Raw genomic sequence first — 112,712 nt, forward strand, 5'->3', positions numbered from 1 at the left:
CGAGATGCTCGACACCATGGGCAAGTTCAACGACGAACTGATCCGCGCCGGTGTGCTCGTCGCCGCGGAAGGGCTCGAGGACGCCGCCGAGGGTGTGGTCGTCGACTACTCGTCCGAGCCGCCGGTCGTCACCGACGGTCCCTACGGCGAGACCAAAGAGCTCTTCGGCGGCTACTACATCCTCAACGTGGCATCAAAGGAAGAGGCCGTCGAGTGGGCCAAGCGGATGCCGATGACCGGTCCCGGCATCAAGACCGAGATCCGGCGGGTGCCCTCCATCGACGAATTCCCCAAGGACAACGTCTGGGTACAGAAGGAACGGGCCTGGCGCGAGTCCACCGGACAGCTCTGAGGCGATGACGGAACACACCGGACGTGCGGCGGTCGCCGCCGTATGGCGGATCGAATCGGCGCGGATCGTCGGCGCGCTGGCCCGCTACACCGGCGACTTCGCGATGGCCGAGGACCTCGCCCAGGAGGCACTGGCCGAAGCCTTGGTGACGTGGCCGCGCGACGGTGTGCCCGCGCATCCGGCCGGGTGGTTGCTCACCACCGGACGACGGCGCGCGATCGACGCGTTCCGCCGTCGTGCCGCCCTCGACGAGCGCTACACTGCCCTCGCCGCCGGACTCGGCGAGGGCGGCGCGTTCGCCGGCGGCGAGCCGATTCCCGCCGGTGAACCGGTGTGGGATCCCGAGCAGATAGACGACGACGTCCTCGCCCTGATCTTCATCGCCTGCCATCCGGTGCTCTCGCGCGAGGCGCGGCTGGCGCTTACCCTGCGCGTGGTCGGCGGTCTGACCAGCGACGAGATCGCCGCGGCCTGCCTGGTGCCGACCGCGACCGTGCAGGCACGGATCACCCGGGCCAAGAAGACCCTGGCCGCGGCACGGGTGCCGTTCGAGGTGCCGCCGCTCGCCGAACGTCGCGAGCGGCTCGGTTCGGTACTCGGCGTGATCTATCTGATCTTCACCGAGGGATCGACGGCGAGCAGCGGCGGCGAGCTGATCCGGTTCGACCTCGCCGGGGAAGCGCAGCGCCTGGCGCGGGTGCTCGCCCGACTGATGCCCGGCGAACCCGAGGTCTACGGTCTGCTCGCCCTGCTCGAACTCACCGCCGCCCGGTTTCCGGCCCGCACCGGACCCGACGGCGAACCGGTCCTGCTCGAGCAGCAGGACCGGCGCCGCTGGGACCGGACCGCGATCCGGCGCGGCCGCGCCGCCCTGGCCAAGGCCGAACAGGTCGGGCGTGGGCTCGGCGCCTACGGGCTGCAGGCCGCGATCGCCGAGTGCCACGCAGTCGCGCCGTCGGTCGAGCAGACGAACTGGGAGCGCATCGTGCTGCTGTACGAGGCACTCGGCAGGCTCGCGCCCTCACCGGTGGTCGAACTGAACCGGGCCGTGGCGGTGTCGATGGCCGCCGGAGCGGCCGCGGGCCTCGCCGTCGTCGACGAGCTGGCGGCCGGGGGAGTGTTGTCGTCGTCGCACCTGCTGCCGAGCGTGCGTGGGGAACTGCTGATCCGCCTCGGTCGCGTCGATGAGGCGCGCGGGGAGCTCACCGAGGCGATGCGGCGCTGCCGGAACGACCGCGAGAAGGCCGTACTCGCGGGCAAACTCCAGGCACTCTGACCACAACGACACACAAGCGTAAAGTTTTGTCCGCGTACCGATCGGGTAGTCCGGAATGGCGACGACGAGAGGTTTGTGGATGTCTCAGGAATCGAAATCGGTGTTGCACCGGGCAATCGGTGCATCGGCGATCGGAAATGCGGTCGAATGGTTCGACTACGGCGTCTACGCCTATCTCGCCACCTATATCGCGGCATCGCTTTTCCCCGGTGACGGAACCGGATCCAGCGTTATCTATACGCTGCTCGGTTTCGCCGTCTCCTTTCTGATCCGCCCGATCGGCGGCATGATCTGGGGTCCGCTCGGTGACCGTATCGGCCGTAAACGCGTGCTCGCGATGACCATCATCCTGATGGCCGGGTCCACCCTGGCCGTCGGTCTGATCCCGAGTTACGAGGTCATCGGCGTCGCCGCGCCGATCCTGCTGTACGCGCTGCGCATGGTGCAGGGTCTGTCCGCCGGTGGTGAGTACGGTGGCGCGGCAACGTTCATGGCCGAATACGCGCCCGATCGTAAGCGCGGTTTCTACGGCAGTTTCCTCGAAGTCGGCACACTCGCCGGTTTCACGCTCGGCAATCTGGCGGCGCTGCTGCTGGTGAATGTGCTCGACGCCACGAGCATGGAATCGTGGGGCTGGCGCATTCCGTTCCTGATCGCCGCACCGCTCGGCCTGATCGGTATGTATCTGCGCAGCCGGGTCGAGGACACCCCGGTATTCCGCGAAATCGAAGCGAAAGACGAGACCGAGGAAACGGTCGGGGTCTACCGCGATCTGCTGACCAAATATCTGCGCCCGGTGCTGACTCTTTTCGGTCTGGTCATCGCCTTGAACGTGGTGAATTACTCGCTGCTGAGCTACACGCCGACCTACCTGGGCAACACCATCGGCATGGCGGAATCCGACGCGCTGCTCGTGCCGCTGATCGGTCAGATCGTGATGCTGCTGACGCTGCCGTTCCTCGGTGCGCTGTCGGACCGGATCGGTCGCAGGCCGATGTGGTTGTTCTCCTGTGCGGCGCTGATGGTCACCGTGATCCCGGTGTACATCCTGATCGGCACCTCGCTCACCGGCGCCATCGTCGGCTTCGCCATCCTGGGCCTGCTCTACGCGCCGCAGCTGGCCACCATTTCGGCGACCTTCCCGGCCATGTTCCCCACCATCGTGCGGTTCGCCGGTGTGGCGATCGGCTACAACGTGGCCACCTCGATCTTCGGTGGCACCGCGCCGGTGATCAACCAGTCGCTCATCGAGCTGACCGGCGACAACCTGTTCCCGGCCTACTACATGTTCGGCGCGTGTCTGGTCGGCCTGATCGCGGCCTACTTCCTCATCGAGACCAAGGGCATGTCGCTGCGTGGCACCCAGGTGCCCGGCACGCCGGAAGCCCTCGAGGAACAGCGCGAGCTCGGCGAGCCGGTGGAACTCGCCGAGGGGCTCGATCCCGCTGTGCCGGTGAAGTAGGTCCTCAGGACCGGAACACCGCGAGTGCCTCGTCGCCGAGGTGCGGCCCGCTCACCTCGATGGCCACATTCGAACTGGCGACCACGTCGGCGCAGCTCAAGGTGAAGCTCGGTCCCGGCCCGAGGATGGGCCCGAACTCCGAGGCCGCCGCCGCGAACACGATGCGTCCCACCTGGGCCCACACCATCGCGGCGGCGCACATCGGGCAGGGCTCACCGCTGGCGTACACGGTGGCGCCTTGCAGTGCCTGCGCTTTACCGGTGGCGGAGGCGACGGTGATCGCGACCAGTTCGGCGTGGGTGGTGACATCGCCGGTGGTGGCGACGGCGTTCGCCGATTCGGCGAGCACCGTACCGTCGCGGTCGACGGTGACGGCACCGAACGGCCGGTCACCGAGCACCGCCGCCTGGGCGGCGAGGTCGATGGCCCGGCGCAGGTAGGCGATGTCGGTGTCGGTGAGTGTGGTCATGCGCTGAGCTCCACTTCCGTTCCGCGGCCCTGGGCGCGGGCCTTGTCGATGAGCAGGCGGGCGGTGACGAGATCTTGCAGGCCGATACCGACCGAGTTGAACAGGGTGATGTCGCGTGGGCCGACCCGGCCGGCCGTCCGGCCGAGCACGACCTGGCCCAATTCGGTGCTCACCTCGGCTTCGGTGATCGCGCCGTCGGCGATGGCCAGCAGCGTGTCGCCCGACTTGGTGAGCGTCGTCGCGATCGAGTCTACGATCACGCGCGCCCGGCGCATGGCAGCCCCGTCGACCTCGCGGTGGTCGGCGCGTGGCGGGGCGCCGACCGCGTTCACGTGCAGCCCCTCGCCGAACCAGGCACCGCGCACGATCGGCTCCCGTGCGGGGGTGAGGGTGCACAGCACGTCGGCCGCCCGTGTCACCGACTCCGGTGACGGCATCGCCCGCACCTCGAGCCCGAGGTCGGCGATCGCGCCACGGAACCGCTCGACGGTGGCGTCGGACCGCGACCAGGCCAGCACGGTGTCGATGTCGCGTACCCGGGCGACGGCGCGGGTGTGCTCGATCGCCAGCGCACCGGCTCCGATCAACCCCAGTGTGGAACTGTCTTGCCTGGCAAGGTATTTGGTCGCCACCGCGCTGGCGGCCGCCGTACGAACGGCGGTGACGAGCCGTCCGTCGACGAGCGCCTCGCAGCTGCCGTCGAGCGCGGAGGTCACCAGGATCACCGAGCGCTGTACCGGCAGGCCACGTTCCCGGTTGGCGGGGAGGTCGGCGAGCAGTTTCACGGCGGCCGCCCCGGCGGATTCCGCGGCGGCGACCATCGGAACGAAGGCGGTGGCGCCGACACCCACCGCGGGCGGCGCGGGGACCACCGCCGTGCCGAGCGCGAGGTCGGCGTGTGCGCGTTCGACGGCGGCGAGCACCTCGGCGCGGTCGATCAGGGCGGCCACATCGGAATGCGACAGGATCAGAGTCATCGATGGCTCCTCGGAAGCGGTGGGTCAGGAGGTTCGGGCGAAGGCGACGGTCAGGTCGCGCGGTGCACGGCTGTTGCCGACCAGACCGCTCACGGCGACGATCGCGATCAGATACGGCAGCATCACCAGCAGCGCGAACGGCACGTCGACACCGAGCGCGGGCAACGCGAACTGCAGCGCCTGGGCGATGCCGAAGAACACCGACGCCCAGATGACGCCGAGCGCCCGCCAGCGGCCCGCGATCACCGCGACCACGGCCAGATAGCCGATGCCACCGGTCATGTTGTCGCTGAACGAATGCACCTCCGACAGCGCCAGCTGCGCGCCGCCGAGGCCCGCGGCGAACGCGGCGAGCAGCACACAGCCGTAGCGGACGGCCTTCACCGGCAGGCCGGTGCGGTCGGCGGCGACGGCGTCCTCGCCGATCGCGTCGATCACCAGGCCCATTTTGGTGCGGCGGGAGAACACGAACGCCGACCCGGCGACGAGGGCGATGCACAGGTATCCGAGTACGGTCTGCCCGAACACCGCTGGACCGATGACCGGAATATCGTGCAGCACAGGGATTCTCAGTGCCTCGAAACCCGCAACGCTGTGCCCTTTTCCGTCGGCGAGCAGCAGGCGTGCGCCGTAGGTGGTCGCGCCGAGAGCGAGAGCGTTGCTCGCGATGCCGACGACGATCTGGTCGGCACGCAGTCCGATACTCCAGACAGCCTGTAGTGCACCGAATATCAGGGCGGCCAGCACCGCGGTGGCCGTGCCGAGCACCGGCGACCCGGTGGCGACGGCACCGAGTACGCCCGCGAACGCGCCGGTGAGCATCATCGCCTCGAGGCTCAGATTGAGCACGCCCGCGCGCTCGCTGACCAGCTCACCGCTCGCCGCGACGAGGATGGGCAGGGTGAAGCCGATGCCGCTGGTGGCGATGTCGGTGACCGTGTCGAGGCTCATCGGCTCGCTCCTGCCGCGTCGAGGCTGTTTGTGTCGGGAACTGGTTGTGGCACAGCGGTTTTGCGCGTTCGCGATGTCCAGATCACAGCGCCCGCGATGAAGACGATCATCAGGGACTCCACGACCGCGATGGTCGAGGCGGGCACGTTCGCGGCCAGCTGCAGGTTGATCCCGCCGGAGACGAGGAATCCGAGCAGGAGCGACACCGCGACGACGGCACTCAGGGAGCCACGCGCCAGCAGCCCGACGACCAACCCGGAGAACCCGTACCCGGACGAGAATCCCTCGGCGAGGACGAACGGCGCCGTCGCCACCAGCAGCCCGCCCGCGACGCCCGCGAACGCACCCGCCGCCGAGAGGCTGAGGAAACGCAGTCGGCCCACCGGCAAACCCAGCCTCGCCGCCGCGTCGGGATTGAGCCCGACCGCGCGCAAGCGGGTGCCGAGTGCGGTGTGGCGCACCAGGATCGCGGTGCCGAACGCGGCGACCACGGCGATCCACAGGGCGATGGTCGCGGGGGAGCGTTCGATACCGAGCAGCGGCAGATGCGCGGCCTCGGTGAGCTGCTCGGACTGCGGCAGGGTCTCCGAGGAGGTCACCGGCTGACGCAGCAGCGCGGGCTCGTGCACGACGAGCAGCACCAGCGCCAGGCCGACGAAGTTGAGCAGCAGCGTGGTGATGATCTCGCTGGTGCCGCGCGCGACCCGCAGATACGCCGCGATCGCGGCCCACAGCCAGCCCGCGGCCGCCGCCCCGATCAGCACCGCGGGCAGGGTGATCGCGGCGGGCGTGCCGGTGAGGGTGGTGCCGATCGCGGTGGCGGCGATCCCACCGGCGCAGATCTGGCCCTCACCACCCACATTGACCAGCCCCGCGCGGTGGGCGATGGTGAACCCGACGGCCACCAGCATCAGCGTGGCCGCGACATTGAGCGAGGCGCCCACGGCGTAGTCGCTGCCGAACATGCCCTCCCACAGCGCTGTCATCGTGGCGGCGGGGGCGGCGCCCGCGACGGCGGCCAGGATCAGCCCGATCACTCCGGCGGCCAGCATGGCCGCGACAGCGACGACGAGGGGGTGGTGCCACGCGGAGAGCTTGCCGAGGCCGCGCGAAACGCCCCGCGACGCCGGTCGAGACGGGGTCTCGGGCGCTGTGGTCCGACCCGGTGCGCTCATGCCGCGACTCCCATCATCAATTCGCTGATCTGTTGTGCGGCGCCCGGATCAGTGGTTTCGACGGGCCCGGCCAGTTCCCCGCGATAGGCGACGAAGATGCGGTCGCACAGGGCGAGCAGTTCGGGTACCTCGCTCGATACCACCAGCACGCCGCAGCCACGCGCGGCCGCGTGCCGCAGCTGTGTCAGCACGAAATCGACTGCGCCGATGTCCAATCCGCGCGTCGGCTGGGCAGCGACCAGGCAGCGCAGGTTCGCCGCCGACAGTTCGCGCGCCAGCACGACCTTCTGCTGATTGCCGCCCGACAGCGATCCCATCGGCACCCACGGACCGGCCGCGCGTACATCGAAGCGATCGAGTTCGGCCTGCGCGGCGCGACCCATGGCCTGTTTGTCGAGGAGGCCGAAGCGGCGGAACCGGCCGAGGCTGCCGAGGAAGAGATTCTCGGCCAGCGTCATGTCGGCGACCATGCCGTCGCGGTGGCGATCTTCGGGGACGACGCCGAGACCGAGCGATGTCCGTGTGGCGGGGTTCGCTGTGGTGATGTCGGCTCCGGCGAGCGCGACAGTGCCCGCCCGCACCGGGGTGCCACCAGCCAGCACCGCGACGAGCTCGCTCTGCCCGTTGCCCTCGACGCCCGCGATCCCGACGATCTCGCCCGGCCGCACGGCCAGGCTCGCTTCGTCGAGCGCGATACTGCCGTCGGCTCGGTGGACGGTCACCCCGTCGACGGTGAGAACCGCTGCGGGTGGGTTCGATTCGTGCGGTATGACGGTTTCGTCGCGGCGTCGACCCGCGGTCCTGTGCTCGCCCGGATCCAAGCCGATCGTCGCTGCCACGGTCGGGTCGAGATCGGTTGCCTCGCGGCCGACCATCGCGGTGAGCAACTCGGAGATCGTGGTCTCGGGGAGCGGACCGCCGCCGGCGACCGTGCCGCGGCGCAGCACCGTCGCGGCATCGGCGACCCTGGCCACCTCGCCCAGTTTGTGCGTCACCAGGACCACGGCCTTGCCGTCGGCGGCGATGGCGCGGCAGGTGTCGATCAACGCGTCGATCTCGGCCGGATCGAGCACTCCCGTCGGTTCGTCGAGCAGGATCAGCGCCGGATCGCGCAGCAGGGCCTTGACGATCTCGACCTTCTGCCGGGCGCCCACCGGCATCGTCGCGACCTGCTGGTCGAGATCGATGCGCAGACGATAGCGGTGGGCGATCTCGTCGAGACGGCTGGTCAGATCCCTGCGGCGCAATCGCCAACCGTGCTGGGTGAGCAGCAGATTCTCCGCGACGGTCATGGTGGTCACCAGACTGAAGTGCTGGTGCACCATGGCGACGCCCGCCTTCATCGCGGCGGCGGGCGAATCGGGCCGGAAAGGCCTGCCGCCCAGTTCGATTCGTCCGGTATCGGGGGGATAGCCGCCGAAGACGAGATTGCACAGCGTCGACTTGCCCGCGCCGTTCTCGCCGAGAACACAGTGGACGGTGCCGGATTCGACGGTGACGTCCACGTCGTGCAATGCCCGGACCGCGCCGAAGCTCTTTCCGACCCCGTACAGGGTCAATGCGGGAGTGCCCATCGCCATCAGTACGGCTTGACCGCGCCGGTGGACAGGGCCGTCTTCGCCCTGGCGAGCGCGTCGGCGACCGCGGCGTCCTTATCGCACAGCACGAAATCGGTTCCGTCGTTGGGCGAGGTGAGCCCGAAGCGCACGTTCTCGGCCTTCCAGGTGTTGTCGAGCGCCGCCTTCACCGCGTATTCGACCTCGGCACCGATATCGGTGTGCACGTAGCCCAGATACACCGGATCGGTGCAGTCGCCGGGGATCGGACCGCCGACCAAGGTGGCGCCGGACTGGGCCGCTGCCTGCTCCAGGCCGGCCTTGCCCAGGTTCACGATCTGACCGAGCGTGCCCGCGCCCGCGCCGTAGTCGGCCAGCGCGGCCTGCTTGGCCTTGGCCGGGTCGTTGAAATCACCGACGTACTGCGGAGTCAGCACCCTGGCGTCCGGCTTCGCGAACCGCGCGCCGTTACCGAAAGCGTTGGCGGCGTTGACGATCGCGGGCAGTTCGACGCCGCCGACGAAGGCCACCGCGCCGGTCTCGGATCCGGCCGCGGCCACCGCGCCACTGAGGAACTCGGCCTCGGCCTGCTGCGGGTCGTAGTAGGCCAGGTTGGCCATCGGCTTCGCGTCGGCGGGCCCACCGATCTCCACGAACTTCACGCTCGGGAACTGCGGGGCCACCTTGCGCACATCGGCATCGGTCTGGCCGCCGAGCGCGATGACCAGGTCGTTGGTCGAGGCGAAACGGACGAGCGCCTGCTGATAGTCGGCCGCCGCCACCTGCTCGACCTTGCTCAATTCGACCTTGTCGCCCAGGGTTTCGGCGACGCGCTGGTAGCCGAGATATCCCGACTGCATGAAGCCGGTGTCGGAGAGCGAACCGGGGAAGAACACGCCGACCTTCAGTTTGCCGCCCGCCGCGGCGGTGTCGGCGGAACCGCAGGCCGACAACAGGGCAGCGGCGGCGAGGGCGGCCGAGCCGAAGGCGATCGCGCGCCGGGTGGAGTTGTGCACGAGGTACTCCTTGATCGAACGAACCGCCCACTTAGCGGTATACCGTTAAGTGTCAGCGTGCGGTCCGCGAATGACGGCCGGATTACCGAAAAGTAAGAATCGGTCGCACGGTGCGCGCGGGGCTACCGTGGAGTCGGAAGTGGGGCGGAAGGATGGTGTGGTGGCGGGACCGGTCAAGAAGTCGCTGCGAGATCAGGCGTACGAGGAACTGCGGGATCGGATCATCGATCTGCGGTTGAGTCCGGGGCAGCGGTTGGTGGAACGAGATCTCGCCACCGAACTCGACATCTCCCGGATTCCGCTGCGCGAAGCGCTGCATTTGCTCGAACGCGAAGGGCTGGTGGTGATCGTGCCCCGGCAGGGCGCGATCGTCGCCCCGTTCACGGTCGCCGATGTGCGCGACCTGTTCGACGTGCGCGAGAGCCTCGAGGTGCTGGCCGCTCGGCTGGCCGCCGAACGAGCCGAACCCGCCGACCTCACCGCGCTGCGCACCCAGCTCACCGCCGCCCGACGGGCAACCGAACGCGGCGAGCAGGCCGCCATCGCGGCCGCCAACGCCGGATTCCACGCGCTCATCGTGGAGATCTCCGGCAACCCGCTGCTGCAATCGCTCTTGCGGCCCTTGGAGTCTCGCGTGCGCTGGCTGTTCCACCTCACCAAGGAACGCGACCCGGGCACCCAATGCGAGGAACACGAGGCGCTCTACGCCGCGATCGCGGCAGGCGATCCGCGGGCCGCGGCCGACATCGCCTACCGCCACGTCGCCTCCGGGCGAGAACCCAGCCTGGCCCTTGCCGAGCAGTGGGCGACGCCCGCCATCGACCCGGTGAGCGCCACCCGCACGCGTCAGCGCACCACGAACCGCGACAGATCGGCGTGATCAGCCGCCCGCCGGAGCTCGGCCGGCGGCGGCCGCATGGTGGAGGGCACTGCGTGCCGCGCGCACGGCCGGATGGTCGCCGGTGCCGTTGCGGTAGGCGAGGCGAGTGCGGCGGCGAATCGGCAACGCGGTGAGGGCCAGCTGTTCCGGCGGTGCGTACAACGCCAGGCCTGGGATGATCGCGGCGCCCGCACCGGCGGCCACCAGGGCGAGCACCGTGTCGAAATCGTCGGCGTGATGACGCACGCGCGGTGTGAAACCCGTTGCCTGACAGGCACGGATCGTCATCGTGTGGCACAGCGTGCCGGGGGTGCCCGCGATCCAGGGCGAGTCGCGGTTGGCGCGCAACGGATCGTCGGCGGGCGCCGGATCGCGGGTGGCGAGAAAGACCGTTTCGGTGTGCAGTGGTTCGGTGTGCAACGCCCGGTCGGTGTCGGCGGGCACCAGGTCGTAGTCGTGGGTGAGCGCGATGTCGAGGGTGCCTGCTCGCAGGGCGTCGGGTACGTCGGCCGGATCGATCTCGGTGACGGTGAGTTCCAGGCGTGGGTGTTCGGTGCTCAGGGCGACCAGGGCGGGGGAGAGCAGGGTCCGCGCGGCGGTGGGGAACGCGCCGATGCGCAGTGTGCCGACCAATGCGGTCCGCGCACCGGCCAATTCGGCGTCCGCGCGTTCGAGGGCGGCGAGCACGGTCTCGGTGTGGCCGACCAGCAGGTGGGCGGCGGGGGTGAGCGTCACCCGGCGGCCCGATCGCTCGAGCAGGGCGACCCCCGCGTCCTTCTCGAGCGCGCTGAGCTGCTGGGACACCGCCGACGGCGTGTAGCTGAGGGCCTCGGCGACCGCCGCGATGGTCCCGCGGTGAGCGAGTTCGCGCAGCAGGCGGAGTTTGCGGACATCGAGCATCAGTTCAGCTTACGTTCTACCTCATGAACGTGAACTGGACCTTACGGTCGCGGGGTTCGACGATGGAGTCATGACATCGCTGCACGGTCTGTTCGTCCCCCTCGTCACACCTTTCACGGCCGACGGCGCCCTCGCTCCCGACGCACTCCGCGCGCACGCCCACACGGTCCTCGACGCGGGCGCCACCGGGCTCGTCGCACTCGGCACGACCGCCGAACCGACTGCGTTGACGCCCGCCGAACGCGCCGAGGTGCTCGACATCTGCGCCACGGTGTGTGCAGAACGGGACGCGCCGCTGATCGTGTGCGCGGGCGGCAACGCCACCGCCGAGACCGCCGCCGCGGTGGCTGCCGTGCCGTCGTCGGCGGCCGCGGTGCTGTCGGTGGTGCCCTACTACGTCCGACCCAGCGAAGAGGGTGTGATCGCGCACTTCACCGCAGTCGCGGCCGCGAGCCCGGCGCCGATCCTCGTCTACGACGTGCCGTACCGGACCGCGCGCCCGCTCGGCGCCGCAACCCTGATCCGGCTCACCACCATCGCGAACATCGCCGGTTTCAAGCACTCGGTCGGAGGCATCACCGATGCCACCGTGGAACTGATGGCGACCGTGGGGGACCGGACCACCGTGCTGGCGGGCGACGACCGTTTCGCCTCGCCACTGCTGGCGCTCGGCGCCGACGGCGCGATCCTCGCCGCGGCCAATGTCGCGCCCGCCGGGTACGCCGAACTCGTGCGAGCCTGGGGGACAGGCGATCTCGCGCGTGGTCGCGCGGTGGGTAACCGTCTCGACGCCCTCGGTGCCGCCCTGTTCGCCGAACCGAACCCCACGGTCGTCAAGGGTGTACTCGCCGCGCGGGGCGAAATCCCCAGCGCGGCGGTGCGTCTGCCGTTGCTGCCCGCCTCGGCCGAATCGGTCGCGGCGGCGCTGTCGGCGGCCGGGACTCAGCCGTAGAGTTCGACGAACTTCGCCAGCGACCGTTCGAAATCGCCGCGCAGTGCCTTGGCCACGGTCGAGCCGATCGGGCCGAACAGCGGCGCGCCGCCGAGTTCGACGGTCAGGTCGACCGCCGAACCGTCGCCCTTGGGCTGCACGGCGAGATCGATGCCGAACTTGGTGCCGCCGATGCCCGCTCCGGTCAACTTCAGCTTGTGCGGCGGCTGGGCGGTGCGCACCGTCCAGGTGACCTTGTTGCGGAACCCCTTCACCCGCGCCACACCGACCAGCACGGTGCCCTCGGTGAGTTCTTCGGGGACGGTGCCGCGCCAGGCCTCGTGGATCGCCAGCCAGTCGCCGAGGTGCTCCAGGTCGGAGGCGTGGTCCCATGCCTTGTCCGGGGCGAGGGGGACGTCGATGGTGAGCTTCAGTTTGGCCACGGCGGGATAGTATCCGGTACTCCCGGTTCCGCGACCACCGCATCCGGACCATCGTGTGTTTCGACAACCCCGTGCCTGCGGAAATTGGGTAATATCAGCGGCAATTCCCGTGCCTGACAGCAGGTTCCATCTCGAATCGGTCACAGTGCTGCTACTGTGTGCGGGTCGCTGGAAGCGGGGACTGTCTATCGGGTATCCGGGATGGTTCCCTCGAGGGCGGCTGCCCGGGTGGAACGACGACGAAAGATCAGATGAACTCCGGAATCGCGGTGCTGTCGCTCATCATCGGAGCCCTGGTGGTCCTCGCGGCCATCGCTGTGGCTGTGCTCGCCATGCACAACGAGCGCAAACAACGCGCACGCGCCGACACCGCCAAGCGGGAGCGTGAACTCTGTGAGGCGGCGGTACATCACCTCGCCCAGATCACCCTGCCCGCCATCACCGATGCCGTACGGCGACACGACATTCCGTCGGTCGCGGTGGAACTGCCCGCCGAATTACGCGACGCGCCCCTCGGCGAGTCGCTGCAGGCGATCGCGACCGGCCACGCCGACGACCTGCGCGTCGTCGCCGAGGAGACACGGGCGATGGTCGAGCGCTACGGCGAGCAACGCCGCGTCGCCGAGATCCAGGCCGCCCGCGAAGAGACCCGCGCCGAACTGCAGGCGTCGTCCCGCGCGGCGACCAGTGCGGCGGTGCGTTCCTTCGGCACCTCGGTGGTGAGCCTCGGCACCGACCTCGGCCAGGTGGTGAGCACCGCGCTGCGCGAGCACCGCGACGACGCCGTCTACGAAACGCTCACCCGCATCGACCACACCGTGCAGCAGATGATCCGGCAGGCGCAGTCCTACGTGATCGTCTCCGGTGGCCTCCCCGGCAGGCGCTGGCCACAGCAGTCGCTCACCGACGTCGCCGGCGGCGCCACCGGGCGCGTGCGTGAGTTCCTCCGGGTCCATTCGGCCCAATCGGAACGCATCGTCATCAGCCGCGCCGTCGAGCCGCTCGTGCACACCCTGGCCACCCTGCTCGACAACGCGCTGCGGTACTCGCCGCCGTCCTCGTTCGTCGAGGTCGGCTTCCAGGAAGGCCATCACGGCGTCACGATCATCGTCGACGACGCGGGCATGCGGATGAGCCCCGAGCAGCTCGAGGACGCGCGCCTGGTGCTCAGCGGTGAACGCTCGGTCGACATCCACGACCTCGGGCCTGCGCCCAAGGTCGGTTTCCCCGGTATCGCCGCACTCGCACGCCGCTACGGCTTCTCCGTGCATGTCGACGGTCCCAATATCTACGGTGGCATGCGCGCGATGGTCTATGTGCCGTCGGCGCTGCTGGTGAGCGGAGAGGCGCCGAGAATCCCCGAACCCGAACTGGCCGCGCCCGCGCACATCCCGGTGCCCGTGCCCGACCCTGTCGAGACCGACGGCCCACGCGCGGCCGTGCACGAAATCACCAGCGGTGGGCTGCCCAAACGGCGCCGCCGCCCGGTCGCCCCGGATTCGGCGGGGGTGACCACGGAAGTGGGGCAGGCTCGCCCCGACCTCGCCGCTGCCTGGCACAGCGGTTCCCGCAGCGGTCGTGCCGCTGCGGCCGAGCGATCCACGGAAGGAACAGCCGATGAGCACACCGGTAGCCGATAGCACCAACCGTTTGGCATGGCTGCTCGAGGATCTCGAGATCCCCGGCGTCCGCTTCGCCGTGCTGCTATCCGACGACGGCCTTCGCATCGCGCACTCCCACGGCGTCGCCAAGGACGACGCCGAACGGTTCGCGGCGGCCGCTTCCGGTCTACGTTCGCTCGGCAAGGCCCTAGGCGAGTTCTGCGGGTCACCGGCGAACACGGTGCGCCAGAACATGACCGAATACGACGAGGGCATGATCATGATCACCGCCGCCGGTGTCGGCGCGCTGCTCGGTGTCGCGACCACCGCCGATGTCGACGTGGCGCTGGTGGCGCACCGGATGAACGAACTGGCCGCGCGGGTCGGCCACGAGATCGGTGCGGCGCCACGGCACGGTGTCAGGTAATGAGCCGAGGCAGGCGTGACCCCGACCTGGTCAGGTCCTATGTGCGTACCGGCGGCCGGACAAGGGCCGCGCACGAACTCGATCTGGTGACCCTCGTCCGCGCCGTCGCCGACCCGCGCGCCGATCACCGACCCGACGAGCGCCGGGTACTCGCGCTCACCAGCCGCCGTGGCGCGCTGTCGATCGCCGAACTCTCGGCGTATCTCGACCTGCCCGCCTCGGTGGTGAAGATCATCGTGTCCGACCTGCTCGACAGCGGACACCTACACTGCCCCACCCCGGCCGAGGTGAAGCCGGAGCTGGCGTTGATCAAGGAGGTGCTCCATGGTCTCCGTGTCCTCGCAGGCTGAGGTCGACTACGTCGCCGAAACGGTGACCAGGTCGGTGAAGATCCTGGTCGCGGGCAATTTCGGCGTCGGCAAGACGACGTTCGTGTGCGCCGTGTCCGAGATCCGGCCGCTGCGCACCGAGGAGACGATCACCGAGGCGAGTATCGGTGTCGACGATCTGGCCGGACTCGGCAGCAAGGTGCAGACCACCGTCGCCCTCGACTTCGGCAGGCTCACCCTCAATCCGCAACTGGCGCTCTACCTCTTCGGCACGCCGGGTCAGGAGCGGTTCGCGCCGCTGTGGGAGGAACTGGCGCGCGGTGCGCTCGGCGCCCTCGTCCTGGTCGACACCCGGCGCATCGAGAAGGCCGACGACGTGCTCTCGGCGCTCGAACAACGCGGCGTCCCCTACGCGGTGGCGGTCAACGAGTTCGAGGGTTTCCGCCGCTACCCCCTCGACGAGGTGCGTGAGGCGCTCGACCTCACCCCCGACACCCCGGTGATCGCGGTCGACGCGCGACGCCGCGATCACGGTCTGCGTGCGCTGATCACGTTGGCCGAGTACCTATTTCAGAGGCAGGAAGCGGCAGTTCGGTGACCTTGCAAGACCTCGCGGCCGATATCCGGGTGCCGATGTATTCGCCCGAATTCGCGGCCGACCCGCAAGCTGCCTACCGGCAGATGCGGGAACGGTTCGGATCCCTTGTCCCCGTTGAACTCTCACCGGGAATCCGGGCCACGCTGGTGATCGGCTATCACACCGCGGTACGGATCCTCAACGATCCCGACCACTTCCCGGCCGACCCGCGCATGTGGGAACGCAACATTCCCAAGGACTGCCCGGTGCTGCCGATGCTGCAGTTCCGTCCCGCGGCCCTGCGCACCACCGGTGCCGAGCACGCCCGCTACCGGCAGGCCAATGTGGCCGGTCTGGCCGGGGTCGACCTGTACGCGATGCACAGCACGGTCGAGCAGTTCGCGATCCCGCTCATCAACAGCTTCTGTGCCAGCGGCTCGGCGGACCTGTTGAGCCAGTACGCGTTTCCCCTGGTGTTCCAGGCGCTGAACTCGATGCTCGGCTGCACACCCGAGATCGGTCAGCAGGTGGCCACCGGGATGTCGCAGATCTTCGAGGGCGGCACCGACGCCGAAGCGGGCAACAACCTGGTGGCCAACGCCCTGGCCGACCTGGTCGGGCTGCGCAAACGTGAGCCGGGCGACGACGTGGCGACCCGGCTGCTGCAGCACCCGGCGGCGCTCACCGACGAGGAACTGGTGCACCAGTTGCTGGTGCTCTACGGCGCGGGCATCGAGCCCATGCTCAATCTGGTGGTCAACACGCTGCGCCTGATGCTCACCGACGACCGCTTCGCCGGCGATGTGCTCGGCGGCAGTATGTCGACGCGCGACGCCCTCGACGAGGTGTTGTTCACCGACCCGCCGCTGGCCAACTTCTGCATGACCTACCCCCGGCAGCCGACCCTCATCGAGGACACCTGGCTGCCCGCGCACGAACCGGTCGTCATCAGCATGGCGGCCTGCAACAACGATCCGGCGATCGCGGGCCTGGACGTGATCCACAATCGCGCCCACCTGTCGTGGAGCACCGGCCCGCACGGTTGCCCCGCGAAATCGGTCGCGTACCTGATCGTGCAGGACGCCATCGATCAGCTGCTCGACGCCCTCCCGGAGATCCGGCTCGCCGTACCCCCCGAAGAGCTGGTCTGGCGCCCCGGCCCGTTCCATCGGTCCCTGGCCGCGCTGCCGGTCGTCTTCCCGAATACACCGCCCCTGCCGATGCCCTGATCGGGTTGTCCCCCGGAATTTCGGGGAGTCGCTCGAGATTGGCTCGTTCCGCCCACCACCGGTACTGCCGAGTGGTGGGCGGTTGTCGTTTTACCCCTGAGCAAACTGTCGACAACGCCCGGCAAACAGCATCAGTTCTCTCAACTGTGCAATTAGCCGAGATATTGCCGGGGGTTCGTACCGGTTGGTTCTCCTGACGGAATTCGCTGAATTCGCAGAATGGTCATTTGTGTAGAAATACCGGCAGGAAAGCGAATTCTTCGCCGCCGCGACTGTTGACCCGTGATCTTCGCGCGCCTACCGTCCCAGTCAGTTCGAATCGAACTGTTCTTTATCATCGCTGCTCTGCTCGCCCCGCCCTCGGTCGCGAATGCGCACGGCTGGGTGACCGGCCCGGCCAGCAGGCAGGAACAATGTGCGCGCGGCCTCGTCTCCTGCGGTGCGGTGAAATACGAGCCGCAGAGTGTCGAGGGGCCGAAGGGGCTCACCAATTGCAGCGCGAACAAATATCCGGAACTCGACGACGACAGCCTCGGCTGGGTTCCACAGCGGGTTTCCGGCAGCGTCACATTCACCTGGAAGAACACCGCCAATCATCGCACCGCGACTGGGAGTACTTTATCGGGAATACCCGGGTCGCCGTGATCGACGGGCGGAACGAGCAGCCCCCCATGGAGGTCACCCACACCATCGACCTGTCGCAGTACACCGGCCGGCAGAAATTGCGCGCGGTCTGGAACATCGGAGACACCGCGGCCGCCTTCTACAGCTGTGTCGCCCTCGAGATCGGCGGCACCCCACCGGCAACGACCACGAAGCCGCCGACGCCGACCACCACCCGACCCGCGCCGCCGACTACCACGAAACCGCCGGTGACCACCACGAATCCACCGGCCACCAGCACCGCGCCCCCGACGACGTCCCAGCCGGGTGGGGAACACGAACACCCGACGACGACAGCACCGGCGGTATCGACATGGCGTCAGGGCGCAACCTACGCCATCGGCGACAGGGTCACCTACCAGGGCGTCACCTACACCTGCCACCAGGCCCATACCGTCCACGACCCCAACTGGACCCCGCCGAACACCCCGGCGCTCTGGTCGCGGGGATAGCTGGACGAATGCGAGCGATTCGGGTGTTTCTCCCACCATCGGTGTGCGGATGGGGCCAGGATTGGGAAAACCTCGCCGGCCTCGCGTTCGGCCGGCCTCGCAGCACAAGGACGTGAGATATGAGTGACAGGACTTGCGGTGTGGCCGTCGCGGCCGTCGGAACGGTTGTAGCGGCAGTGATGTTCGGTGCGCCGACGGCTTCGGCCGGGGTGTCACAACTGACGGTGAATCCCAGCCTGAGCGTGGGAAGTTCGACGAACTACGGCACCGGGTGCACGCACTACCTCGAGGCTCGGCTCAGTGTCGGCATCGTTCCTGTCGCCTTCTACGACAACGGCACGCTGCTCGCGGTCGTGAACCCCACCGACGGCATCGCCACCATGCCGTGGGTGCCGTCGAGCACCGGAGCGCACACCCTGGCCGCCGTCCAGGACGGCATCGGTCGCGCCGTCGACGTGAGCGTCGGCCGTGGGTACCGCTTCGGTGAGTCCTGCGTGGTCACCGGCGGCTGACCGCTGAGACGACGGTAGCCCGGTCTTTCCGCGGACCGGGCCACCGTCGTTCGACTCACTTCGAGTCGACCAGCTTCTTGTCGGAGCCCTTCTTCTTGGAGCCCTTCTTCGGAGCCGCACCGTTGCCCGCGGACGGGTTGTCGGGCATGGTCGCGGTGACCACCAGATCGTCGCCCGAGGTGTCGACGTGCACCGTGCCGCCGGGCTCCAGCCCGCCGTCGAGCAGCAGCCGCGACACCCGGTTGTCGAGTTCGCGCTGCACCGTACGACGCAACGGACGGGCACCGAACTCGGGCTGGAAACCCTTCTCGCCCAACCAGTCCACCGCAGGCTGGCTGATGTCGAGTTCGACGTCCTGGGCAGCGAGCATGCGCCGCGTGCGGTCGAGGATGAGCCCGACGATCTCCTCGAGCTGCGACTTGTCGAGCCGGTGGAACACGATCTGCTCGTCGATCCGGTTGAGGAACTCCGGCCGGAAGTGCGACCGCAACTTCTCCTCGAGCTGGGGAACGATCGAATCCAGATCACCTGCGGGCGCGTCGAGAATCAGCTGCGAACCGATGTTGGAGGTCATGATGACGATGGTGTTCTTGAAATCCACCGTGCGGCCCTTGGAATCGGTGACGTGCCCGTCGTCGAGCAGTTGCAGGAGCACGTTGAACACATCGGGGTGCGCCTTCTCGACCTCGTCGAACAAGATCACCGAGTACGGCTGACGGCGCACCTTGTCGGTGAGCTGGGCGGCATCGTCGTACCCGACATATCCGGGCGGGGCGCCGACGAGCCGCGAGACCGTGTGCTTCTCCTGGAACTCGCTCATGTCGAAGCGGATCAGCCGGTCCTCGTCGCCGAACACCGCCTCGGCCAGCGCCTTGGCCAGCTCGGTCTTGCCGACACCGGTCGGACCGAGGAACAGGAACGACCCGATGGGCCGGTTCGGGTCCTTGAGCCCGGCGCGCGCCCGGCGCACCGCCTCGGCCACCGCCACGATCGCCTCGTTCTGCCCGATCACCCGCTTGTGCAGCACATTCTCCAGCTCGAGCAGGCGCTGCTTCTCCTCGGCGGTCAGGTCGGCCACCGGAATGCCGGTGCGCCGCGAGATGACCTCGGCGATGTCGACCACCTGCACCTCCGGTTCCGCGGAGGTGGCACCGGATTCCTCCAGCTCCTCCTCGGCGGCGGCGATCTCGGCCTTGAGCGCCTTGGCCTTCTCGTAGTCCTCGTTGTCGACCGCCGCGTCCTTCTCCCGGTAGAGGCGCGCGATCTCGTCTTCCTTGGCCTTGACCTCCGGGTCGGCGGTGCCCGAACGCAACCGCACCCGCGCGCCGGCCTGGTCGACCAGGTCGATCGCCTTGTCGGGCATGAACCGGTCGGTGATGTAGCGATCCGACAGTTGCGCCGCCGCGACCAGCGACTCGTCGGAGTAGCGCACCTGGTGGTGTTCCTCGTACACGTCGGCCAGCCCGCGCAGGATCTCGATCGTGTCGGCCACCGACGGCTCGGCGACCATCACCGGCTGGAACCGGCGCTCGAGCGCGGCGTCCTTCTCGATGTACTTGCGGTATTCGTCGATCGTCGTCGCACCGACGACGTGTAGGTCACCGCGCGCGAGAGCGGGCTTGAGCAGGTTGCCCGCGTCCATCGAACCCTCGCCGCCACCACCGGCGCCGACGATGGTGTGCAGCTCGTCGATGAACACCACGAGTTCGTCCTTGTGGGCGCGGACCTCGTCGAGGATCTTGGTGAGCCGTTCCTCGAACTCACCGCGATACTTGCTGCCCGCCACCAGGGAGCCGACGTCCAGGGCGATCACCCGGCGGTCGGCGAGCGAGGTCGGCACGTCGCCGTTGACGATGCGCTGGGCCAGACCCTCCACGATCGCGGTCTTGCCGACGCCGGGATCACCGATCAGGACCGGGTTGTTCTTGCGTCGCCGGGAGAGGATCTCGATGGATTCCTCGATCTCCTCCGCCCGCCCGACCACCGGGTCGATCAGGCCCTCGCGGGCTTCGGCGGTGAGATCGCGACCGTATTCGTCCAGCGTCGGGGTATCGGTCTTCTGCTGCTGGCGTTTGGCCTGCGCGGCTGCCGTGCCCGGTGTCGGGCCGCCACCGCTCTGGCTGGCCGCCAGACCCGCGACCAGCGTCTGGGCCGCGATGCTGTCGGGCAGCGAGGCGATGCCGAGCAGGATGTGTTCGGGCCCGATGTAGGTGCTGCCGGACTGCGCGGCCTGGCGCTGAGCGGCACGCATGGCCAGCTTGGTCGCCGGACTGAGGGTGATGTCGGCCAGGTCGTACCCGCCGGCCGCACCGGTGTCGAGGTAGTCCTGCATCTGCTCGGCGACCTGGTCGGCGTCGAGGCTAAGTTCATCGATCATGTCGCGCGCGGGTTCGGTCTCGGCGGCGGCGTAGAGCAGGTGCTCGGGCGTGATCTCCGGGTTGCCCCATTGCTGGGCAGCCTGCCGCGCCGCACCGACCAGCAACTTCGCGTCGTCGGTCATCAGTCGGCTCAGGTCGATGCGTTGCACCGGCGGTTTCGCCGACATCCCGGAACCGAAAAAGCGCTGGAAGATGTCGTCGAAGGGATCGCTCGAACCGGGCCAGCTCGCTGTCATGTCCGCACCTCTTCGCTCGTCGTGCCGCAGCCAGCGGCGACTCCTGTAGATCGGGACCGTGCTTCCAGCAATACTTCGGCATCCTCCGGTGCTGTGCAAGCCATTGGGCAGTTTCACATCCGCGTCGTCGAGCCGATGGCGGACCGACCAAAATCCGGTGGAAACCGTCCGATACCACCGGATTTGTCTGATTCTTGGTTCTGGGACGGCGCTCGACGGTAGCGTGACGACCCGCACGACGGGATCGACCGTCGTGCCCGGTTGTTGGGAAGAGCACGGAGTTTGGTCACCGACGTCATCGATGTCAGCGCGGATTTCACCATCGCCAGGCAAGCCCTCTGGGATGTCCTGCTCGATCCGCAGAGTTATCCCCGCATGTTCACCGGCATCGGCGCCTGCGAACGGATCGATCACCCCGACGGAGCGGTGGTGTGGCAGGTCCGGGTCGGCTCGGTGGACACGGGCATCCACACCCATGAGTTCGTCCTCGGCATCGGCCGCTGGTACGAGAGCTTCGAACTGCGCAGCCCCGCACTCGGCAGCTTCGCCTCGGTGCGGCTGCGTGGCGACCAGCAGCGCACCCGGCTCGACATCACGCTGTTCGCCGCCGCCCGGGTGCATCCGATGCTCGCGCAACGCAGCAACTCGGTGGTCACCGACTGGGTGAAGGCGGGTCTGCGCCGCACCGCCGACGTGATCGCGGGGACCAGGTCGTCGGTGGTCGTCAACGCCGAACGCTCCCCGTTGCGCCGCAACGCCGGGGTGGCGCGGTCCATCGCGGCCACCGGTCTGATGCGCCCGGAACCGGTGTCGATCCTCAAACAGCTTCGCTCCCTGTCGAAGTGGGGCTTCAACCTGGCGGGCGGTTACGCCGCCGGTGCCGCGCACTCCCCGGACCGGGTCGCGGTGCTCGATCGGTTCGGCACCCGGACCTACCGCGAGATCGACACGCGCTCCGACGCCCTGGCCGGTGCCATGTACGAACTCGGCATGCGCGCCGGTGACGCGATCGGGTTGCTGGCCCGCAATCACGCGGGCATGGTCGAGACCATGGTCGCCGCGGGCAAACTCGGCGTCGACGTCGCGCTGCTCAACGCGGGGCTTTCCGGGCGGCGGATCGAGGAGATCGTGCAGCGTCATCGCCTCAGCGCGGTGTTCGTCGACGGGGAACTCGAAACGCTGATCCGCTACCTGCACAGCGAGATCCCGCGTTTCACCACCGACGCCAACCCGCCCGATCCGCAACGCGCGACCATCGAAGGCCTGATCGCCGCAGGGGTCGAGGACTTTCCCGTGCCCGCCCATCCCGGCAGGCTGATCGTGCTCACCTCAGGAACCAGCGGCTCACCCAAGGGCGCCCGCCGCCCGCACGCCAAGGGTTTCGGCACCATCGCCGCCCTGCTGTCGCGGATTCCGTTGCGGGTGGAGGAAGTGGTGCTGGTGCCCGCGCCGCTGTTCCACACCTGGGGGTTGGCCGGGCTGCAGCTCAGCACGGCACTACGCGCCACCGTCGTGCTCAGCGACGGCTTCGACGCGATCGAGTGCCTCCGTTCGATCAGCGAACACCGCATCACCACCCTGATCGTGGTGCCGACCATGGTCGAACGCCTCCTCGATGTCCCCGACGACGTCCGCGCGAGCTTCGACCTGTCGAGTCTGCGGCACGTGGTCAGCTGCGGCGCGCCGCTGGCCGGTGCCACCGTGCTGCGGTTCCTCGACACCTACGGCGACGTGCTCTACAACGTGTACGGCTCCACCGAGGTGTCCTGGGCCAGTGTGGCCACCCCGGCCGACCTGCGGGTCTCGCCGACCACTGCGGGCCGCCCGCCGCTGGGTACCCGCGTGGGGGTGCTCGGCCCCGATCTGCGCCCGGTGCCGGTCGGCGCGGTCGGGCACATCTTCGTCGCCAACCACATGCTCTTCGACGGGTACGTCAACGCCGCGCCGCCGGAGGAGGCCGACGGCATGCTCGACACCGGCGACCTGGGCTATCTCGACGCCTCGGGCAGGCTGTTCGTGGCGGGCCGCGACGACGAGATGATCATCTCCGGCGGCGAGAACGTCTTTCCGCGACCGGTGGAGGAGGCGCTGGCCCACCTGCCGCAGATCACCGAGGTGGCCGTGGTCGGTGTCCCCGATCGCGAGTTCGGGCAGCGCCTGGCCGCGTTCGTGGTGAAACGGGAAGGGGCGGGCCTGGATCCGGACATGATCCGCACCTATATCCGTCACCGCCTCAGCCGGTTCTCGGTGCCGCGCGATGTCACCTTCATCAACGCGCTGCCGCGTGGGGAGACCGGCAAGATCCTCAAGTGGATGCTCGTCCGGCCGGAGCAGGCGCTGAGCGAGTGATCGCGCGGCGCCTGCCCCGGTGCGGCTAGGTGATCTTCTCCGGTGCGGGCCGGTTCAGCAGCGAATGTTTGCGCGAGTAGGCGAAATACACCACGAGCCCGACGAGCAACCAGCCCGCGAACCGCACCCAGGTCTCCCACGGCAGCGACCAGATCAGGTACGCCGAGAAGCCGATGCCGATCAGCGGGATCACCGGCATCAGCGGCAGCCGGAACGAGCGCGGCGCGTCGGGCCTGGTGCGCCGCAACACGATCACGGCCACACAGACCACGATGAACGCCATCAGGATGCCGATATTGGTGAGCTCGGCGACGGTGTTGATCGGCAGCACACCGGCCAGGATCGCCGCGCCGATGCCGACGATCCAGGTGACCCTGGTCGGCACCTTGCGGGTGGGGTGGGTCTTGGCGAACCAGATGGGCAGCAGCCCGTCGCGGCTCATCGCGAACCACACGCGGGTGACACCGAGCATGAAGGTGAGCACGACGGTGATGATGCCGACGATCGCGCCGACGGCGATGATATTGGCGACGCCCGGCATCCCGACCGATTCGAAGGCGGTGGAGAACCCGCTGGTGGGGCTGATCTCGGTGTACTTCTGCATGCCGGTGAGTACCAGCGTGCACAGCACGTAGAGCACCATCGCGATGGCGAGGGAGTAGATGATCGCCTTGGGCAGGTGCTTGCGCCCATCGATGGATTCCTCGGCGGCGGTGCTCATGGCGTCGTAACCGAACACCGCGAAGAACACCGTCGCCGCGCCCGTCCACACCGCGCCCGCGCCGTAGGGGAAGTACGGGTCGTAGTTGGCGCTGTCGATGTGGAACACGCCGAGCACCACGATGAGCACGACCAGCGCGACCTTGATGCCGACCGCGACGGTCTCGAAACGGCCGACGCTGCCGATCCCGCGCGAGAGCACCCAGGCGGTGCCGAGGCAGAACAGCACCGCGAACAGGTCGATCACCCGGCCGTCACCGGTATCGGGCGCGCCCAGCATCCATTCGGGCAGCGTCAGGCCGACCTGATCGAGCAGGAACCCGAAGTACCCCGACACCCCGATGGCGACGACGGCGGCGACCGCGATGTACTCGAGCAGCAGGTCCCAGCCGATGAACCAGCCGGCCAGCTCACCGAGCGAGACATACCCGTAGGTGTAGGCCGAGCCCGCCTTCGGCACCATGCCCGCGAACTCGGCGTAGCACAGCGCGGCGGCCGCGCTGGCGACACCGGCGATCAGGAACGAGATCAGCACCGCGGGCCCGGTCACCGAGTGGGCGACCGATCCGGCCAGGGTGAAGATGCCCGCGCCGATGATGCCGCCGACACCGATGGCGGTGAGCTGCCACAGACCGAGTGATTTGGCGAGGCGTTCGTCGCCGGGAATCTCGTCTTCGACCTCGACGAGTGGTTTACGGCGCAGCATCTGGGCGCGCAACTCTGCGAAAGACATCGCTGTTCCTTCCGTCGGCGGCCTGGCCGCGTGATCAGTACACCGCCGCATCGCCGTTCCCGACCCCGAGAATGAATATTGTTCAGTGGTAGTGCCCGAATGGAGAGCGGCTCGTTACCCGCGTCCGCCTGCCAGCGCACGCAGGAAGAAGGCGAGATTGGCGGGTCGTTCGGCCAGCCTGCGCATGAAATAGCCGTACCACTGGTCGCCGTAGGGGATGTACACGCGAACGTGGTTGCCCTCGGCGGTGAGTCGCTGCTGTTCGTCGTCGCGGATGCCGTACAGCATCTGGTACTCGTACTCCTCGCACTTGCGCCGTGCCGCCGCGACGGCCGCACCGGCGGCGGCGATGATCGCGGGGTCGTGGGAGGCGATCATCGGATAGCCCTGCCCGGCGGCGAGTACACCAAGGCAACGCAGATAGGACGCGTCGACCTCGGCACGGTCGCGGAAGGCCACCGATTCCGGTTCGTCGTAGGCACCCTTGCACAGCCGGATCCGCGACTGCGGGCCCGCCAGCGCACGGCAGTCCTCTTCGGTGCGGCGCAGGTAGGCCTGCAGAACGGTGCCGAGCCACGGGAAGTCCTCGCGCAGCTCGGTGACGATCGCGAGGGTCGAATCGGTGGTCGTGTGGTCTTCGGCATCGACGGTCACCCACAGTCCGGCCGCCTCGGCGGCGGTGCAGATCTGGTGGGCGTGCTCGCGGGCGATCGCGTGTCCGTCGCGCGGCAGGGCCTGTCCGAGCGCCGACAATTTGACCGAGACCTCCAGCGGCCGAACGGCTCCCGGCGTGGTCTCGGCCTGGGGCAGGCGTCCCAGCGCGGCGATGAGAACGCGGTACTGCTCGACCGTCGCCTGCGCCTGCGTCAGGTCGGTGGTGTGCTCACCGAGGTAGTCGATACTGATGAAACGCCCTGAGCGGAGCAAGGTTTCGGCGGTGGACACCACCTGGTCGGTGGTGGTTCCCGCGACGAACCGTGACACCACATCGCGGCTCACCGGCAGCCGGGTGACGGCGCGTTCCAGTTGTGCCGAGCGCGCCGCTGCGAGCAGTGCCGAGCGCAGAAGTGCCGACATCAGTTGGCCTCCGATTCCTGGTGGGGGTAACCGTGCTCGGTGGGCGGGGTGAAGGTCTCCTTGATCGTGCGCGCGGAGGTCCAGCGCAGCAGGTTCTGGGCCGAGCCCGCCTTGTCGTTGGTGCCCGAGGCCCGTCCCCCGCCGAAGGGCTGCTGGCCGACGACCGCACCCGAGGGCTTGTCGTTGATGTAGAAGTTGCCCGCCGAGAAGGTGAGCCGCTCGGTGGCGGCGGCGATGGCGGCGCGGTCCTGGGCGATGATCGAGCCGGTGAGACCGTAGGCGCCCGCGTCGACCAGATTCATGGCCTCATCGAAACCCGAGGGTGTCGAGTCGTCGTAGACGTGCACCGCGAGGATCGGACCGAAGTACTCGGTGTGGAAGATCTCGTCGCCCGGGTCGTCGCCGACCACCACCGTCGGTTCCACGAACCAGCCGACGCTGTCGTCGCTGTGCCCGCCCGCGACCACGGTGATCCCCTGGGTGGCCTTGGCCCGCTCGAGCGCGGCGGTATTGCGGTCGAAGGCGCGCCGATCGATCAGTGCCCCACCGAAATTCGTGAAATCGGTGACATCGCCGTAGCGCAGCGACGCCGTCTTCTCGATCAGGTCCTCCGACATCGCCGACCACACCGAACGCGGCACATACGCCCGCGAGGCGGCCGAACACTTCTGGCCCTGGTAGTCGAACGCGCCACGCAGCAACGCGGTGGTGAGTACCGCCGGATCCGCCGACGGATGCGCGAGCACGAAGTCCTTGCCACCGGTCTCGCCGACCAGCCGGGGATAGGTGCGGTAGCGGTCCAGGTTCGTCGCCACTTCCCGCCACAGATGCTGGAAGGTGGCCGTGGACCCGGTGAAATGCACACCGGCCAGGCGCGAATCGGGCAGCACCACCTCCGAGACCTCGGGTCCGGCGCCGTGCACGAGGTTGATGACGCCGGGCGGCAGACCCGCCTCCTCGAGCAGGCACATCGTCAGGTACGCGGCCACCGCCTGCGAACGCGCGGGCTTCCACACCACCGTGTTGCCCATCAGTGCGGGCGCGGTCGGCAGATTGCCTGCGATGGCGGTGAAGTTGAACGGGGTCACCGCGTAGACGAAGCCCTCCAGCGAGCGGTACTGCATGCGGTTCCACACCCCGCGCGAGGACAGCGGCTGTTCGGCGATGATCTTGCGCGCGAACGACACATTGAACCGCCAGAAGTCGACCAGTTCGCACGGTGCGTCGATCTCGGCCTGATACGGCGACTTGGACTGACCGAGCATCGTTGCCGCACAGATCTTTTCGCGCCACGGACCGGCGAGCAGATCGGCCGCGCGCAGGAACACCGAGGCGCGGTCGTCGAACGACATCGCCCGCCAGGCGGGTGCGGCCTCGGTGGCGGCTTCGACGGCAGCGGCGGCCTCGGCGGAGGTCGCGTCGTGCAGGGTGCCGAGTACGGCGCTGTGGCGGTGTGGTTGGACGACCTCGAACACCGGTCCGTCGCCGCGTAGGTGGCGACCGCCGATCACGTGGCAGATCTCGGTCGGGGTGTCGGCCAGTTCGGTGAGTGCGGTCTGCAGCCGGGTGCGTTCGGGTGTGCCCGGCGCGAAGGTGCCGACAGGCTCGTTCACCGGCGGCGGGGTGGTCGCAATGGCGTCCATGAGTGCCTCTCCTGCGTCGTACGGCGGTAGCGGGATGTGACGTAGTCAACACCCCTCGGCATCGGTCATAATCGGCTGATCGGACGAAGTTCTGCTCAATGTTTAGTCTGATCGGACAATGGAGCGCGCGTATGGAGACGACACTGGCCGAGCTGCTCGGCGCGCTCGACCACACCGTGGCCACGCTGGTCGACGCACCGGCGGGGGAGCAGGTGGTCGTGCGCACTGTCGCCCTCGCCGAGCCCGCCGACCTGGCCGAACACCTCGAGGCCGACGGTGTGTTGGCGCAGGTGTATCTGCTGGTCGGCGTCGATTCCGAGCAGACCGTACGGTGGCTGCGCGGTGTCGGTGCCCGCCCGCTCGCGCAGCGGCCGCGACTGCTGATGACCAAGCGTGCCGACGACTCACCGGCAGTGCGTGCGGCCGCCCATGCGGCCGGGATCGCGCTGGTGCAGGTGCACCGGCATGCCCGCTGGGACCAGGTGTTCGGCCTCGTCCGCCGCATGCTCACCCGCGCGCCCGGCGGCCGGACCGAGGCCGGTGAACCCGACCTGCTCGCTCCCGACACCGACCTGTTCGGGCTGGCGCAGGTGGTGGCGGCCGAAACAGGCGGCATGGTGAGCATCGAGGACCCGCACTCGCACGTGCTCGCCTATTCGGCCTCCGACGCCGCCGCCGACCAGTTGCGCATCCGCTCGATCCTCGGCCGCGAGGGCCCGGCCGACTACCTGCGGATACTGCGCGAGTGGGGCGTGTTCGACCGGGTGCGCCGCACCGACGAGGTGGTCGACGTCCCCGACCACCCCGAACTCGGGATCCGCCGCAGGCTGGTGGTCGGTATCCGGCGGGCCACCGACGGCGCCGAGGACCGGATGCTCGGCACGATCTGGTTACAGCAGGGCGACCGGCCGCTGCGCCCGGACGCCGCCCAGGTACTGAGCGGTGCGTCGGCGGTTGCGGCGCGCATCATCGCGCGGTCACTGGACGCACCCTCGACCGAGGCCGTGCTGGTGCGCAGGCTGTTCGGCGCACACGGCGAAGGAGTCGACGTGCCGTCGGTCGCGGCTGCCCTGCGTCTGCCCGAAGCGGGTCCCGCCGCGGTGATCGGTTTCGCCGCGCTCGGTCCGGCCGCTGAACTCGCCGCGTCCAGCGGCCTGATCCGGTTGCACGCCAGTGCTTTTCGTGGCGATTCGGTCACCGAGGCGATCGGTGAGCGGGTGTATGTGCTGCTGCCCTCCTATCACTCAGAGCATGGTGTCGGGTCGTGGGTGCGTGAGCTGGTCGCCCAGCTCGAGCAGGTGCGTGGGCTGGTTGTCCGCGCCGCGGTGGCCGCGCCGGTGGCCGGGCTGACGGCCGTCGCCGGAGCCCGCGCCGAGGTCGACCGCGTGCTGGACAGCCCCGCCGCCACCGCCGAGGGCAGCCGCGTGACCACTCTGGCCGAGGCGAGAACGGCGGTGCTGCTCACCGAGATCGTCGACCTGATCCGCGACCACCCTCACCTGCACGACCCGCGCCTGGCCGCCCTCGATGCCTACGACCGCGACCACGGCGCCGACCTGCGCGACTCGATCCGCACCTATCTGCGCGCCCACGGCGAAGTGAGCACCGCGGCCGCCGCCCTGCGCGTGCACCCGAACACCTTGCGCTACCGCCTGCGCCGCGTGGAATCCATCCTCGGCATCGACCTCACCGACCCCGACGACCGCCTGCTCCTGGAAATCCAGCTCGCCGCCTGCCCACCGCGCGACCACTCCCGAAATGCCGGTTCGGCCTGACGAACCGCCCCCGCGCCACGCCGAACCGCGTCGTCACGCTCCCGTCGGAACCTCACCGACGGCCTTGGCCGGGTCGATCACACCGAGCACCTCGCCCTGGGGTGCCTGCAGAATTCCCATGCGCCCGAACGGACTGTCGTCGGGCCCCATGATCACCTTCGCGCCCAGTTCGGTCGCCTTGTTCAGGGTGCCGTCGGCGTCGTCGACCTGGATCCAGGTGAGCCAGTACGGCGGATTGCCGAGCGCCGAGGCGTCCATCATCCCGCCGACCTCGTGCTTGTCGCCGGGCAGCGAGAAAGTGGAGTAGGTGAAGTTCACCCCGTCACCGATTTCGGTGTAGTTCCAGCCGAACACGCTGTTGTAGAACTCGTGTGCCTGGTCGTAGCCGGGGGTGTGCAGCTCGTTCCAGCAGTAGGCGCCGTGCTGGTTGAACACCCCGGCACCGATGTGGCGCTTGGCCTCCCAGACGCCGAAGGCGCCGCCGGTCGGGTCGGCGGCGACGAACATCCGCCCCACGTCGAGTACGTCGAACGGTGGCACGAACACCTGACCACCGGCCTTCGTGACGCGCTCGGCGATCTCGTCGGCCCGTTCGGCCGCGAAATAGGTGGTCCACACCGACGGCATCTGCCGCATGTCGTCGGGTTTGGGTCCGATGCCCGCCGCGGGTCTACCGTCGAGCATCGCCATGAGATACCCACCCGCGCCCGCGTCCTGGATGTCCCAACCGAAGAGCGCGCTGTAGAACGTGCGGGCGGCGGCCGGGTCGTCGACCTGACAGTCGACCCAGCACGGCGTGCCCTGGGGCCATGGTTCGTCACGTGTCGGCATTGTCGAACGTCCTCCTCGTCGATGAATGACACCGGCCGGGTCGGTCGGCACGCGCCAAGTCAACCACTGCCCACCGACACGTCCGTCGCCGAGGATAACGCCCTGAACTGGAACGATACGTGTTCACTGCGACCCTCCGAGCGGTCCGGCGCTGCCCGCCGCAAGTCGTTACCACTGTTACAGTTTCGGCGCCGATCTGCGGTGGCTAGGTCAACGATGAACGAACCGGTCGGGAGCGACTCGATGACGTTGAGAGGTTCCGAACGTGGGCTCGTCCGTGTGCTGACGGCGATTCTCGCGATCACAGCGGTGCTCGCCTGCGGGGCAGGCCAGGTGTCGGGCAAGCCCGGCGGCGACGTGCCAGGCGTGCGCTGGACCGCCCAGCACGACGCGCCGGGCACCTATCCGGAAGTGCGCGTGGAGCGCGGTGTGCACATCACCATGAGCGACGGCGTGGTCCTCAAGGCCGACGTGTACCGACCCGCCGACGCGGCAGGGGTGATCGAGCAGAAGCCGCTGCCGACGATCGTGAGCCTCACGCCCTACTCCAAACTCATGACCGGCCTGATCGAGCAGGCCGCCGCCACCCCCGGCCTGCAGTCGACCGCGGTCGACATCGTGCGCCGCCTGAATCTGTCGAGCACACCCATCAGCGGTTTCGGCGATCTGATGCAGGCACTGGACGGCGGCATGATCCAGACCATGCTCGGCGTCGACCGCAAACTCATCGGCAGCGGCTACACCGTGGTGGTCGCCGATGTGCGCGGAACCGGTCAGTCGCAGGGCAAATGGGACACCCTCGGCGCCCGCGAACAGCTCGACACCCGTGAGGTGATCGAGTGGGCGGCCGCCCAGCCGTGGTCCAACGGCCGCATCGGCATGAGCGGCGGCTCGTACTCGGGCATCAACCAGTTGCGGGCCGCCGAAGACGCGCCCGCCGCGCTGCAGGCCATCTTCCCGGTGGAACCCGGCAGCGATCTGATGCGCGACGTGGTCGCCCCCGGCGGTGGTGTCGGCACGACGTTCCTTCCGCTGTGGCTCAATTCGGTCAACCAGCTCAAACTCGTGCCCGACGTGGCGTCGATGATCCAGGGCACGTTCGACTGGACCTGGTTCAACGATCGCATCGCCGACCCGACGACCAATTTCGACCTGCTCGCCCAGGCCCTGCTCACCCCGTCGCTCGAGGACATGCCGCCCGCTCTCGACGGTGCGCTCGATGAGACCTCGGCGTTTCGCGAGGCGATCATGGGTCATCCGGAGAAGGTGAACGTGCCGACGTTCGTCTACGGCGGCTGGCATGACATCTTCGCCAACAGCGCGACCAAACTCTACGAACAGCTCCCGCTGCCCCCGGGGCGCAAGCAGCTGGTCGTCGGCGATACCTATCACGCCAATCCCGGTGCGGGAACCGGTGTTCCGGGGGCGCCGCCGCGGCTGGACGTGTTGCAGCGTGCCTGGTTCGACAAGTGGCTCAAGGACATCGACAGCGGTGTCGAGGCGTTCGGCCCGGTGACGGTGAAACAGCAGGGCGGCGGGTGGGTCACGCTGCGCGAGTGGCCGCAGCCCGGTGTCACCCATCGGCGGGTATATCTGTCGGCCGATCCGAGCGGGTCCACCGAGGACAGCCTGCACGACGGTTCACTGCGTCCCACGGGCCCCGGCGCGGTCGAAAACCTCACGGTGGCACCGGGTTTGAGTACCATCTGCTCGCGGGACGCGGCGCAGGGCTCGGCCGGGATGACCGCCGCGCTCGACGCGTGCGCCAAGGACTCGCGCATCGCCGAACGCAACGCGCTCACCTTCACCAGCGCACCGGTCGCCGAGGAGACGGTGATCTCGGGTCCGATCAACGTGCGGCTCAACACGGTGCACACCGGCAGTGACGGATTCTGGAACGTCACCGTCAACGATGTCGCTCCCGACGGCACCTCCACCGTGCTCACCACCGGTCAGCTCACCGCATCCATGCGGGCCATCGACGAACGGCGCAGCGCGCGGTCGGTGAACGGGGATCTCACCGCACCGTTCAACCCGCTCACCCTCGACCGGTTGCTGCCCGTGGTCCCCGGTGCGCCGACCGAGATCGACATCGCTGTCATCCCGACCCAGGCCGTGCTCGCACCGGGGCACCGCGTGCGGATCGACGTGTACGCGGGTAACGCGCCCAAGGCGCTGCCGTTCCGCCCGATGCTCGACGCCTCCGGGCTGGAACCGCAGCAGGTGCGCCTCGACCCGGCGGCACCGAGCTTCGTCAACCTGCCCACCGACAAGCCGATCCCGTGACGCGGACTCAGAGCTGCGATTTCACCTCGGCGGCAATGAGTTCGAGGTGGTCGAGATCGGCCAGGTCGAGGATCTGCAGGTAGATCCGGCTCGCACCGATCTCGCGGTAGCCGGCGATCTTGTCCACCACCTCGGCGGGCGAGCCGGCCAGCCCGTTTGTCTTCAGCTCGTCGACCTCACGTCCGATCGCCGCGGCCCGGCGCGCCACCTCGGCGTCGGTGCGCCCGACGCAGGCCACGAGCGCGTTGGAATACACCAGTTCGTCGGTGCGCCCGGCCGCGCGCCCGGCGTCGCGGACCCGGTCGAACTGGGCCGAGCTGTCGGCCACCGAGGCGAAGGGCATATTGAATTCGGTGGCGTAGCGGGCGGCCAGGCGTGGGGTGCGGACCTTGCCGTTGCCGCCGATCACCACCGGCACCGGATCCTGCACCGGTTTGGGCAGGGCGGGGGAATCGGTGAGCTGGTAGTGCTCGCCGTCGAAGGAGAAGGTATCGCCGAGCTTGGTCGACCACAGGCCCGTGACGATCGCGAGCTGTTCTTCGAGCAGGCCGAACCTGTTGTCGGGGAACGGAATTCCGTAGGCGGCGTGTTCGGCGGCGAACCAGCCGCTGCCGAGCCCGAGTTCCACCCGGCCACCCGACATCTGGTCGACCTGGGCCACCTGGATGGCCAGCGGCCCGGGCAGCCGGAACGTCGCGGCGGTGACCAGGGTCCCCAGCCGGATGCGGGAGGTGTCGCGGGCCAGACCCGCGAGGGTGATCCAGGCGTCGGTGGGGCCGGGCAGGCCGTCGGCATCGCCCATGGCCAGATAGTGGTCGGAGCGGAAGAAGGCGTCGAAGTCGAGATCCTCGGCGGCGCGCGCCACGGCGAGCAGCGTGTCGTAGTCGGCGCCCTGCTGCGGTTCGGTGAAGATGCGGAGGTCCATGATCACCATCGTGCCCGAGACGCGCGCGGGTGTGTGAGGCTGTAGGGGGCAACGGCTCGGCAGAGGAGGATGCGGTGGGAGAACCTGTCATTGTCGTCATGGGCGTCTCCGGGTGCGGCAAGACGACAGTCGGGGCCCTGTTGGCCGACCGCCTCGACGTGCCCTACGCCGAGGGCGACGACTTCCACCCGCTGGCCAATATCGAGAAGATGGCGGCCGGTATCCCGCTCACCGACGAGGACCGGTGGCCGTGGCTCGACACGGTCGCCACCTGGCTGCACGAGCACAGCGAGACGGGCGGGGTGGCCAGCTGCTCGGCGCTGCGCCGGGTCTACCGCGACCGGCTGCGGGCCAAAGCGCCCGACACCTACTTCGTGCATCTGGCCGCCACCCGGGTGGAGCTGATGCGCCGGATGACCGGTCGCCTCGGCCATTTCATGCCGACCATCCTGCTCGACTCGCAATTGGCCACGCTCGAACCACTCGAGCAGGACGAAGCAGGCGTCGCCCTCAACGCGCTACAGCCGCCCGGGGTGCTCGTCACCGAGGCGGTCGAGAACTGGACCGCCGATCATCGCTGAAACAGCGGATGCAGCTGCTCGACGGGCGCGAGCATCAACCACCCGCCGATCACGGCCGCCGCCAGGCAGACCAGCGCGAAGAACGCCACCCACAGCAGCGCGGGCAGGTGCGTGAGACGAGCCAGCTGATCGGCATCGGAATCGGTGCGTCCGGGTTGTCTGCGCCTGCCGCGCTGCAGCTCGAGCACGGGACGGACAGCGGCGGCCAGCAGGAACCACGCGGCCAGATACGCGAATCCGGCCTGGAGCAGGTCGCTGCCGTACCAGGACACCCCGAACACCAGCGCGCCGAGCACGAGCACGGTCAGCAGACCGTACACATTGCGCACCTTCACCAGCACCGCCACCAGCATGGCCAGGGTGGCCCACAACATCACCGACACCCGGCCGGAACCCAGCAGCGCCGCGTAGCCCACGCCGAGCAGTGCGGGCGCCGGATAGCCGGCCATCGCGGTGAGGATCATGCCGGGGCCGGTGGGTTTGCCACTGGACACCGTGAGACCCGAGGTGTCGGTGTGCAGCGTGATCGCATGCAACCTGCGCCCGGTGAGCAGCGCGAACAGCGCGTGCCCACCCTCGTGCGCCACCGTGACCGCGGCCCGGGTGATCCGCCACAGCGGCCGATACCCGACCAGGATCAGTGCCAGCGCCGCGGTGACGAGCACCAGCCACCACGGCGGCGCGGGTTGCGGTGCGAGTAAACGTTCGAACGAAGAGCTGACCGATCCGGTGTCCACCGCCGCACTGTAGCCGCGATTCGCCACGCCCACGGCCCGGTCGGCACATGATGCGCCGATACCATGTTCCCGCAACGCTTTCCGGGCAACAATCGCGTCCGGGCGTGGTAGCAAAGGGCATGCAGATGCGACCGCACCGATGGAATCCGCCCCAAGCGACCGCCCGGGCCGCACAGAACCAGAGCACACCCGCGCTGCCCGAGGTTCGGTTGATACCGCTGCCCGGACAGGGACCGGAAGATGTCGTGCTGACCGCCGAAGGACACCTGGTCACCGGCACCGAGGACGGCGCCATCTGGCGCGTCGACCCGGCCGACGGCACCGTGGAGAAGATCGCGCACGCGCCGGGCAGGCCGCTGGGAATGCACGCCGATGCCGACGGTTCGCTACTCGTCTGCGTCGCGGGCCACGGCGTGCTCCGGCTGGCCGGGGCCGGTGCCGAACTGGAGCCGGTGATCACCGAAGTGGACGGTGAGCCGATCATCTTCCCGAGCAATGTGGTGCGCGACGACGACGGCACCGTCTACTTCTCGATCTCGTCGCGGCGCTGGCCGTTCGAACAGTGGATGGGTGACATCCTCGAGCATTCCGGCAGCGGCAGGCTGGTCCGCCGCGACCCCGCGGGGGAGGTGGAGGTGCTGATCGACGGGCTGCAGTTCGGCAACGGGGTGGTGCTGGCGCCGGACCGGTCCTGTGTGCTGGTCGCCGAGACCGGCGCCTACCGGATCGCGAGGTACTGGCTCTCGGGTCCCCGCGCGGGCACCGTCGACCGTCTCGTCGAGAACCTGCCCGGTTCGCCGGACAACATGCTCCTCGGCAGCGACGGCCTGGTCTGGATCGGGATGGTGGCACCTCGCAACCCGCTGCTGGACCGGATGCTGGCACTGCCGGGCATCTTCCGACGCCTGACCTGGGCACTACCCGAGTGGCTCCGACCGGCGCCCGCCCGCTCCGCGTGGGTGATCGCGCTCGACCTGGACGGCACGGTGGTCCACGACCTGCAACGCCCGGGCGACGACTTCGCGATGGTCACCTCGGTGGTCGAGCACCAGGGCACCCTGTACTTGGGCAGTCTTTCCGAATCGGCCGTCGGGGTGAGCGCGGTGCCGTGACGTGCACAGTATCGTCGATAGCCGACCCGATGAGACTGCGGAGGGATGGCTCGACGATGACCAAGCCCTGCCTGTTGCTTCAGCTTCGCCCCGAACGTGCCGCGTCCGACGACGAGTACGCCGCACTGCTGCGCGCCGCCGAACTCACCGACGACGAGGTGGTGCGCATCGAGATGGATCGGGGGCTGCCCGAGGTCGACCTGGACGACTTCTGCGCCGTGATCGTCGGCGGCGGGCCGAGCAACGTGAGCGCACCGGAGCAGGACAAGTACGACTACCAGCGGCGGTTCGAACCGCCGCTGCGCGCGCTGCTCACCGAGATCGTCGACCGGGATTTCCCGTACTTCGGTGCCTGCTACGGCCTGGGCATCCTGGCCGACGTGCTCGGCGGTGAGGTCGGCCCCGACCGCTACGGCGAAGCTGTCGGCGCGAGTACGGTCGTGTTGGCCGACGGCGCCGAGGACCCCTTGCTCACCGGCATCCCACGTTCGTTCCGCGCCTTCGTCGGTCACAAAGAGGCCTGCCAGGGCGTGCCGCCGGGCGCGGTGCTGCTCGCCGGTTCCGAGGGTTGCCCCGTGCAGATGATCCGGGTGGGGCGCAATGTGTACGCCACCCAGTTCCATCCCGAACTCGACGGCACCGGGCTGGCCGTGCGGATCGAGGCCTACCGGCACGCGGGCTATTTCGACCCGAGCGAGGCGGACATGCTGGCCGAACTGGGTCGGCGTGAATCGGTGCCGGTGCCGCGGGAACTGTTGCGGCGCTTCATCTCGCGCTCTCGCGGGTAGCCCGCACGGTGGAGGGCAGGGGGTGGTCCGGTTCCAGCGCGGGCAGGCCGTCGATGCTGGCGGAGTTGTCGCCCGCGATGCGCCGCGCGAAATCGTCGTCGGTGCGCCGGGTGTGGGCCTCGTCCAGAATGGAGCGCTCCTCGACCAGGTCCATCCTCGGCACCGACCAACCGCACGAATCGGCGATGCGGTCGACCGAGACCACGATCACCGCGCGGATACCGGGATGCTCGGTGCCGAACCGCGCACGCAGCGTGTCGAATTCGGGGGAGTCGGGCCGCACGACCCGCCCGGTGCCGAGCAGGCGCAGGATGCGGGCGACGCGGGAGAACGAGCAGAACATCACGGTGATGCGGCCGTTGTCGCGCAGGTGCGCGATCGTCTCCGAGCCGCTGCCGAACAGATCGAGGTAGGCGACGGTGTGGTCGTCGAGGACGGCGAAGGTGTCGCGATATCCCTTGGGGGACACATTGATATGACCGCCGGCGGAGGGCGCGGTCCCCACGAAGTACATCGGCTGGTCGGCGATGAACGCCCGTAACTTGTCGTCGATCCGGTCGAACACCTTGGCCATGACGCACTTTCCGGTCCCGCCGGGCGGCGAGCTCCCCGTGGTCGAGTGTATCGACCACGACGTTGGATTCACGGTGAGAGTTATCGCAGACGGCGCCCACCGCGGTGACCGACGATGGGGCCATGACGCAGACCGCTCCCCACCCTGTCCAGCAGCGCTACGCGGACCCGGACGCTGCCGTTCCCGCGCAGTGGAACTCTGTGCTGCAGGTGTTGCACGAACACAAATCGGTCCGGCGCTACCTGCCCGATCCGGTCGAACCGGAAACGATCCGGCTCCTGGTTTCGGCGGCTCAGTCAGCCCCGACCTCGTCGAACCTGCAGGCCTGGAGCGTGATCGAGGTCCGTGATCCGGCGCGGCGAGCCCGGCTGGCGGCGGTCGCGGGCGGCCAGGCCCACATCGAGCAGGCGCCGGTACTGCTGGTCTGGACCGCCGACTTCGCGCGGTTGCGTCAGCTCGCCGACGACCACCACGCGCCCCTCGACGGCGCCGACTATCTGGAATCCAGCTACGTCGGCGTGGTCGATGCCGCGCTCGCCGCCCAGAATGCCGTGATCGCCGCCGAATCGCTCGGGCTCGGCACCGTCTACATCGGTGCGTTGCGCAACGATCCCGAGCGGGTCGCGGCGGAACTGAACCTGCCCGCCCACGTGTTCCCCATCTTCGGGCTGGTGGTCGGCCACCCCGACCCGACGGAGGGCACACGGGTGAAGCCGCGACTGCCGCAGGCGGCCGTGCTGCACCAGGAGACCTACGACCTACCGCGTCAGCGTGGACCGGTCGCCGACTACGAGCAGCGGATCGGCGCGGTCTACGGCGATCAGGGCCTCCCGTTCTCCTGGACCGAGCGGGTACTGGCCCGGCTCGGCTCCGAGGCCTCGCTCAACGGTCGCCACCGACTTCGGGAGTCCTTGGCGGCCATGGGATTCCGGCTCCGCTGAGGCGGATCAGCCGTTGATCGCCTCGGCGGTGAGCTCGAGGGAACGGATGCGGGTGTCGATGTCGTAGACGAGGGTGGTGAGCATCAGTTCGTCGGGCCGGGTGTCCTCGATGAGCTGGGCGGCCTGGGCGCGCACCGTCTCCGGCGACCCCTGCAATTGTCCGGCCTTGCGCTGTGCGGCGAAGTGGCGTTCGGCATCACTACCGGGGAACCCCTCGGCCTGCTCGGGGGTGGCCAGTGCCTGCGGGCGGCCGGCGCGCAGGTTGACGAAGGCCAGGTCGCGTGGTGCGGCGAGCCGGTCGGCCTCGGCGTCGGTGTCGGCGCAGATCGCCGAGACCGCGACCATGCTGTACGGCTCGGCCAGGATCGCTGAGGGCCGGAAGTTGTCCCGGTAGAGCGCGAGCGCGGCGGCGGTGTTCTCGCCGGCGAAGTGGTGCGCGAACGCGAACGGCAACCCCAGCACGGCCGCGACCTGCGCGCTGTACCCGCTCGAGCCGAGCAACCACATCTCGGGCTGTGTGCCACGACCAGGGGTGGCGACGATGCCGTCCGCATCGGTGCCACCGAAATATCCCATCAGAGCGGTCAGCTCACGGGGAAACGATTCGGCGCCGAGACCTTCGGCGTGCCTGCGCAGCGCGCGAGCGGTAGCCGGATCGGTGCCGGGCGCGCGACCGATACCGAGATCGACGCGGCCCGGATGCAATGCTTCGAGCGTGCCGAACTGTTCGGCGACGACCAGCGGAGCGTGGTTGGGCAGCATCACGCCACCCGAGCCGACCCGGATGCGCGAGGTCGACGCGGCGAGATGCGCCAGCACCACGGCGGGCGCCGAACTGGCGATGCCGGGCATGTTGTGGTGCTCGGCCACCCAGAAGCGGCGCATCCCCAGCTCCTCGGCGCGCTGGGCGAAGCGGGTCGTCGCGTGCAGGGCCTCGCCTGCCGTCGCATCGGCCTGCACCGGTGCCAGATCGAGAACCGACAACGTGACCGGGCTCATGAGTCTCCTTCGCGTGAAATCCCCTCAGTAGGCCAACCGGCGCGGCGGCTCCGGTATTTCCGGCGAGCGACAGGGGTGATCGGCGGCACGGTTGCCGCGCGGTAGCGTGCAGGACTGTTCGACACGAAGGAAGGATCCCGCCATGTCCGCTGACGGTCCCGGCCTACCCACCGCCGCGCCGACCGAGACCCTCACCGCTGCGTCGGAGGAGGGTTACGCGCGCGGGCTCAATCCGCGCACGATCCAGATGATCGCCATCGGCGGCGCCATCGGCACCGGCCTCTTCTACGGCTCCGGCGCGGCGATCGAACAGGCGGGCCCCTCGCTGATCCTGGCCTACCTCGCCGCCGGACTGGCGATCTTCGTCATCATGCGCGCGCTCGGTGAGCTGCTCACCTACCGTCCGGTCTCGGGCAGCTTCGCCGAGTACGCGCACGAGTTCCTCGGCCGGTTCGCCGGATTCGCCACGGGGTGGTCCTACTGGGCGGTGTGGGTGTCGACCTGTATGGCCGAGATCACCGTCGCCGGACACTACGTGCAGTACTGGTTCGACATTCCGCAGTGGGTGACCGCGCTGGTGGTGCTTGCGGTGCTGTTCACCGCCAACCTGATCTCGGTACGGATCTTCGGTGAGGGCGAGTTCTGGTTCTCCGCGATCAAGGTGACCGCGATCCTGGCGATGATCCTGATCGGCATCGGTGTGCTGGTGTTCGGGTTCGGGCACGCCGCCGATCCGACGGTGACGAACCTGTGGGGCGACGGCGGGGTGTTCCCCCACGGCTTCGGGCAGACCCTGCTGGTGTTGCAGATCGTCGTGTTCGCTTATGTGGGTGTCGAATTGGTCGGCGTGACGGCGGGGGAGGCCCGCGATCCGAAGACCACCCTGCGCAAGGCGATCAACACCCTGCCCTTCCGCATCGGCCTGTTCTATATCGGCGCGCTCGTGGTCATCATGTCGGTGGCGAGCTGGCGCAGTTTCCATGCCGGGCGCAGCCCGTTCGTCGAGGTGTTCGAGCAGATCGGCATCCCCGCGGCCGCGGGCATCATCAACTTCGTGCTGCTCACCGCGGCGCTGTCGTCGTGCAACTCCGGCATCTACTCGACCGGCCGGATGCTGCGCAGCCTCGCGTTGCGCGACGAGGCGCCCGGCGGGTTCGCGAAGCTGAGCAAGCAGTCGGTGCCGTTCGCCGGTATCTGCGCCTCGGCGGCGGCGATGGTGATCGGTGTGGTGGTGAACGTGATCTCGCCGGACAAGGCCTTCGCCTACATCACCTCGGTGAGCACGGTCGGCATCATCGTGGTGTGGAGCGTGATCCTGGTGTGCCACTTGAAGTATCGCGCCAAGGTGCGCGCGGGTGCGCTGCCCGGCAGCGACTACCGCCTGCCCGGCGCGCCCGTGACCACCTGGGCGGCTCTCGGTTTCCTCGGCCTGGTCGTGATCCTGCTGCTGTGGACCGACGGTGGGCGCACCGCGCTGGTCGTCGGCGCCGTGTGGGCCGCGCTGGTGTGCGTCGGCTACTACACCTTCGGCCGCAAGACAGCAGCGCACACCCACTGACCGTCGGCCCCCCGTTTGCTGGAAAGCCGCTGGCAGACAAGCGTTTTCTGTCATACCCCATCGGTATCGTCGAAGTGTCACACAACTGGCCCGGCGAGTGTTGCCGGGCGGTGCGAGAACGGGGGCACGACATGAGTGACGACTTCCGCGGTGATCTGCGTCCACCACGCAGGCACGGAACCACCTGGCGCGAATCGGAATACCGGATCCTCGCCGACGACCTACGAGCCGGTGTCGATCTGGCCCGCACCGCGCGCACGCTCGGGCGCACGGAATCGGCGGTACGCACCGCGCTCCGAAACTTCGTGCCACCCGAGGACCGGATATCCACGGCCGAGCGTGAACGTTGGGTGCGAACGCGCCTGGTCGCCGAACCCGAATGGGATTGGTGGGCGGTGGTGATCGACCAGCACCGCCGCTCCGGCAGCCGCTTGTGGTTCACCCGCCACGAGCACTGTGCCCGGATCGGCTGGCGCCGTAAGACGCCCATGCCCGCGCTCGCCCAGGAACTCGACACCTCGGAACTCTCGGCCGCCGAGTTGCTGCGCTCACTCGGCCTCGTCGAGAGCATCGAGGAAGCCGCCGATCGACTCGGCGCCACCCCGGGACACGCGCTGGCCGAACGGGTTTCGGCCCGCCGCGACCGCGCCGTCGGTGCCCGCTGGATTCTGGTGATCGACGGCGCCGCGGGCACGACCCACCCCCGCAACGCCCCGACCCGCCGCCATATCTCCCTGCACGAGACCCGCGCCGCCGCCGAAGCCGAACGCGACCGCATCCTCGCCTGGCACCAGCGCCTCACCGCCTCGGCTCGGCGTAGCGGGCCGGCAACCGGGCAGGACATCGACAGCCCGTCCACATACGGCGACGCGACAGTCCTGCGTGACCATGGCGCACCCGCACCCGCACCCGCACCCGCACCCGCACCCGCACCGGCGGACCGGTCGCATCGGTCGGCGCATTCGGACCCAGGCACCGCGGCTCTGCCCAGCGTCGGAGACCTCGCCGAGACGGCCCGGCCGCACCGACAGGCGCGTGCCGATGGCGACGCCGCGGCGTGGTCCGGGCCGGGTGACGCCCGCGAGTCGGTGTGGTGGACCATCGCCGAACGCGGGCTCGGCGCGAGCACCGGACCGACTCGGTGCGGTGAGTTCGCCGCGGTGGGCAGCGGTGGTGAGGTCGCCGCGGAGGCGCTGGCGGTGGGCGACATCATCAGGGTGCCGGTTCCCGACGGGTACCTCCAGGACCGCATCATCGCGATCACTCGCGCGGGGGGAGCGGGCGCGCCGGTCACCGTCGACCTCGCACCCGTCGCGAACTCGCGCATCCGCCGCGTCGTCGAATTCGGGGCGCAGGAGCGAGTCGAGGTGGTGCGCCACACCGAGCAACGATCCGCCTGACCGCGACCACGAACCGACGCCCGCGGCGTCCGCGGCGGGCGTCGACCGGACACCCTGCCACGAACCGACGCTCGCGGCGTCCGCGGCGAGCGTCGACCGGACGCCCTGGTATCGGCGGTGCCCGCACAACCGTCGCGTGAGCGACACCGATGACGCCTCGGCGCGGGCAGCCGTCGGCCCTGGTGCGACCGGATGTCGGTTGCCGCCCGGGCGTCCTGTCAGTCGGCGGCGGTCCGTCCGGGCATGGTGGCGGCCGCCGCGAACATGATCACCGCCATGGTGAGGATGGCGGCGAACACCAGGTGGATGCCGGAGGCGAGTTCGGTGGGGGTGGGGTGGTCGGGGTCGGTGATGCCGGTGTTGACGATGGCGCCGAACACGGCGACACCGAGCGCGCTGCCGAAAGATCGGGCGAACATGTTGGCCGAGGTCACCACACCCCGCTCCTGCCAGGGTGCGCTGTTCTGCGCCGCGATCAGGGTGGGCGAGGCGACCAGGCCCATGCCACCGCCGATCAGGAAGCACGAACCCGCGATCTGCCACGGGCTGGTCCCGGCATCGATGAACAGTGTTGTCGCGCAACCGATGACGGCAAGCGTGCTGCCGAGCAGACCGGCGATGCGGAATCCCCAGCGCAGGTACAACCTGCCCGACAGTGTCGCCGCCAGCGGCCAGCCGAGGGTGAGCCCGCCGACGGCGAGCCCGGCGATCAGGGCGGTGGTGCCGAGGACACCCTGGGCGAAAGTCGGGACGTAGGAGGTCAATCCGAGCACCACGGCGCCGACGAGCAGCGACACCGTACTGCTGGCGATCACGATCCGGCGCGTGAAAACCCACAGCGGCAGTACCGGATTGGGCACCCGCAACTCGACGACGGCGAACACTGCGAGAACCACCGTACTGCCCACGAACAGGCCGATCGACACCGGTGAATCCCACGCCCACGCCTGCCCACCTTCGAGCAGCGCCAGGATCAGCGCCCCCGCGCCCAGCGTGAGCAGCGCCGCGCCGAGGTAGTCGATCCGTTGACGGCTGCGCGGCGCCGATTCGGCGAAGTGCCGCACCAACATCCACGCCGCGACCGCACACAGCGGCAGGTTGATCAGGAAGATCCACCGCCAGTCCGCGTGATCGGAGAGCAGTCCGCCCAACAGCGGCCCGAGCACCGCCGACCCGGCCCACACACCCGCCATATAGCCCTGCACCCTGGCCCGTTCGGTCAGGTTGTAGAGGTCGCTCGCGATGACCATCGTCATCGGCTGGATCGCGCCGGCGCCGATTCCCTGGATGGCGCGAAAGACGATGAGCGCCAGCATGTTCGACGCCAGACCGCACAGCAGCGAGCCGACGGCGAACACCGCGATCCCGAACAGGATCACCGGCTTGCGCCCGACCATGTCGGCCAGCTTGCCGTAGATCGGCACCGTGACCGCCTGTGCCAGCAGGTAGATCGAGAACAACCACGGGAACATCGCGAACCCACCGAGCGAATCGGTGATGGTGAGCACCGCCGTGGCGATGATCGTGGAGTCCAGCGCGATCAGCGAGGTCGAGAGCATGAGCGAGGCGAGTACCGCGCCCCGTTCGGATCGCAATCCGACAGCCGTGTCCGCCGTATCGGTCGCCACTGCGGTCCTTTCCTCGACTAACCAGTCGGTCCACGGTATCCGGCGCGGCCGCGTTCGCGCGCGGAGATTTCCGTGCCGGGCGGGCCGGTGGGTCAGGCCGCCGCGAACTTGGCGGCGATCTCGGCCGCGGTGACCTTGGCCAGCTCGACGAAGAACGGCACCCGTTCGTCGATCATCAGCGTGACGGGCCCGCGCAGGCCGAGCGCGAATCGGCACCGCCCCTCGGGGTCGAGGATCGGCAGGCCGATGGTGCGGAATCCGGGATCGAGTTCGCGGTCGTTGAACGCGTAGCCGCGCTCGCGGGTGGTGACGAGTTCGGCGCGCAGTTCGTCGGGCCCGGTCACGGATCGCTCGGTGCCTTCTTCGTAGGGCAGCGAACGCAACTCGTCGTCGTCGACGTCGGACCAGGCGAGCAGCGCTTTGCCGAGCGCGCTGGCGTGCAGCGGGAGCCGGACACCCTGCAGCTTGTGCCCGTCGCTCTCGCGCCACCGGCTGGTGCCGAGCAGGACGGCGTGGATTCCGTGGCGTGTGGCCACCGAGCCGGTCGCCCCGGTGGTGGCGGCGAGCTGTTCGAGGCAGGGCTCGGCGAGGTAGATCTTGTGCTGGCGGTAGGCGATCTGGCCGTACTCGGCCAGGGCGCCGCCCATGCGATACCGGCTGGACTCGGCGTCCTTCTCCAGGAAGCCCGCCTGCACCAGCGCGCCGAGCAGCCGGTGCGTGGTGCTGACCGCGAGCCCTTGTGCGCGTGCGACTTCCGAGACGCCGCGTTCCTCGCCACCGCGGAAGCAGTCGAGTACAGACAGGGCTCGGGTGACGGTCTGCACGCTGGAGGTCTCCACGAACCGAAGGTAACACAGGCAGGTGCGCAAGCCTGCCGATGTATTCCGTTATATGGAAAGCGACGCGGCGCAGTGACTGCGTAATTGCCATAAATCCGCGGATGCCTTCCTGTCAAGCTTTCCGATCCACGGAAAGGCATACCTCGTTCCGCACGATGCGCGCTCATACGCTCCGAGGGCATCGACCCCGTCCCGAACAGGAGCCCCGAATGTCCCGCAGGCTGTCGGCCTTCTCGCGGATCGCCCTCGCGATCGCCCCCGTCGTCGCCCTCGTCGCGGCATGTGGCTCCGGCTCGACGCCGGAACAGGGGGCAGACACCCCCTACATCCTGAAGGTCACCGACCCGGGCAACAGCGGCCCGCTGGCCGTCGGCAAACGCGACGGCACCTTCGACGCGGCCCTCGCACCGCTGGGCGCCAAGATCCAATGGGTCAGCACCACACCGGGTTTCAGCTCCATGCTGAAGCTGTTCAACACCGGCGAGCTCGACGTGTCCGGCGCGGCCTTCAGTCCCGTGGTCGGCGCGCTGTCCAAGGACGTCGGCGTGAAGATCGTCGCGGTGGCCGACCCGGCGGGCCAGGATCAGAGCGGAATCGTCGTCCGGCCGGAGTCGGGGGTCACCTCGGTGGCCGGCCTCGCGGGGAAGCGGATCGCGGTGAACCCGGCAGGCAAGGGCGAGTACATCACCCTCAAAGCGCTTGCCCAGGCCGGTATTCCGGCCGATCAGGTCACCCGGGTCCCGCTGCAGCAGAAGGATGCCGCCTCGGCGTTCGCGACCGGCAAGGTCGACGCGTGGGCGTCGTTCCTCGTGCCGTACCAGGAGGCCAAGGCCGCGGGCGCGGTGGAGATCACCACCGAGAAGCAGATCGGCTCCAAGGACAACTCCGTGGTGGTGTTCCGCACCGAGATCCTCGACGAGCGTCCCGACGTGGCCGCCAAGTATCTGGAGGTGCTGCAAGGTCTCACCGCGAAGCAGAAGGCCGCACCGGCCGACTTCGAGAACGTCTTCGACAAGTCCGGTCCACGCGCGCTCACGGGTGAGCGGCTGGCCGACGCCGTCCGGGTCGGCGCGCAAGCCTCCGTACCCCGGCTGCCCGTCGACTCCGATGCCACCGACCTGGCCGATGTGGTGAACACCTTCGCCGACAACGGCGTCATCGCCCGCCGTATCACCGCCGCCGACATCTTCTACGACCTGAAATCCAGGCTGACCCCCGAACAGCTCGCCGCGCTGAAGGACAAGTGAGGTGAGCACTCTCGTCCTTGCCGCGCCCCGGGTCCGGCGCCCCCGGGAGCGGCCACGCTGGTTGTCGCTCGGTCTGCGCGCGCTGCTACCCGTCCTCATCGTGCTCGCCTGGTGGGCCGGTTCGGCAAGCGGTGCGATCTCACCGCGGGTGATCGCCGGACCCGGCGCCGTCTGGTCCGCGCTGGTCGAGCTGGCAGGCAGCGGTCAACTGCTCGACTTCGCCCTCGCCTCGTTCGGCCGGGCGGCCGTCGGGGTGGCGCTCGGGGTCGGCGTCGGGCTCGTGCTCGGCCTGCTGTCGGGGCTGTCCGCCCTCGGTGAGGAACTGGTCGACTCGACCATGCAGATCGTGCGTGCGGTGCCGTTCCTGGCGCTTGTCCCGTTGTTCATCGCCTGGTTCGGCATCGACGAGCTCTACAAGGTGCTGCTGATCGCGGTGGCGACGACCGCGCCGATGTACGCCTACACCTACCTGGGCGTGCGCAATGTCGACCGGAAGATGGTCGAGGCGGCGCGCAGTTTCGGGCTCACCGGAACCCGGCTCGTCGTCGAGGTGATCGTGCCCGCCGCGCTGCCCGGCATCCTGATGGCGCTGCGGGTGTGCTTGTCGATCAGCATCACCGCGTTGATCGCCGCCGAACAGGTCGGCACTCAGCAGGGCGTCGGCTACCTGGTGACGCTGGCCCAGGAATACAACCGCACCGACTACATGGTGCTGTGTGTGGTCCTCTACGCGCTGCTCGGTCTGGTGTTCGACGCACTCGTACGGCTCGCGGAACGGTACGCGATGCCCTGGCGCAAGCAGGTGGCGATCCGATGACGACAACAGCAGCCGCCCCGATCGAGGTAGCGGTGGACCCGGTGGCGGTGTCGATCACCGGCCTGCGCAAGGCCTTCGGCGACAAGACCGTGCTCGACGGTGTCGACCTCACCATCCGCCGCGGCGAGTTCGTGGTGCTGCTCGGACCGAGCGGCACCGGTAAGACGACGCTGCTGCGCCTGCTCACCGGGCTCGAAACACCGGACGCCGGTGAGGTTCTCGTACCGCCGCGCCGCACGACCGTCTACCAGGAACCGCGCCTGATCCCGTCGAAGCGGGTGCTGGCCAACGTGATCGTCGGCCTGCGGCGCGGCAAGGCACAGCGCGAAGCCGGGCTGCGCGCGTTGACCGAAGTGCACCTCGACGGCAAGGCGGGTCAGTGGCCCGCCACCTTGTCCGGTGGCGAGGCGCAGCGTGCCGCCCTGGCCAGGGCACTGGTGCGTGAACCGGAACTGCTGCTGCTCGACGAGCCGTTCGCGGCGCTGGACGCGCTGACCCGGCTGCGCATGCAGGACCTGGTCGGCGATCTCGTCGCCCGGCACCGGCCCGCCGTACTCATGGTCACCCACGACGTCGACGAGGCGATCCGGCTCGCCGACCGGGTGATCATCCTCGACCGCGGCCGTTTCGCCGTCGACGAGGTCGTCGACCTACCCCACCCACGCGATCACGCCGCACCCGAAACCCTCGGCTACCGAACGCGATTCCTCGCCCAACTCGGTGTCGGACCACATGCAAGGAGCCTGTCATGACCGAAACCCTGTGGTACACCCGCTGCCCCGTGCCCACCGCGAGCGGGCTCGCGCACAGCCTCGGCTGGCTCGGTGAGACCGCCGCGCACGCGGGCCTCGAGTTCGGCGTGCTGCAGGACGCGGGCCCCGAACTCGCCGGGCACCACTTCCTGCACGATCTGTCCGGCCTGATCCGCGAGGGCGGGAACGTGCCCGCCCTGGCCGCCCGCGCACAGGGTTCACCCACCCGCCTGATCGGACTCACCTGGATCGACGAATCCCAGGCGATCCTGGTCGGCCCCGATTCGCCGGTCACCGACGCCGCCGGGCTGGCCGGGCAGCGCATCGGCGTCCCCGCCTGGGCGCAGGACCAGGCCCGCAGCTTCCCGCGAGCGATGGCGCTGCACGGCTTCGCCAACGCCCTGCGCCCGGCCGGGCTGACCCTGGCCGATGTGCGCGTCGTCGAGCTGGCGGTCGAGCGGGATCCGCAGGTGCGCACCGAGATTCAGAGCGCTCGCCGCTCGACGACCTGGGGTGTGGACGAACTCCTCGACGGCAAGGTCGACGCGATCTACGTCAAGGGCGCTCGCGCCAAGGAAGTGGCGGCCGAGCACGGTCTGCGCGTGGCGGTCGACCTCGATGCCTCGGCCACCAAGTACCTGCGGGTCAACAACGGCACCCCGCGCCCGATCACAGTCCACGCCGACCTGCTCGAATCCCGGCCCGAGGTCGTCGTCGGCTTCCTCGCGCAGAGCCTGCGCGCCGCCGACTGGGCCGCCGGTGACCTCGACGGTGTCCGCGCGGTGCTCCAGCGCGAAACGCTGTCGGGCCCGGCCGGTGTCGTCGCCGCCTATGGCGCCGAGTTCCACCGCGGCCTGCATCCCTCGCTCACCGACGAACGGATCGAACTGCTCGGTGTGCAGAAGCAGTTCCTCTACACCCACGGCTTCCTGGCCGCCGATTTCGATCTCGAATCCTGGGTCGCTCCTGAGCCGTTGGCCCGTGCGCGTGAGATCGTCGCTGCCGAGCGGGTGCCGGCATGACCGATTTCCTGTGGCGGCTGCCCAGCCGTGGTGACGGACGACGCGCCGATCCGGCGTTGCGTGGCCGCGGCGGGTTCGGGCCGCCGAACCCCGTTGTCGAGACCACCGATCCGCGGCCGGGTCGCTTCGGCCCGTTCGACGACATCGCCCAGATCGTCGACGCCGCCGAACTCACCGGCTTCGACGGCGTACTCGCACCCTACGACCCGCTCGGCGAGGAATCCTGGATCGTGGCGGCCGCGGCCCTGCGCGCCACCCGCTACACGCGGGTTACGGTCGAATTCCAGCCCGCGTTCGGCACCCCGGTGTACGCGGCCAAGGTGTCGGCGACCCTGCAGCGGCACTCGGCGGGGCGGCTGAACTGGCGGCTGGCCGTCGACACCGATGAAGCCGAGGCGCGCACGCGCGGCGACCGGGTCACCGGTGACGAGCGCTACGACCGTGCCGCGGAATTCCTCACCGTGGCACGCGGGGTCTGGAACGAGAACGAGGTCGATGCAGCGGGATTCGCGGGCACCGGTTTCGATTACGCGGGTCGCTATTACGACGTGGTCGACGGCGGCTTCCGTGGCATCCTGTCCGGCCTGCCGTTCCCGGTGGTGCATCTGAGCGGGACCACACCCGCCGCGCTGGCGCTCTCCGCCGCACACGGTGATGTCCACCTGTTCGCCGAGCAGGAAGACGGAATCACCGGTGCGGTAACCGAATTGGGGGAGCGGGCCGCCGCGTCCGGGCGCCGCGTGCGCGTCGGCCTCGAATTGCCGATCATCGCCAGAGAGACCGAGGCCGAAGCCTGGGCCAGGGTGCATCGGCAGTGGGCCGAACTCGACCGACCCGACAACGTCGCCGACCACACCCTCGGTGAGGGACGCTGGTCCGGGTTCCACGCGTTCGGCTACGACCAGCGCATCGGCCTCGTCGGCAGCTACGCCCAAGTAGCACAACAGCTTTCGTATTTCGCCGCCGCAGGCGTGCAGACCTTCGTGCTGTCGGGCCACCCCGCTGTCGAGGAAATCCACCGCGCGGGCGAGCACCTGCTGTTCCTCGCCGACCCGACCGCCCGCACCCTCGCTCAGGAGGTCACCGCATGACCATCGACGTCTACTGGCGCATCGGCATGGAAGGCGATCACGCCTCGCTGCGGACCCCACGCCGCTACAACCGGGGCAACGCGGGTGGCTACGGCCCGGGCAATATCGCCCCGGCCGTGCGGAACGGCGCGCTCGACGAGTACACCTACCTCGATCACGTCGCCGCGGTCGCCAAGGCCACGGAATCGGCGGGGTTCCTCGGCGGGTTGCTGCCGTCGTTCCCGGTGACCGACGACCCGTGGGCCTTCGCCGCCGCGCTGGCCATCGGCGCGGGCGACTTCATCCTGAGCAAGCTCGAGACCGACCCGCACCTGGCAGCCATCTTCGAGGCGAACGGCGGGGCCAATGTGATCGGCCGTGCCGGTCTGCTGGAACTGGCGAAATTCGTGGTGCTGCTCGAAGAGGGTGCGCAGTATCAGGCGATCGCCGAAACCCTCGGCGGTTCGGTGGAATTCGATCCCTCGAACCTGGCGGTGCAGTGGCAGCGCAGCGGGCTCGCCGACGAAGCCCGCCGCCTCGGCCTGATCGGAGACGCGCGATGAGCATCCGGGTCGGCTACTTCCCGCACAACAACTCCCTGTTCGTCCTGCGCCACCGCGGCATTCTCGAACGGCTGCTGCCCGAGGTCGACTGGGTCGACCTGCGCGAACTGCCCCGGCCCGCCCGGGTCGACCCCAAAACCGCACTGCCCGGGGAACATTCGGACTGGCTGTTCACCGAGGGCGGCTACGACATCATCGGCACCGGCTTCACCCCACCGCTCACCGCGCTCGCCAACGGTCGCGACATCGTCTACCTCGGCATCTCGGGCCCGCGCGTGGAGAACGGCAGGCTGGTCGCGACCACCGCGAGTGGCATCACCTCCGCCGCCGACCTGCGGGGCAAGCGGGTCGGCATCGCCCACGGTTCGTGGCAGACCACGTTGCTGCTGTTCGCTCTCGACAAAGTCGGCCTGACCTGGGCGGATGTCGAACCGATCGACGTGGACGTGCGCGACGGCGGTGCGGCACTGCTGGCCGGTGAGCTCGATGCCTGGGTCGGCACGTACCCCGGTCTGCAGGACGTCGAGGCGGCCGCCGATCTCACCACGCTGGTCGACACCGCCTCGGTCTTCAGCCACCCGTCCCTGTGGTTCACCCGCCGCGACCTTGCCGAAGGCGATCCCGACACCGTGGAGGCGGTGCTGGCGGCGCTGCGGGAATCCGATGCCTGGATCGTCGAGAATCCGCGGGCCGCGGCGCAGTATTTCGTCGACGACGCGCTCCGCCACGGAATCCCCGCCGATCTCGACGCCTGGGAGGCGGCGCTGCGCGGGCGGCCGTTCGGCGTGCACCCCGTGAGCGAGGACTTCCTCGACGAACAGCAGCGGGCTGCCGACCTCCTCGCTGCGAACGGATTGCTCCCGCGCGCGATCGAGGTGCGGTCGGCGGTGCGTCCGTGGATCGGGGAGCTGATCGGCGAACAGGCCACCACCACGGTCTGAGCCTCCGCATCGAATGCCCCTGGGCGGCCGATTCGGGCGCTCAGGGCACGGATGCGATTGCTGTCCGCTCTCGGCGCTTGGCCGACGGTTCGCCGCCGTTGACGTGCGGCGTGCCGGTCGGCGACGGTTCGCCGCAGATCAACTCCGCCGAGACCCCGCCACCCACACCGGTCCGGTGAGCAACCAGATCACCGTGATCACGCCGAGCGAACCGAAGATCCCCATCAGCTGTTCGCGCTGCTCGGCGTCTGCCACCGTGTAGCTCAGCGCCAGGGTGAGCGCGCCCGCGATGGCGGCGGCGCCGAGCCAGCGGGCGAAGTCGGCCCATTCCTTGCGGGTGCGTTCCGGCCCGTATTTCGGCACCCGGACGGGCGCGGGTCCGCCGGCGAAGCGGTGGGCGAAGCGCTCGTCCAGCCACCGGATCATGCGCGGTCCGAACATCACCGTGCACCCGAGGTAGATCCCGGCGATCCGGTGCGCGAACGTCACTTCACCGCCGCGATGCAGGTCGATCGCGACGGCGACCACCAGCACCACGTCCAGCGCGGGAACCAGCGCAAGGGTCACGGTGCTGGCGCGGCGCAACCGGAGCAGGTAGCGCAGGGCCAACCCGCCAACCACCAGCACCCAGAAGCCGATCTCGCACCCCGCGATCGTCAGCAGTACCGGGTTCGTCAGTTCGTTCATGCGTTCAGGGTGCCGAACCGGGCGCGGTGGGCACATCCGGCTTCCGGTCGCGGGCGGGTCCGTCCTTCGGGGGACGTCTACCACCGCCCGATGTGCTGGAATGAGCAGATGCCCACCGTCCGCGCGCCCATGGACCGGCTCGTGGAGGCGTTCGACAGCGCCACCTCCGCGGCCGTCGGGGTCTTCCTCGTCGGGTTGCTGCTGTGGGGGGTCGGTGGCTGGTCCATCGTCGTCGACCGCGATCTCTACCCGCCCGCCGCGAAACTGGCCCTGCTCTTCGCCGCCCTCGCCATCCAGCTCACCGCGCAGCGCAGGCCCGCGCTCGCGTTCGGCCTGATGATCGTGTTGCTGGCGGGCGACTTCGTCTTCGGGCCCTCGCTACCGCTGTGGATCGCGCTGACCGACGTGATCTTCCTTGCGGTGAGCACCGGGTCGGCCCGCCTGTCGGTGGTGGTCGGCTGGTTCGCGTTCCTGGTGACCGTCGGTGGGGCGCTGCTCGCCCTGGCCCTGCTCGGGGTGCGGGCCGCGCTCTACGCCGGTCTGATCGGGGTCGCGCTCACCTGGTCGCCCCTCGGCTACGGCCGGGCCGTTCGTGCCTCCCGGCGGATGGTCGACGCCGAACGCGACGCCGGTCGCGCCGAACTCGCCGCGCGCGACGCCGAACGGTCCGCCGCCATCGGGGAGGAGCGCAGGCGCCTGGCCCGCGACCTGCACGACGCGGTCGCCGGTCACGTCTCGGCCGTCGCCATCCTCGCCGAGGTCGCGCAGCGCGACCCGGGCAATATCGGTGTCCTGCAAACGATCCGGTCGAGCAGCCTGGCCGCCATGGAGGAGATGCGGACCACGATCGAACTGCTCACCGGACCCGACGACAGCGCCGTCACGACCCGGCTGGCCTCGCTGGACGGCCTGATCGAGGCGGCCGAGGCGGCGGGCGGGTCGGTGTCGCTGCGGCGGCCCGCCGACCTGTCGCTGCCGCTGGCGGTCGAGGCCGTGGTCACCCGGATCCTCGGCGAGACCATCACCAACGCGACCAAACACGCACCGGGCGCGCCCTTGGACATCGAACTGCGTCGAGAGGGCGCCGGGTTGGTGGTCGAGGCGAGCAACCCCCTCGGTTCGGAGGTGGCGACAGGCCACGGAAACGGGTTGCGCAACATGATGTTCCGCGCCGAATCGATGGACGGCACCGCGACGGCGGGCGCCCGCGACGGCCGATGGCATGTTCGGGTCCGGATCCCCCTGGAGGCCAGATGACGGTGACCGTGCTGGTGGCCGACGATCACGCCGCGATCCGCGCGGGCCTGAAGATGCTGCTCGAGGCCACCGGGGAGGTGCGGGTGGTCGGTGAAGCGGCCGACGGTGCCGCGGCCGTCCGCCAGGCCAAGGCGCTGAGCCCCGACGTCGTCCTGATGGACGTGCGCATGCCCCGCGTCGACGGCCTGGCGGCCACGGCGGCCGTCGTCGCGGAGACCAGCGCCAAAGTCCTGGTCCTCACCACCTTCGCCATCGACGACTACGTGCTCGGCGCGCTGTCGGCAGGCGCGAGCGGGTTCTTGCTGAAATCGGTGGGCGGCGACGACCTGGTCCGCGCCGTCCGGGCGGTGGCCGACGGCGACGCGGTGCTCGACCCCAAGGTGACCCGGGCGGTGATCGCCGCCCTTCCGCGCGCGGAGGAAACCGCTCCACCCGATCTCTCGGCCCTCACCGACCGCGAACGGCAAGTGCTGGCCGGTCTCGGCGCGGGCCTGTCCAATATGCAGATCGGCACCCGCCTGCGAATCGGTGAGGCGACGGTGAAAACGCACGTCTCGCGGGTGCTGAGCAAGCTCGGCGTGCAGTCACGCGTGCAGGCCGCTGTCATCGCGGCACAGGTCGGTCTCGAATTTCCGTGACGCCAATTCGTGCCGTTTGAAACGGGCACGCCGGTTCAATACCCATGTCAGGGCGCGGAGGTGGCCTGCGGAGTGTCGCGCATGCCACCCGACCCGCCTGAGGTTGAATATTCAATAGATCTGGCTCTACCGCGTCACGCGTTCTCGACATCGGCGTCACAACGAACAACCGACGAAGGAGCAACGATCGTGAGCATGATCCTGGCCGCTGTGCACGACACCTATGGCATCGTTCTCGCGCAGGTGGGCAACCCGACGCCGGAGGCGCCGCCCATGGCCGACAAGGTGCTGCAGCTCGGCCGGTACTTCACCTGGATGATCCTGCTGTCCGGCGTCACCGCCATCACCTACGGCGGCGGCCGCTTCGCCTGGGAGAAGTGGAACGGCGGCGGCCTGCAGTCACCCAAGATGATCGCCAGCGCGATGGCGGGCGGCGCGGTCGCCACCAGCGCGGGCACCATCATGAACGCGGTCATCGGAGCCTGATCCGCCCGCGCCGATCGGGCACAGTGGTGGAGTGAGTGTTCACGTAGCCACCCTGCACACCGACGAAGATCTCCATGCGGCGAGCGCGGTGTTCCGCGCGGCGATGGTCGGCCTGCCACCTTCCCCGCCCGACAGCGACCACCTGTCCGAACCCGGACGCACGCTCGGCGCCCGCATCGACGGGCAGTTGGTCGGCACCGCCGAGTCCTATACGAGCTGGCTGGTAGTGCCGGGCGGCACGCGGGTGCCGCACGCCGCCGTCACCCATGTGGGTGTCCTGCCAACCCATACGCGCCGCGGCGTGCTCACCAGCCTGCTGCGCACCCAGCTCCACGACATCGCCGACCGCGGTGAAGTCGTCGCCACCCTGCGCGCGTCGGAGGGTTCCATCTACGAACGCTTCGGCTACGGCGTGGCCAGTTCCTTCGCGACCTTCGACATCCGTCGCTCCCGTGCTCGCCTGCGTGACACCGTGCCCGGCTCCGGGCCGGTGCGGTTCGTCGAGCCTGGTCAGGCCTGGAAACTGTTCCCGCAGATCTACGCCACCGCCGATGTCTCCTGGACCGGTGCGATCGCCCGTCCCGAGTACTGGTGGACACGGCGCGAACTCGGCGCGACCCCGCCGCTGTACACCGTGACGCACGGCCCCGCCGGTGCCGAGGACGGTTTCGCTCGCTACCACCCCGTCGACACCGCGAGCTGGTTCACCAGCCCCGAACGGGTGATCGTGGTGGACGACCTGGTGGCGACCACCCCGCAGGCCTACATCGGGTTGATCCGACACCTGCTCACCGTCGATCTGGTCGACAAGGTGACCATTGCCTTCGCCCCGGTCGGTGCGCCGCTGCGGCACCTGTTCGCCGACGAACGCGCGGTCCAGGTCGCTGCCGTGCGAGACGAGACCTGGTTGCGGCTGGTCGATGTGGCTGCGGCGCTGGCCCGTCGTACCTATCGGGACGCGCCGCCGGTGATCATCGAGGTCGACGACGCGATCCTGTCCGCCAATACGGGCAGGTACCGGGTCGCAGCCGACGCGGTTACCCGCGTGGACGACGCACCCGACGTGAGCGTCGATGTCGCCACCCTCGGCGCGGTCTACCTCGGCGGGTCGACGTGGGCGCAACTGGCCCTCGCGGGCCGCGTCGTCGAGCACCGCCCCGGCTCCGTGGACGCCGCCGACGCCCTGTTCGCCACGCCCACACAGCCTTTCAGCGGCACCTTCTTCTGATTCACGGACGGAAGAGCTGCTCGCTGGGGCCGAGCGGACGCAGGGTTCGCGACACCTGGGCGACCAGTTGCCACGGTCGCTTCGCGTCGGTCGAGGCTTTGCCACTGGTGAGGATTGCCCCGGACAGTCCGCGGATAGGGTCGGCCCAGCCGTACTGGGTCGTCAAACCGCTTCGTCCGAAATGGAATTCGGTGTCGGGGCCGAACTTCGATCGCCGCGCGCCCAGTTCGAAACCGGCGCGGCTCACCCGGCCCGCGGCACCGGGCATGCGGTCCGCCGGGCTGATCGCCGTGCGCACGGTGTCGGGTTCGAGGATCCTGATCCCGTCCAATTCGCCACCCCGCGCGAGGATTTCGTAGAACCGGGACAACTCCTCGGCGGTGGTCACCAGGTTGCCCGACGGCAGTTCGGCGGTGAGGAAGGCGTCGTTGGTCGCCTTGGAAGCCTTGTCCATGCGCCCGCCGACCGCCTTGTTCGTCAGGAACAGCATCAGCCGCGAGGGCGGGGGACCAGTCTTGACGCTCGGCACCACCTTGTCGACGTCGGCCGGGTCGACCCCGAAATTGTTCCAGCGGAAGCCCAGTGGCGTGAGGACCTGCTCGGCCAAGTGCTCGCGCATCCGCTTGCCGGTCGCCCGCTGCACGAGCAGCCGCTGGATGAGCCCGCTCGTCAGCGCGTGATACACGCGGAAGCGCCCCGGTGGCCAGCTGGGCCGCAGTGCGATGAGCGCCTCGACCGCGAGGTCTTCGTCGATCGCCAGCTGCGCCCCCTGGTAGGGCGGGGTGATGAACGGAATGCCCGCCGAATGCGACAACACATCACCGATGGTGATCGCCCCCTTGCGATGCGAGGCGAACTCCGGGATGTAGTCGCACACAGGATCGTTCGCCGCGAACGCACCCTGCTCGATCAGGATCGACATCACCGTCGCGGCAACACCTTTCGCGGTGGAGAACCCGCAGAACGGCGTGTCTGGCGTAACGAGAATCTTCTCCGCGTCGGGCCCGTCGGCAGGCGCATTACCCCACCCGTGCCCGATGGCCCGATTCAGCACAACCTTCCCATTGCGCCGCAAACACACCTGAATGGCCGGCGTCGTACCCATCGAATACCAGTCCCGCACCGAAGCCCACAACGCCTCGACATCGGCACGGGTGGACCCGGCGTCGGCCGGATCGTCCTCATACCCGACCGTCGTCACCGAGTCCAGATCATCGGCAATTGTCACCAGTGCGCCGGTAGGTGAGTTCATCGGGCCAGCCTACCGATGCTGGCTCCTGACCTGCTCCCATCAGTGAAGCACGCTCACGTCAGCGGTCGCCTTTCGTAAGGCACGCGGCCAAAGCTCTAACCAGCGTCGCAGGTTCGATTCCCCGGCAGGACACGCAGAATATAGGCAACCGGAAAACGCCTGGTGATCGTCGATGACTACTCGGTCTGATCTCATTCGCGAACCGGTGCGTGGGGGTCAGGGGCTCGAGCCCCCTTGGCTCCAGGTGTAGCCGGGTTTTGCTGGCATGGCGGGCGATGCGTCCGGCTGCGGAGAACAGCCGTAGTTGTAGCGTTTTGGGTTCTCAACGGCGCGCGTCGTGGTCGTGCAGGGCCAGGTTTGCATCCATGCGGTCAGATCCATAGGGAGCGCGACCACCGCCAACCAGATCCGGTTCGAGTCGAAGGAATTGAACGGAAGATTGCGTAACCCAGTGTCTTTCGCAGCCCGGATGCGGTCCTCGCAGCGTGCCGGCGCTCAGCTCGTCGAAAGCGCTGTCGCGCGCAGAGTGCCGGTATGGACCTGTGCAGACACGTTCTTGGGCGACATCAACGCCGATGCCCCCGAGGGCGATCTGAGGAGACTCGTCGACCTCGGCGTAACGGCGTACTCACCAACCTGCCAGAGCTGCTGATCGATATGGTGCGCTGAGAACGTGCGCGATCTTCGGCTGATCGCGCTGCCACGGTTAGAGCCTGGATCTGGCGCCACGTGGCACCGGGGGCATTCCGGATAAGGAGCGACGAGTAGTCAGCACGGCGCTGGTTGCGTGACGTGTCGAAGCTCTAGTGCTCGCAGTCAGCGTGGATCGGTCGGCTGTAGATAATTGTGCTGCAGGCAACCGGGGGTAGTCACATATTCGAAGGTTGCGCTATTCCGTAGATGGTTTTGTCCGCGACCTGTGACGGGTGGCACGTTGTCACCGACACCGAGCGAAGATGTTCACGAATCACCATCACGAACCCTCATCGCTGCCAGTTTCCGTTATGCGACTTGGCAATTCGAAGACACCACGTTTTGGGACGAAATCGATTCGGCGAGCCGGGTCGCCCGGCATATCGAGGCGGTAGGTCCGAACCTGACCTACACCGCTGCCACGTCGCTGGCCGAGGTGCTCGCCGCCCGCGATGACGGCGGGCTGGATGCGGTACGCGCTTACGAGCAGCAGTACGGAGTTCACCCCGAGGTCGCCATACCAGCCGAAACGCTGGCCGGTCTTGCGCGGACCAACGGACTGGAGTTCATCAATCACTGGAGAGCCGCGCGCGCCAGCCTGGAAACATAGGGACCGATGCCTACCGGCATGAATCTGAACCGTCGGCGCGGCTAACCTCGGAGACTCTTCTGCCGCTGAGCATGTGGGTTCGGCTGGCCGCCAGACGATCTCGCGAACACACACAGATCTCGCCCGGCGCGTTGACGGCTCGGGGATCGGCGGGGAGGTCGGGTGCCGAGCGGTTATAGGCTGTGTCGGAAAGCATCTCGAGTAAGATCGGTGGAAAAGCTGTGCTGGCGGTCCCAACGCATTGGATGACGAGCCCCGACTGGGTCGAGGCGGCACAGGACATGAGAAAGCGTGTCGCGGAAGAAATCTCGTTGTTGGAGCAGGCGCCGGACATGATCGACGTGACCTGCATGGTGGCGCAAACGTCGCTGGTAAACCAATGCGCGGTGAATCCGACCGGATCTCGCATCGAGACCTGGGAGGCGGTGGTTCACGCATTGCAGGTCGGGACAGCGTTGTATCAGATCATCGATCGGGCAGAAGGGGTAGTCGAGTGTTTCATCGCCGATGAGGTTCGTCGGCTGCCCGCGATCGGGCCGATCGCCAAGGGGACGGTCCATACCTGGCTGACGACCTTCTATCTAGCCGTCATCTGCGCCGATGGCGCACGGCTGGAACTGCTTTCGCGGGTACCGATCGGACGTCTGCGGAACCCGGACGTACTTGTCGATGAGTTCCTGTTCAGCTGGGTCGACACGTTGCAAACTTGGTACCGGCAAGAGCCGGAATGGGCCGAAAAGTTGATGACCACGATTCGAACCTCCTATCCAGAGGTCGCGACGATCATGCCCGGCGACTACCTGGGTCGCATCGCGTATCAGCCGATCAATCTCTTTTACACGTTGCTCTGCCATGACGACAGATTCAACGAGGCACTGGTCGAAGCGCTGGGGCACCACCACGCGTACTGGACTGAAAGTCCGGATCGAGAGAAGGATCTGGAGGGATGCATAGCCCTGGGTGTGCTCGCCATGACATGCATGGCCAAGGACATGGGTGTGAACCTCACCGTCGAATCCGAGTACATTCCCAGACACCTCGTTGAAGGTAGCTGGCGCGGCGAATTCGTGATCTAGACCAATGTCCGTTCATGCCGCTGCGCGGTCGTTTGAGTAGGCAGATCCTCTGGCCTGCAAACGATCTCGCAGACGTCTGCAACTGCCGATCTCAGCGCATTGCTGACAGCCCGATCTGTCAGTCAACCCACGCGAGTTCGGTGAGGTCCAAGATGTCATCCTCGCGAAAATCTGTGATCTCGGGGGCGAGGTCAACCGGGACCTGGTACAGGCACCCTTCTTCGCCAGAGTCGGCGTACTCGGTGTGAGCATCGGCAAGAATCTCGGCAAAGAACCCAGGAAATTCGCCTTCGTATTGAAGGTCTGTAGGCGCTAAAGGCGAGAAGCTGTTTCTCGGGCCGCTCTGAGGGCATGCGTCAGCTGACGGTCGATCGGCGTCAAGGGTCCCTCACAGGATCCCAGCGGGCAGACAGGACCCTACGTCCGGACCGAAGCTCTGTGCCAGACCTGGCAAATACAGGCTGCCGATGTAGCTTGTCCAGACGACAAGGCTACATAGGTTCGACCGGAGGTGAGAAGGCCAGACCGTCCCGAACCATCGAGCTAGGGCTTCGATTTGGCTCGCTTCGGATTCGGTGAACTGTACCGAGCTCTGCGGCGGGGCGCTGCGCCTGCACGCAAAACTGAACGAGCACAAACATGATCGACAGCAAGCTGGTGCTCCTCGAGGGACGTCTGGCGGCCGTCGGTGCCAGGTCGAGGACGGAGACGAACAATCTTGCTCGGCATCTGGGCGACCAGCGCACGTAGCGGCACACAGGGCTACGCGCTGTGTGGGTTCATGTGGTCGGACTAACTCGTGCACCTGCACCCCACTATTACTTCTGTGGAGCGGATGTATCCAGCGGTACCGGTACTAAGGCGATTTCGTTCTTTGCGTCAGAGGCCCCCGGCTCGAGCCATTGCCAGAGGGGCGGGCGCTCGAGTACAACAAGAACCGTGTTCTGGTAGCCCAGTTGACCTCCGTAATGTCGTAATTTCGTCAGATCCCTCTTCTGTTTGGCGGCACTGCTATCCGCCTTACAGACCTCGATCGCGAGCAAATTGCACGTGGTGGATGTACGTCTGTGGACAATCACATCGGGAAACACGTCGCGCTCGACACCATCGTCGTACGTCACGCGCTTGGTGATCTGATTGCCGCCATCGCTCTCGGGTGCGTCGTCGACAGGTTCGCTGACCGCCGACCGGGGTCCCATGCGGTTGTGGTCAGAATCGACATCGACCGTGTAATTGCGACCGTGCACAACCGAAATCAGATGGCGCGCCAAGTGCGCGCTTACGGTCCGTTCGTGCGTATTTGCACCTATATGGAATGAATCGAAGGCGTAGAGCCCGTCCAAGGCCTCTCGAAGCATGTCCTTGAGGTCGTCACGCCCGGGAAGTCTGGACGCGGGGGAGCGCCCGTCTGGCTTGCAGGTCGATTCGGGGCTCGGAGACACAGGCACACCGAATTCTCGCATGACGTCCGGGCGGGCCGCGTGCATTCACTCGCTGGACGTGTCATGTATTTACCGCGCCGAGCGCATCGCGCATGGAAGCGAAAGGCCGAGGTTCGGTCCAGTCAATTAGGAATCGTCTGCTTCCTCGGGCAACTCTGCTCGTTGAGGGTGGTCGAGGTCTGACCGTGGGGCGAGATGGAGTGGTCTCGGGCTTTGGGTTCGGTCATCCCACGACGCGGCCTGTTGGCACAGGCGTGCAGTGAAGCGGAACGTGGCGTTCGGGCCAGGATCCGGCTGCGGCGACAGCGATCTTTCGCTCGCGGTGCCGCCGACGATGGCGGTCAGACCGTGCCAGTCCTTTCCGATGAGGGCCTGCTTGTCGTCTGGGACGGTCTATCGCGTGTATGCACCGCCAGCGCGAGCAGACACCGCCCCGGCTCGATATGTGCGGGTGGGTTGGGCGAGAAGCCAGCTGAACGTTCCTCTTCGTCGTGCTCGTACAGCGACGCGCGTGGCAGATCCGGCTGGTGGGGGTCGGCGGTGGTCCGTCGTTGCCGCGATGGGTCGGCTGGGCGACACTGTCCTCGTTGGCACACCGGACTACGGCGAGGTCGGGGCGCGCGAGGGTCGCCCGGCAGCAGCCCGGAGTTTGTCGGTGCCTAGGTCTCCAGTGTGGTGGGCGAGATTGCCGATGCTGTAGGGCATCCACCGTTCTTCGCCTACATCGATGGCTGGTACAACACCCAGCGTGTCCAGACGAGGCTTCGTTGGCGATCGCCCGACGAGTACGAAGCCAGTTACCATGGCCGGGTTCCAGCCGGAACCAAGTAATTCGCTCTCCGGCTCAGCGGGGAACCTCAGGAGACCGTCGCCATTCAACGATCACCGAGAGTGTGTCGTCACAATCCCTCAACCAACCTGCTTGGGCAGTACAACCTAGGGGTGGGTGGGTTTGCGGCGGTCGGAATCACTGCGCAGCACGCAGAACTCGTTGCCTTCGGGGTCGGCGAGGATCACCCAGCCCGAACCGTCGGGATTCCGGTGATCGGCGACGAAAGTGGCGCCGATGCCGAGCAGGCGGTCTACCTCCTGATCACGGGAGGTTTCGGGGCGCAGGCACAGATGGATTCTGTTTTTGATCGTCTTGGTCTCGGGTACCTGGTTGAAATGGAGTACCGGGCCCTCTGCGAGCAGGACTTGAGTCTCCTCGGCGCCCGGCCCGTCCTCCGGATGTGTCGGGCTGCCGGTGACACTGCTCCAGAAGAGCGAAAGCGCATAAGCGTCCGCACAATCGATCGCCACGTGCTGCACCAGAGAGACCATGGTGCAATCATTCCCGAAACTTCACGCCCGACACCACGCAATTGCGGCACCCGGTGAGCCGGAGCCGTTCAGTGGTCGCCGATATGAAGGGTGCGGCCTCGGGAGACCGGGAGGCCGCATCCAGTCCTAGACGATTTCCGAGGTTCCCGAGCAGATGACCATCTGGGGGACGAAGCCGTTGTTGTGCACCGTGAAGTCGGTGCGGACCATGCCGGTGCCCGTGGGGGACGGAAGTAGAGGGTGCACCACCCCACAGGCTGCCTCCGGCGTGGATGGTGAAGTACGGAACGCCCGGGGCGCCGTACGGCTGCGCCCCGATGACCTGACCGCACCGGACATCACCATCGCGCCTGCGACTACTCCCGCCGCCGCTTTCCAACCAATATGCTTTTGCGCCAACATTTCTCGCCCTTCTTCAGGGGCGAACGGGTTGTCAGGCGACCGCATCCGCCGGGAGGGGGTCGGCGGCGGGTGTGCGGCCTACGGCGGTGACCGCCCGGCGGGCGTAGGCGCGGACGTCGGCGTCGGGGTCGGTTACCGCGGATTCGAGGGCGTCGAGTGCGGTGGGGCTGTCCAACCAGGTGGACAGGGACAGGACCGCTGCCTTGCGGACGTCGAGATGGCGGTCGGACAGGGCCGCACGTAGCGGTTCGACCGCCACCTCCGGGCTCACACCCGCCAGGCCTTTCGCGGCGCCGACTCGAACCTGCCAGGCGGAATCGCGCAGTGCGGCGACGAGACCGGCGATGTCGTCGGTGCCGAGGGCGGCGTAGGCGGTGAGCGCGGCGGCGCGGACCAGCGGGTCAGGGTCGGCGGCCAGGGTGCGGATCACCTCGTGACCGCCCGCCCCGATCGAGGCAAGCCCCTGGGCGACCGCGATGCGCACCTCCCGGTTGGCATCGCCTGCGATCGAGGCGACCGCGGCGTCGTCGTCGAGCGAGACCAGCGCACGCACCGCCTCGATCCGCACCCGATGATCCGTATCGCCCAGTGCGACACGGAATTCCGTGGTCGTCCCTGCTCGCAGTGCGCGCAGCAGATCGACTACGGTGGCACGCACCAGCGGGTCGGGGGAGCTGAGATGCCAGGCCAGTTCGCCGGGCCCGGGCAGGACCTCCACCAGTTCGCGCAGGCTTTCGGTGGCCGCATGGCGCACCGAGGCGGCCTCGTCACCGAGGGCACGCACCAGTTCGTCGGCGAATCCCTCGGGGGTGTTCTCGGTCAACACCGACAGCGCCGCTACCCGAACTACCGGATCGGCATCGTTCAAGTAACTCGAAATATCCTCGACCGGAGGTGAATCCAGTGCGAGCAACGTGACCAGTCGTGGCGAGGACGGCGACACCGGCGCGGCAACCTCGCGCACCGGCGCCTCCCGCTGAGGTGCCCGGGTGGCGACCAGCTCCGGCTGGGCGATCACCTCGACGATCGGCTCGGCCGACGGCACGTCGTCGAGACCGGGTACCGGCACCAGATAGGGCGCCACCGATCGTTTGACGAATTCCATCTCACCGTCGGCGGTCTTGCGCAGATTCAGGTGGAAATTCCACGACTCGTCGTCGCGGTCGGGCAGGTCGGCGCGATCGTGGTAGAGCCCCCACCGCGATTCGGTGCGCGTCAGCGAACTGCGCGAGGCCATCTCGGCGCAGTCCCGGATGAACTGGACCTCCACCGCGCGCATCAGCTCGTGCGGGGTGGTCGCACCGATCCCGTCGACCTCGGCGCGCATCCGCTCGAAGGTCTCCACCGCGATCGACAGTTTCGCCGCCGTCTTCGGCGGCGCCACATAATCGTTCACGAACCGGCGCAGCTTGTACTCGACCTGGGTCTGCGGCGGACCCTCGGGCTGCCGCAACGGACGGTAGATCAGTTCGTGGGCCTCGGCGAGCTGATCGGCGGGCAGCGAACCCGGCGCCTCGACCTCGGCCAGCGTCGACGCCGCGTGCGCACCCGCGAGGTCGCCGTAGACGAACGCGCCGATCATGTAGTTGTGCGGCACGCACGCCAGGTCACCGGCCGCGTACAGTCCGGGAACCGTGGTGCGCGCGTTCTCGTCCACCCACACGCCCGAGGCCGAATGCCCACTGCACAAACCGATTTCGGAGATATGCATCTCGATGTCGTGGGTGCGGTAGTCGTGACCGCGGTTGGCGTGGAACGTTCCGCGAGTGGGGCGTTCGGTCGTGTGCAGGATCGATTCGAGGGTAGACAGCGTCTCGTCGGGCAGATGCGACACCTTGAGATAGATGGGGCCGCGCGCGGATTCGATCTCCTGCTTCACCTCGGCCATCATCTGGCCCGACCAGTAGTCCGAATCCACGAACCGTTCACCCTCGGCATTGACCTGATAGCCGCCGAACGGGTTGGCCACATACGCGCAGGCCGGGCCGTTGTAGTCCTTGATCAGCGGGTTGATCTGGAAGCACTCGATGCCCGAGAGCTCGGCGCCGGCGTGATAGGCCATCGAGTACCCGTCACCGGCATTGGTCGGATTCTCGTAGGTGCCGTAGAGGTAGCCCGAGGCAGGCAGCCCGAGCCTGCCGCACGGACCCGTTGCCAGGATCACCGCTTTCGCGGCCACCTCGACGAATTCGCCGGTGCGCGTGTTCAATGCGGCCGCACCGACCGCGCGGCCGTCGGCGGTGAGCACCCGCACCGGCATGAGCCGGTTCTCGATCCGGATCCGCTCGCGCATCGTGCGCTGACGCAGCACCCGGTACAGGGCCTTCTTCACGTCTTTGCCCTCGGGCATCGGCAGCACGTACGAGCCCGAGCGGTGCACGCGGCGCACCGCGTACTCGCCGTACTCGTCCTTCTCGAACTTCACCCCGTAGCGTTCGAGACGCTGCACCATGGCGAAACCCCGTGTGGCCGTTTGGTACACGGTGCGCTGGTCGACGATGCCGTCGTTGGCGCGGGTGATCTCGGCGACGTAGTCCTCCGGTTCGGCCTTGCCGGGGATGACGGCGTTGTTCACGCCGTCCATTCCCATGGCCAGCGCACCGGAGTGGCGCACATGCGCCTTCTCGAGCAGCAGCACGTTCGCACCGGCCTCGGCGGCGGTGAGCGCGGCCATCGTGCCCGCGGTACCGCCACCGATCACGAGCACATCGCAGTCGAGGCGGACGCGGTCGTCCAGATCGGGAATGTTCACAGTGACTCCAGGATTCGGGACCTCAGCGCGGTGCGGTCGACCGGTTCGCGCGGGTCGGGGACCTCGACGACCGCGCGCAGCGTGCCGGCGCCGAGCACGGCGATCCGGTCGCCGAGGCGCAGCGCTTCGTCGAGGTCGTGGGTGACGAAAACGATGGTGGTGGGGTGTGCGCGCCAGGTGTCGACGAGCAAGCGCTGCATCTCGGCGCGGGTCTGGCTGTCCAGTGCGCCGAAGGGCTCGTCCATGAGCACCGCGCGCGGCGAACCGGCCAGGCTGCGGGCGAGTTGCACACGCTGGCGCATCCCGCCCGACAGATCGCGAGGCAGATAGTCGGCGTAACCGGTGAGCCCGACCTCGCCGAGCCAGCGCAGCGCCTGTTCCCGGCGCTCCACTCGCGCGACACCACGAAGACGCAGCGCCAGTTCGACATTGGCGCGAGCCGTGCGCCACGGCAGCAGCGCGTCGTCCTGGAAGACCAGCGCCCGATCCGCCGACGGCCGGGTGTCGACATCACCGTCGGCCCGGATCGTCCCGCCGCTCGGCTCGCGCAGTCCGGCGATCGCACGCAACAGGGTGGACTTGCCGCAGCCGGACTTGCCGACCAGGACGAGGATCTCCCCGGCGCCGATCGACAGATCCAGGTCGCGGACAACGGTTCTGGTGCCGTAGCTGACGCGCACCGACTCAAGATCGAGGCGCATGCCGGTCGAGACGGCGGTGGCGATGGTCATGAGACGACCTCTCTCGGCAGCCAGCGGGTGGCCCGCCGACCGGCCAGTTCGACGATTCCGGAGGTGAGGAAGCCGAGCACGCCGATGGTGATCATGCCGACGAACACGGCCGGGTAGTCGATGATGGTGTAGGACTGCCAGGTGCGGTAGCCGATCCCCAGGCGACCGGAGATCATCTCCGCGGAGATCAGGCAGATCCAGGCCACCCCCATGCCCACGGACAACCCGCTGAACACGCCGGGCAGGATCCCGGGCACCACCACCCTGGTGAGTACCTCGCGCCGCGACGCACCGAGGGTGCGGACGGCGTCCTCCCAGATGGTCGGCAGCGCGCGCGTCGCGTGCCGGGTGCTCACCAGCACGGGGAACAGCGACGCGGTGAAAGTGATGAAGACGATGCCCGACTCGTCGCTGGGAAACAGCAGGATCGCCACCGGGACCAGCGCGATCGCCGGAATCGGCCGCACCAGTTCGGCCAGCGGACCGAACACATCGGCCAGCAACCGCGACCGGCCCAGGCCGATGCCCGCCAGCACCCCGACGACCGCGGCCAGCCCGAACCCGGTGACGATCCGGATCAGCGACTGCGCCACATCCAGGTAGTACTGTCCGCTGCCCAGGTGCTCCCCGAATTCGGTGACGATCTCGGTCACCGTGGGCAGGGTGTCGAACCGCAGCCCGAATCGCACATCGCCGGCGGTGAGCAGTTGCCACAGCCCGATCGCCGCCACCACCGATCCGACCCGGATCAACCGCGAAGTCCACGAGGAATCAGCGGTGGTTACGTCACTTCCACTGGTGGACAGTGTGCCGACCGGCGTTTCCGGTGATGCGGGAGCCACCGTGGCCTCGATGGTCGGGGTGGGTGCCGCGGCAGCGCGGGCGGTGGGGGTCATCCGCGAACCTCCGCGACGGCCTGGTCGTAGGTGACAGTGATGGCTGTCGGGTGGGTGCCCCTATAGCGGTCGGCCGCGGCCTGGGTGGTGAACGGCAGGTACCGGGTGCCGTCACGCAACCAGATCGCCTTGTCCGCGAACCAGCGGGTGCCGAGTTCCGCATCGGGAACGTAGGCCGCGCGAACGGTCTTGCCCTGTGCCTCGGCGGCCTGCACCGCCCGCAGCAGGCAGTCGGGGTTCGCGGCGGGCTGCGGTTTGTCGGCGCCCTCGACCCACACCTCACCGGCCAGTGCTGGATCAGTCACGGGCACAGCGCACACCGGGTCGGTGCCGGTGACCTTGCTGGGGTTCGTCGACTCGGCCAGGGTCGCGTCGTAATCGCGGCCGGTCTCGGCGAACGCCTGCCGCAGCGGCCCGTCCTCGACGAACGCGTCGATGTCGAGGTCGGCGAAGTCACCGATCGACTTCAGATAGTTCACATCGCCTTTGAACGCCTCGATCAGCTTCGCCTTGAGCGTGGTGTCGAAGCTGGTGCCGCCCGGACCGTTGTAGAGGTACACGACCTCCTGCGGCAGACCGGACCCCTTCGCGACGAGATCGGCTGCCTCGAACGGCTTTTCGTTGAGGAAGGCGGTCGCGTCCAGCTGCGCGGCAAGGAATGCCTGCAGCACTTCGGGATGCTCGGCCGCATACGCCCGCCGGGCCACCACCCCGTGGAAGGTCGGCACATTCAGCTCGGCACCGTCGTAGAGCAGCTTGGCCTTGTTCTGCTGCGCCAGCAGACCCGGCCAGGCCACGAACTGCGACAGCGCGCTCACCTGATGCGATTCCAGCGCCGTCGCCCCGACCTGGGGTTGCTGGTTGAGCACCTCCACACCCTTCGCCGGATCGATGCCCGCCCGGCTCAACGCCTGCACCAGGGTGCCGTGACCCGCCGAACCCACACTGGCCGAGATCTTCTCACCGGCCAGGTCGGTCAGCGAGCGCGCGGGCGAATCCTGCGGCACCACAACCATGTTCAGCGCACCCTTGGGGTTGTAGCCGGTGATCGACACCAGCTCGGTGCGGGAACGCTCGGCTGCCTGGGTGCGTGAACCGTTGATCAGCAACGGGTAGTCACCCATCGACCCGATATCGATCTTCTCCGCCACCATCTGGGCGGTGATCGGCGCACCGGTGTCGTAGTCCTGCCACTCCACCTGGTACTTCGCACCACCCGCATCGGTGATGCGCTGCAGGCGCTGTTCCAGGTAACCCTGCGCGCGCAGCAGCGTGCCCGCGGTGACGGTGTTGATGGTCTTGGACTGATAGCCGATGACGACCTTGACGGTTCCGGCCGGTGCGGCCGTCGAGCTCTCGAGCGAGCACCCGGCCGCGCCGAGAGCGACGGCTAGGGCGACGGGCAGCAAACGAGTGATCTTCATGCGTGGGGTTCCCGGGTTCAGCGGAGCAGGTAGGGCATGTTGACGGTGACGGCGCCGGTGGGGCAGCGCGCGGCGCAGGGGCCGCAGTACCAGCACTCGTCGACGTGCATGTACGCCTTGCCCGAATCCTCGTGAATGGCAAGGGAATCGAGCGGGCACATGTCGACGCACAACGTGCAGCCGGTGATGCACAGGGATTCGTCGATCGTCACGGGGACGTCGGCGCGCTGGGGCACGAGGGCCATCTAACGGACCTTCCATTCGGGTGCGCTGCGCACGAGGCTGCCGCGCATGGTGATTCGATCGCCGCGCATGCGGATGTATTCGAGATCGACGGGTCTGCCGTCGTCGAGGCGGGTGAGCCGCTCGAGCATCAGCAGCGGCGCACCGGCCGGGGCGTCGAGGGTGACGGCGGTGTGTGGGTCGGCGGCCACCGCCTCGAGGGCGATCTCCGCGTCGCCGAGCGAGCGGCCGGTGATCTGCTCGAGCAGGACGAACACATCGGTGCTCGCGAGATCATGGGCCAGCACCTCGGCACCGATGTCCGGGACGAGGTAGGTCAGGTCCAGGCTCAGCGGCAGGTCGGCGAGGAACCGCAACCGCTCGATGTAGACCACCTGCTCGCCCGGTGTGAGCCCGAGCCTGCGGGCCACGGCGGGCGGCGCGGTGACGGTGCCCGCCACACGCACTTCGTTGCGCACCGTGCCGTGCTCGGCGAGGGTTTCCTGCAAACCGAGCAGCACGTCGAGTCCGTGATCGAACTTGCGGGCCGCCACCCGGGTGCCCACCTTCGGGGCACGGTCGATGAGCCCCTCGTCGCGCAGCAGCGCCAGCGCCGCGCGGACGGTATTGCGGGAGGCGCCGTGTTCGGCGGCCAACTCCTGTTCGCCGGGCACCGTGCCGTCGAGCGCGCCCGACAGGATCTGGTGGCGCACCACGTCGGCGACGCGACGAGCCCGATCGGCGCGCCGGTCGTGCCCCGGCTCTTTCGTGCCTGTTCTCTCGCTGACCTGCATGAACAGCGACGATAGTGGCGATTACGCCGGTGCCCGCGGCGCGCGGAACGGCACGAAATCGGGCCGATCTGTTTGCGCCGGGTGGCGGGTCGCGCGACCTGCGCGAACCCGGCCCGCTACGGGTATTGCGCCACCCGGCGCCACGAGGACGGCCTTGGAATCAGGCCGATCGTAATGTCAGGGCTGCCCCGGCTTGAGCACGATGAACAGCCCGTTGGCCTCGGCGCAGAGACGGTCACCGTCGTGCATGGTCGCCTTCAGGTACACCTTGCGGCCGTCGCGCCGTTCGGCGTGGGCGCGCACGGTGAGTTCCCGGTTGAGCGGGGTAACTGATCGATAGTCGACGGTGAGCGAGGCCGTGCGGGTCACCGCACCGGTGGCCAGCGCGGCGGTCATGCCGAGGATGTCGTCGAAGGCGAGCGAGATGTGCCCGCCGTGCGCGGCCTGGTTGCCGCCCAGGTGGAAGGTGCGGAAGGTGACCTTCGCGGTCACCCCGTCACGGTCACCGCTGACGACCGTGTACGGCGGCAGGGTGATATTTCCGCGCGCGGGTAGATCGGTGCGCGTCCAGCTCGGCGAGGACCACTCGTCGACCACGGCCTCGTCCAAACGGGCATTGAGCTGCTCGAGCGCGACGATCGTCTCCTTGGCCAGCTCGTCGGACGGGTTCGCCAGTCGCGCGCGGTCCATCAGCTCGCGCACCTGCTCGATGAACTCGCCGTAGTGCGGTCCGCCGATCAGGGTGTCGCTCTCGCTCGCGCGCGCTTCGATGAGCTCGGCCATCGGCCGGAAGCCGCCCTCGTGATGCGTCTGGTCGGGCCGCGAGTCGCCGACGTTCTTCTCGTCCATATGCAACACGTTATCGTTTCCGAGCTGGGCGTTCGCGCGGGGGACCGCCGCCGGTCGGTTAGGCTCGATGCCGATCATCATCGACGGCGAGAGGCTTGGCATGAGTATCGCGGCGGTTGTGTTCGACATGGACGGTGTGCTGATCGACTCCGAGCCCGTCTGGGAAAAGGTCCGCAAAGATTACGTCACCGTCAATGGTGGTCGCTGGCAACCGGATTCGCAGCAGCGCATGATGGGCATGTCGACCGTGGAGTGGTCGTCGTATCTGGCCGACGACCTCGGTGTCGCTCAACCGGCCGACAAGGTCGCCGCCGACGTCATCGATCTGATGGCCGACGAGTACGCCCAGCACCTGCCGCTGCTGCCCGGCGCTGTCGACGCCGTGCGGCGCTGCGCGGATTCCTGGAAGCTCGGGCTCGCCAGTTCTTCTCCCGCCTCCCTGATCGCGCTCGTCTTGGAGAAGGCGGGGTTGATGCAGAGTTTCGCGGTCGTGCTGTCCACCGAGGAGGTGGGACGCGGCAAGCCCGCGCCCGATGTGTACCTCACCGTCGCACAGCGTTTGGGAGTCGACCCGAACAATTGTACGGCGGTGGAGGATTCGACCAACGGTCTGCGATCCGCGCACGCCGCGGGGATGCGGGTGATCGCGGTGCCGCGACCCGAATTTCCGGCCTCGGCCGAGGCACTCGCCCAGGCCGAGGTGGTCATCGACGGTCTCGATCAGCTCACCGCCGACGTGATCACCGGTTGATCAGAAACTGCCGGTGACACCGTCGATGCGTTCGCGCAGCAGGTCGGCGTGCCCGTTGTGGCGGGCGTACTCCTCGATCATGTGCAGATACACCCAGCGCAGCGTGTAGCCGTCGGAGCGCCACGGCACCTGGAACACATGGTCGAGGGGGAGGTCGGCGACCGCGGCGTCGCAGGCGGCGACTTCGGCGTGGAACAGGTCGAAGACCTCTGGTGCCGGGCGCGAGTCCAGGTCGTCGAAGTCGGCGTCGGGTTCGAGTTCGGAGGCGTACACCGGGCCGATGTCCTCGCCGGCGGCCGAAACCCGGAACCAGCCGCGTTCGACCTCGGTGAGGTGACGAACCAGCCCGAGCAGCGACAGATTCGACGGCGGAACCGAACGTTTCGCCAGCTGCGCGGCGTCTAGCCCACCGCATTTGTTGAGCAACGTCTGACGGTGGAAGTCCAACCAGGACTGCAACATCGGGCGTTCGTCGGCGCCGACCAGGGTGCGGGTCGGCACGAGTTCGGGCGCCTGCCAGGTCATGGGTGCGAGGCTAGTCGCCGTCGTCCGATCGCGCAGTCCGATTACCGCGACGATGCCGGTCACGGGTCTCGGCGCGCAGTCCGGCACACTGGCCGGATGGGTGCCGAGCATGTCGACCTGCCCGAGGTCGTTGTCCACGTCGGTGACGGTTCGGACGCGCCACGCGCCGTCGACCCCGCCCGCCTCGGCGCCGACGCCGTGAACCCGGCCCCCGACCACCCCTTCCTCCTGCTCACCCGGGGGCCGGACCACATCCAGGCCCGCTACCTGCCCGACGGCACCTACGAGATCGAGCACATCGCGGGCACCGACCACCGCCACCTGTTCACCACCGATGCGGTGCTGGTGCGCGATGTCGTCTGGTCCTGGATCCAGCGCGACACCTGGTGGTCCGACACCGTCGCGTGGACGACCGTCGACCCCGCGCTCGCCGAAATCGACGCCCTCCGCGCCGAACTCACCGACATGCTCGACGGCATGTCCCTGCTCGACAGCGTCACCGGCGACCTCGACGCGGCTCTCGCCCGAGCCGACGAACTACTCACTTCCGAACCGGATTTCGACGACGGGTGACGGCGGAAAGGTCGCCGCGGTGACGAACCCGCGGCGACCCTCCCGTCAGTCCTCGTCGCCTTCGCACCAGTCGTCGAATGCCTCGAACTCGGCCTCGTACTGGGGTGGGACGGAGTCTTCGACCGCGTCCTCGATGGGATCCCACACCCGGTTGCAGTTCTCCGGGGCAGGTGGCCAGGACTCGATGTACTGGACCAGCGGGGTCTTCGGCGCTTCGGGTTCCTCGGCGTTCGCCACCGCGGCCGAACTCAGGGCGAAGGCACCCGCGACGGCCGCGGCGGTGACGATCCGGTAACCAGCTCTCACAACATCCTCCTGTCTTCGGCGGCACTCCATGCCGGCTCGATTCTGCCTCCGCCTTACCCACGGACCGTTCGTCCAAGCACGCGGGAGCTGTCGTGTCGCGGCATAAGCCACGCTTATGTGCTCGTCGCGGATCGGGATCTACCCGGGGGTGCGTGGCCCGGCGATGGTGGGGAGGTGAATCGCGTAGGAACTGTCGTGCCGGGTCTGGGTCTGGCCCTGCTGCTGGCCGCCGTCGCCACTCCGGTGGGCAAGGTGCTGCCGATGGCCGGAGCGCCGGTGGTTGCCCTGATCGCCGGCGCGGTGACCGGAATGTGGTTGCGGCGCCGGGGGAGTGCGAGGTTCGAGCCGGGCCTCGACGTGGCCAGGCAGCGGGTGCTCGGGTGGGCCATCGTGCTGCTCGGGCTCGGTCTGCCGATGGGTTCGGTGCTCGGTGTGGGGCGCGAGACCGCTGTCGTCCTGGTCGGCACACTCGCCGCCGGTGCCGTCGCCGCGTTCGTCGTCGGCCGGATGCTCGCCGTGGACCGTGAGTCGGCGACCCTGATCGCCGCCGGGTCGACCATCTGCGGTGCCTCCGCCATCGCCGCCGCGACGGCGGTGCTCCGACCCGATCGGCAACGGGTGGCCTACGCGCTCGGCACCATCTTCGTCTTCAATGTCGTTGCGGTACTCGTCTATCCACCGCTGGGCCGGGCGATCGGGATGTCGCCGCAGGCGTTCGGACTCTGGGCGGGCACCGCCATCAACGACACCTCCTCCGTGCTGGCCGCCGGGGTGGTGTTCGGGGCGGGCGCCGCGCAGTTCGCCGTTGTGGTGAAGCTGGTCCGCAGTCTGGCCATCATCCCGCTCTGCCTCGGCCTGCATCTGGGGCGGCGACGGCTGGCCGAGCGAACAGGCACAACTGCCGGCTCCCTGCGCGAGAGCTTCCCGCTGTTCGTCGTGATGTTCGTTGCGGCGTCCATCGTCGCCGCCACCGGCATCCTGCCCTCGGCTCTCACCGAGCCACTCGCCGCGACGAGCGGCTGGTTGATCACCGCCGTCCTGGCCGCCATCGGCACGTCCCTGAGCCTGGACCGCCTGCGGTCCGCGGGTCCACGTCCGCTGCTCCTCGGCGGCGCCATCGGCGTGGTGCTCGGCACCTCGAGCCTGGCGCTGATGGCGCTCACCGGCTGGTGCTGAAACCCGAGGTCAGGTGCGTATTCGGCGCCCGGCGGAGATCATCGTGGTTTGCTGGAGAGGTGCGCACACGAAGCCGGATCGCCGCCGCCGCCCTCGGCGTCATGCTGTGGGGCGAGTGGGTGAACTGGCGTGCGTCCCGAACCGAGGCGCGCCCCGACACCGGCGGATCGGAAGCGGTGGTCGTGCTCGGATACCGCAATGCCGGACCGAGCGCCAACGCCATGAACCGATGGCGGGTACGTGCGGGTCTGCGTTCCCTCGACCCAGGGGCGAGCGAATCGCGGCTGGTCCTGTGCGGCGGTGCCTGCGCGGGGCCCGACACCGAGGCATCACTGCTGGCCCGCTACGCGCGCGAACGCGGGTACACCCGTGAGCTCGTGCTCGAGGAGAACAGCCGATCCACCTGGGAGAACATCGCCTTCGCCCTCCCGTTCCTGAAGGACGTCGATCGGATCAAGATCGTCTCCCTGCCGACGCACGCCGCCGTCGCCCGCCGCTACCTCGCGGAGCAGAGCCCCGAGCTCGCTACCCGCCTGGTGCGTGGGCGCGACTACCGATTCGGGGAGTGGATGCCGCTCAAACCGGTGATCGCGCTCTACGGGGTCGCGAAGCACCTGCGCCGCACACCCGCGACCGGTGCGTGATGCTGCCACCGGGAACCCCCGACCTCGACGTCCTCGATCTGCTGGTGTCGGTCGCCGAGCTGGGTAGTCTCGGCGCCGCCGCGCGCCGCCACGGCATCACCCAGCCCGCCGCGAGCATGCGCATCAGCGCCCTGGAACGCCGAATGCGGGTCAAACTGCTCGACCGCGGGCCGACCGGATCGGAACTCACCGACGCCGGCCGCGCCGTCGTCGAGCACGCGCGGCCGGTGCTCGCGGCCGTGCGCGACCTCGTCGACGACATCGACCGGCTGCGTGCCGCCCAGGCCACGCGCCTGCGGATCGCCGCATCGAAAACCATTGCCGATCATCGCATTCCGCATTGGCTGGCGGCCTTGCGCACCGACCATCCCGAGGTCGTCGTCGCCCTGGACGTCGAGAATTCCACCCAGGTCGCCGCCCTGGTCCGCGACGGCGCCGCCGACGTGGGTTTCGTCGAAGGTCCACACCCGCCGGCCGGGCTCGGCAGCCGCGTGCTCGGCTCCGACGAACTGGTCGTCGTCGTGGCGCGGGACCACCCGTGGGCGCGCCGGAAGACCCCCGTGACACTCGCCGAGCTCGCCCACACCGCCTTGCTCTGGCGTGAACCAGGCTCCGGCACCCGCGACACCGTCTGGGACCTGCTCAGCAGCGCGGGCGCACCGGCGGGCCCGGCCGCCGAACTCGGCTCGGCCGCGGCCATCGTCGCCGCCGCGCGAACCGGGATGGCCCCGGCGGTGCTGAGCCGCCTGATCGCCGCACCCGATCTGGCCACCGGCGCCCTGGTCGAGGTGTCCTCGACCGATGCCACCCGCCTCACCCGCAAGTTCCGGGCCATCTGGCGGCGTAGCAGCCCACCGACCGGCCCCGCCGGGCTCCTCGTCGAGCGCGCCGCCCGCCTCGAAGAGGCCCGCCGCTAGCGAATTCGGCCGGTGTGTACCGCTCGGTCCAGCGAAATGGTGCGTCGGCGGCACGGACAGCTCTAGGCTGTATTCGCTACACACTGTGGAGGTTGGATCTATGACGGTCGACATCGTGACCGAACCGGCGACGGAGGAACTGTGGACCGGATCGGCCCGCTCGGCCGGCACACCGCCCACGTCGATGATCGAGCGGATGACACTCATCCTCGACGCCTTCGACGCGACCACCCCGACCCTCACCCTGCTCGGCCTGGCCGAGCGCACCGGCCTGCCCAGGTCGACAGTGCATCGCATCCTCGATCAGATGATCCGATTGCGTTGGCTCGCACACACTCCCGGCGGTTACCGCCTCGGACTGCGGGTGCTCGAACTCGGCGGGCTCGCCGCCGAACACAACGAACTACGTGAAGTGGTCGGCCCGCTGCTCTACGACCTCAGCCAGCGCACCGGCCTGGTCGGACACCTCGCCGTGCTCGACGGCCGCGAGGTGCTGTTCCTGGATCGCGCGGGCAGGCGCGGGCAGGTGGCGATCCCCACCCGCATCGGCGGTCGGTTACCGGCCCACTGCACGGCCCTCGGCAAAGCGCTGCTGGCCACCCTCGAACCCGGCATCGCCGAGGCTTCGCTGCGCGGCAACACCGTCGCCCGCACGGCCCGCACCATCATCGACCGGGTGGAACTGCACCGGGAACTGGCCCGCATCCGGCACCGTCAGGGCGTCGCCGTCGACACCGAGGAATCGCTGCCCGGCGTGGGCTGTGTCGCGGTCCCGATCCGTGGCCGAGGCGTAGCGGTAGCCGCTATTTCGTTGTCGGGCACCGTAAACGGCGACCGCGCCGCCCTCGACACCGCCCGGCTGGCGCGCGCCCTCGCCGAGGTCGCCAACGAGGCATCACGCGCGCTGACACCCCGGCACGGGCGCGGCTGACTAACTCCGGCGCGCCATCGCCCGGCCCGCGGCGCGGCCGGAGAAGATGCAGCCGCCGAGGAACGTGCCCTCGAGCGCGTTGTACCCGTGCACACCGCCGCCGCCGAACCCGGCGACCTCACCGGCGGCGTACAGGCCGTCGAACACCGAACCGTCCGGACGCAGCACCTGCGAGTCGAGGTCGGTCTGCAAGCCGCCCAACGTCTTGCGGGTCAGCACATTGAGCCGCACCGCGATGAGCGGACCGTGGGCCGGATCCAGGATGCGATGCGGGGTGACCACCCGCTGCAACTTGTCGCCGATGTACTTACGGGCGGCGGTGATCGCCGCGATCTGCGCATCCTTGGTGAAGGGGTTGGTCACCTCGCGATCGCGAGCGACGATCTGCCGTTCCAGTTCGGCGGCATCGAGCTTCGGTCCGCGCGCGATCTCGTTCATGCCGTCCACCAGGGCGGGGAGCGAGTCGGCGACCACGAAATCCACACCGTGCTGCTTGAACGCCTCGACCGGACCCGGTGCGCCCTTGGCGAGGCGGCTGCGCAGCGTGAGCTTCCAGTCCTTGCCGGTGATGTCGGGGTTCTGCTCCGAGCCGGAGAGGGCGAACTCCTTCTCGATGATGGTCTGGTTCAGCACGAACCAGGAGTAGTCGTAGCCGGTCGACAGGATCTGGCGCATCGTGGCATTGGTGTCGAAACCGGGGAAGCACGGTGCGGGCATGCGTCGGCCGTTCGCGTCGAACCACAGCGGCGACGGACCGGGCAGGATGCGGATGGCGTGATCGGGCCACACCGGATCCCAGTTGTTGATGCCCTCGGTGTAGTGCCACATGCGATCACGGTTCACCAGGGCCGCGCCCGCGCTCTCGGAGATGCCGAGCATCCGCCCGTCGACGTAGGCGGGTACGCCCGAGATCATCGTCTCCGGGCACGGGCCGAGGCGCTCGGTCGGCCAGTTGCGCCGGATGATGTCGTGCGCGTGCCCGATGCCGCCCGTGCTCACCAGCACCGCAGGTGCCTGGAAATCGAAGTCGCCGACCACGTCCCGGTTCGAGGCGACACCACGCTCGGTGTCGCTGGGCGCGAGCACGCTGCCGCGCACACCGGTGACCGCACCGTCGGTGACCACCAGTTCGTCGACCCGGTGGCGGAAGGCGAACCGCACCAGGCCCTTGGCCTCACCGGCCAGCACGGGCTCGAGGAACACCCGCAGGACCTCCGGACCGGTACCCCAGGTGAGGTGGAAACGGGGAACCGAATTGCCGTGACCGTCGGCGAGGGAGCCGCCGCGTTCGGCCCAGCCGACGATCGGTGTGATGCGTAAACCCAAGGCGTGCAGGTAGTCCCGCTTCTCGTCGGTCGCGAAGCGCACGTAGGCGCGCGCCCACTCCACGGCCATGCTGTCCTCGCCGTCGAGGCGATCGAAACCGGCCGACCCCATCCAGTCCTGCAGGGCGAGGTCGTAGGAATCCTTGATGCCGAGGCGGCGCTGCTCGGGGGTGTCGACCAGGAACAGCCCACCCAGCGACCAGAACGCCTGCCCACCCAGATTGGCGCGGTTCTCCTGATCGACCACGAGGACCTTGCGTCCAGCCAGCACCAGCTCGTGGGTGGCGACCAGGCCCGCGAGCCCGGAGCCGACCACGATCGCGTCGGGGGAGAAATCATCGGTGGGCTGGGGTGCTGCGCTCGACATGTAGGAAAGCTAGCATTGCTGCGACGGTGACCGGGGGGAGTCCTGGAATTCACCTGACCAGCGATGTTCACCGAGGAAAGGCTCGAGAAACCATGAAGGTCCGGATCCGCGCGGGCGCCGCCGTGCTCGCCCTTGCCGTGCTCGCGTCCCTCGGCGCCACCTCCTGCGGCAAGTCACGCTGGTGCGAACGCGACCTCGGCGATGTGCACGTGGCCGACTCCTACTGCGAGAAGAACACCCCCGGCTACGAGTGGGAACCCGACAACGACAAGCCGAAGTACAAAAAGAAGTCCAAGAAGAAGTAAACCCCTCGGGCGGCCCTGTGCCGCAGGCGATCCGAGACGCAACCGTGGCGCAAGGGATGCGCAACGCATGCCGTGCCGATGCCGATGACCGGGTATTCCACCTCTGAGCACCCCGAATGCCGTTGAGGCGGACGGTAACTGCTCGGTTCTCTAATCCTCACAACGGCGTGAGCAGGTGGTCCCCATGGCCTATCGGAAGGTAATGCGTATCGGTTGGAAGCGCACAGCGACAATGCTGTCGGTGTGGCTTCTCGCCACGGGAATCGGTTCGGCGATAGCGCCCGGACCTACGGCGTGGGCACAGGGTTGTGCCGCGGTGGACGTCGTAATCGCCCGTGGCACAACGGAGCCCGGATATCTAGGGGCCGCCGTCGGGGACCCGCTCTACGCGGTCCTGCGCGAGCATCTGGCGGTGGACACCAGTGCGCACCGCGTGGAATACCCCGCCGATCTGCTGGTGCCGTCCTCGGTGAGCGACGGAACCCGCGCCATGACAGGTCATCTCGTCGCCCGCTCGGCCGCCTGCCCGGACCAGCGTTTCATTCTGGTCGGCTATTCGCAGGGTGCGGTGGTCACCCACGGTGTGCTGGGTTCCCCTGCCGCACTGGCACTCCCGGGCATGTGGACCCTCCCGCCCGAACTGTCCCACCGTGTCCTCGCGGTGCTGCTGTTCGGTGACCCACTCCGCCTCATCGGCGGAACAGTCCACCCCTGGTACGCGGATCGCACGCAAAACTACTGTGCCGCAGGCGATCCGGTGTGCGCGGGCGGCATCTTTCCCGCCGCCCACGGCACCTACGAATGGGCCTTCGCCGACGCGGCGGGACAGGTGAACGCCCGGCTGTGAAGTCGCCCACCGGGGTCGGCGACCGATAGTCCAGAATCGGGAGATGGCGAGCGAGAACATGATGCTGATCCACGATCCCGAGCTGCTGGACCGGGGCGAGCGGGTGCTTGGCGAGGAGTTCCGGGCCATGCACGAGCGGGTGCTCGCGGTCACCGCGATGACGTCCCGGCTCAACGCACTGCCCTTCGACGACGAAACGGGAAAGGCGGAACTGCTCGAGCAGATCCTCGGGCGTCCGCTGCCCCCGAAGCTCACGATCTACCCGCCCTTCTACACCGACCACGGACTCGGTCTCGACATCGGGGAGCGGGTCTTCGTCAACCAGGGGTGCACGTTCCTCGACTACGCGGGGATCCGGCTGGGCTCCGGCGTGATGATCGGTCCCAAGGCCACCTTCATCACCATGGGGCACCCGGTCGACCCCGAGGAACGGCGCCGGTTTCTCACCGGCGGACCGATCGATATAGCCGACAATGTCTGGATCGGTGCCGGGGCGACTATTCTGCCCGGCGTCAGTATCGGACGCGACTCGGTGATCGCGGCCGGCGCGGTGGTCGGTGACGACGTGCCGGAGCGGAGCCTCGTAGCCGGTCCCAAGGCGTCGGTCCTGCGCACGTGGTGACACCGGCATTCGCGGACGGAAAGTGACCGCGATGGCTTCTATCGTGCGGTTATGGGAAATCGAACGAAGAGGATCGTGGTCAGCACGCCCGCGGGACACGTGGGGTCGAGGGTGGTGCGGCTGTTGGTGCAGGCGGGAGTTCGGCCGCGGGTGCTGATGCGGCACCCGGGGCGGCTCGACGATGGCGTTCGGGAGCTGGTCGACGTGGTGCGGGTCGACCAGGGAGACGCGGACGCCGTGGTGCGGGCCACCGAGGGGGCCGATCGGTTGTTCTGGGTCGACCCGCCCGCGCTGGTGGACGGTGATCCGGTAGCCGGCTACGCGCTGATGGGTGCCTCCGCGGCGCGGGCCGTAGTCGAGAACAGCATCGAGAAGACGGTGTTCCTCAGCAGCGGGGGAGCCGAGAAACGTTCCGGCGCCGGAGAAATCGACGGACTCGCACGCACCGAGGAGCTACTCGACGCCACCGGTGCCGATGTGCTGCACCTGCGATGCGGGTACTTCTTCACGAACCTGCTGCCCCAACTCGACGAGATCCGGGCGGGCACCCTGTCCACGCCCTGGCCACTGGACCACGCCATGCCGTGGGTCGATCCGCGCGATATCGGCGAGGTCGCCGCGGTGCGGTTGCTGTCCGACGACTGGTCGGGCCGCGTCGTCCAGGCGGTCCACGGGCCCGAGGATCTCACCTTCGCGCGCGTGGCCGAGATCCTCGGCGCACAACTCGGGCGCGACGTCACCCCGATCCACCTCTCCGACCGGGAGTTCCGGAACGCCCTGCGATCAGCGGGGCTCGGTGACGGCCAGATCGACGGAATCGCCGGAATGGCAGCGGGTCTCAGCACGGACTACATCCCGGAGGACGCCCGAACCCTGCTCACCACCACGCCGACGACTCTGGCCGAGTGGGTCTGCCGTCAGCTGCGCTGATCACCGATCCCGCCCTCACACCACACGGGCGAGGCCGCGAGATGTGTGGCCGACCCGACCCGGTCACGACACCCCCCGACAAAGCGAGTGTCGTGACCGGGACTCAGGTCACCAGTGGACGCCGGGCAGCATCCGGCTCATCCGCGCGGCCGGACTCGGAACCACCATCAGCGGGGCGAGGACCGGGCCGAGGACCGTGAGGGGCCCACGCGACGGCTCGGCCGTCTCGGCGGGTTCCGCGATGACCGGTTCCTGCTTGCCCTGCGCGGCGGTCGATTCACCGAACAGGCGGTACCCGGTGTGCATGATGGTCCGTTTCAGCGACGGCAGGAACATCTCGACCGCCTGCGAGAACGTGCCGACAGGCGTGTCGATGCGGTCGGGGCGTTCGAGCAGGGCGCGGACCACGATGCCCGCCGCCCGCTCCGGATCCGGCAGCGGCAGCGCGCGGTAGAGCTCGGTCGGCGCGATCATGGGGGTGCGGACCAGCGGCATCCGGATGGAGGTGAAAGTGATTCCCGCGTCACGGTTTTCGACCGCGGCGATGTCACTGAAGTTGTCCAGCGCCGACTTGCTCGCGGCGTACGCGGCGAAGCGCGGCACCTTGGTCTGCACCGCGATCGAGGAGATGTTCACGATGTGGCCGAAGTGGCGCTCCCGCATCGACGGCAGCAGCGCGAGGATGAGCCGCACCGCACCGAAGTAGTTCACCGCCATGGTCCGCTCGAAATCGTGCATGCGGTCCACCGAATTGGCCACCGACCGCCGGATCGAACGGCCCGCGTTGTTCACCAGGTAGTCGACATGGCCGTGCTCGGTGAGCACCGTCTGCACCAGCGCGCCGACGGCCGTGGCATCGGTGATATCGCACGGGTAGGCGAAAGCCGACCCACCGTCGGCACGAATGGATTCCGCTGCGGCAGTGAGGTCTTCGACACCGCGCGCGACCATCAGCACCACCGCGCCACGACGCGCGACAGCATGCGCGGTGGCCAGCCCGATGCCCGACGAGGCGCCGGTGATGAGCACCGTGCGGCCCGAGAGCGGATGCGCCCCGGACTCGACACGGCCACGCTGCGGATCGAGGTTGGCGCGCCAGAATTCCCACAGCCGGGCGGCGTAGGTCTCGAAGGCGGGCACCGCGAGCCCGGGCAGCAGCGCCCGCGTGGAGTCCGAGACGAACTCGGCGGTGAAACCGACATGCGGGGCCACCTCGGCGGGGATGCCCGCCTGCTCGAACAGGAAGTCGCGCACCGCGTGTGCGCCGGGCACCTGACCGAGCCCGCGCAGCGCGAACGCACTGCCCGGCACGGTCCCGATCCCGGTCGGCCCGCCCGCCGCGCTCGCCAGCGCACGGTAGATCTCGCCGAACGGCTGCGGCTGCGGGTTGACCAGGTGGAATGTGCGCCCGTCCAGCCCCGGGCGGCGCACCAGGCGCACCATCGCCTCGGCCACGTAGTCGACCGGAACCACATTGGTGGCACCCAGATCCGGCAGCGGCAGCGGCAGTTCGGCGGGCAGGTCCGACAGCGCCGCGATGGCCGGGAAGAAGTAGTACGGCCCGTCGATCTTGTCCATCTCACCGGTACGCGAATCGCCGACGACGATCGCGGGGCGATATACCCGCCACCGCACGTCGCCGGCCTCGCGGACCAGCTTCTCGGCCGCGAACTTGGTGCGGTGATAGGGCGAGGTGAGGTTCTGGCCGAGGTCGAAATCCTCCTCGAAGAACTTGCCGTGATGATCGCCCGCCACCGCCACCGAGGACACGTGGTGCAGGACCGCACCGAGCCTGCGGGCCAGCTCGATCACCGCGCGGGTGCCGTTCACATTGGCCGCGTGGGCGGATTCCTCGTCGGCGGTCATGTCGTAGACCGCGCCGAGGTGCAGCACATGGTCGGCGCGCGGCGGCTCGTCGCCCAAGCCGAGCCCCTCGGCGGTCAGGTCGCCGACCAGGGCGAACACTCGATCGCCGTCGGGATGCTGCGCGTTGAGCGCGGTGAACTTGGCCAGCGACTCGGCGCGCACCAGCACGTGCACGATCGCGGCCGGGTCGGCGGCGAGCAGCTCACGTACCACTCGCCGACCGAGAAAACCGGTACCGCCCGTCACGATGTAGGAAACCATCGCCCCTCCTGAAAATGTCTCGAAACACGGTGTGCGCAAAAGTGATCCGGCATGCGGCGGTGGATGTGGGGATCACGAGAACCCGGGAACGTCGTCGTCCGGGTGCGGCTAACCGTACTCGTCGGTAACAAGGGGGGCAAGCGACGGGGTGTCTGTCACCGTGTGGGAATTGTCACCCGTCGTCGCAGGTCAAAGGGTATGTGTGACAGCTGATTTCCGTAACTCCGAGTTTCGGGCAACTTATCGCTAATGGTGCGCGGCGAGTACTCCGGCAACGGTGTCGGCCATCCTGGCGCGGAATTTGTCGGGGGCGAAGCTGTCGGCGTGTGCGCGGATCTTCGCGGAATCGTAGGTGCCCGGATCGAAGTCGCGCATCCGTTCGGCGAGGGCGGCGACGACCGCGTCGTCGTGGCCGGGCGGCACGTATTCGCCGGTCACGCCGGGTCGCACCGTGTCGAGCGAGCCACCCGCGCCGACCGCGAGTACCGGCGTGCCACAGGCCATGGCCTCCACGGGGACGATGCCGAAGTCCTCGATGCCCGGCATCAGCAGCGCCCGGCAGCGCCGGTACATGTCCTGCAGGACGTCGGCGGAGGTGGCGCCGAGGAACGTGGTCTCCGGTCCGGCGAGCTCCTCGAGCTGGTCCCGGAACCGGCCTTCGCCGAGGACGACCAGCCGCACGCCCGCGCGCTGAGCCGCGCGGATCGCCAGATCCGCGCGCTTGTAGGGCACGAGCCTGCCCGCGCACAGGAAGAAGTCCTCCCGCGGGACCCCGGGATCGGGCGTGAAGCGGGCGACCTGCACCGGCGGATTCACGACGGAGGCGGGCAGACCCCACCAGTCGCGTACCCGGTCGGCGACGGCATGCGAGTTGGCGACTACGTGAGTGAGCCGGGGTGCGGCGCGTAATTCGCCACGGCGAGCGAGTGTTCCGAGCGCACCGAGTGCGAGCTGACCCAGTCGGCCGCCCGCTTCCTGGGCGCGGAATTCCCGATCCCATGCCCACCGTGCCGGGCTGTGCACATAGGCGACCACGGGTGCGTCGGTCGCGAGCGCGGCCTGGGTGGCGAAGGCGTGGTGGCTCACCACGACCACGTCGAAGTCGCGAAGCGGCATGCGCCGCAACGCCCGCGGCACCAGCGGCAGCAGGGGGGCGTGCCTGCCGCCGGTGACGGTGTGGGCGCGGCTGAGCCAGGTGTCGTGCACCGTGCGCACCGGCTCGCGGAGCCCGCCGGGCGCCACGATGGGCGCGAATACCGCGGCGTCGGGCCATGTTTCGACGAACTCGCCGACCACGGCCTCCGAGCCGCCGAATTCGGTGAATCGTTCGTGGACGATGGCGACACGGGTCATGGGGAGGTTCTCGTTTCGATCCGGCGGGGTGCGGCGGTGCGGCGCAACGCGGGCGCGACCGGGCGGCCACGCAGCAGCCCGTCGACGGAGCCGCGTTCGATCGCGCGGCGATACACCTCGGCGGCCCCGGCGCACGCGGAGACCGTGTCGGCGACGGCCTCGGCGTCGTGGGCGGCGGAGGTGACGAAAGACTGTCCGAGCACGCCGTGCTCGAGCAGTTCCTGCAGGAACAGGGTCCGAAAGGCTTGCGACGGGCTGCCTTCGGCGTCGAGGGTGCGGAAGATCAGGCACGACGGGCGCCCGCGCACCTGGAGGTGGTCGGTGATGCCGTGTTCGGCGGCGACGGCGTTCACACCGTCGGCGAGGGCGCGGCCCGCCTCTTCCATGCGGGCGATCGGGTCCTCGGTGCGGTAGGCGTGCACCACGGCGCGGAACGCCGCGAGCGAGGCGGTTTCGGGGCCGTGGGTGGTGGACAGCAGGAACACCCGGTCGCGATCGGTACGCAGGCCGCCGAGCTCCATGTACTCGCGTTTGCCCGCGAGTGCGGACAGCGGGAATCCGTTGCCCATCGCCTTGCCCCAGCACGACAGATCGGGTGTCACCCCGTAGACCGCTTGGGCGCCGCCTGCCGACCACCGGAAGCCGGTGATCATCTCGTCGAACACCAGCAGCGTCCCGTGCCGATCACACAGTGCGCGAACACCTTCCAGGTAACCGGGTAGCGGTTCGGCCAAGGCGGTCGCGGCCTCGAGGAAGACTGCCGCCACCGTGTCACCCGCCAGGACCGCCGCGAGCGCGTCGAGATCGTTGTAGGGGAATGTCACGGTGTCGACGGCGGGGATACCGGCGGACATGTCGGTGGTGCCGATGAACCAGTCGTCGACGGAGAAGAACGGCTGTGCGCAGACCGCGACGGTGGTGCGCCCGGTGACCGCGCGGGCGAGCCGAACGGCCGCCGTGGTGGCGTCGGAGCCGTTCTTGGCGAACTTCACCATGTCGGCGCCCGGCACCAGGTCCAGGAAGTCCTGTGCGGCAAGCAGTTCCAGTTCGGTGGGGCGGGAGAAGCTCATGCCGTCGGCGGCGGCCTCGGTGGCCGCACGCAGGACCGGTTCGTATCCGTGGCCGAGGGTGACCGACCGCAATCCCATCCCGTATTCCACGAACTCGTTGCCGTCGGCATCCCAGACGCGAGCGCCCTTGCCGCGCACCAGGACCGGCGCCATCGACTCGGGGTACTGGTCGGCACCGCGGGCATAGGTATGCGCTCCGCCGGGGACGAGGTCGTGCAGACGCGCCTGGATTTCGGTGCTGCGGGTGAAGTCGCGCATCAGGTGAGCCCCCAGAGATCGTGATCGGCACACAGTCCGCCCGGCCCGCGATGGGCGCTCAGCAGCCCCTCGTGGGCGAAACCGGCGGCGGCGACCACCGCGGCGGTGACGGTGTCGCCGACGGGAATCTCGGCCGCTATCCGCTGCACACCCAGCTCCGCGAAAGCGTGCTCGATGACCTCGCGCAGGGCTGCCGCCCACAGTTCGGGGTCGACCCGGACTGGATCGACCCAGGTGTAGAGCCCGGTGGCCTGGCAGGGCAGCGGTGAATCGTAGAGGTGGAATTCGCCTGCGTAGGCGCCGTTCACATCGAGTACGAGGCGCAGCCCACTCGGTGATCGGAGACCGAATCGGGTGTGCCACAGCGCGCGATACCACTGGGCGCGGCTCTTCGATCGGTCTCGGCTGCCCGAGGTACCTTCCTCGGTGCCGAACCCCTCCTGCCTGGACCGGGGGAACGAGCTCGTCGCCATCACCCTGGTGCGTCCCACCCGACTCCACTGCGCCTTGTCCATGCGAGTCAGGGTGCGCACCACCGTGTTCGGGCGCTCCCGGACGATCAGCGAAACCGGGGCGGCGGGACGGTAGTGCCGCAGGTTCTCCCGCACAGACCACACCGACCATCGAAGGGCGGCCAGCGCGACCACCGCGCGCGGTACGCCGCTATCCGCCGAGCCTGCGCCCGGTGCGGTGCCCGGCAGGGAGGTCGGCCTGGAAGCTCTCGGCTCCACGATGGGAACGTCCGCTGGATCGGCCGGAACGAGCGGCGGCAGTTGCGCGGCAACCAGATCGGCGGGGGTGAGTGCCCAGAGCGTGTGGTCTTTGCGCGCACCACCCGCGTCGTAGGCCCGGACCATCGTCGCCTCGTGCCGGAAGCCAAGCCCCCGCAGGCAGCGCAGCGCGGGGTCGTTGTCGATGGACACCGGGGCGAGCACCCGCGCTACACCGTGCACGCGGAACATGTAGTCGCACAACAACAACAAAGCTCGTCCGATCAGCCCACGACCGGCCGCACCGGCATCGATCCAGGCGCTCGCCTCCGCCGTCGCCGAATCGGCGTCGATGATCGTGTACTCGATCTGACCCGCGAACCGCCCGTCGACCTCGATCGCGCCGACGAACCGGCGCCCGGCCCGCATATCGGACCAGGCCACCAGGCACTCGCGCGCCCAGATCCGTGGCGTGTGCCGCTGCTCCCAGCTCAGCGGTGAGGTGCCCCAGTGCGGTTCGATCCAGGCCCGGTCACGCAGCCTGATCTCACGCCACCGGTCGAAGTCCGACAGTCGCGGCGGGCGCAGGCGAACGAGGCTGTCGCCGTGGCGAATCGGGCCGAAGGTCAGGCTCGACAACGCGGTCGGGGCCTCGGTGGTCGTGCGCGACACTGCGCCTCAGTTCTCGCGCGGAACGGAGGACTTCGGCACCGGTGCCGCCCGCACCGGCCATTGCCGTGGCAGCACCGTCGTCTCGGGGTCGTAGTGGACACTCGCGCTGCTCGTCACATGCGGCACGGTCGCGGTGTCGGTGCGCGCCGGTGGTGTCGGCGTGACGGGCTGTGACTCGACGGGTTCCGGCTTCTTCGGATCCGGTGTCGGCGAGGCCGGTTTCGCCGGATCCGGTTTCGTCCCGCCGCGACGAAGACCGCCACGCCGGACGATCGCGCCACGAGCGAGCACCACCGACTCCGCGACGATGATCAATGTGGCCAGCGCCGCGAACAGACCCTCCTGCACCGGATGGGGAGCGACGAGTTCGGAGCGGGGATTCGCCACCACCGTCAGACGCGGCATGCCGAGCACCTGCCGGAATTCCATCTCGCGGGCCACATCCCTGGCATCGAAGCTCAGTTCCGGGCGCAGCGGGTCGTCGGCGAGGCGTTTGGTGAAAGTGTCCTCCACCGCGCGCCGATGCGTCTCGAGGTCGGCCGCCGAACGGGCGATGGCCTCGGTGCGCATCTGCGAGGCGACACTGTCCAGGGACTGCTGCACCGCGAAGACCAGCTTCTCGGCCTGCTCGGACGACCCCGCCTGCGCCTTGATGATCAACAGCGAGGGCGCGGGACCGGTCATGGCCGAAACCCGCGGCCGCAGATCCTGTTCCGACGGCGCGAGCCCGTTCTTCACCACATCCGAGAGCACCCGGCTCTCGGTGACGAGCACGATGTAGGGCTGGGTGAGTTCGTTGAAGACCGCACCGATCGACTGCTGCGAGATCTGCGCGGTCAGGCTCGCCTCATAGGTGCGTGGACTGCCGTCGCGCACCACCCACACCACACCACCGACTATCGCGGCGACGACCAAGGCGATCGGCAGGGCGCGCAGCAGCTTGCGCAGATGGTCGGCAATGTTCACCCCGGACATGGCCGGGGAATCGGCGCCCGTGTCCGCCGGGTCGGTCTCGCTCACGCTGTCCCCACATTTCGCCGATCTTGTGCAGCGATGTTAGCTGGGGTTCCGTTGTCTAGCGAACTCTGAGCACTGTGGCGAGCATCATGAGTACCCGTACTGGGAATCGTGAAACATTATCCCCCTTCGTCTCGATGTGAATGTCGATTGCTCGGCGGGTACTGTGCACGCAAACGGGCACCCGACGCGCGACGCGGGCCTGCTGAATGTCTGGGAGGATGTGCTGTGGTGGGGGTGCCTGTATCGGTCTGTGTCCCGGCATTCAACGCGGCGCGCACCATCACCGAGACCATCGATTCGATCCGTGCCCAGGAGTTCGGGGATTTCGAGATCGTCGTCCTCGACAACGCCAGCACCGACGGCACCGGTGAACTGGTCCGGTCCATCGACGACGAACGGATCCGGCTGCACACCAACGACACCGTGCTCCCGATGACCGAGAACTGGAACCGGGTGATGAGCCTCGCCGGTGGCGAGCTGGTGAAACTCGTCTGCGCCGACGACCTCATCACCCCGGATTGCCTGTCGGCACAGGTGGAGACGTTGCGCGACCCACGAATCGCCGTCGCGGGCGCGAAATTCGACATCATCGACGACGACGGAACCGTCCTGGCCAGAGCTCGTGGGCTGGCCGGGCTGATCGGGCGCAAGTCCTCGCGATCGGCCGTACGCACCTTCGTGCGCAGACTGCCCGACGACCTGTGTCCCACTGCCGCGTTCCTGTTCCGCCGCCGCGAGTTCGAGGCGACCGGCGGCTTCCGCACCGACTTCTTCTACGCCATGGACATCGATCTGATCGCCCGGTTGTGCGCGCACGGCGGGTTCTACGGGCACAACCGCCCGCTCGCGGTGAACCGGGCGTCGATCTTCAACCATTCCTCCACCACCTCGACGCTGAGCAAGTTCTCCGACGTGGTGCGCTTCAACCATCACGCGCGCCGCGAATACCGGGATCTGGTGCGTCCGGTCGACGTGCTCGCCGGCGATGCCACCGTGGTCCGGCAGGCGCTGGTCCGCCTCGGCACGCGGGCCAGGCAGCTGGCCGGGCGGGGCTGAGGCGCGATGAGCTCGCTGCTGTACCTGGCCGCCGTCCCGGTGGGCTGGGTCTTCCTGCGCTGGATTCGTTTCCGGTCCCAGCGCGGGGTGCTGCTGGTGGCCGCGCTCGTCCCGTTCAACGGTCTGCTCGAGATCGCTCCGGGCTGGATGCAGGTGGCGGGCTGGAAAGAGGCGCTGCTGTGTCTGACGCTGGCCGTGGCGCTGTTCGTTCCGCACCGGCTGACCGAGCCGCGCCCGACGCTGCCGTGGGTGCCCTTCGGTGCCGCGCTGTGCGTGTTCGGTGTGGTGTCGGCGTTCGTCACGGCCGGAACGCTCGGGCTGTTCGCCATCAAGATCACATTCTTCTACTTCGTCGTGATCCCGCTGATCCTCTACCTGCGGCCCTTCACCCCCCGCGACCGCGATCTGCTGGTGACGATCATGATGGTCGAATCGGTGGGTATCGCGTTGTTCGGCCTGGCCCAGCAGGTGATCGGCGGTGCCGGGCTGGCGAAGATGGGCTACGAGTACAACGAGACGATCCGCTTCGCCGGTGGTCTGCTCCGCTCCTTCAGCACGTTCAATCAGCCGTTCCCCTATGCCTTCTACCTGGTGACGGTGTTGCTGGTTGGTGGTTCGGTGGCGCTGGCCGATCCCCGGCGCGCGCGCAATCGGGTGTTCCTGATGGCCACCCCGATCCTGGTGCTCGGCGCCGCCGCGAGCGTGGTTCGGGCGGCGCTGGCCGGCTTGCTCGTCGGGGCGTTGCTGCTGGCGGTCGTGCGGTATCGCCGTCAGCTGATGCCGGTGATCCTCGGGTCCGTCGCGGTGGTCGTCGTCGGCGGGATCGCGGTGTCCTCGCAGGCCAGCAGTTCGCTGTTCTCCTCGTCGAGCCTGGCCGACCGCAGCACCGGCTGGAACACCGTGATGCGCACGGTCGGCAGTCATCCCTTCGGTGACGGACTCGGTTCCACCGGTGCGGCCGCGGCGCGGCTGCTCGTCGAGGAACTCGGGCCGATGGCGGGGGAGATGCCGTACGCCACCGGCGAGGTCCAGATCTACGGGCGTCCCTATCAACCCGACAACTACTACGTGAAGCTGCTCATCGAACTCGGGCCGATCGGGGTGTGGCTGTTCTGCGCCATCCTGGTCGCGATCTTCCTGCTCGCGTTCCGCGGTGCCCGTGCACTGCGCGGACCGGACTCGGCCCTGGCACTCGGTGTCGCGGCGTCGGTGCTAGCCAGCGCGGTAGCGGCCGTGGCGTCCAGCTACTTCGAGATCTTCCCGACCGACTTCTATTTCTGGCTGCTCGCCGCGGTCGTCGGGTGTGCCGTCACGCAGCGCCGACCCGAGCCCGTGTCCGCCGCGCCGAACTCTGTCCCCGAACAGGTGCCGTCATGAATGAATCCTCCAGTAGCGCAGTGTGTTTCGGGGCGCTGGCGTTCCGGCCGAACGGTGCGGGTGTCGCCACCTACCAGCGTGAGCTGCTGGCAAGGATGGTCGGGCTGATGCCGGGAACCGCGCTGTCGGCGCTGGTCCAGGCCGATGCCGCGCCCGTGCTGCCCGAGGGCATCACCGCGGTGACGCGACCGGTGGCTGCCGGGGCGCGCCGGGCCTGGCACGGCATTGCCCCGCAGCGCGGTGCCGATGTGTTCCACGGACTCGATGTCGACATCCCGCTCACCGGTCCGAGGGCCACGGTCAGCACCGTGCACGATCTGTCGGTGTTCGACGTGCCGTGGGCGTTCAGCCGCTACCGGGCCCGCGGCGAGCAACTGCTGCTGCGGATGTCGCTGACCCGCGCCGACCTGCTCATCGCCGTCTCCGAATTCACCGCCGAGCGCATCGCGGACCGCTTCGGGCGCGAGGCCGTCGTCGTCCCGCTCGCTCCCGCCGCCTGGGCCACGGTGCCCGACGAGACCGCCGTGGACCGGGTACGCGCCCGGTACGCGCTGCCGTCACGCTTCGTGCTGCAGGTCGGCACCGTCGAACCACGCAAACAGGTCGCGATGCTGGCGCAGGTGACGGGCGATCTCGACATCCCGCTCGTGCTGGCGGGCGCCGGATCCGACGGCCCGCAGGCTCCGGCCTCGGCGATCGGGCTCGGCTACGTGGACCTCGCCGACCTGCCCGCCCTCTACGCGGCCGCGACCGTGGTGGCCTACTGCTCGGAATACGAGGGCTTCGGTCTGCCGCCGGTGGAGGCCATGGCCTGCGGTGGTGCGGTCGTCGCCAGCGCGGTCGGCGCGCTACCGCAGGTCTGCGGTGACGGTGCGGTCCTGGTCGAGGGCACGAACCCCGAGGCATGGGTCCGAGCGATGCGTCCGCTGCTGCACGACGAGGCCGCCAACCGGGAACTGCGCGACCGCGGCCTGGTCGCGATGACGAAACTGAGCTGGCAGGCCACCGCCGAAGCCACCGTCGCCACCTATCGCACGGCCGGACTCCTGCCGTGAGCGAGCAGACCGCCGCCATCGACGAGCAAGCCGAGGGCAGGCGCCGCGCCCAATCGGGTCGCGCCGCGGCCAACAACACCGCCGCCATGCTGGCCGCCCGGATCTTCGCCGCCGCGCTCGGCCTGCTCGGCACCACCCTGATCGCGCGATCGCTGCCGACGGTCGAATGGGGCTACTTCTCCTTCGTTTTCGGGCTGCTCGGCATGCTGGCGATTGTCACCGACCTGGGTGTCGGGCGGGCGGTCATCGGCAAACTCGTGCACGGCGATCCCACCGAGGCCTCCGAGGTGGCCGCCTCGTTCATCGTGTTGCGCACCGTTCTCGGCCTGGTGGGCTACGGACTCGCCATCGGCTACGTCCTCGCGATGCGGTGTCCCACACCGGTTGTCGCGGCCACGGCGCTCGCCGGGCTGGTGGTGGTGATCGCCACCCCGAGCCACGCGCTGACCATCCTGTTCCAATCGACGATGCGCCTGACCCTCGTCGCCGCCGCCGAATCACTCGCGCGCTGCGTCCAATTGGCGCTCACGGTCGCCGCCGTGCTGTGGGCGCCGACGCTGCTGTGGGTCGTGGTGCCTGCCATCGCCTACGAAGTCGTCGCGGTCGCGGTGAAGGTCGTCGCGGTGACACGAGGCCTCGGCGGGCCCATTCCGGCGCGGCGCATCGAGTTGCGCTGGTGGGGGCCGATGTTGCGCGAGGCGCTGCCGTTGAGCATCGGTCTGGCGCTCATCATCATGTTGCAGAAGGTCGGGCTGCTGTTGCTCGGGCACGCCGACAGCTTCGAAGCCGTCGGACTGTTCGCCGTCGGCATGAAATTCGCCGACCTGCTCGACACCGCCGCCGTCTCGGTCGTCGCGCCACTGACGACCCTGCTGATCGCGCTGTGGCCCGACGACCCGCCCCGCTTCCGGCGCTACTTCCGGCAGGCGAACGTCGCGCTGATCGCCCTTGGTCTGCTCGCCCTCGTGGCCTTCTGGCCGGTCGCAGGCCAGGTGATCGGGTTGCTCTTCGGCGAGAACTTCGTGGAGGCGGCGGACGCGGGCCGAATCCAGGTGGCGGCAGGTCTGCTCGGCGCGGTCGCGAATCTCGGCCTGGTCGCGCTCATGGCGACCGGACGCAACACCCTGATCCCGTGGATCGCCGCGCTGGCGCTCGCGGTGAACCTGGGCATCGCGTGGCCCTTGATCGACCGGATGTCGTACGAGGGCGCCGCGATCGCCGGGCTGATCGCCCAGGTGGTGTTGCTGATCTCGGTGTGGATCGCGGTGCTCACGACGGTACGGCTGCGGCGGCTGCTCCCGGTCACGACGGTGGCCGCGCTCACCGGTGTCGCCGTCGCTGTCGTGGTCGCCGCGAGCCTGGCCCAACGGCACTGGGCGCCCCCGTGGATTCTCACCTGCGTACCGGCCTGCCTGATATACGTTCTCATCGCCGGAAGCATCATGCGAAGGACCGAGGGATTGACCATACGAAGCTTGCGAGGACCGGAAACCGATGACACTGTGGCGAATCGCTCGGGCGGGACTGACCGCCGTGGTCGTCATGGCGACAGTCCTCGGGTGCGCACCGGAGCCGACGGCGAGCACTGAACCGGTGGTGCGCGGTGGTCTCGGCATCTCGGGCGGACACACCTGGCTGCAGCTCGACGCCGCGGAACTGGACCGGCAGATGGGCATCGTGGCGCAGACCGGCGCCACCTGGGTGCGCATCGACATCGACTGGTCGGTCATCGAACCCGTTCGCGGCGAACAGGATTGGTCGGCCACCGACCGCGCCGTGCGGGCCGCGCGCGCCCACAATCTTTCGGTGCTGGCGATCCTGACCTACGCGCCCGCCTGGGCCGGCCCACACGGCGGTGACGGCGGCAGCAAAACCGCACCGCAACCGGTGTTGTTCGGGCGGTTCGTCGGTGACGCCGTGGATCACTATCGCGACCAGATCTCGCACTGGGAGGTCTGGAACGAACCCAATGTGACCGCGTTCTTCGCGCCGAAGCCCGATGTCGCCACCTACGCGCACCTGCTGCGGCAAGCCGCGCTCGCCGTGCGCGCTCGCCAGCCGCACGGGCAGATCATCGTCGGCGGCCTGGCGCCTGCCGCCGACGACGGCCGCGACATCGCCCCCGCCACCTTCGTCGAGGCGCTCTACGCGATCGGCGCCGCCCCCGACTTCGACGCCGTCGCCGTGCACCCGTACTCCTATCCCGAATTGCCGGAATCGCAGAGCTGGTACAACGCCTTCGGCAACCTCATGCGGATCCGGCGCATCATGGACGCCAACCACGACACCACGATGCAGTTGTGGCCCACCGAGTTCGGTGCGCCGACCGGTTCCGGTGCGCGCGCCGTGAGCGAGGACGTGCAGGCCCAGATCATCGATCAGGGACTCGGCATGGTCGCCGCCATCCACGATATCGGCCCTGTGTTCGTCTACTCGCTGGTCGACGCCGGCGCCGACCCGCACGACCTCGAGGACAACTTCGGTCTGCTGCGCCGCGACTACTCCGAGAAACCGGCGGTGACGGTGGTGCGCAACCACGCGGAGGTGCTGCGTGCCGGGCGCTGAGCGAGACCTGCTGTTCGTCGCCCACAGCGCGCAGGCCTCGGGCGCGGAGAAGGTGATGCTCGATCTGATCGAACTGGCCGTCGCGCGCGGGTCCCGGGTGCGGGTGGCGTGCCCGGTCGGTGCACTCAGCGAACGGCTGCCCGGCTCGGTGGGACATGTGCCGATCCCGGAACTCGGCTTGTCGGGTCAGCAGGGCGGCGCGCGATTGGTGGCCGCCCTGGTCATGCTGCGGCACTGGGTGCTGGCCGCCGCCGCGTTGCGAAAGGCCTCGCGCGGTGGCCGGGCGCGGTTGGTGGTGAATTCGACGATGGCCCTGCCCGCCGTGGCGATGTCGGTGCCCCGGCGCCGTGGCACGGTCTGGTTGGTGCACGACATCCTCGCCAGCACAAGACAATTCGCGGTGGCGCGGATCGGTCGGATGGCGCTGGCACGGGCCGTCGCGGTGTCCGAACGGGCGGCGGCCCCGGTGCGTGCGCTCGGGATCGAGACCGAGGTGGCCTGGCTCGGGGTGCCGTGGCCGGTCGAGCCCGCACCCATGCTGGATCGCTCGCACCCGGTGGTCGGCATCCTCGGAGTGATCACCGAGTGGAAGGGCCACCACGTGCTGCTGGAAGCCGTTGCGGCACTGCCCGAGGTGAGCGTCGAGATCGCGGGAAAGGCCCTGCCCGGCGACGAACCGTACCTGGCGCGACTCCGCGACCGCGCGGCCCAGCCCGACCTCGCCGGCCGTGTGCGCTTCCTCGGCCACGTCGACCCACTGCCGACCATCCGCGACTGGGACGTTCTCGTTTCGGCCAGCGTCCTCCCCGAAGCGGGACCGCTGGTCGTGCTCGAGGCGATGAGCGTGGGTGTCCCCGTGGTCGCGACCGACCACGGCGGCAATGTGAGCCCCGACGTCGCGGTATGCGTCCGCCCAGACGACCCACATGCCCTGCGCGAGGCGCTGCGCCGGATCACCGAGGACCACGCCCTGCGCGCTCGGCTCCGCGAAGCGGGACTCGCGAAGATCGCCACCCGGCACAACCGCACCCAGACCCGCCCGCACATGTTCGACACGGTGGTCGGCGACGGCGACCGAGCTATGTCGACACCGGCCGGGAACTCGACGTCGGCAGCACCGGGCTCACCATGAACTCTCAGTGAGTCGGTCCGCAGGTCGAACGGATAGGGGACGACGAGTTGCCGAGAATCGGCTACCGGTCGACTTTTCGCGGGCGGACGGGATCGTCGACGAACCAGCAGCCGTCGAGTTGCGGGAGGGAAGTTCGGACTTCGCGGAGGAGATCGGGGAGTGTGAGCAGGACAGCGTCGGGTTCGGCCGCCACCAGATCGGTGGGGGAGATGATGGGGACGTCGGTTCCTGGCATGCGTCGGCCCTGTTTGCCGGGTGAGGCGTCGGCCACTCCGGCCAGGAGTTCCCGGTGCGCGCCCGCCATCGCCAGGAGAGCGACAGCGCGGGAGGCGGCGCCGTAGGCGAAGGTCCGAAGACCCTGGGCGGCACAGTCTTCCAGCCAATCGTGGAGAGCACCGACGTGGCGATCCACCACCTGTTGCAGTCCGCCGGCCGCCGCCAGCACCTCCTCCTCGGCTGCCAGCAACTCCTCGACCGCCCGGTCGGCGGGATGCGAACCGTGACGTGCGGCGACCAGCACCGTGCCGCCGTAGAGGTCGAACTCCCATGCCGTCACGACGCTCATCCCCGCCGCGGCGAGAAGGGTACGCAGGGAGGAAAGGGAGTAGTAGGCGAAGTGGCCGTGCCGCAACGCATTCCATTGACCCTGCGCCACGATGGCGGCCAGCGAATGGAACTGCACGAGCAGCACGCCCGCGGGTGCGGTCGCGGCGGCGCGGGCGGCGAAGGCGGCGCGCTGGTCGGGTTCGTGCATGATGCCGAAACAGTCGAGGACTATGTCGGCAGGACCCGTGGCTTCGGTGAAACCGGACAGCGGCAACCAGGTACCGCCGTGCGGACTGCCGAACTCGGTCACGGTCGCGCCGGTGAGCAGACCGGCCGCACGCACCCGGTCGATCGCGTCGGCCGCCTGATCGCGCAGCGCCTGCGGTTCGATCCCACGCGGTTCGGCGGTGACGGTGTCGTCGTCGGCGAGCTGGGCCAGCCCGCACGCCGCGCACCGGTCCATCCGCAGGGGATGCCCGGACTCGGTCGGCCGCACCGGGGAATCGCGAGGTGGGAAGTGGTCGGCGGCGGGCACCGTGCGCAGGTCGAGCAGGGTGCGCAGCGCGGTGTCACCGCAACCTCGGCAGCGGCGGGTCATGGCAGGATGTCCTCGTGCGTATCGAAACGACCGAACTGGCCGATGTGGTTGTGCTCGTCCCCGAGCCGTTCCGCGACGACCGCGGCCTGTTCACCCGCACCTTCGACGCCGAAGAATTCGACGCCCACCTCGGAATCGACGGTGCCGCAGCGCGATTCGTCCAGGACTCGCAGTCGCGGTCGAAGCGCGGGGTGATCAGGGGTATGCACGGGCGCGGCGGTCGTGGCGAGGCCAAACTGGTGCGTTGCGCGCACGGCGCGGTGCACGACGTGCTCGTCGACATCCGCCCCGGCTCGCCCACCTTCGGTGTGCGGCAAGCCTTCCGCCTCGACGACGAGCTGTTCCACCACCTGTACGTGCCGCCAGGCTTCCTGCACGGCTTCCAGGCACTCACCGAGGTCGCCGACGTGTGCTACCGCATCGACCGCCCACACGACCCCGCCGAAGACCTCGGGGTCGCCTACGACGACCCCGACCTCGACATCGACTGGCCGCTGCCGGTGACCGTGGTCTCCGACCGGGACGCGCGCGCGGGCAGCTGGGCGCGGCTGCGCGCTACGCTGACGCCCGCGCACTGATCCGGCGCAACCGCTCGTCGAGCACACCCGCCTCACATAGCCCACGCAGGTGCGGCAGCCGGGTGAAACGCTGGAAGAACGCCTCGGACGTGAGTCCCCGCGTCGTGTATTCGGCGAACAGTTCCTCGGCACCCGCGGGCACCGTCCACATCGCCTCGAAACCGAGAACCTCGCGCGCGGCCGAGAAGTCGACCCGGTACGAGCGCGGATCGGCACCGCTCTCACCGGTGATCACCAACCGCGAACCCGGCACCGCGTCCACCACGGCCCCGGCGATCTCGGCGACGGTGAGATTGTTGACCTCGGTGCCGATATTGAACGCGCGGCACGAGACGTCGGCCGCCGACGCGGTCAGGCACATCGCGAACGCGGTCGCGATATCCGCGGCGTGCACCAGCGGGCGCCACGGTGTGCCGTCGGACAGCACCTTCACCTCACCGGTGAGCACCGCGTACCCGACCAGGTTGTTGAGCACGATATCGGCACGCAGTCGCGGCGAGAACCCGAAAGCCGTTGCGTTGCGCAGGAATACCGGGACGAAGTCGTCGTCGGCCAGCGCCGCCACATCGTCTTCGACCCGCACCTTGCTCTCGGCGTAGGGCGTGATCGGGCGCAGCGGCGCCTGTTCGGTGACCAGTTCCTCGCCCGCCGCGCCGTACACCGAACACGTAGAGGCGTACAGGAACCGGCGCACCCCTGCTTCCTTGGCCAGCCGCGCCAACCGGACCGAGGCGTAATGGTTGATGTCGTAGGTGATCTCGGGCGCCAGCGCGCCGAGCGGATCGTTGGACAGGGCCGCCAGGTGGATCACCGAGTCGAACCCGCGCAACTGCTCGACCGTCACCTCCCGCAGATCCACCGCGAGACCCGCCGGGTCACCGGCGAATTCGCCGAGCACACACTCGGCGAAATACCCGATGTCCAGACCCGTGACCTCGTGGCCCGCCGCCTGCAGCATCGGAACCATCACCGTGCCGAGGTACCCCTGATGCCCGGTGACAAGTACCCGCATGTTCACGTCTGTTCCCATCTGATGATCGCTTTGTCGAGCACGAACGCCTCGGCATACGGCGCGTGACACTGCACGCCACGCATCCGGGCCAACCCGAGGAAGGCCTGTTCGTCGAACCAGTCCCGGCCCGTCTGCGACGGATAGTGCTCGTGCAGCAACCGCGACTTGCGGTGCAGCAGTTCGGCATCCATCGGGTGATACAGCGTCGGCGCCGGAGTGTCGGTCTCCCACTTGAGGATCTCGTAGCCGAGGATCAGGTGGTCACGGAACTCGGTGGGCACCAACTCGGCGAGCAACCGGTGATCCTGGTGCGCGTCACCGCGATGCGGCGCGAACACCACCTCCGGTTCACCACCGCGGCGGAACGCGGCGAGCGCGTCCTTGATCCGGTCCCAGTGCGCGGGCGCGCGCCCGTCCGGCACGTCGAGCACCTCGAGCTGCGGTTTCGTCCCGGAACAGAACGCCGTGAGGGCCGCGCGTTCCTCGTCCTCGCGTGCGGTGCCCCCACCGGAGAGCACCAGTGCCCGCACCTCGACCTCCGGGTCGGCGGCGGTGAGCGCGAGCAGGGTGGCACCCATGCCGATGGCGATGTCGTCACAGTGCGCGCCGAGCACCGCGATCCGCTTCGGCGGACGGGTGAACAAGCCGATCACTCCGACTCCCACACCATCCACGGCCGCGAACCGTTGCGGTAGGCGTCGTCGAGTTCGGCGCGCTCCTTGAACGTATCGGCGGGCTTCCAGAAACCCAGGTGCCGGTACCCGAACAGGCGACCCTGTCCGGCCAGCGTGCCGCACGCGTCGGCCACCAGGTCGCCCCCGGGTGGCAGCAGATCGAAGATCTCCTGGCTGAGCACGAAGAACCCACCGTTCTCCCACAGCGGCATCCGCGCCACCGGCATGATGTCCTTCACCTCGCCGCTGTCGGTGATGTCCACACAGTGGAACGACGACTGCGGGGGAACGACCATCATCGACGCCGCCGCCCCCGAGGCGTGGAAACGCTCGATCATGGTGTCGAGCGGTGCGTCGGTGAGAACGTCGGCGTAGTTGGCCAGGAAGAACTCGTCACCGTCGAGATGCTCGCGCACCCGGCGTAACCGCTCACCGATCGCCGACTCCACCCCGGTGTCGACGAAGGTGATCGACCAGTCGCTGATATCGGCGCCGAGCAGTTCGACCTGCCCGTCGCGGATGACGAAGTCGTTGGACGCCGTCTCCTGGTAGGTGAGGAAGAAGTTCTTGATGTGCTCGGCGCCGTAGCCGAGGCACAGCACGAATTCCTTGTGCCCGAAGTGCGCGTAGTACCGCATCACGTGCCACAGCAGCGGTCGGGGACCGACCAGCTGCATCGGCTTGGGCACGATGTCGTCGGACCCGCCGCGCATGCGCATGCCGTACCCGCCGCAGAACAACACGACCTTCATCGATTCACTTTCGTTTCCAGCTCGCCGCGGTGCAGCACCGGCAGCGGGTAGACCAGTTCGCCGCCCCATTCGCCCACGTGGCTCAGCTGTGCGCTGATCTCGGTTTCGAGGTTCCAGGGCAGCACGAGCACAACGTCGGGCCGGTCCGCGTCGATGCGCTCCGGCGGATGGATCGGGATGCGGGTGCCAGGGGTGTAGCGCCCGTGTTTGTAGGGGTTGCGGTCGACGGTGTACTCGAGCAGGTCGGGTCGGATGCCGCAGTAGTTGAGCAGGGTGTTGCCCTTGCCGGGAGCACCGTAACCGACGACCCGCTTGCCCTGCGCACGGCAGTCGAGCAGGAAGCGCAGCAACTCCTGGCGCACCGCCTCCGCGCGCGGCGCCAGGTCCAGATACCCGGCGGGAGTGTGCAGCCCGGCTTCGCGTTCGAGGTCGAGCACCTCGGCGACCCGCGGACCCGGCTCGGCGACGGCGTCCGGGCGCGCCCACAGCCGCAGCGAACCGCCGTGGGTGTCGAGCAACTCCACGTCCACGACCGTCAGCCCGCCCACCGCGAGCGCGCGCTGCGCCGAATGCAGGGTGTAGTACTGGAAATGTTCGTGATAGATGGTGTCGAACTGGCCGTGGCGCACCAGGTTCAGGGCGTGGTGCACCTCGATGCTGAGCCAGCCGTCGTCGCTGAGCAGGGTGCGCAGTGCCCGGGTGAAACCGCGCAGATCGGGGATGTGGGCGTAGACGTTGTTGGCGACGACCAGATCGGCCGGTCCGTGCTCGGCCCGCACCCGCGCGGCCGAATCCTCGTGCAGGAACGTGGTTTCCGTCGGCACACCGACCGCGCGGGCGGCGGCACCGACGTTGACCGACGGCTCGATGCCCAGGCACGGGATACCGCGTGCCACCGCGTGCCGCAGCAGATATCCGTCGTTGCTCGCTACCTCGACGACGAACGATTCGGTACCGAGTCCGAGACGCCGCACCGCGGTGTCGACGAAGTCCTCGGCGTGACGCACCCAGCTGTCGGAGAACGACGAGAAATAGGCGTACTCGGTGAACGTGTCCTCGGGGGTGATCAGCGCCGGGATCTGCAACAGCAGGCATTGCTCACACAGCCGCAGATGCAGCGGATAGGTCATTTCGGGTGACTCGAGCCGCTCGCTGTCGAGGAAGCTCTCACACGCCGGGGTGGCGCCCAGGTCGAGCACGCTCGTGAGCTGCCCGGAATCACACAGCCGACATTGCAACGGGTCCACCTTCATCAGACGCGAGAATTGTCGCGGCCGATGCCGGACATGCCGGACTTCGGTCCTGCGCGACGAGACGTTACAGCGCGGCCGAGGCCATAGCCGCCGGAAAATGTTGCGACCTGGGAAACACCGCGGTGCCCGTATCGGGGATCAGGCCAGGTGAAACCGCGATCGGCTAATTTCCGGCGAAGGCGACCATTCCTGTGATGAATGTGATGTCACCCACTCGAGAAATCTGTTGTCCTGCTTTCATGTCGAAACGTCATGGACTTTCCGCGATCTCGTCCACCGCTCTGTATCGCGCTGAGCTAATCTCTGGATCGCGTTGTGGCGCTTGCGCTTCGATGTGGAGGAATTTCGGCGATGTGTAACGATCGTCCCACGGGTTTCGAATCGAGGGGCGTAGCGGCCATCGCAGTGGTCGCGTTCTGGTCGCCGGCGATCGGAAGGGTTCGACTCCCGATAGGGGAGGTGTGTCGGTTCATGAGCTACGAGCTCACCAGTAGTGGCGAGATGGATGCCGTCACCGGCGTGCACGCGGTGCACGACTTGCGGCGGGAAAGCTGGCAGACCGCGTTCGTGCGGCGCCTGATCGTCACCGATGCCATCGCTGTCGTCGGTGCCGTCGGTACCGCGCAGGCGCTGCGGTTCGACGGACCCGCCGACTCGACGCTGGCCTGGCCCTTGCCGTACGACATCGGCTACACGGCGGTGTCGCTCGTCCTCGCACTCGGCTGGCTCGCGCTATTGCACGGGTACGGCACCCGCGCACCCCAGGTGATCGGCACCGGCAGCGAGGAATTCCGCAGGCTGGTATCCGCGAGCCTGCGCCTGTTCGGTGTCCTCGCCATCCTCGCGCTGCTGTTCCGCATCGAATTCGCCCGTGGCTACCTGGCCATCGCCCTGCCCGCCGGGTTGTTCGGCCTGATCGCCGGACGACTGGCCTGGCGTCGGCAGTTGCGCAGCCTGCGGGCCGAAGGTCGCTGCCACACCGCGGTGCTCGTCGTCGGTTCGCCCGAAGCCGCCCACGCCATGGCTACAGCGTTCACCGACGACCCGGCCTCCGGGTACCGGGTGGTCGGGGTGTGCGTGCCGACCGGACCGGGGGAGCGGGTCGAAACCCTCGGCGGCGCATCGGTTCTCGGTGACGACCGCTCGGTCCTCGACGCCGTGCGCCGCAGCGGGGCGGGCTCGGTGGCCGTGGCCGCCACCGACCATCTGGGTCCGGCCGAATTGCGGCGCATGGCATGGGAACTCGACCCGCTCGGCGTCGACCTGATCGTGGCACCGGGTGTGGTGGACATCGCCGGTGTGCGCCTCAATCACCGGCTGGTGGCCGGGATGCCGATGCTGCACATCGACCGCCCGCGCTACGGGCGGGCCAAGTCCACCCGAAAGGCGCTGTTCGACTTCTGTTTCGCGGCCATGGTGGTGCTGCTCAGCGCACCGATCCTGCTCGTCATCGCGCTGGCGGTGAAGCTGAGCAGCCCCGGCCCGGTGTTCTACCTGTCGGAGCGGATCGGCCGCGACGGCGTGCCGTTCCGGATGATCAAGTTCCGCAGTATGCGCCCCGATGCCGACACCGCCGTCGACGAGCTCATCGCCGAGCACGGGGGAAACCCGGTGTTCTTCAAGGTCAAAGACGATCCACGGGTGACACCGGTCGGCCGCTTCCTGCGCAAATACAGTCTCGACGAACTGCCCCAGTTCTTCAATGTGCTGCGCGGTGAGATGAGTGTGGTCGGGCCGAGGCCGCAGGTGCAGCGTGAGGTCGACACCTACGACGGCGAGATGCGCAGGCGGCTGCTGGTGAAGCCGGGGCTCACCGGGCTGTGGCAGGTGAGTGGTCGCTCGGACCTGTCACCGGAGGATTCGGTGCGCCTGGATCTGTCGTACGTGGAGAACTGGTCGATGGTGCTGGATGTCGCCCTCATCGCCCGAACCATCGGGGTGGTCACCCGGGGCGAGGGCGCGTACTGAGCCGGTGCGCCGAACACGCACCGGCTCAGTCTCTTTCAGCGCAGATCGCGGCGACGGTAGGCGAACAAGCCCACCGCGATACCGGTTCCCGCGACCGCGAGCAACCAGACGATCGGGGTGGCGGTGAACTCCGCACCCGGCAGCTTCGGCGGATGAACGAACGGCACGAGATCGAGCACCCACTGCGGGAAGCTGCCCAATGAGCCGAGCAGGAACCCGACGACCATCGCGCTCAACACACCCCAGCTCAGCGGTGCGAACCGGGGCAGGGCGCCGACGAGCAGCACCGCGACGGCGGTGACCACCCACACGGCGGGCAGTTGTACGGCCGCCGCGGCGAGCGCCTGGCCGACCTTGCCTGCCGGGTCGCCACCCGTCGCGCCCCAGACCACACCGATCGCCAGCCCGGCGGCCAGCAGGCCAACCGCCGGTCCGCCGAGGGCGAACAGCAGATGGCTGCCCGCGTATCGGATCCGGCCGACAGCGGCCGCCAGCACGCTTTCGGTGCGACCGGTGTTCTCCTCCTCGTGCAGCCGCAGCACGGCCGACACCGAGTAGGCCGACGCTGCGGCCGCGAGCATCGCGATCGCGTAGGCGATGAACGACTTCTCCAGATCGTCCGAACCGCCGAGCGAGGTGATGACATCACGCAGCGATTCGCTGCCGTCGAGCATGTCGCCGATGCCCGTCACCGCGCCACCGATGAGCAGACCGTAGAGGGCGAATCCGGTCGTCCACGCGAGCAGCGACCCGCGCTGTAGCCGCCAGGCCAGTCCGAAGGGCCCCGACAGCCCGGCGCCCGCTGTGGCCGGTCCCAGTCGGTCGGCCACCAGGCCTGCGCCGAGATCACGGGTGCGCAGCAGTTGGTAGGCGAGCAGGGTCGTACCGGCGCCGAGGACGAGCAGCGGCACGAGTACCCACCAGCGTTCCTGGGCGAAAGGCCGGATCTGCAGGCACCAGCCCACCGGCGAAAACCACGACAGCACACCGTTTCCCGCGTCACCGACGGCGCGAACCGCGAACGCCGCACCCAGAGATCCCAGGGCGATGCCACGCGCGATCCGGGCACCCGTGCTCAACTGCGCGGCGACCGCGGCGACCGCACCCCAGACGACACCGGACCCGGCCAGTGCCGCACCGAAGGCTACCGACCCGGCGAGGGGCAGATCCGTCGCGAGCAGCGAGGCCGTACAGGCGATTCCGGCGACCGCCGACGCACCGTAGGTGAGCAGGAGCGCGCCGGTGAGGCCGGCGAACCGGCCGATGCTCGTCGCACCGACCAGTTCCGCGCGCCCGGTCTCCTCCTCGACCCGGGTATGCCGGATCACGGTGAGCACGGCCGCGATCGCGATGAGCGCGTACATGGCCCCGGCCTTCCAGGTGCCGATCGATCCGAGGGCCGAACTGAACACCGGACCGTACATGGCGACCAATGCCGGGCTGGCGGCCGTCGTCGTGGCGAAACTGTCGAGCTGTTCCTGGGTGGAGTAGAGATCCTTGATCGACACCACTTGGATCGCCGGCATGAGCCCGATCAGCAATGCCCACAGTGGGGCGACCACCCGGTCACGGCGTAGCGCGAGCCGCAGCATCTGCCCGGTGCCGGTGAATTCGTCTGCGGCACGGGATGTTCCGGTGAATCGACCGGTGGCGGTGAGCGTGCTCATGCGCGCACCTTCTCGGGCTGATCGACGTGGTAGTGGCGCAGGAACAGGTCTTCCAGCGTCGGGGGAGTGCTGGTCAGGCTCCGGACGCCCGCGTCACCGAGTACCCGGATGAGCGCGCCCAGGTTGTCGGCGTCGACCTGGCAGCGCAGGGTCGAACCGTCACGCTCCACGTCGTCGACGCCGGGTAGCGTGCTCAGATCGCCTGGGTCGCCGATCAATTCGGCGGTGATCGCGGTGCGGCTCAGGTGGCGCAGTTCGCGCAGCGAGCCGGATTCGACGGTTCGCCCCGCGCGGATGATGGTCACCCGGTCGCACAGGTGCTCCACCTCCGAGAGGATGTGGCTCGACAGCAGCACCGTCGCGCCGCGCGCCGCCGCGTCCCGCACACATTCCTGAAAGACTTGCTCCATCAACGGATCCAGGCCCGAGGTCGGTTCGTCGAGGATCAGCAGGTCGGCCTCGGCGGAGAACGCCGACACCAGCGCAACCTTCTGCCGGTTGCCCTTGGAATAGGTGCGTGCCTTCTTGGTCGGGTCGAGTTCGAAGCGCTCGATCAGCTCGGCGCGGCGCGCCTGGTCGAGGCCACCGCGCATGCGGGCGAGCAGGTCGATGGTTTCCCCGCCCGACAGCGACGGCCACAGCGTGACATCGCCCGGCACATAAGCGATCCGCTCGTGCAGCGACACCGCGTCGGCCCACGGGTCACGGCCGAACAACTGCGCCGAACCGCCGGTCGCCCGGAGCACGCCGAGCAGGATGCGGATGGTGGTGGACTTGCCCGCACCGTTGGGTCCGAGGAACCCGTGGATCTCACCGGGCCCGACCTGGAGGTCGAGCCCGTCGAGAGCGGTGAAGCGACCGAAAGTTTTGCGCAGGTCCCGGGTTTCGACGACCTGCTGGGTGGGGGACGGCATTGCTACTCCTCGAGGAGAGAGTCGAGCAGAGACGGGTCGGTCAGCATGCCTTGGGTGTAGAGCTCGACGGCCGGGAAGGTGAGTTCGGTGGACAGCTCGCGAATCGCCTTGCGGTAGTCGAGTTTTCCCTCGCGCTGACTACGCATCTGCAGATAGAGGTTCATGGCTCCGACATGGCAGAGCACCAGATAGCGGGCACGCGCCACGGGATCGTGGCTCGGTTTGATGCGGCCTTCGTCGACGGCGGTCTGGGTGTACTGCACGGCGTCGTCGATCATGTGCTCGAGCAGCGACTCGGCAAGCGGTCCGCCGGCCTGGAAGCTGCGCAGCATGTAGGCCACCAAGGGTGCGTAGATCTCGATCTCGGCCAACGCGTCGAGCATCCCGGTCGGACCGGTGGCGCGGATGGCCCGCAACTTCTCGTCGCGGATGATCTCGATCACTCGTTCGTCGCACGCCGCGCGCAGGCCGTCCTTGGACCCGAAGTGGTGATTGACCAAGCCCGGTGACACCCCGGCGGCAGTGGCGATGGCACGCACGCCGACACCGAATCCCTGCTCTCCGAACAGGTCGATCGCGGCGTCACGGATGCGCGCGGCCGTGCTCAGGTCAGTGGGGGATCCTTGCGAAACGGGCTGTTGGTTAAACACATGTTCAATATACTAAACGAGTGTTCAATCGGTCCACAAGAGGGTGTGCGAGGGAGTTTCGCCGCCGCCGGTACGTCGCCGACCGGGCTATGGTCGAAGGCATGGCTACCGGCACATCGACGACGGCAGAACACCTCCGCGCAGCGCTGGACGGACCGTGGCGCGCGGTCAGGGAACAGGCACGCACCCAGCTCGCGGACGACCGCTTCACCGGCGATCCCGACCTCGATCTGAAGGACGCCCGTGCACGGGTGCTCGAGCAGATGCGAGTGATCGCGGGAATGGGTTACCCCGAGCGTGGGTTCCGCCCCGAGAACGGTGGCACCGGCGATCCGGGCGGCGCGGTCACCGGTCTCGAGATGCTGGCCTACGCCGACCTCTCGCTGTGGGTGAAATCCGGCGTCCAGTGGGGCCTGTTCGGCGGCGCGGTGGAGAACCTCGGCACCGAGCGGCACCGCGACTACATCAAGCGACTCATCTCCCTCGACCTGCTCGGCTGTTTCGCGATGACCGAGTCCGGGCACGGCAGCGATGTCGCGGTGCTCGAGACCACGGCCACCTATGACCCGGCCACTCAGGAATTCGTGGTCAACACCCCGACCCCGTCGGCGCGCAAGGACTACATCGGTGGCGCCGCCGAGCACGCCCGGATGGCGGCGGTGTTCGCCCAGCTCGTCACCGAGGGCAAGAGCCAGGGCGTGCACTGCTTCCTGGTGCCCATCCGCGACGAGAACGGCGCCGACCTGCCCGGTGTCACCACCTCCGACGACGGCCGCAAGGGTGGACTGCCCGGTGTAGACAACGGCCGCATCGTGTTCGACAACGTGCGCATCCCGCGCGAGAACCTGCTCAACCGCTACGCCGATGTCGCGCCGGACGGCACCTACAGCTCCGAGATCGAGAACCCGAGCAGGCGCTTCTTCACGACGCTCGGCACGCTGGTGCGCGGACGGGTGAGCGTCGGCGGCGCCGCCGCGGCGGGTGCGCGCGTGGCGCTGAGCATCGCGGTGCGCTACGCCCTGGCCCGGCGTCAGTTCGCCGACCCCGACACCGGTGCGGAAACCCTGCTGCTGGACTACCGCAGCCACCAGCGCAGGCTGCTGCCGCTGGTGGCGAAGTCGTTCGCGCTGGCCTTCGCCCAGAACGACCTGGTGCGCCGGATGGACCTGGTCCAGCGTGGCGCCGAGATCGAGCCCGGTGCGCAGCGTTCGCTGGAGAAGCGCGCCGCGGGTCTGAAGGTCGCCCAGACCCGGCACGCCACGCGCGCCATCCAGGAATGCCGCGAAGCCTGCGGCGGCGCCGGGTATCTCACCGAGAATCGTCTCGTGACGCTCAAGGCCGACACCGACGTGTTCACCACCTTCGAGGGCGACAATGTGGTCCTCACCCAGCTGGTCGCCAAGGAACTGCTCACCGCCTACGCCGACGAGGTCCGCGACCTGGACGCACTCGGCTGGGTGCGCTTCGCCGCGACGATGGCAGGCGACGTGGTCCGCCGCAATACCGGTGTGCGCCAACTGATTCAGACGCTGCGCGACCGCAACGACGAATCGGTCGACGAGGGTGACCTGTCCAAGCGCGACGTGCAGCTGCAGTTGTTCGCCGACCGTGAGGACTACCTGCTGCGCACCGCCGCGCACCGGCTGCGGGCCCGCGCCGAGGACACCGGTCCGTTCGAGGCGTTCAACAACGCCCAGGACCACATCCTCGCCGCAGGCGCCGCCCACATCGACCGGCTGGTGCTCGAGGAGTTCGTCGACGGGATCGCCACCATCGAGGATCCCGATGCCAGGGCACTGGCCGAAACCGTCTGCGACCTCTACGTGTATTCCTCGCTGGAGGAAAACCTGTCGTGGTACATCATGCACCGGTTCATGTCGGTGGAGCGGGCCAAGGCGGTTCGTCGCGGAGTGAACGAGCTCGTCGACCGGCTGCGTCCCGACGCTCTCACGCTGGTGGAGGCGATGGGTGTGCCGGAGTCGATGCTGCGGGCCGAGATGTTGCACGACGCCAGCGTTTTCGACCGCACCTGACAGCCCACACCCCCGCCACGGCGAGGGTGACCGCTGCCGCCGCGCCACCGAAGACATCGGTGGCGTGGTGGTAGCCCCGCTCGATCATCCCCAGGGTGACCGGGACGAGCATCAGCGCGGTGAGCGCGGCGACCACAAGCCGCGCCCGGGTGCTCGTCACCAGACACGCGAATGTCGTTGTGACCGCGACCAAGTGGACGGTGTGACCGCTCGGATAGGCGAGATAGTCGTGTAACTGCCTGTCCCACAAAGGTTTCAACAACCACGTATTGATCGTCACCGCGACCTCCGGGACGACGAGCATCGTCGCCGCGCGCGACCACTGGCGCCGCACCAGGAACCAGCAGCAAAACCCCAGCAACCCGATCAGCACGGTCGCGCCGTTGCTCGGCGACACCAGAATCGAGCCCCATTCGGGGGAGACCGAACGCTGCACCGGCTCGGCGATCGCCCGGTCGATATCGGTCGCCCCGTCGTCGGCCGGAAACGTCAGCGGGATCAGAGCGGTGACGCTCGCGCAGGCCGCGAGGACGGTTGTGCGAAGTGCCTGGCCGGGGTGGATCACGGCCCCGACGATAGCGTTCGGCTCAGGCAGGCCCGTAGGTGAGCACGGCGGTGACCACGAACCACAGCACCCACACGATCGCGATGATCATGCCGACGGCGAGGGTGATCCGCAGGAACGCGCGCCCGAAATCGAGATCGCCACCGACCCGGGGATACAGCTTCCACGGGCTGTACCAGGGTGCGACGAGACCGCGCCGCGACTGCGCCTCCTGCTCGAGCCGTGCCTGCTCCTCCGCGTACGCCTCGGCCTGGGCCTGGGTGGGCCCGCCGTGCCACAGCGTCACATCGATCGGCCCGAGGAAGCCCTCGTTGAGCAGATCCTGCGGGGCGGGCAGGTACGGCAGGATGCCGAGGCCACGGAACGCGATGGCGATGTCGTTGGCCGTCCACCGGTTGTGTTCCTTCTCGGCGAGCACCTCGAAATACTGCTCGAGCCGGTAGGGATCGTCGGTGACGACCACGTCGAAACTCGGGTCGTGCCAACCCTGATGGATGTCGATATCGGCGCCGGGCTGCGGCACGATCAAGCCGAGACCGTGCACCGCACGCTGTCCGAGCCCCCGCGCGGCGAGGTAGTCCTGCAGCGCGAAGGTGTGTTCCCTGGAGCGTTCCAGCGGCGTCGACTTCTCACCACCGGCGAACTGCGCCAGTTCACCGGAGACCATCCACGGGCCGTTGAGCGGGATCTCGAGGACACCGTGCTGGGTGGCGGTGAACGTTTCGGCCTCGATCACCACACAGCTGGTCGGCGTCCACACCACCGCGTCGAACTGGTGCAGCCGATCGTTGTGGAACAGGCTGCAGTTGATGGTGGCGACACCGTGCGGACTCGACGGGTCCTTCCAGGTGCGCAGCCAATTGATCAGAGCCCGCTCGGCATCGGTGCCTGCCGCATTCTGCACGCGCACGAGCATGGAGGTCCGCCCTTCTTGGTCGGTGGCGCCGCAAGCCGAGAACCGTTGGCGTACATCGTAGCTCGCCGGCGTGCCGATGCCGGTCAGGATGCGGCCGGTGCCTGGTCGGCGCCGCGCGGCTCAGCTGGGCTCGGCGGCGATCTTGCCGGCCTCGACGGCGGCGACGAGCTGCGCGTGATCGGCTTCGGTGCGGTCGGCGTAGCGCACCGCGAAGCGTGCCACGGCCTCCTCGAAGCGGTCGTCGTCGGCACCGTCGCCGTCCAGGTATCCGGCCAGCGTGCGCGGATCGAGCGAGCGCGCGTGCGCCCGCGCCAGCAGGGCGCCCGCCAGCCTGCCGTAGTCGTCGAGATCGTCGGCGGACAACTCGGTCGGGGCGATGGCACCCTTGAAGTTGCGGAACTGACGCACGATGAACGGCAGTGGCGTGTCGAACTCGACGGTCGTCCAGCCGAGCAGGATGTCGGTGTCGGACTGCACGCTGCGCGCCCCGGCGACGATGCGTTCGCCCTCGTGCCGGTGCGTGGTCGCCGGAAGGAACGGCGCCAGCGCGGACGGCCTCGCCTGTTTGGCCTGCAGCACCAGCGACTCGCCGTCGTTGCCGTGCAGCAGCACCACGTAACTGTGCAGGCCCACGCTGCCGGTGCCGACGATCCGGAACGCGACATCGGAGACCACGAACCGCGACAGCAGCGTGCGCCGCGATTCCCGGATGGTGCCGGCGTAGCGTTCCAGCCCGTCGATCACCGCCTCGCGGACGTGCTCGTCGGCCGGGGTGAGGACCGGCGGGTCGCTGATGAAGCAGTGCCTGCGGATGCCGGTCTCGTGATCGTCGATGTGCTCGGTGAGTTTCGCGACCACTTTCGCGCTGGTGTTCTTGCGCGCCTTCTTGGCGGCCTTCTTGAAGTCGTCGTGCAGGTCCTGGGCCTTGGCCTTGGTGAGAATCGACTCGTCGTGCAGATCGGTCCAGGACTGCAGGAACGGCAGCTCGGCGAGGCCTGCGACGGTCCGGCGGTAGGAGGCCGCGGCGTCGCGGGCGGCGCGCAGGCAGTCGTCGGCGTCGGCACCGCTCTCGCGCCCGGCCAGGACGAGGCTCGCGGCGAGGCGTTCGAGATCCCATTCCCACGGCCCGAGAATCGTCTCGTCGAAATCGTTGATATCCATCACGATCTCGCCGCGCTGGGTGCCGTAGAGGCCGAAGTTGGCGGCGTGCGCGTCGCCACAGATCTGGGCGGGCAGACCGCTGTCCGGACCGGCCGCGAGATCGGCGGCCATCAGGCCAGCCGCACCGCGGAAGAAGCTGAACGGCGAGGCCGCCATCCTGCCGATGCGCAACGGGATCAGGTGTTCCAGCCTGCCCTGATTGCTGGCCTCGACGAACTCGAGCACCCCCGGTCGGTCGGGGCTCTCGGCCGGACGATCGCGCTCGGTCACCGGCACCTTCGCGGCGGCGGCACGGCCACGGGCGCGGGCCTGCTCGGGAGAGATGGAGGAGCGCAGATCGATACCACTGTCGGACACGACTGTCGAGGTTAGCGGTTCGGCGGACGGACAGGGCCACGACCGCTCAGCTGCCGCGAAATGGGGGTGGGTTTCGGCGTGGCCGGATGGCGCGTCGGGGGGTCGGTGCGGTATGCAGGGGCGTGGCAACCGAATCGGGAACGCCTGGCACGAGCGACACCGACGGCGGTGGCGTGTTCAGCGACCGCATCCTGACCGTGCCCAACGCCCTGAGCGTGCTTCGCCTCATCGGCATCCCCGTCTTCCTGTGGTTGATGCTGGTCGAACACGCCGACGGCTGGGCTTTCGCCCTGCTGATCGCCAGCGGCTTCACCGATTTCCTCGACGGCAAACTGGCCAGACTGCTCGATCAGTCCTCGCGCCTGGGCGCCCTGCTCGACCCGTTCGTCGACCGCCTGTATCTGTTGACGACACTGGCCGCCTTCGTCCTGCGCGACCTGATTCCGTGGTGGCTGGCAGTGATCTTGATCGCTCGCGACCTTGTTCTCACCGTGACCCTGTCGGTGTACAAACGGCGTGAGCTGCCCGCGCCGGAAGTGATCTACCTGGGCAAAGCGGCGACGTTCGCGCTGATGTCGGGCCTGCCGTGGCTGCTCACCGGGGAAATGGACTGGGCGGGGGCGGGTTTCGGCTGGGCCTTCGGTTGGGCACTGTTGATCTGGGGCACCGCACTGTACGTGTGGACCGGGGTGCTCTACGCGGGTCTGGCGGTCGCGGTCGCACGATCGATACCGCCTGTGCCGCACCGAGGGAGCTAGCCGTTACTGTTGCGTGCAACGTTCACGACGAAAGGACGTCCTGTGACCCGGACCCCTGAGGATCTGCACTACACCGAGGAGCACGAATGGGTGCGGCGGACCAGCCCCACAGCGGTCCGTGTCGGTATCACCGACTACGCCCAGTCACAGCTCGGTGACGTGGTGTTCGTCCAACTGCCCGACGCCGACGCCGACGTCACGGCGGGCGAGAGCATCGCCGAGGTCGAATCGACCAAGAGCGTGTCCGACATCTACGCCCCGCTCAGCGGCAAAGTCGTTGCGGTGAACGAGGATCTGGTCCAGGCCCCGGAGACGCTCAACAGCGACCCCTACGAGGCGGGCTGGTTGTTCGAGCTCGCCTTCGACGACGCGGCGAGCCTGGACGCGGCGCTCGCCGAACTGCTGGATGCGGCGGGTTATCAAGGAGTTATCGGGGGCTGACGCAGCCTTCACAGTTCTCCCTGCACGGGCACGCCCCGGCAGGGTACGGTCAATGCCGAAGACAGCACCTGCTTGCATGGATAATCAGGTTCGAGGAGGAGAGAAACGGTGAGCGAGAACAGGGACCCGGGTTACGGGGAGACCGCGGCCGAGACGACATCGGTCTTCCGCGCGGATTTCCTCAACGAGGTCGATTCGTCGCGCTCCGGAGAGCCGGCCGGCGAACAGCCGGTGCAGGGCGTCGAGGGCCTGCCGGTCGGTGCCGCCCTCCTGGTGGTCAAGCGAGGCCCGAACGCGGGTTCGCGCTTTCTGCTCGACCAGCCGACCACGTCGGCCGGTCGCCACCCCGACAGTGACATCTTTCTCGACGACGTCACCGTCAGCCGTCGGCACGCCGAGTTCCGGCAGGACGACGACTCGTTCCAGGTGGTGGATGTGGGCAGCCTCAACGGCACCTACGTCAACCGGGAGCCGGTGGACTCCTCGGAGCTGCAGAACGGCGACGAAGTCCAGATCGGCAAGTTCCGGCTTGTCTTCCTGACGGGGCCGCGCGCGCAGGCCACCGAGTCGTCGACGGGCGCGGGTTCGCGATGACCCGTCCGGTGCTGGTGCTCGCGAAGGGCGCAGTGCTGTGACCGGGGCGGCGCAGTGGGCGCGCGGAGGGATGTCGATCGGCTCCGTGCTCGACCTGCTGCGACCAGATTTTCCCGACATCACCATCTCCAAGATCAGGTTCCTCGAATCGGAGGGCCTGATCCGGCCGGAACGGACACCGTCGGGATACCGGCGGTTCTCGGTGGCCGACTACGAACGGCTGCGCTTCGTGCTCACCGCACAGCGCGATCAGTACCTGCCGTTGAAGGTGATCAAGGAGCAGTTGGAAGCGATCGACAGCGGTGCTGCGACGTTGGGTGTGCGTGAGGCGCGAGCCCGCGCGCACTCCCTGCGTGGCGTCAAGGAGTACACCGAGGACGACGCGCCCGCCGCGCCGCGCCGCCTCGGTGTCGTTCCGGGGGAGATCACGCCCGAAGAATTACGTTTCGATGTCGCGGTGCGGCTCACCCGCGCCGATCTGCTCGCCAAGGCGGGCATCGAGGAGCGTTTCCTCGACGACCTGCTCCGCGCCGGACTCATCGTCCCCGGGGCGGGTGGGTTCTTCGAAGCCGACGCGGTGACGTTGGCGCGCGCGGCCAAGGCGATGGCCGAATTCGGTTTGGAGGCACGGCATCTGCGTGCGTTCAAGCTGGCTGCCGACCGGGAGGCGGCGCTGGTCGCCCAGATCGCCGCACCGATCGCGAAGAGCCGCGACGCCGACGCGCGGGCCCGCGCCGAGGAAACAGTTCGCGAACTGGCGGCGTTGTCATTGAACCTGCATGCGGCACTGGTGAAAGCCGCAGTGCGCAACGCGTTGGGTAGCTGACGCGCGCGAGCGCCGGGTGGCCGGATTCGCCTAGACTCGTGATACCGGGCGGGGCAGCGGTCGTGCCGTCGGCGGCGAGTATGGGAGGCAGGACAGTCGCATGAGTGAGATGCGCGTTATCGGCATCCGTGTCGAGCAGCCACAGAACCAGCCCGTGCTGCTGCTGCGGGAGGCGGCGGGCGAGCGGTATCTGCCGATCTGGATCGGGCAGGCCGAGGCCACCGCGATCGTGCTCGAGCAGGAAGGGGTCACCCCCATCCGTCCGCTCACCCACGATCTGATCAAGATTCTCATCACCGAACTCGGACACACCCTCAAGGAAGTGCGGATCGTCGATCTGCAGGAGGGCACCTTCTACGCCGATCTGGTCTTC

At 68.6% G+C, this 112,712-nt stretch carries 108 protein-coding genes and 3 pseudogenes (2 of these 111 only partly in view); 60 read left to right on the forward strand and 51 right to left on the reverse strand.

The window, feature by feature from the left end:
• From AB0I19_RS01920 to AB0I19_RS01930, 3 genes are all read left to right on the forward strand, one after another.
• On the forward strand, positions 1–352 hold the 3' portion of the coding sequence (locus AB0I19_RS01920) for a YciI family protein (RefSeq protein ID WP_357143414.1). 68 nt of this gene lie to the left of the window's left edge; the window shows 352 of its 420 coding nt (coding positions 69–420); its start codon lies beyond the left edge, outside the window; it ends in the stop codon at positions 350–352.
• A gap of 4 nt (positions 353–356) precedes the next feature.
• A complete protein-coding gene (locus AB0I19_RS01925; protein WP_357143416.1) occupies positions 357–1,628 on the forward strand; it encodes a DUF6596 domain-containing protein in 1,272 nt (423 codons plus the stop codon).
• A gap of 79 nt (positions 1,629–1,707) precedes the next feature.
• Positions 1,708–3,090, forward strand: a complete 1,383-nt coding sequence (locus AB0I19_RS01930) for an MFS transporter (protein WP_357143418.1) — start codon at positions 1,708–1,710, stop codon at positions 3,088–3,090.
• Positions 3,091–3,094: 4 nt separating this feature from the next.
• Here AB0I19_RS01930 and AB0I19_RS01935 read toward each other — a convergent pair whose 3' ends face one another.
• The 6 genes from AB0I19_RS01935 to AB0I19_RS01960 all read right to left on the reverse strand — a co-directional run bounded on the left by AB0I19_RS01935 (position 3,095) and on the right by AB0I19_RS01960 (position 9,234).
• On the reverse strand, positions 3,095–3,559 hold the full coding sequence (locus tag AB0I19_RS01935; RefSeq protein WP_357143420.1) for a nucleoside deaminase: 465 nt from the start codon (positions 3,557–3,559) through the stop codon (positions 3,095–3,097).
• Positions 3,556–4,536: an ornithine cyclodeaminase family protein gene (locus AB0I19_RS01940; protein WP_357143422.1), complete on the reverse strand. Its 981-nt coding sequence runs from the start codon at positions 4,534–4,536 to the stop codon at positions 3,556–3,558. The genes AB0I19_RS01935 and AB0I19_RS01940 overlap by 4 nt, the downstream gene beginning before the upstream one ends.
• A gap of 24 nt (positions 4,537–4,560) precedes the next feature.
• Positions 4,561–5,487, reverse strand: a complete 927-nt coding sequence (locus tag AB0I19_RS01945; RefSeq protein WP_357143424.1) for an ABC transporter permease — start codon at positions 5,485–5,487, stop codon at positions 4,561–4,563.
• A complete protein-coding gene (locus tag AB0I19_RS01950) occupies positions 5,484–6,539 on the reverse strand; it encodes an ABC transporter permease (protein ID WP_357145069.1) in 1,056 nt (351 codons plus the stop codon). Before AB0I19_RS01950 ends, AB0I19_RS01945 begins: the two co-directional genes overlap by 4 nt.
• 119 nt (positions 6,540–6,658) lie before the next feature.
• The gene (locus AB0I19_RS01955) at positions 6,659–8,236 is read right to left on the reverse strand and encodes an ABC transporter ATP-binding protein (protein WP_357143426.1); all 1,578 of its coding nucleotides are present in this window, start codon (positions 8,234–8,236) and stop codon (positions 6,659–6,661) included.
• Positions 8,237–8,241: 5 nt separating this feature from the next.
• Positions 8,242–9,234: a BMP family protein gene (locus AB0I19_RS01960; protein ID WP_357143428.1), complete on the reverse strand. Its 993-nt coding sequence runs from the start codon at positions 9,232–9,234 to the stop codon at positions 8,242–8,244.
• Between the two features lie 160 nt (positions 9,235–9,394).
• Between AB0I19_RS01960 and AB0I19_RS01965 the strand changes: the two genes are divergently transcribed.
• Complete coding sequence (locus AB0I19_RS01965; RefSeq protein WP_357143430.1) at positions 9,395–10,114, forward strand: GntR family transcriptional regulator; 720 nt, start codon at positions 9,395–9,397, stop codon at positions 10,112–10,114.
• Here AB0I19_RS01965 and AB0I19_RS01970 read toward each other — a convergent pair whose 3' ends face one another.
• Positions 10,115–11,014, reverse strand: coding sequence for a LysR substrate-binding domain-containing protein (locus AB0I19_RS01970; protein WP_357143432.1), 900 nt, complete (start codon positions 11,012–11,014; stop codon positions 10,115–10,117).
• A 70-nt stretch (positions 11,015–11,084) separates the two neighbouring features.
• Here AB0I19_RS01970 and AB0I19_RS01975 point away from each other — a divergent pair, with 70 nt between their 5' ends.
• Positions 11,085–11,966, forward strand: coding sequence for a dihydrodipicolinate synthase family protein (locus AB0I19_RS01975; RefSeq protein ID WP_357143434.1), 882 nt, complete (start codon positions 11,085–11,087; stop codon positions 11,964–11,966).
• On the opposite strand, the gene AB0I19_RS01980 is transcribed toward AB0I19_RS01975, so the two are convergent.
• Positions 11,957–12,388 (reverse strand): SRPBCC family protein, encoded by a 432-nt coding sequence (locus AB0I19_RS01980; RefSeq protein WP_067488812.1) that lies wholly within the window; start codon positions 12,386–12,388, stop codon positions 11,957–11,959. The genes AB0I19_RS01975 and AB0I19_RS01980 overlap by 10 nt on opposite strands.
• 251 nt (positions 12,389–12,639) lie before the next feature.
• Here AB0I19_RS01980 and AB0I19_RS01985 point away from each other — a divergent pair, with 251 nt between their 5' ends.
• From AB0I19_RS01985 to AB0I19_RS02020, 8 genes are all read left to right on the forward strand, one after another.
• Positions 12,640–14,028: a sensor histidine kinase gene (locus AB0I19_RS01985; RefSeq protein ID WP_067488808.1), complete on the forward strand. Its 1,389-nt coding sequence runs from the start codon at positions 12,640–12,642 to the stop codon at positions 14,026–14,028.
• Positions 14,006–14,416, forward strand: coding sequence for a roadblock/LC7 domain-containing protein (locus AB0I19_RS01990; RefSeq protein WP_067488807.1), 411 nt, complete (start codon positions 14,006–14,008; stop codon positions 14,414–14,416). The genes AB0I19_RS01985 and AB0I19_RS01990 overlap by 23 nt, the downstream gene beginning before the upstream one ends.
• Entirely contained in the window at positions 14,416–14,766 is a 351-nt protein-coding gene (locus tag AB0I19_RS01995; protein ID WP_067488806.1) for a DUF742 domain-containing protein, read from the forward strand. Before AB0I19_RS01990 ends, AB0I19_RS01995 begins: the two co-directional genes overlap by 1 nt.
• Entirely contained in the window at positions 14,741–15,343 is a 603-nt protein-coding gene (locus AB0I19_RS02000; protein WP_357143437.1) for an ATP/GTP-binding protein, read from the forward strand. Before AB0I19_RS01995 ends, AB0I19_RS02000 begins: the two co-directional genes overlap by 26 nt.
• 35 nt (positions 15,344–15,378) lie before the next feature.
• On the forward strand, positions 15,379–16,551 hold the full coding sequence (locus AB0I19_RS02005) for a cytochrome P450 (RefSeq protein WP_357145072.1): 1,173 nt from the start codon (positions 15,379–15,381) through the stop codon (positions 16,549–16,551).
• A gap of 282 nt (positions 16,552–16,833) precedes the next feature.
• Positions 16,834–17,196, forward strand: coding sequence for a lytic polysaccharide monooxygenase (locus AB0I19_RS02010; RefSeq protein WP_357143439.1), 363 nt, complete (start codon positions 16,834–16,836; stop codon positions 17,194–17,196).
• Positions 17,197–17,222: 26 nt separating this feature from the next.
• The gene (locus AB0I19_RS02015) at positions 17,223–17,666 is read left to right on the forward strand and encodes a carbohydrate-binding protein (RefSeq protein WP_357143441.1); all 444 of its coding nucleotides are present in this window, start codon (positions 17,223–17,225) and stop codon (positions 17,664–17,666) included.
• A gap of 119 nt (positions 17,667–17,785) precedes the next feature.
• The gene (locus AB0I19_RS02020; RefSeq protein WP_357143443.1) at positions 17,786–18,178 is read left to right on the forward strand and encodes a hypothetical protein; all 393 of its coding nucleotides are present in this window, start codon (positions 17,786–17,788) and stop codon (positions 18,176–18,178) included.
• A 55-nt stretch (positions 18,179–18,233) separates the two neighbouring features.
• On the opposite strand, the gene AB0I19_RS02025 is transcribed toward AB0I19_RS02020, so the two are convergent.
• Positions 18,234–20,792: an ATP-dependent Clp protease ATP-binding subunit gene (locus AB0I19_RS02025; protein ID WP_357143445.1), complete on the reverse strand. Its 2,559-nt coding sequence runs from the start codon at positions 20,790–20,792 to the stop codon at positions 18,234–18,236.
• A 282-nt stretch (positions 20,793–21,074) separates the two neighbouring features.
• On the opposite strand from AB0I19_RS02025, the gene AB0I19_RS02030 reads away from it, so the two are divergent.
• Positions 21,075–23,141 carry an AMP-binding protein gene (locus AB0I19_RS02030; protein WP_357143447.1) on the forward strand — a complete coding sequence of 689 codons (2,067 nt, stop codon included), beginning with the start codon at positions 21,075–21,077 and terminating at the stop codon, positions 23,139–23,141.
• A 25-nt stretch (positions 23,142–23,166) separates the two neighbouring features.
• Here AB0I19_RS02030 and AB0I19_RS02035 read toward each other — a convergent pair whose 3' ends face one another.
• The 3 genes from AB0I19_RS02035 to pruA all read right to left on the reverse strand — a co-directional run bounded on the left by AB0I19_RS02035 (position 23,167) and on the right by pruA (position 27,314).
• Complete coding sequence (locus AB0I19_RS02035; RefSeq protein WP_067488801.1) at positions 23,167–24,594, reverse strand: amino acid permease; 1,428 nt, start codon at positions 24,592–24,594, stop codon at positions 23,167–23,169.
• Positions 24,595–24,708: 114 nt separating this feature from the next.
• The gene (locus AB0I19_RS02040; RefSeq protein WP_357143449.1) at positions 24,709–25,671 is read right to left on the reverse strand and encodes a proline dehydrogenase family protein; all 963 of its coding nucleotides are present in this window, start codon (positions 25,669–25,671) and stop codon (positions 24,709–24,711) included.
• Complete coding sequence (gene pruA, locus AB0I19_RS02045; protein WP_357143451.1) at positions 25,671–27,314, reverse strand: L-glutamate gamma-semialdehyde dehydrogenase; 1,644 nt, start codon at positions 27,312–27,314, stop codon at positions 25,671–25,673. The genes AB0I19_RS02040 and pruA overlap by 1 nt, the downstream gene beginning before the upstream one ends.
• Before the next feature lie 131 nt (positions 27,315–27,445).
• Between pruA and AB0I19_RS02050 the strand changes: the two genes are divergently transcribed.
• Positions 27,446–29,089: a helix-turn-helix domain-containing protein gene (locus AB0I19_RS02050; RefSeq protein WP_357143453.1), complete on the forward strand. Its 1,644-nt coding sequence runs from the start codon at positions 27,446–27,448 to the stop codon at positions 29,087–29,089.
• A gap of 33 nt (positions 29,090–29,122) precedes the next feature.
• On the opposite strand, the gene AB0I19_RS02055 is transcribed toward AB0I19_RS02050, so the two are convergent.
• Positions 29,123–29,920, reverse strand: coding sequence for a VOC family protein (locus AB0I19_RS02055; RefSeq protein ID WP_357143455.1), 798 nt, complete (start codon positions 29,918–29,920; stop codon positions 29,123–29,125).
• A gap of 243 nt (positions 29,921–30,163) precedes the next feature.
• Here AB0I19_RS02055 and AB0I19_RS02060 point away from each other — a divergent pair, with 243 nt between their 5' ends.
• Positions 30,164–32,206, forward strand: coding sequence for a CocE/NonD family hydrolase (locus AB0I19_RS02060; protein ID WP_357143457.1), 2,043 nt, complete (start codon positions 30,164–30,166; stop codon positions 32,204–32,206).
• A gap of 7 nt (positions 32,207–32,213) precedes the next feature.
• On the opposite strand, the gene AB0I19_RS02065 is transcribed toward AB0I19_RS02060, so the two are convergent.
• Positions 32,214–33,131 carry an LLM class F420-dependent oxidoreductase gene (locus AB0I19_RS02065; protein WP_357143459.1) on the reverse strand — a complete coding sequence of 306 codons (918 nt, stop codon included), beginning with the start codon at positions 33,129–33,131 and terminating at the stop codon, positions 32,214–32,216.
• A gap of 98 nt (positions 33,132–33,229) precedes the next feature.
• Between AB0I19_RS02065 and AB0I19_RS02070 the strand changes: the two genes are divergently transcribed.
• On the forward strand, positions 33,230–33,712 hold the full coding sequence (locus AB0I19_RS02070; protein ID WP_357145075.1) for a gluconokinase: 483 nt from the start codon (positions 33,230–33,232) through the stop codon (positions 33,710–33,712).
• Here the strand turns inward: AB0I19_RS02070 and AB0I19_RS02075 are convergent.
• Positions 33,703–34,449 (reverse strand): M50 family metallopeptidase, encoded by a 747-nt coding sequence (locus AB0I19_RS02075; protein WP_357143461.1) that lies wholly within the window; start codon positions 34,447–34,449, stop codon positions 33,703–33,705. The genes AB0I19_RS02070 and AB0I19_RS02075 overlap by 10 nt on opposite strands.
• A gap of 125 nt (positions 34,450–34,574) precedes the next feature.
• Between AB0I19_RS02075 and AB0I19_RS02080 the strand changes: the two genes are divergently transcribed.
• On the forward strand, positions 34,575–35,561 hold the full coding sequence (locus AB0I19_RS02080) for an SMP-30/gluconolactonase/LRE family protein (RefSeq protein WP_357143463.1): 987 nt from the start codon (positions 34,575–34,577) through the stop codon (positions 35,559–35,561).
• Between the two features lie 56 nt (positions 35,562–35,617).
• Positions 35,618–36,349 (forward strand): glutamine amidotransferase, encoded by a 732-nt coding sequence (locus AB0I19_RS02085; RefSeq protein WP_357143465.1) that lies wholly within the window; start codon positions 35,618–35,620, stop codon positions 36,347–36,349.
• On the opposite strand, the gene AB0I19_RS02090 is transcribed toward AB0I19_RS02085, so the two are convergent.
• Complete coding sequence (locus AB0I19_RS02090) at positions 36,327–36,923, reverse strand: pyridoxamine 5'-phosphate oxidase family protein (RefSeq protein ID WP_357143467.1); 597 nt, start codon at positions 36,921–36,923, stop codon at positions 36,327–36,329. The two genes, AB0I19_RS02085 and AB0I19_RS02090, sit on opposite strands and share 23 nt — an antisense overlap.
• A gap of 122 nt (positions 36,924–37,045) precedes the next feature.
• Between AB0I19_RS02090 and AB0I19_RS02095 the strand changes: the two genes are divergently transcribed.
• Complete coding sequence (locus tag AB0I19_RS02095; protein ID WP_357143469.1) at positions 37,046–37,864, forward strand: NADPH-dependent oxidoreductase; 819 nt, start codon at positions 37,046–37,048, stop codon at positions 37,862–37,864.
• A gap of 6 nt (positions 37,865–37,870) precedes the next feature.
• On the opposite strand, the gene AB0I19_RS02100 is transcribed toward AB0I19_RS02095, so the two are convergent.
• Entirely contained in the window at positions 37,871–38,863 is a 993-nt protein-coding gene (locus AB0I19_RS02100; protein ID WP_067488782.1) for an LLM class flavin-dependent oxidoreductase, read from the reverse strand.
• A gap of 142 nt (positions 38,864–39,005) precedes the next feature.
• Here AB0I19_RS02100 and AB0I19_RS02105 point away from each other — a divergent pair, with 142 nt between their 5' ends.
• Both AB0I19_RS02105 and AB0I19_RS02110 read left to right on the forward strand, forming a co-directional pair.
• Positions 39,006–40,421, forward strand: coding sequence for an amino acid permease (locus AB0I19_RS02105; protein WP_357143471.1), 1,416 nt, complete (start codon positions 39,006–39,008; stop codon positions 40,419–40,421).
• A 131-nt stretch (positions 40,422–40,552) separates the two neighbouring features.
• Positions 40,553–41,821, forward strand: coding sequence for a hypothetical protein (locus tag AB0I19_RS02110; RefSeq protein ID WP_357143473.1), 1,269 nt, complete (start codon positions 40,553–40,555; stop codon positions 41,819–41,821).
• 218 nt (positions 41,822–42,039) lie between these two features.
• Here the strand turns inward: AB0I19_RS02110 and AB0I19_RS02115 are convergent, their stop codons facing one another.
• Complete coding sequence (locus AB0I19_RS02115; RefSeq protein ID WP_357143474.1) at positions 42,040–43,449, reverse strand: MFS transporter; 1,410 nt, start codon at positions 43,447–43,449, stop codon at positions 42,040–42,042.
• A gap of 92 nt (positions 43,450–43,541) precedes the next feature.
• Positions 43,542–44,288 (reverse strand): IclR family transcriptional regulator, encoded by a 747-nt coding sequence (locus AB0I19_RS02120; protein ID WP_357143476.1) that lies wholly within the window; start codon positions 44,286–44,288, stop codon positions 43,542–43,544.
• Between the two features lie 209 nt (positions 44,289–44,497).
• On the opposite strand from AB0I19_RS02120, the gene AB0I19_RS02125 reads away from it, so the two are divergent.
• The 8 genes and pseudogenes from AB0I19_RS02125 to AB0I19_RS02160 all read left to right on the forward strand — a co-directional run bounded on the left by AB0I19_RS02125 (position 44,498) and on the right by AB0I19_RS02160 (position 50,700).
• Positions 44,498–45,535 (forward strand): NrtA/SsuA/CpmA family ABC transporter substrate-binding protein, encoded by a 1,038-nt coding sequence (locus AB0I19_RS02125; RefSeq protein ID WP_357143478.1) that lies wholly within the window; start codon positions 44,498–44,500, stop codon positions 45,533–45,535.
• A gap of 1 nt (position 45,536) precedes the next feature.
• Positions 45,537–46,352 (forward strand): ABC transporter permease, encoded by an 816-nt coding sequence (locus AB0I19_RS02130; RefSeq protein WP_357143480.1) that lies wholly within the window; start codon positions 45,537–45,539, stop codon positions 46,350–46,352.
• Positions 46,349–47,104, forward strand: coding sequence for an ATP-binding cassette domain-containing protein (locus AB0I19_RS02135; RefSeq protein WP_357143482.1), 756 nt, complete (start codon positions 46,349–46,351; stop codon positions 47,102–47,104). Before AB0I19_RS02130 ends, AB0I19_RS02135 begins: the two co-directional genes overlap by 4 nt.
• On the forward strand, positions 47,101–48,126 hold the full coding sequence (locus AB0I19_RS02140) for an ABC transporter substrate-binding protein (RefSeq protein ID WP_357143484.1): 1,026 nt from the start codon (positions 47,101–47,103) through the stop codon (positions 48,124–48,126). The genes AB0I19_RS02135 and AB0I19_RS02140 overlap by 4 nt, the downstream gene beginning before the upstream one ends.
• On the forward strand, positions 48,123–49,217 hold the full coding sequence (locus AB0I19_RS02145; RefSeq protein ID WP_357143486.1) for an LLM class flavin-dependent oxidoreductase: 1,095 nt from the start codon (positions 48,123–48,125) through the stop codon (positions 49,215–49,217). The genes AB0I19_RS02140 and AB0I19_RS02145 overlap by 4 nt, the downstream gene beginning before the upstream one ends.
• Positions 49,214–49,480 (forward strand): annotated as a pseudogene (locus AB0I19_RS02150) (alkanesulfonate monooxygenase); the annotation flags it as partial. The gene AB0I19_RS02145 and the pseudogene AB0I19_RS02150, both read left to right, overlap by 4 nt.
• Before the next feature lie 6 nt (positions 49,481–49,486).
• Positions 49,487–49,759 (forward strand): annotated as a pseudogene (locus AB0I19_RS02155) (class II aldolase/adducin family protein); the annotation flags it as partial.
• Positions 49,756–50,700 (forward strand): ABC transporter substrate-binding protein, encoded by a 945-nt coding sequence (locus AB0I19_RS02160; RefSeq protein ID WP_357143488.1) that lies wholly within the window; start codon positions 49,756–49,758, stop codon positions 50,698–50,700. The pseudogene AB0I19_RS02155 and the gene AB0I19_RS02160, both read left to right, overlap by 4 nt.
• A gap of 138 nt (positions 50,701–50,838) precedes the next feature.
• On the opposite strand, the gene AB0I19_RS02165 is transcribed toward AB0I19_RS02160, so the two are convergent.
• Positions 50,839–51,387 carry a hypothetical protein gene (locus AB0I19_RS02165; RefSeq protein ID WP_357143490.1) on the reverse strand — a complete coding sequence of 183 codons (549 nt, stop codon included), beginning with the start codon at positions 51,385–51,387 and terminating at the stop codon, positions 50,839–50,841.
• 108 nt (positions 51,388–51,495) lie between these two features.
• Between AB0I19_RS02165 and AB0I19_RS02170 the strand changes: the two genes are divergently transcribed.
• The 4 genes from AB0I19_RS02170 (at position 51,496) to AB0I19_RS02185 (ending at position 54,996) form a co-directional block, all read left to right on the forward strand.
• Positions 51,496–52,644 (forward strand): histidine kinase, encoded by a 1,149-nt coding sequence (locus tag AB0I19_RS02170; RefSeq protein WP_357143492.1) that lies wholly within the window; start codon positions 51,496–51,498, stop codon positions 52,642–52,644.
• The gene (locus AB0I19_RS02175; RefSeq protein WP_067639074.1) at positions 52,641–53,282 is read left to right on the forward strand and encodes a response regulator transcription factor; all 642 of its coding nucleotides are present in this window, start codon (positions 52,641–52,643) and stop codon (positions 53,280–53,282) included. Before AB0I19_RS02170 ends, AB0I19_RS02175 begins: the two co-directional genes overlap by 4 nt.
• A gap of 195 nt (positions 53,283–53,477) precedes the next feature.
• Positions 53,478–53,768, forward strand: a complete 291-nt coding sequence (locus AB0I19_RS02180) for a hypothetical protein (RefSeq protein WP_174550258.1) — start codon at positions 53,478–53,480, stop codon at positions 53,766–53,768.
• Between the two features lie 103 nt (positions 53,769–53,871).
• The gene (locus tag AB0I19_RS02185) at positions 53,872–54,996 is read left to right on the forward strand and encodes a GNAT family N-acetyltransferase (protein WP_357145078.1); all 1,125 of its coding nucleotides are present in this window, start codon (positions 53,872–53,874) and stop codon (positions 54,994–54,996) included.
• A gap of 1 nt (position 54,997) precedes the next feature.
• Here the strand turns inward: AB0I19_RS02185 and AB0I19_RS02190 are convergent, their stop codons facing one another.
• A complete protein-coding gene (locus AB0I19_RS02190; protein ID WP_357143494.1) occupies positions 54,998–56,248 on the reverse strand; it encodes a serine hydrolase in 1,251 nt (416 codons plus the stop codon).
• Between the two features lie 241 nt (positions 56,249–56,489).
• Positions 56,490–56,737, reverse strand: a pseudogene (locus AB0I19_RS02195) (transposase); the annotation flags it as partial.
• Positions 56,738–57,167: 430 nt separating this feature from the next.
• On the opposite strand from AB0I19_RS02195, the gene AB0I19_RS02200 reads away from it, so the two are divergent.
• On the forward strand, positions 57,168–57,551 hold the full coding sequence (locus AB0I19_RS02200) for a hypothetical protein (RefSeq protein WP_357143496.1): 384 nt from the start codon (positions 57,168–57,170) through the stop codon (positions 57,549–57,551).
• A gap of 182 nt (positions 57,552–57,733) precedes the next feature.
• Positions 57,734–58,627: an immunity 49 family protein gene (locus AB0I19_RS02205; RefSeq protein ID WP_357143498.1), complete on the forward strand. Its 894-nt coding sequence runs from the start codon at positions 57,734–57,736 to the stop codon at positions 58,625–58,627.
• An 818-nt stretch (positions 58,628–59,445) separates the two neighbouring features.
• On the opposite strand, the gene AB0I19_RS02210 is transcribed toward AB0I19_RS02205, so the two are convergent.
• The 10 genes from AB0I19_RS02210 to AB0I19_RS02255 form a co-directional block, all read right to left on the reverse strand.
• Complete coding sequence (locus AB0I19_RS02210; protein WP_357143500.1) at positions 59,446–59,970, reverse strand: hypothetical protein; 525 nt, start codon at positions 59,968–59,970, stop codon at positions 59,446–59,448.
• Between the two features lie 225 nt (positions 59,971–60,195).
• A complete protein-coding gene (locus AB0I19_RS02215) occupies positions 60,196–60,435 on the reverse strand; it encodes an RNaseH domain-containing protein (RefSeq protein WP_357145081.1) in 240 nt (79 codons plus the stop codon).
• Positions 60,436–61,005: 570 nt separating this feature from the next.
• Entirely contained in the window at positions 61,006–61,392 is a 387-nt protein-coding gene (locus AB0I19_RS02220) for a VOC family protein (RefSeq protein ID WP_357143502.1), read from the reverse strand.
• Between the two features lie 433 nt (positions 61,393–61,825).
• Complete coding sequence (locus tag AB0I19_RS02225; RefSeq protein WP_357143504.1) at positions 61,826–64,546, reverse strand: fumarate reductase/succinate dehydrogenase flavoprotein subunit; 2,721 nt, start codon at positions 64,544–64,546, stop codon at positions 61,826–61,828.
• Positions 64,543–65,277 carry an ABC transporter ATP-binding protein gene (locus tag AB0I19_RS02230; protein WP_357143506.1) on the reverse strand — a complete coding sequence of 245 codons (735 nt, stop codon included), beginning with the start codon at positions 65,275–65,277 and terminating at the stop codon, positions 64,543–64,545. Before AB0I19_RS02230 ends, AB0I19_RS02225 begins: the two co-directional genes overlap by 4 nt.
• Positions 65,274–66,173 (reverse strand): ABC transporter permease, encoded by a 900-nt coding sequence (locus AB0I19_RS02235; RefSeq protein ID WP_357143508.1) that lies wholly within the window; start codon positions 66,171–66,173, stop codon positions 65,274–65,276. Before AB0I19_RS02235 ends, AB0I19_RS02230 begins: the two co-directional genes overlap by 4 nt.
• Positions 66,170–67,597, reverse strand: coding sequence for an ABC transporter substrate-binding protein (locus AB0I19_RS02240; protein ID WP_357143510.1), 1,428 nt, complete (start codon positions 67,595–67,597; stop codon positions 66,170–66,172). Before AB0I19_RS02240 ends, AB0I19_RS02235 begins: the two co-directional genes overlap by 4 nt.
• Positions 67,598–67,614: 17 nt before the next feature.
• Positions 67,615–67,842 carry a ferredoxin family protein gene (locus tag AB0I19_RS02245; protein ID WP_019046727.1) on the reverse strand — a complete coding sequence of 76 codons (228 nt, stop codon included), beginning with the start codon at positions 67,840–67,842 and terminating at the stop codon, positions 67,615–67,617.
• The gene (locus AB0I19_RS02250) at positions 67,843–68,613 is read right to left on the reverse strand and encodes a GntR family transcriptional regulator (RefSeq protein ID WP_357143512.1); all 771 of its coding nucleotides are present in this window, start codon (positions 68,611–68,613) and stop codon (positions 67,843–67,845) included.
• A 177-nt stretch (positions 68,614–68,790) separates the two neighbouring features.
• Positions 68,791–69,462: a PaaI family thioesterase gene (locus tag AB0I19_RS02255; RefSeq protein ID WP_067489130.1), complete on the reverse strand. Its 672-nt coding sequence runs from the start codon at positions 69,460–69,462 to the stop codon at positions 68,791–68,793.
• Positions 69,463–69,562: 100 nt separating this feature from the next.
• Here AB0I19_RS02255 and AB0I19_RS02260 point away from each other — a divergent pair, with 100 nt between their 5' ends.
• Complete coding sequence (locus AB0I19_RS02260; protein ID WP_181697471.1) at positions 69,563–70,213, forward strand: HAD family phosphatase; 651 nt, start codon at positions 69,563–69,565, stop codon at positions 70,211–70,213.
• On the opposite strand, the gene AB0I19_RS02265 is transcribed toward AB0I19_RS02260, so the two are convergent.
• Positions 70,214–70,738 (reverse strand): DinB family protein, encoded by a 525-nt coding sequence (locus tag AB0I19_RS02265; protein WP_225279572.1) that lies wholly within the window; start codon positions 70,736–70,738, stop codon positions 70,214–70,216.
• A gap of 96 nt (positions 70,739–70,834) precedes the next feature.
• Between AB0I19_RS02265 and AB0I19_RS02270 the strand changes: the two genes are divergently transcribed.
• Positions 70,835–71,311 (forward strand): hypothetical protein, encoded by a 477-nt coding sequence (locus tag AB0I19_RS02270; protein WP_357143514.1) that lies wholly within the window; start codon positions 70,835–70,837, stop codon positions 71,309–71,311.
• Positions 71,312–71,356: 45 nt separating this feature from the next.
• Here the strand turns inward: AB0I19_RS02270 and AB0I19_RS02275 are convergent, their stop codons facing one another.
• Positions 71,357–71,617, reverse strand: a complete 261-nt coding sequence (locus tag AB0I19_RS02275; RefSeq protein ID WP_357143516.1) for a hypothetical protein — start codon at positions 71,615–71,617, stop codon at positions 71,357–71,359.
• Positions 71,618–71,812: 195 nt separating this feature from the next.
• Here AB0I19_RS02275 and AB0I19_RS02280 point away from each other — a divergent pair, with 195 nt between their 5' ends.
• The 4 genes from AB0I19_RS02280 to AB0I19_RS02295 all read left to right on the forward strand — a co-directional run bounded on the left by AB0I19_RS02280 (position 71,813) and on the right by AB0I19_RS02295 (position 75,285).
• A complete protein-coding gene (locus tag AB0I19_RS02280) occupies positions 71,813–72,793 on the forward strand; it encodes a putative sulfate exporter family transporter (RefSeq protein ID WP_357143518.1) in 981 nt (326 codons plus the stop codon).
• Between the two features lie 59 nt (positions 72,794–72,852).
• Positions 72,853–73,437, forward strand: coding sequence for a YdcF family protein (locus AB0I19_RS02285; RefSeq protein ID WP_357143520.1), 585 nt, complete (start codon positions 72,853–72,855; stop codon positions 73,435–73,437).
• Positions 73,434–74,354: a LysR substrate-binding domain-containing protein gene (locus AB0I19_RS02290; protein WP_357143522.1), complete on the forward strand. Its 921-nt coding sequence runs from the start codon at positions 73,434–73,436 to the stop codon at positions 74,352–74,354. Before AB0I19_RS02285 ends, AB0I19_RS02290 begins: the two co-directional genes overlap by 4 nt.
• Positions 74,355–74,454: 100 nt before the next feature.
• Entirely contained in the window at positions 74,455–75,285 is an 831-nt protein-coding gene (locus tag AB0I19_RS02295; RefSeq protein WP_067638995.1) for an IclR family transcriptional regulator, read from the forward strand.
• On the opposite strand, the gene AB0I19_RS02300 is transcribed toward AB0I19_RS02295, so the two are convergent.
• Entirely contained in the window at positions 75,286–76,977 is a 1,692-nt protein-coding gene (locus AB0I19_RS02300) for an FAD-binding dehydrogenase (RefSeq protein ID WP_357143524.1), read from the reverse strand.
• A 92-nt stretch (positions 76,978–77,069) separates the two neighbouring features.
• Between AB0I19_RS02300 and AB0I19_RS02305 the strand changes: the two genes are divergently transcribed.
• The 4 genes from AB0I19_RS02305 (at position 77,070) to AB0I19_RS02320 (ending at position 79,681) form a co-directional block, all read left to right on the forward strand.
• Positions 77,070–77,282, forward strand: a complete 213-nt coding sequence (locus tag AB0I19_RS02305; RefSeq protein ID WP_067488734.1) for a hypothetical protein — start codon at positions 77,070–77,072, stop codon at positions 77,280–77,282.
• A gap of 316 nt (positions 77,283–77,598) precedes the next feature.
• Positions 77,599–78,129 carry a cutinase family protein gene (locus tag AB0I19_RS02310; RefSeq protein ID WP_357143526.1) on the forward strand — a complete coding sequence of 177 codons (531 nt, stop codon included), beginning with the start codon at positions 77,599–77,601 and terminating at the stop codon, positions 78,127–78,129.
• A gap of 43 nt (positions 78,130–78,172) precedes the next feature.
• A complete protein-coding gene (locus tag AB0I19_RS02315; RefSeq protein WP_357143527.1) occupies positions 78,173–78,751 on the forward strand; it encodes a sugar O-acetyltransferase in 579 nt (192 codons plus the stop codon).
• Between the two features lie 51 nt (positions 78,752–78,802).
• Positions 78,803–79,681, forward strand: coding sequence for an NAD(P)H-binding protein (locus AB0I19_RS02320; protein ID WP_357143529.1), 879 nt, complete (start codon positions 78,803–78,805; stop codon positions 79,679–79,681).
• Positions 79,682–79,789: 108 nt separating this feature from the next.
• Here AB0I19_RS02320 and AB0I19_RS02325 read toward each other — a convergent pair whose 3' ends face one another.
• From AB0I19_RS02325 to AB0I19_RS02345, 5 genes are all read right to left on the reverse strand, one after another.
• Positions 79,790–81,808, reverse strand: a complete 2,019-nt coding sequence (locus AB0I19_RS02325) for an SDR family oxidoreductase (protein WP_357143531.1) — start codon at positions 81,806–81,808, stop codon at positions 79,790–79,792.
• A 246-nt stretch (positions 81,809–82,054) separates the two neighbouring features.
• Positions 82,055–83,161, reverse strand: coding sequence for a glycosyltransferase (locus AB0I19_RS02330; RefSeq protein WP_357143533.1), 1,107 nt, complete (start codon positions 83,159–83,161; stop codon positions 82,055–82,057).
• Positions 83,158–84,489, reverse strand: coding sequence for a glutamate-1-semialdehyde 2,1-aminomutase (locus AB0I19_RS02335; RefSeq protein ID WP_357143535.1), 1,332 nt, complete (start codon positions 84,487–84,489; stop codon positions 83,158–83,160). Before AB0I19_RS02335 ends, AB0I19_RS02330 begins: the two co-directional genes overlap by 4 nt.
• The gene (locus AB0I19_RS02340; protein ID WP_357143537.1) at positions 84,489–85,871 is read right to left on the reverse strand and encodes a GNAT family protein; all 1,383 of its coding nucleotides are present in this window, start codon (positions 85,869–85,871) and stop codon (positions 84,489–84,491) included. Before AB0I19_RS02340 ends, AB0I19_RS02335 begins: the two co-directional genes overlap by 1 nt.
• 6 nt (positions 85,872–85,877) lie before the next feature.
• Positions 85,878–86,891, reverse strand: a complete 1,014-nt coding sequence (locus AB0I19_RS02345) for a hypothetical protein (protein ID WP_357143539.1) — start codon at positions 86,889–86,891, stop codon at positions 85,878–85,880.
• 228 nt (positions 86,892–87,119) lie between these two features.
• On the opposite strand from AB0I19_RS02345, the gene AB0I19_RS02350 reads away from it, so the two are divergent.
• Genes AB0I19_RS02350 through AB0I19_RS02375 form a run of 6 tightly spaced genes read left to right on the forward strand, consistent with a single transcriptional unit; the run spans position 87,120 to position 94,076 of the window.
• The gene (locus tag AB0I19_RS02350) at positions 87,120–87,947 is read left to right on the forward strand and encodes a glycosyltransferase (protein ID WP_357143541.1); all 828 of its coding nucleotides are present in this window, start codon (positions 87,120–87,122) and stop codon (positions 87,945–87,947) included.
• Between the two features lie 6 nt (positions 87,948–87,953).
• Positions 87,954–89,324, forward strand: coding sequence for an O-antigen ligase family protein (locus AB0I19_RS02355; protein WP_357143543.1), 1,371 nt, complete (start codon positions 87,954–87,956; stop codon positions 89,322–89,324).
• The gene (locus AB0I19_RS02360; RefSeq protein ID WP_357143545.1) at positions 89,321–90,379 is read left to right on the forward strand and encodes a glycosyltransferase family 1 protein; all 1,059 of its coding nucleotides are present in this window, start codon (positions 89,321–89,323) and stop codon (positions 90,377–90,379) included. The genes AB0I19_RS02355 and AB0I19_RS02360 overlap by 4 nt, the downstream gene beginning before the upstream one ends.
• The gene (locus AB0I19_RS02365) at positions 90,376–91,968 is read left to right on the forward strand and encodes an oligosaccharide flippase family protein (protein WP_357143547.1); all 1,593 of its coding nucleotides are present in this window, start codon (positions 90,376–90,378) and stop codon (positions 91,966–91,968) included. The genes AB0I19_RS02360 and AB0I19_RS02365 overlap by 4 nt, the downstream gene beginning before the upstream one ends.
• Positions 91,922–92,944 carry a beta-xylosidase gene (locus AB0I19_RS02370; RefSeq protein ID WP_357143549.1) on the forward strand — a complete coding sequence of 341 codons (1,023 nt, stop codon included), beginning with the start codon at positions 91,922–91,924 and terminating at the stop codon, positions 92,942–92,944. Before AB0I19_RS02365 ends, AB0I19_RS02370 begins: the two co-directional genes overlap by 47 nt.
• Positions 92,931–94,076, forward strand: coding sequence for a glycosyltransferase family 4 protein (locus AB0I19_RS02375; RefSeq protein ID WP_357143551.1), 1,146 nt, complete (start codon positions 92,931–92,933; stop codon positions 94,074–94,076). Before AB0I19_RS02370 ends, AB0I19_RS02375 begins: the two co-directional genes overlap by 14 nt.
• A 61-nt stretch (positions 94,077–94,137) precedes the next feature.
• Here the strand turns inward: AB0I19_RS02375 and AB0I19_RS02380 are convergent, their stop codons facing one another.
• The gene (locus AB0I19_RS02380; protein ID WP_357143553.1) at positions 94,138–95,220 is read right to left on the reverse strand and encodes a transferase; all 1,083 of its coding nucleotides are present in this window, start codon (positions 95,218–95,220) and stop codon (positions 94,138–94,140) included.
• Positions 95,221–95,234: 14 nt separating this feature from the next.
• On the opposite strand from AB0I19_RS02380, the gene rfbC reads away from it, so the two are divergent.
• On the forward strand, positions 95,235–95,798 hold the full coding sequence (gene rfbC, locus AB0I19_RS02385) for a dTDP-4-dehydrorhamnose 3,5-epimerase (protein ID WP_357143555.1): 564 nt from the start codon (positions 95,235–95,237) through the stop codon (positions 95,796–95,798).
• Here the strand turns inward: rfbC and AB0I19_RS02390 are convergent.
• Genes AB0I19_RS02390 through AB0I19_RS02405 form a run of 4 tightly spaced genes read right to left on the reverse strand, consistent with a single transcriptional unit; the run spans position 95,776 to position 99,474 of the window.
• Positions 95,776–96,810, reverse strand: coding sequence for an SDR family oxidoreductase (locus AB0I19_RS02390; protein WP_357145084.1), 1,035 nt, complete (start codon positions 96,808–96,810; stop codon positions 95,776–95,778). The two genes, rfbC and AB0I19_RS02390, sit on opposite strands and share 23 nt — an antisense overlap.
• Before the next feature lie 2 nt (positions 96,811–96,812).
• A complete protein-coding gene (locus tag AB0I19_RS02395) occupies positions 96,813–97,463 on the reverse strand; it encodes a PIG-L deacetylase family protein (RefSeq protein WP_357143557.1) in 651 nt (216 codons plus the stop codon).
• A complete protein-coding gene (locus tag AB0I19_RS02400) occupies positions 97,460–98,236 on the reverse strand; it encodes a glucose-1-phosphate cytidylyltransferase (protein ID WP_357143559.1) in 777 nt (258 codons plus the stop codon). The genes AB0I19_RS02395 and AB0I19_RS02400 overlap by 4 nt, the downstream gene beginning before the upstream one ends.
• Complete coding sequence (locus AB0I19_RS02405; protein ID WP_357145087.1) at positions 98,233–99,474, reverse strand: class I SAM-dependent methyltransferase; 1,242 nt, start codon at positions 99,472–99,474, stop codon at positions 98,233–98,235. Before AB0I19_RS02405 ends, AB0I19_RS02400 begins: the two co-directional genes overlap by 4 nt.
• Before the next feature lie 486 nt (positions 99,475–99,960).
• On the opposite strand from AB0I19_RS02405, the gene AB0I19_RS02410 reads away from it, so the two are divergent.
• On the forward strand, positions 99,961–101,457 hold the full coding sequence (locus AB0I19_RS02410) for a sugar transferase (protein WP_357143561.1): 1,497 nt from the start codon (positions 99,961–99,963) through the stop codon (positions 101,455–101,457).
• A gap of 35 nt (positions 101,458–101,492) precedes the next feature.
• Here AB0I19_RS02410 and AB0I19_RS02415 read toward each other — a convergent pair whose 3' ends face one another.
• The 3 genes from AB0I19_RS02415 to AB0I19_RS02425 are packed head-to-tail and all read right to left on the reverse strand — an operon-like array spanning position 101,493 to position 104,688.
• Positions 101,493–103,124: an ABC transporter permease gene (locus AB0I19_RS02415; protein ID WP_357143562.1), complete on the reverse strand. Its 1,632-nt coding sequence runs from the start codon at positions 103,122–103,124 to the stop codon at positions 101,493–101,495.
• Positions 103,121–104,038 (reverse strand): ABC transporter ATP-binding protein, encoded by a 918-nt coding sequence (locus AB0I19_RS02420; RefSeq protein ID WP_357143564.1) that lies wholly within the window; start codon positions 104,036–104,038, stop codon positions 103,121–103,123. Before AB0I19_RS02420 ends, AB0I19_RS02415 begins: the two co-directional genes overlap by 4 nt.
• 2 nt (positions 104,039–104,040) lie before the next feature.
• On the reverse strand, positions 104,041–104,688 hold the full coding sequence (locus AB0I19_RS02425) for a TetR family transcriptional regulator (RefSeq protein WP_181698864.1): 648 nt from the start codon (positions 104,686–104,688) through the stop codon (positions 104,041–104,043).
• 101 nt (positions 104,689–104,789) lie between these two features.
• On the opposite strand from AB0I19_RS02425, the gene AB0I19_RS02430 reads away from it, so the two are divergent.
• Positions 104,790–106,721: an acyl-CoA dehydrogenase gene (locus AB0I19_RS02430; protein WP_357143566.1), complete on the forward strand. Its 1,932-nt coding sequence runs from the start codon at positions 104,790–104,792 to the stop codon at positions 106,719–106,721.
• Here AB0I19_RS02430 and AB0I19_RS02435 read toward each other — a convergent pair.
• The 3 genes from AB0I19_RS02435 to AB0I19_RS02445 form a co-directional block, all read right to left on the reverse strand.
• Positions 106,636–107,286, reverse strand: a complete 651-nt coding sequence (locus tag AB0I19_RS02435; protein WP_357143568.1) for a phosphatase PAP2 family protein — start codon at positions 107,284–107,286, stop codon at positions 106,636–106,638. The two genes, AB0I19_RS02430 and AB0I19_RS02435, sit on opposite strands and share 86 nt — an antisense overlap.
• A gap of 22 nt (positions 107,287–107,308) precedes the next feature.
• Positions 107,309–108,190 carry a nuclease-related domain-containing protein gene (locus AB0I19_RS02440; RefSeq protein WP_243749953.1) on the reverse strand — a complete coding sequence of 294 codons (882 nt, stop codon included), beginning with the start codon at positions 108,188–108,190 and terminating at the stop codon, positions 107,309–107,311.
• A gap of 132 nt (positions 108,191–108,322) precedes the next feature.
• Positions 108,323–109,720, reverse strand: coding sequence for a DUF2252 domain-containing protein (locus tag AB0I19_RS02445; protein WP_357143570.1), 1,398 nt, complete (start codon positions 109,718–109,720; stop codon positions 108,323–108,325).
• A gap of 122 nt (positions 109,721–109,842) precedes the next feature.
• Here AB0I19_RS02445 and AB0I19_RS02450 point away from each other — a divergent pair, with 122 nt between their 5' ends.
• From AB0I19_RS02450 to AB0I19_RS02470, 5 genes are all read left to right on the forward strand, one after another.
• Positions 109,843–110,478, forward strand: a complete 636-nt coding sequence (locus AB0I19_RS02450; protein ID WP_181698868.1) for a CDP-alcohol phosphatidyltransferase family protein — start codon at positions 109,843–109,845, stop codon at positions 110,476–110,478.
• A 42-nt stretch (positions 110,479–110,520) separates the two neighbouring features.
• Positions 110,521–110,919: a glycine cleavage system protein GcvH gene (gene gcvH / locus AB0I19_RS02455; RefSeq protein WP_067488684.1), complete on the forward strand. Its 399-nt coding sequence runs from the start codon at positions 110,521–110,523 to the stop codon at positions 110,917–110,919.
• Between the two features lie 108 nt (positions 110,920–111,027).
• Entirely contained in the window at positions 111,028–111,513 is a 486-nt protein-coding gene (locus AB0I19_RS02460) for an FHA domain-containing protein (protein WP_067488683.1), read from the forward strand.
• Positions 111,514–111,583: 70 nt separating this feature from the next.
• Entirely contained in the window at positions 111,584–112,339 is a 756-nt protein-coding gene (locus tag AB0I19_RS02465; protein ID WP_084476286.1) for a MerR family transcriptional regulator, read from the forward strand.
• A 100-nt stretch (positions 112,340–112,439) separates the two neighbouring features.
• Positions 112,440–112,712: the 5' portion of a bifunctional nuclease family protein gene (locus tag AB0I19_RS02470; protein ID WP_067488679.1), read on the forward strand. Its footprint extends 201 nt past the window's final position; only the first 273 of its 474 coding nucleotides appear in the window; it begins with the start codon at positions 112,440–112,442; its stop codon lies beyond the right edge, outside the window.

Origin of the sequence: Nocardia sp. NPDC050413 (assembly GCF_040655475.1) — a bacterium.
Classification (GTDB): domain Bacteria; phylum Actinomycetota; class Actinomycetes; order Mycobacteriales; family Mycobacteriaceae; genus Nocardia; species Nocardia coubleae.

What these genes read in the sequence shown, in the direction of transcription:
- AB0I19_RS02110 (WP_357143473.1), top strand. Translation starts at nt 40,553, where the DNA reads ATGAGTGACGACTTCCGCGGTGATCTGCGTCCACCACGCAGGCACGGA.
- AB0I19_RS02270 (WP_357143514.1), top strand. Translation starts at nt 70,835, where the DNA reads ATGGGTGCCGAGCATGTCGACCTGCCCGAGGTCGTTGTCCACGTCGGT.
- AB0I19_RS02185 (WP_357145078.1), top strand. Translation starts at nt 53,872, where the DNA reads ATGGTCGGCCTGCCACCTTCCCCGCCCGACAGCGACCACCTGTCCGAA.
- AB0I19_RS02175 (WP_067639074.1), top strand. Translation starts at nt 52,641, where the DNA reads ATGACGGTGACCGTGCTGGTGGCCGACGATCACGCCGCGATCCGCGCG.
- AB0I19_RS02415 (WP_357143562.1), bottom strand. Translation starts at nt 103,124, where the DNA reads ATGAGCACGCTCACCGCCACCGGTCGATTCACCGGAACATCCCGTGCC.
- AB0I19_RS02020 (WP_357143443.1), top strand. Translation starts at nt 17,786, where the DNA reads ATGAGTGACAGGACTTGCGGTGTGGCCGTCGCGGCCGTCGGAACGGTT.
- AB0I19_RS02100 (WP_067488782.1), bottom strand. Translation starts at nt 38,863, where the DNA reads ATGAGCCCGGTCACGTTGTCGGTTCTCGATCTGGCACCGGTGCAGGCC.
- AB0I19_RS02220 (WP_357143502.1), bottom strand. Translation starts at nt 61,392, where the DNA reads ATGGTCTCTCTGGTGCAGCACGTGGCGATCGATTGTGCGGACGCTTAT.
- AB0I19_RS02430 (WP_357143566.1), top strand. Translation starts at nt 104,790, where the DNA reads ATGGCTACCGGCACATCGACGACGGCAGAACACCTCCGCGCAGCGCTG.
- AB0I19_RS02180 (WP_174550258.1), top strand. Translation starts at nt 53,478, where the DNA reads ATGATCCTGGCCGCTGTGCACGACACCTATGGCATCGTTCTCGCGCAG.
- AB0I19_RS02005 (WP_357145072.1), top strand. Translation starts at nt 15,379, where the DNA reads ATGTATTCGCCCGAATTCGCGGCCGACCCGCAAGCTGCCTACCGGCAG.
- AB0I19_RS02420 (WP_357143564.1), bottom strand. Translation starts at nt 104,038, where the DNA reads ATGCCGTCCCCCACCCAGCAGGTCGTCGAAACCCGGGACCTGCGCAAA.
- AB0I19_RS02265 (WP_225279572.1), bottom strand. Translation starts at nt 70,738, where the DNA reads ATGACCTGGCAGGCGCCCGAACTCGTGCCGACCCGCACCCTGGTCGGC.
- AB0I19_RS02370 (WP_357143549.1), top strand. Translation starts at nt 91,922, where the DNA reads ATGGCGACAGTCCTCGGGTGCGCACCGGAGCCGACGGCGAGCACTGAA.
- AB0I19_RS02145 (WP_357143486.1), top strand. Translation starts at nt 48,123, where the DNA reads ATGACCGATTTCCTGTGGCGGCTGCCCAGCCGTGGTGACGGACGACGC.
- AB0I19_RS01935 (WP_357143420.1), bottom strand. Translation starts at nt 3,559, where the DNA reads ATGACCACACTCACCGACACCGACATCGCCTACCTGCGCCGGGCCATC.
- AB0I19_RS02240 (WP_357143510.1), bottom strand. Translation starts at nt 67,597, where the DNA reads ATGAAGATCACTCGTTTGCTGCCCGTCGCCCTAGCCGTCGCTCTCGGC.
- AB0I19_RS02260 (WP_181697471.1), top strand. Translation starts at nt 69,563, where the DNA reads ATGAGTATCGCGGCGGTTGTGTTCGACATGGACGGTGTGCTGATCGAC.
- AB0I19_RS02380 (WP_357143553.1), bottom strand. Translation starts at nt 95,220, where the DNA reads ATGACCCGCCGCTGCCGAGGTTGCGGTGACACCGCGCTGCGCACCCTG.
- AB0I19_RS02140 (WP_357143484.1), top strand. Translation starts at nt 47,101, where the DNA reads ATGACCGAAACCCTGTGGTACACCCGCTGCCCCGTGCCCACCGCGAGC.
- AB0I19_RS01985 (WP_067488808.1), top strand. Translation starts at nt 12,640, where the DNA reads ATGAACTCCGGAATCGCGGTGCTGTCGCTCATCATCGGAGCCCTGGTG.
- AB0I19_RS01950 (WP_357145069.1), bottom strand. Translation starts at nt 6,539, where the DNA reads ATGCTGGCCGCCGGAGTGATCGGGCTGATCCTGGCCGCCGTCGCGGGC.
- AB0I19_RS02355 (WP_357143543.1), top strand. Translation starts at nt 87,954, where the DNA reads ATGAGCTCGCTGCTGTACCTGGCCGCCGTCCCGGTGGGCTGGGTCTTC.
- AB0I19_RS02410 (WP_357143561.1), top strand. Translation starts at nt 99,961, where the DNA reads ATGAGCTACGAGCTCACCAGTAGTGGCGAGATGGATGCCGTCACCGGC.
- AB0I19_RS02160 (WP_357143488.1), top strand. Translation starts at nt 49,756, where the DNA reads ATGAGCATCCGGGTCGGCTACTTCCCGCACAACAACTCCCTGTTCGTC.
- AB0I19_RS02085 (WP_357143465.1), top strand. Translation starts at nt 35,618, where the DNA reads ATGACCAAGCCCTGCCTGTTGCTTCAGCTTCGCCCCGAACGTGCCGCG.
- AB0I19_RS02070 (WP_357145075.1), top strand. Translation starts at nt 33,230, where the DNA reads ATGGGCGTCTCCGGGTGCGGCAAGACGACAGTCGGGGCCCTGTTGGCC.
- AB0I19_RS02165 (WP_357143490.1), bottom strand. Translation starts at nt 51,387, where the DNA reads ATGAACGAACTGACGAACCCGGTACTGCTGACGATCGCGGGGTGCGAG.
- AB0I19_RS02400 (WP_357143559.1), bottom strand. Translation starts at nt 98,236, where the DNA reads ATGAAGGTCGTGTTGTTCTGCGGCGGGTACGGCATGCGCATGCGCGGC.
- AB0I19_RS02330 (WP_357143533.1), bottom strand. Translation starts at nt 83,161, where the DNA reads ATGACCCGTGTCGCCATCGTCCACGAACGATTCACCGAATTCGGCGGC.
- AB0I19_RS02305 (WP_067488734.1), top strand. Translation starts at nt 77,070, where the DNA reads ATGAAGGTCCGGATCCGCGCGGGCGCCGCCGTGCTCGCCCTTGCCGTG.
- AB0I19_RS02390 (WP_357145084.1), bottom strand. Translation starts at nt 96,810, where the DNA reads ATGCGGGTACTTGTCACCGGGCATCAGGGGTACCTCGGCACGGTGATG.
- AB0I19_RS01970 (WP_357143432.1), bottom strand. Translation starts at nt 11,014, where the DNA reads ATGCTCGATGTCCGCAAACTCCGCCTGCTGCGCGAACTCGCTCACCGC.
- AB0I19_RS02040 (WP_357143449.1), bottom strand. Translation starts at nt 25,671, where the DNA reads ATGTCGGCACTTCTGCGCTCGGCACTGCTCGCAGCGGCGCGCTCGGCA.
- AB0I19_RS02315 (WP_357143527.1), top strand. Translation starts at nt 78,173, where the DNA reads ATGGCGAGCGAGAACATGATGCTGATCCACGATCCCGAGCTGCTGGAC.
- AB0I19_RS02300 (WP_357143524.1), bottom strand. Translation starts at nt 76,977, where the DNA reads ATGTCGAGCGCAGCACCCCAGCCCACCGATGATTTCTCCCCCGACGCG.
- AB0I19_RS01930 (WP_357143418.1), top strand. Translation starts at nt 1,708, where the DNA reads ATGTCTCAGGAATCGAAATCGGTGTTGCACCGGGCAATCGGTGCATCG.
- AB0I19_RS02325 (WP_357143531.1), bottom strand. Translation starts at nt 81,808, where the DNA reads ATGGTTTCCTACATCGTGACGGGCGGTACCGGTTTTCTCGGTCGGCGA.
- AB0I19_RS01990 (WP_067488807.1), top strand. Translation starts at nt 14,006, where the DNA reads ATGAGCACACCGGTAGCCGATAGCACCAACCGTTTGGCATGGCTGCTC.
- AB0I19_RS02105 (WP_357143471.1), top strand. Translation starts at nt 39,006, where the DNA reads ATGTCCGCTGACGGTCCCGGCCTACCCACCGCCGCGCCGACCGAGACC.
- AB0I19_RS02065 (WP_357143459.1), bottom strand. Translation starts at nt 33,131, where the DNA reads ATGGACCTCCGCATCTTCACCGAACCGCAGCAGGGCGCCGACTACGAC.
- AB0I19_RS02170 (WP_357143492.1), top strand. Translation starts at nt 51,496, where the DNA reads ATGCCCACCGTCCGCGCGCCCATGGACCGGCTCGTGGAGGCGTTCGAC.
- AB0I19_RS01955 (WP_357143426.1), bottom strand. Translation starts at nt 8,236, where the DNA reads ATGGGCACTCCCGCATTGACCCTGTACGGGGTCGGAAAGAGCTTCGGC.
- AB0I19_RS02295 (WP_067638995.1), top strand. Translation starts at nt 74,455, where the DNA reads ATGACGGTCGACATCGTGACCGAACCGGCGACGGAGGAACTGTGGACC.
- AB0I19_RS02080 (WP_357143463.1), top strand. Translation starts at nt 34,575, where the DNA reads ATGCGACCGCACCGATGGAATCCGCCCCAAGCGACCGCCCGGGCCGCA.
- AB0I19_RS02090 (WP_357143467.1), bottom strand. Translation starts at nt 36,923, where the DNA reads ATGGCCAAGGTGTTCGACCGGATCGACGACAAGTTACGGGCGTTCATC.
- AB0I19_RS02135 (WP_357143482.1), top strand. Translation starts at nt 46,349, where the DNA reads ATGACGACAACAGCAGCCGCCCCGATCGAGGTAGCGGTGGACCCGGTG.
- AB0I19_RS02245 (WP_019046727.1), bottom strand. Translation starts at nt 67,842, where the DNA reads ATGGCCCTCGTGCCCCAGCGCGCCGACGTCCCCGTGACGATCGACGAA.
- AB0I19_RS02230 (WP_357143506.1), bottom strand. Translation starts at nt 65,277, where the DNA reads ATGACCATCGCCACCGCCGTCTCGACCGGCATGCGCCTCGATCTTGAG.
- AB0I19_RS02015 (WP_357143441.1), top strand. Translation starts at nt 17,223, where the DNA reads ATGGAGGTCACCCACACCATCGACCTGTCGCAGTACACCGGCCGGCAG.
- AB0I19_RS02190 (WP_357143494.1), bottom strand. Translation starts at nt 56,248, where the DNA reads ATGAACTCACCTACCGGCGCACTGGTGACAATTGCCGATGATCTGGAC.
- AB0I19_RS02335 (WP_357143535.1), bottom strand. Translation starts at nt 84,489, where the DNA reads ATGCGCGACTTCACCCGCAGCACCGAAATCCAGGCGCGTCTGCACGAC.
- AB0I19_RS02235 (WP_357143508.1), bottom strand. Translation starts at nt 66,173, where the DNA reads ATGACCCCCACCGCCCGCGCTGCCGCGGCACCCACCCCGACCATCGAG.
- AB0I19_RS02035 (WP_067488801.1), bottom strand. Translation starts at nt 24,594, where the DNA reads ATGTCTTTCGCAGAGTTGCGCGCCCAGATGCTGCGCCGTAAACCACTC.
- AB0I19_RS02055 (WP_357143455.1), bottom strand. Translation starts at nt 29,920, where the DNA reads ATGCCGACACGTGACGAACCATGGCCCCAGGGCACGCCGTGCTGGGTC.
- AB0I19_RS02465 (WP_084476286.1), top strand. Translation starts at nt 111,584, where the DNA reads ATGTCGATCGGCTCCGTGCTCGACCTGCTGCGACCAGATTTTCCCGAC.
- AB0I19_RS01925 (WP_357143416.1), top strand. Translation starts at nt 357, where the DNA reads ATGACGGAACACACCGGACGTGCGGCGGTCGCCGCCGTATGGCGGATC.
- AB0I19_RS02250 (WP_357143512.1), bottom strand. Translation starts at nt 68,613, where the DNA reads ATGCAGGTCAGCGAGAGAACAGGCACGAAAGAGCCGGGGCACGACCGG.
- AB0I19_RS02095 (WP_357143469.1), top strand. Translation starts at nt 37,046, where the DNA reads ATGACGCAGACCGCTCCCCACCCTGTCCAGCAGCGCTACGCGGACCCG.
- AB0I19_RS02025 (WP_357143445.1), bottom strand. Translation starts at nt 20,792, where the DNA reads ATGACAGCGAGCTGGCCCGGTTCGAGCGATCCCTTCGACGACATCTTC.
- AB0I19_RS01945 (WP_357143424.1), bottom strand. Translation starts at nt 5,487, where the DNA reads ATGAGCCTCGACACGGTCACCGACATCGCCACCAGCGGCATCGGCTTC.
- AB0I19_RS01940 (WP_357143422.1), bottom strand. Translation starts at nt 4,536, where the DNA reads ATGACTCTGATCCTGTCGCATTCCGATGTGGCCGCCCTGATCGACCGC.
- AB0I19_RS02125 (WP_357143478.1), top strand. Translation starts at nt 44,498, where the DNA reads ATGTCCCGCAGGCTGTCGGCCTTCTCGCGGATCGCCCTCGCGATCGCC.
- AB0I19_RS02255 (WP_067489130.1), bottom strand. Translation starts at nt 69,462, where the DNA reads ATGGACGAGAAGAACGTCGGCGACTCGCGGCCCGACCAGACGCATCAC.
- AB0I19_RS02320 (WP_357143529.1), top strand. Translation starts at nt 78,803, where the DNA reads ATGGGAAATCGAACGAAGAGGATCGTGGTCAGCACGCCCGCGGGACAC.
- AB0I19_RS01995 (WP_067488806.1), top strand. Translation starts at nt 14,416, where the DNA reads ATGAGCCGAGGCAGGCGTGACCCCGACCTGGTCAGGTCCTATGTGCGT.
- AB0I19_RS02060 (WP_357143457.1), top strand. Translation starts at nt 30,164, where the DNA reads ATGACGTTGAGAGGTTCCGAACGTGGGCTCGTCCGTGTGCTGACGGCG.
- pruA (WP_357143451.1), bottom strand. Translation starts at nt 27,314, where the DNA reads ATGGACGCCATTGCGACCACCCCGCCGCCGGTGAACGAGCCTGTCGGC.
- AB0I19_RS02360 (WP_357143545.1), top strand. Translation starts at nt 89,321, where the DNA reads ATGAATGAATCCTCCAGTAGCGCAGTGTGTTTCGGGGCGCTGGCGTTC.
- AB0I19_RS01975 (WP_357143434.1), top strand. Translation starts at nt 11,085, where the DNA reads ATGACATCGCTGCACGGTCTGTTCGTCCCCCTCGTCACACCTTTCACG.
- AB0I19_RS02050 (WP_357143453.1), top strand. Translation starts at nt 27,446, where the DNA reads ATGGAGACGACACTGGCCGAGCTGCTCGGCGCGCTCGACCACACCGTG.
- AB0I19_RS02000 (WP_357143437.1), top strand. Translation starts at nt 14,741, where the DNA reads ATGGTCTCCGTGTCCTCGCAGGCTGAGGTCGACTACGTCGCCGAAACG.